The organism is Amycolatopsis sp. (assembly GCF_025464955.1).
GTDB lineage: Bacteria > Actinomycetota > Actinomycetes > Mycobacteriales > Pseudonocardiaceae > Amycolatopsis.
On record NZ_JAODNM010000079.1, the window covers coordinates 1 to 110,730 of the forward strand.

The following is a 110,730-nucleotide window of genomic DNA, read 5'->3' on the forward strand; positions in this document are numbered from 1 at the left end:
CTTCTGTGCCGTCCAGGGTATGGGAGGAGTTCACGGCCTTACCCCGGATCACGATCCGCTTCGCCGCCGCCGGGCCGATCTGAGTGACATCATCCAACCACAGTGCCGTGTTCAGATACTGGTAGACAACCTTCACACCCTCGGCTTCTACCTTCGCCGCCAGCACACCGAACAACGCGTCACACTCACTGTAAATCCGCGCCAGTTGACGGGCGATCGCAGCGGCTTCCACCGGATTCGCACGCCGAATCTCGGCGAGCGAGGGGAACTGGATCACTGAGCTGGACACCCCTTTATTCTACCGCGACTCGAACTACTATTCGATACCCTTTCAGGTGATCCGCATTATCGCTGTACGTGATCATTGATTGGACGTGAAGGCCACCTTCACGGCGCATTACGTCGTGAAGGTGGCCTTCACGTCCAACTGCATATCGCGGGTGTCACTCACTGATGCACCAAGCCCGTGACGTCGGTTGCTTAAAGTGAGTAGCGAAGTGCGAACGGCGTTATCCGTGCGTTCACCGCAAGGAAAGCCCTTTCGGCACTCACAAAACGCAGCCACCAGCACAAAGGAGACAGGCCCTCGGATCCGCTCCGCGAACCCGTGGCCGGCCCCAGTCCCTGCTGCAGTAAAGCGGAACCAACCCTCCCGAGCCGTTGTCACTGCCGTTGTCGCGACCCCAGTAGCAGCAAACAGAACACCGCCACCGCGGTGACCACACCGGCGACGAGCAGCATCGGGTCCAGCGTCGGCGAGCTGGTCGTCGTCGCGGCCTGTTGTGCCACCACCTGCGTCGGAGCCCCCGCCGAAGGGACCCCGCCGGTCGTAGCGGTGACCGGGGCCGCGGCGGCGCCGGTCGACGCGGCGGTCGCCGGCGTACTGGTCGCGGGATGCGCGGCGGTGGCATGCGGCTTCGACGTGACGGGCGCGACCGGTGCCTGCTGAACGGGGTGCTGCGCGGGCGTCGCGGCGGCAAGCACGACGACCTGGGCACGCATGTCCGGGTGCACGGTGCAGTAGTACGAGTAGGTGCCCGCCTGGCTGAACGTGTAACTCCAGGTTTGTCCCTGGGACAACTGCGGCCCGCTGATCGCCACCGGCGCGCTCGTGGTGACGACGTTGTGCGGCGCGGTGTCGTGCTGGGTCCAAGTGACGGTGTCGCCGACGTGCACGGTGAGCGACGCCGGGGAGAAGGCGTAGTTCTGCATCGCGACCTGGCTGGTGGCGGCACTGACCGGCGACACGAAGGCCACGCTGGTTAGCGCCCACAAGAACAGCCCGGCCAGCAGGACTCGCAGGAGACGGGTCATCGGGTGAACTCCACGGCGATCTCCAGGTGGATCCGGCGCTTGGCGAGCAAGCTCGCGAGCCGGCCGATCCCCCGCGGTTTGCGTCGGGGCGCGGGCAGCGACCCGGCGGCCCACACCACTACGGACGCGGCGTCGGCGTGGCGGATATCCCCGCGCAGCCGCACTTCCCGCGTCATCCCGCACAGCTCGACCTGCCCGACGATGTCCAAGGCCCGGTTTTCGTCGAGGATGATGTCGCTGCTGGTGAAGGCAATCTCGGCGAAGTCAGCCGCACGCAAGGCCGTGCGACCGGTCAACACCTTGTGCAGCAACGGAACGTTGGTACGCAACGAAACCGCCGTCATGGTAAGCGCAAGCTGGTGGCCGTCCCCTTGCCCGGTCAGGTCGAAGTGCCCGTCGGTCGCGGTCAACCGTCCTCTCAAGACAGGACGGCCCAGTGGCCGGATCGAGAGCTCGACCACACACCGGTCCTCGCGGAGCCGGTAGTCCGCGGCGAGCGGGTACTCCTCCACAGCGGACGGATCGAGGGGCAGAATCTGAGTGTCAGTGGGCATATCGTCTCCAAAGCGGAAAAACGCACCGGACGTGCGGTGGCCCGGGACTCCTCGCCCCGGGCCACCGCGGACGTGCCGACGGGTCAGCAGGTGGCCTGGTTGAGCAGCGGAGTCAGAACCGACTCCAGCCACACGGTGTGGGTCTTGACGTACTGGTCGAGGTTGAGCAGGTCCTGCACCTGCTGCCCCAGTGACGTCTCCAGGTGCGCGCTCTTGATGTGCGCGATGATCGGCGTCAGCGTGTCGCCGAGCAGCGACGTGACCGACCCGTCCGACACCGGCTTGAGCATGTTCTCCACCAGCACGGTGTGCGTCTTGATGTACTGGTCGAGGTTGAGCAGGTCCTGCACCTGCTGGCCCGGTGAGGTTTCCAGGTGCGCGGCCTTGAGGTGGTCGATGAACGGCTGCAGGATCGCCTTGTCGATACAGGTGGTTCCACCGGGTACCGAGCTGGTCGGCGGCATCGACATCGAGCTCGACGAAGTCGGCGGGGTGCTCGAGCTGGACGTCGGCGGCGGGGTCGAGCTCGACGACGTCGGCGGCGGGGTGGTGGACCCGGTCACGGTGATCGTGGCCTTCATGTCCGGGTGGATCGCGCAGTAGTAGGAGTAGCTGCCCGCCATGGTGAAGGTGTGGCTGACGGACTGCCCGGTCTGCATCGTCGAGGTGGTGAACTTCTCCGGGCCGTCGGTGATCACCACGTTGTGCGGGGCCTGGTCGTGGTTGGTCCACGTCACCGTGTCCCCCACCGCGATGGTCAGTGCCGCCGGGGTGAACTTGTACCCGCTCGCGTCGACCGCCACCGTCTTGGCCGCCGAAGCGCCGGCCTGCTGCGCGACCAGGCCCTGGTACAGCGGCATGGCCATCGGGCTTTGCGCCGACAGCGCGGCGAGGCTGACATCGGCGGTCTGCCCGGCAGCGGTCGTCGTCGGCGCGTCACCGCCACGCAGGATCGACAGGCTGAACATCGCCACCGCGAGCGCGATGATCGCCACCCCGATCGGCCAGTTCTTCCGCTTGCCCACCGCCTTAGCCGGTGGGGGCCCTTCGGCCGGCGTGGTGGTGTCGAGGTCGTCCATCAAAGGAATTCCTTTCGGGTAGTACGGTCAACGGCCGGGGCTGGCCGTGACGAGAAAGCTCGCCGCGAGCAGGACCACGATCACGAGCGCGGTCTCAGCGGCGACGGAGTAGACGAACGAGCGGACAACGCCGGCGTCACCGCGCAGCACCACGGCGAAGTCCAGCCGCCGGGACACCCAGCTGCGGCTGCCTTGCGCGATGAGCAGGACAACAGCGAGCACGGACAGCTTCACCAGCAGGATGTGGCCGTAGTCGGTGGTGAACACCCGGCCCACCGAGCCGACGGTCTGCCACGCGAGGGCGACCCCCGCGACGATCACCGCGGACACCGACGCCATCGCCAGCTTCGAGTAACGGGAGACAACCACGGCGAGCTCGTCGGGGTCACGGCGCGAAAGCACGCCGAACAGCAACACCGCGAGACCGCCGATCCAGGCGCAGACTCCGGCCAGGTGCACGAAATCCGCGGTCTGGGTGAGCAGCGGAGTCGAGCTCTCGACGGAGTGCCCGGTCAGCCCGGTCGTCCGCAGCAGGCCGATCGCGATGGCTCCGGCGCCGACCCGCCAGGGTATCGACTCGGCGGCACGGCGTCCGCGCTGCAGCAGGTCGGCGAGGATGACGCCGCCGAGCACCCACAGCAGCGTTTTGGCGAACCAGATCCGGCCGAAGTCGGTGTCGAGAACCTGGCTGATCAGGCTCCAACGGACGAAGTCGCCGACCGGACGCTGTCCCGCCCACGTGCCCTGCAGACCGATTCCCGCTGCGGTGCCGAGGAAACCGACGATCCAGCCGGTGACGATCACACCGCGGGCGCGTCGGCTGTCCCCGCCCGACGGCCACAGCACGGCCAGAAAGAACAGGCCGCCGAGGAACAGCGTCATGCCGAAGTAGTCGGCGCAGCGCGCGATGATGTACACGGCCTTGGCCGAGGTCAGGTCCACGGCTCAGCCCCCGTTCACCGGCAGCGGCAATGCCGACGGCGTTGTCGGTGCTGCCGACGGCGCCGGCACCATTGCCAGTTGCGCGGTGCCGTCGGCGGCCTGGCAGTAGCCGAGAATCGTGGCCAGCAAACCGTTCGGGCCGGTCACCCCGAGCCCGGTCGCCAGTCCGCCGACAAGCGGCAGCCCCGAAACACCGTCGAGAACCGGTTGCACGAGACCGGGTTGGCACTGCGGCAGCGGCGTACCCGGCGGAGGCGGCGGCGGGGTGGACGTCGTCGGCGGACCGGTGGGTGTGGGGTTCCCCGAACCCGGCGAGGTCGAGTCCGCCGGCGGCTGGGTTTGCGCGATGACCCCGCCGACGCCGCCGGGCATCGAAGCCACCGGCACGGTGTTCGGCATTCCCCCCATCGGTGGCATCGGCGGCACCGTGCTCACCGGCGGGATGTCCGAAGGCAGCGACTGCTGTGTTCCAGGGCCCACCGGCGGGCTTCCCCCGGCGATGACCGAAGGCGCGGAAGTCGAGGTGACGCCCGGTTTCAAGCCGAGGCCCGAGGCGTAGCCGACGATCACCACGACCGCGCCGGTCAGGCACGCCGCGATCAGGTGTTCACGCCGCAGGGAAAGGCCTACCGAAACGGGCACGGGCGTTCCTCCGGTAATGGTTGTCGCCCCCTGTTCGGCGTTTTCGAATTCGCGGGTCGGCCGTATCGCGGGAATACGGAGGCCTCGCGGGAACCGACGAGCGGCGGGGACCGTTGGGCTGGAATAACGGTGTGGTGATGGGGCAGAAGAAAACCAGAACGCGTGTTTCGTGGCGTGATCGTCACATGAAGGACAAGTAAAGTCGGATCGAGTTCGGTGACCCACGCCGGTGAAGTCCCCGGCACCCCAGACCCGCGTTCACTCGATCGTGTGGCCCCTCAGGGCTTGCCAGACCACTTCCAGGTCCACTTTGTCCGGGTTACCCGCGCGTTCGGGAAAGTGCGGTGAGAACTGTTTAACGCAGCTGTTTCGTTTGACGGGCTTGCGCGCCGAGAAGTGGGCGATAACGTCGCCGACGGCCACCCCCTGCCGCGATACCGAAAAACTCACTGTTTTCGAGCACTCCCTGAGGAACGACATGCGACTCACGAGGAACAAGGCCCTGACCACAGGTGCCGCGGTGCTGTTGTCCGCACTGTTTCTGCTCACCGACGCGCCGGCCGCCAGCGCGCACAGCGTGTTGATGTCGAGCATCCCGGCGAAAGATTCCGCACTGGTTGTCGCCCCGGCGCAGGTTGTGCTGGAGTTCAACGAACCGTTGAGCCGCGGCTTCACCGAGCTGTCCGTGATCGGCCCCGACGGGAAGTCCCACTGGGAGACCGGCGCGGCCACCATCACCGGCGACAAACTCGGCAACGGCCTCCGGCCGCTGGGCCCGGCCGGGCAGTACACGATGAACTATCACGTCATTTCCGCGGACGGCCACCCCGTGTCCGGGTCGGTGCCGTTCACTCTCACCGTCGCCGGCCCGAAGACGGCCACCCCGTTGCCGGCTTCCGCCGTCCCACCGAGTTCCGCGGGTCCCTTCGTCGCCGAGGTGGCCGCTCCGGCAACCACCGACAGCGCGGCCGCGAGCGGCACTGTCCCACTGTGGCCCTGGATCCTCGGCGCGGTGGTCCTGCTCGCGGCCGGCGTGCTGATCGCCCGGCGCATCGGCCGAGGTCCCACCACGAAGGACGGCTGAGCAGCGTCAGCCTCCCTCGTCGCCGTGGCCACCACCGCGGCCTTCTCCCTTGGGGATGTGCTTTTTGGCGTTCTTCCCCGGTTTTACCCAGATACCTGGCGCCGGTGCCGGTGCCGGTGCGATCCCTGCCGGTTCAGCACCGCTTTGTGTCTGCGGCAGGCCTGCCACCGGATTCGGTGCGGATGAGGACGGCGACTGGGGCGCGACCGGGCTTGGCGGGGAGGATACGGTCGGGGGTGGCGACGACGCCGGATTCCCTTGCACGGCAGTGGGAAGACCGAAGACACACACCGCCGCGATCACCGCCGCGCCGGCCGCCAGCGTCCCGACCAGAACTCCGCGGTGTCCTCGCGGGACAGGTCTGGCCACGATCGTCGTCGGCGCGTCGACGGGTGAAGGCGCTTCCTCGTCCGCGCTGAGGGTCTGGCGCACGACCGCGGCGGTCGGGCGCTGCGCGGGGACTCGGGCTGTCATCTGGCGTAGCAGCCGGGCCAATGCCGGCGGCAGGTCCTGCGGTAGCCGCGGCTGCCGGGTCAGGCGCGCGATCGCGCATTCCGCCATGGTGCCGGTGTACTCGCGGACGCCGGTCAGGCATTCCAGCAGGATCAGGCCGAGCGAGTAGATATCGGCCGGAGACCCGACGAGGTCGCCGAGCACCTGCTCAGGTGCCATGTACGCGGCCGTGCCGACGATGGCCCCGGTCGCGGTCACCCTGGTCGCGTCCACCGACTGCGCGATGCCGAAATCGCTGATCACCGGCCCGTCGTCGCCGAGGAGGATGTTGGCGGGCTTGAGATCCCGGTGGGTCACCCCGCGCGCGTGCACGTACGCCAACGCGTCGCTCAGCTGCGTCGTCAACGCGGTCACGTCACCCGGTGGCAGCGGCCCCGAGCGCAGCCGGTCGGCGAGGTTCTGCCCGTCGACCAGCCGCATCACCAGGAAGGTGTGGCCGTCCTCGTCACCGGTGTCGAACAGCGGAACCACCCCGGGGTGGTCCAGCCTGCCCATGACCGCGACTTCGTGCAGCCGTCGCCGCTGTTCGACCGGCACCACGTCCCGGTGGAACACCTTGATCGCGACCTCGCGGTCGAGGCTGTGGTCGTAGGCCCGGTAGACCCGCGCCGTGCCACCTGAACCGATCAGCCTGCCGAGCTCGTAGCGGCGGCTGACCAGGGCGGACAAGGCGTCGTCCTCGTCATCTCCCGCCGGGTTGTCACCCGCCGCGTTGCCCCCCTTGCTGTCGCCCGGGACGTCCATGTCCCAGAGGGCGTACCGGGAACGGGTGGGAGCCTCGGATCCGGCCGAATCCGCACTCAGGTCGTCCATCGTCGGTGGTACCCCGTTCCTCTCGGCAGCGGTCCGAAGCTACCCCGGAATCCAATCGGCGAAACACCCTCGAACGTCGACCGGCCTCGATACCCAGGTTTCACCCAGAAACTCGGACAAGACTCGCTGGTGACGACGGAAGGACCCACCTGTGACCAGCGCGCGACCGGCGAAGCCCCTGGGTGCGACCTGGTGGCTGTGGGCACTGCTCGCGCTCAACGCCGCTTGGTGCACTGACCTGTTCTTCCTCGGCGGCGGCTTCGGCACCCTCGCCGCCCCCGGCGCGCTGCTCACCGGGCTGGGGCGGCTGACCGGGCTGTACGGGGCGCTGGGCCTGGTGGTGCAGCTGGTACTGATCGCCCGGATCCCCTGGCTCGAGCGGAGCCTGGGGATGGATCGCTTGACGCTGTGGCACCGCTGGAGCGGGTTCTGGGTGCTGTGGCTGCTCCTGGCGCACGTCACGTTCATCACGCTCGGTTACGCCGGTCAGGACCACAGCCCGGTACTCGGTGAAATCGGGACCCTGCTCTTCGACACCCAAGACGTGCTGAAATCCGCCGTAGCGATGGTGCTGCTCATCGTAGTAGCCGTGACGTCAGCGCGCTCGGCACGGCGGAAGATGCGCTACGAGTCGTGGCACTTCGCGCACCTCTACGCCTATCTGGCCGTGCTGCTCGGATTCCTGCACCAGGTCACCGTCGGACGCGACTTCATCGGCTCCCCGGTCGGCCGCGTGTACTGGTGGGGCTTGTACGGCACCGCACTCGCCGCGGTGCTGGCGTTCCGGCTGATCCTGCCGGTGAGCCGCGGACTGCGGCACAACCTGCGCGTCACCTCGGTGGTCCGCGAAAGCCACGACGTCGTGTCGATCCACGTCAGCGGACGTCAGCTGGACACGCTGCCCGCGCGGTCCGGGCAGTTCTTCCTGTGGCGGTTCCTCACCAAGGACCAGTGGTGGCAGGCACATCCGTACTCGCTCTCGGCGATGCCCGACGGGCGATCGCTGCGCATCACCGTCAAGGCCCTCGGTGACGGAAGTGCCGCGCTGCACGGAATCCATCCCGGGACTCGAGTGTTCGCCGAGGGTCCCTACGGGGCGTTCACCACCCGGAAACGCACGAAACGCGGAGTCCTGCTGATCGGCGGCGGAGTGGGTGTGACACCTGTGCGCGCGTTACTCGAGGAGCTTTCGGCTGCCCGCGACGACGTCGTCGTGGTCTACCGCGTGAGCGACCAGCGCGACGCCGTACTGGTGGACGAACTGCGGGCGCTCGCCCGGCGCAACGGCGCGCGCCTGCACATCGTGGTCGGCCCGTCGACGGCGACCGGGCGGCACGGACCGATCATGGGGCCAGCGCATCTTTCCGCGATGGTGCCGCGCATCCGGCAGCGCGACGTCTTCCTCTGCGGACCGCCGGGAATGACCGCGGCGGTCCAGCGAACCCTGACCCAGCTCGGTGTACCGGCCGGGCAATGCCACACCGAGCGGTTCGCTTTCGCGGCCTGAAAGGAGACTCCGATGCGGCGGGTCGTCATCATCGTCCTGTTCACCATCGCCGGGCTGGTCCCGCTCGTGCGCTATCACCCAGGCGGGTCCAGCCCCACCACGACCGCGGCACACACCTCCGCGTCCCAGCCCACCGGCCCGGTCACCTCGACCACCGCTGCCCCGCCGACGCCGGGTGGCCCCACACCAACGCCCTCCCCCAGCGCCACCGCAACCAAGACCGTCAACGGGTCCACTGTGGACACCGAGTTCGGGCCGTATCAGGTCCAGGTCGTCTTCACCGGCGGCAAGATCACCGACGTGCAGATCATCACCGAACCCGGCGACCGGCACAGCCAGCGCATCGCCGACGCTGCCGCGCCGACCCTGCGGCAGGAAGCCCTCCAGGCGCAGAGCGCCCACGTCGACACCGTGTCCGGAGCCACGGCGACCAGCGACGCCTACGCCCAGTCCCTGCAAGCCGCCATCGACGCCAAGGGCAACTGACGTCGCTTGCCGACAGCGGCCCGGAACGAGCGGCGGGAGCGATGGGGGGCGAACTGCTGTCCCGTGTCAGTGAAAGCCGGGACCTGCCGTTTCACCCATCAGCCCCGGGCAGTCACCTGACTCGCGCGACTTTGTAGGCGATTCCGCCGTCGACCAGGTAGCCCGAACCGACGCAGACGACGTCGTTCAGCCACGCGTACTGCGTCGCCCCGGTTTCGAAGAGCGGGTTGGTCCGGAAGTAGTAGCCGGCTGGGTCGATCCGGTTTCGCTTGACGACTTCGGACAGGTCGGCTCGCGGTTCGGGCGGAATGATCCATCGGCCGCCGTAGGTCATGTGCACAAGTGCGTCGTCGTGCGTGCGCAGGGTCAGTCGCACATCCAGCGTCATCGTCCCGTCGGGGCGGATCAACGCCCAGTCGCCACCGCCCGCCAGCACTTCGCCCCGCAACCCCGGGCCTTCAAACGACCCTCCGGCGGCGCCGAACAGGATCCGTTTGCCGAACGGACCAGTGCCCATGTCCAGTGGTGGCGCCAAATCGACGACGATGTCGAACAGATGCTCCGTCGTGATTTCGCCGACGGGCCGTATCCGCGGGTCCGAGGTCATCGGTTGCCGCCGAACACCGTGCGCCGGACCGCGTCGGTCGAAACTCCCGACTGCGCGCACAGCGACGACAGGTCGAAGAAGAACCGCTCGCCGCTGATCAGGTCGTCCTTGAAGACGAACTGGATGAACACCGGCAGCTCGTCGAGGACGACGTTGTAGTCCGGGGACGTCCGGAAGAACCGGGTCAGCACCTTTGCGTTTTCGGCCGGACCTCGGGCAGCGGCGTCGAAGGCCGGGGTCTCCAGCAGCATGTCCGCGTGCAGGAGCTTCATCGCCGCCGGTACGTCCTGCCTGCTCTTGGCGACCGCAAGCGCTTGCGCCAGGTCCACCATCCGACCGGTGTGCATAACGGCAGTCCTCCGAAGGGTCAGCAGCTGTGGCAAACTAAACGTACGACCGGTCGTATGTTTAGTCAAGTGGCAGGATGACGTGATGAGCGAGCTTGCGGATGCGGCCGTGACGGACCAGCGCCTGGTGCGCGGCGCGCGGACCAGGCGCACGATCCTGCGCCATGCCGTCGACGTCGCGTCGCTGGAAGGGCTCAACGGACTCAGCCTCGGCAGGCTGGCCACCGACCTCGGCCTCAGCAAGAGCGGCGTTCAAACCCTCTTCGGCACCAAGGAGAACTTGCAGATTGCAGCGGCCGAATCCGCACGTGACGCGTTCACCGAGGCCGTGATCCAGCCCGTGCTGACGACTCCTCGCGGCGCAACCCGGCTACGCGCGCTGGTCGAACAATGGATCCGGTACGCCGAAGCGCCACTGTTCCCGGGAGGCTGCTTCTGGGCGGCGAACCTGGCCGACTTCGACAGCCGGCCAGGCGACGTCCGCGATGCGCTCGTCCGCCATCAGCAGGTGTGGCGCGGTCTCATCGCCGCCGAACTCCGCTGCGCCACCGAAGCCGGTGAGATCGCCGACCTCGACGCCGAGCTCGTGGCCTTCCAGATCGACGCGGTACTCATGGCCGCCAACACCGCGTTGCGGCTCGGCGACACGACCGCAGTGGACAAGGTCAACCGCATCGTCGAAGGATTCCTCCACCCATCCTGAATACAGACCGGGAATACACTCCGTGAATACAGACCGGAATACGTGAAACCTGTTCAGGAAATACCCCCGCCGCGGGTGATCTTCCGCGCAAATCCCTCCAGTCGGTAACTCCTGGGCGCCTCCTCACGATGTCACGATCCCATCGGAAAAGTGAGGAGTAGGCCATGCTCCCCCGTATGACGAAGTCCGATCGCCGGATTCAGCTGTTCTGGTGGGCCGCGACAGCCATCTTCGCCGGCGCCGCGGCAGCCAACATCTACCTGGCCACCTCGACCACCGAACCATGGCCATGGGCACTCGCGTCGCTGCTCGCCCTGGCGTCGGCCGGGAGTGGGTGGACGGCTACCAAGTGACGGGCAGTTCGTAGACGCCGTAGACGGATCCGTCGTGTTTGAACGGAATCCGGTCCAGTTCGGTGGCCAGTTTCAAACTGGGAACGCGTTTGTAGAGAGTGCTGTAGACCACCTGGAGTTCGACGCGGGCGAGCGGCTGGCCCAAACACTGGTGCACACCGAAACCGAAGGCGACGTGGCGGCGGGCATCACGTCGCAGGTCGAGGCTGTCCGGGTCTTCGAAAACGGCGGAGTCACGGTTGGCAATGAGCCGTTCCGGGTAACGGTTCGCTACGCTGTGTGATCTTGGGGTCGTGCGGGACGGCATCCGGATGAGAGCGCGGGACCCCTGCTACGAAGTGGTCTTCTCACAGATCAACTTCACAGAGGTCCCGCGTCGATGAGTGTTACATACGCCGCTGTCCTGGAGGTATCCGAGGACAGCGTGCTGTTCTTGTCCGCGCTGCTGCACGGCGAACGGCTGCGTAGGGGTACCCGCGAGGGCACCCGCGCGCTGGGCACCTACACCCAGGCCGTGCTGGTGCTGCGCTGGTTCCTCGACGACACCCGGATGTCGGCCCTGGCAAGGGATAACGGTATCGCGCTGTCTACCGCTTATGGCTACCGCGACGAGGGTATCGCGGTACTTGCGGCCTGCCGGCCGTCGCTGCACGGGGCGCTGCTGGCGGCCAAGGCCGCTGGTCACTCGCATGTGATCGTGGATGGCACGCTGATCCACACCGACCGGATCTCCACACCTGGTCCCACGTCGGGTTTGGATTTGTGGTGGAGCGGCAAGCACCACCATCACGGCGGGAACATCCAGGTCGTCTCCGCTCCGGACGGATGGCCACTGTGGACCTCGGACGTGCGGCCCGGCCGCGAGCACGACACCAGCGCCGCCCGCGCCGATCCCGACCTGCTGGCCCGGATCACCGACTGGATCAGCGACGGCGCCCACGCACTGGCGGACCTGGGCTACGAAGGTGAACCTGAAACGTTCACGATCCCGTTCAAGAAGCCCAAAAACGGGCAACTGACCATCGACCAGCAGGCCTACAACGCCATCCACGGCGCGCTGCGCTGCCTCGGCGAACGCGCCAACTCGTTGCTCAAGACCACCTACAAGGCGCTCCGCCGCTACCGCGGCTGCCCCTGGCGCCTCGGCGACATCGTTGCCGCCGCACTGATCCTGCTCCACCACGAACACGGCCGCACGACGTGACCATCAAAACGATCACGCAACGCCACACGACGTTACGCGGAAAGCCTCAGTGCCGTTCGCAGTTCGCCACTCACGTTAAGCAACCAGCCTCGCGGGCGTGGTGCATCTGTGAGTGACACCCGCGATATGCAGTTGGACGTGAAGGCCACCTTCACGACGTAATTTTCCGTGAAGGTGGCCTTCACGTCCAATCAATGATCACGTGCAGCGATAAGGCGGATCACCTGAAAGGGTATCGAATGGTCGTTCGAATCACGGTAGAATAAAGGGGTGTCCAGCACACTGATCCGGTTTCCCTCGCTTGCCGAGATTCGGCGTGCGAATCCGGTGGAAGCCGCGGAGATCGCTCGCCGACTGGCGCGGATTTACAACGAGTGCGACGCGCTGTTCGGTGTGCTGGCGGCGAAGGTGGAGACCGAGGGTGTGAAGGTCGTCTACCAGTATCTGAACACGGCACTGTGGTTGGATGATGTCACTCAGATCGGCCCGGCGGCGGCGAAGCGGATCGTGATCCGGGGTAAGGCGGTGAACTCCTCCAGTAACCTGGATGGCACGGAGATCCCTGCGATCGCACCGTTGGCCGGTATCGCGGCACGCGCGGGTGAGATCACTCCGGCGCATGTGGATGAGATTGTGGCGACGATGATCAAGATGCCTGCGACGGTGTCTGATCGGGATCGGGCGGGTGCGGAGAAGATCCTGGTCGACCTCGCCCGGCAGGCGACACCTCTCGAGGTCCGCAAGGCCGGTGACCGGTTGTTGAACACGTTCGATCCGGATGGGCCGGAGCCGAAGGATCCGCCGGAGAGACCGCAGCGAGAGCTGGCGTTCCAGGAACACCGCGACGGCACCGCCAGCTTCAAAGGCAAGCTGGACAACCTGGCCTACGCACAGTTGCGGGCAGCCCTCGACCCACTCGCGAAACCGCACTCCACCGAGGAAGGCCGCGACACCCGCAGCCAATGGGAACGCCAGGCCGACGCGCTGGTCGACCTGGTCCGGCTCGCGATGACGTCGAAGAAGATCCCGACTCATGGTGGTGATCGGGTGCATGTGGCGGTCACCTTGGACTTCGAAACACTCAAGTCTGGGATCGGGGTGGCGATGCTCGACTTCGGTGGTGTCATCACGGCCGCCGAGGCGCGGATGTTGGCGTGTGACTGCAAGATCATTCCCGCTGTTCTCGGTATGGATAGCGAGCCGATGGATTTGGGTCGGTCCAAACGCATCATCACCCCCGGGCAACGCTGCCGACTTGTCATGCGTGACCGCGGCTGCGCTTTTCCCGGTTGTAATAAACACGCCAAACATACCGAGGGTCACCACATTGTGTTTTGGGCTAATGGTGGCCAAACCAACTTTGAGAACCTCACCCTCTTATGTGAACGCCACCATAGGTTGGTGCATTGTGGTGGTTGGGAAGTGCGGATGGGCGGTGACGGGAGACCGGACTTCATCCCGCCCGCTTATCTCGATCCGCTTCGAAGACCCAGGCGCAACACCCTACACGCCACATAGAATATCCCGTACCAGGGCTCGTGAGTGCCGCGACCGGATCATCCGGCCGTGACACTGACGAGCCCTGACTGCATTCCCCGGATTTCGCAATTCGCCGCCGACTCGCGAACGGGACCGGGCGCGGCAGCCACCGCGTGACGGGAGTGGCGCTCGGATCCGCACCGCAGTCCCTCGCGGCCCCTGTCCTTGCTTCGGTCGACGGGAGCGGCTGCACGACGGTGACGGCGCTTCCCGAATCACAACTCGCCGTCGACTTGCGAACGCCCGACTACCGCAGTCCTTCTGCAGCAGGACACGCCTCGCCCTGCAGCTACGGACACCAGAAAGTCGGCGCGCACTACGACTACACCCACAGCAACACGGGGAGCGAGGGGCTCAGCTCCGCCGGGCGCTGGAAACGGCGCGTTCGACGGACTCGGCCAGCAGCCGGGTTGAGGCCGGGGCGCCGGGGTTGATCAGGACGTCCACCCCGGCTTCGCGGAGCAAGCCGGCCAGTTCGGCGGCGGTGCACAGTTGCCAGCTCTGCGCACGGACCCGGGCGCGGTGCACGGGCGCGGTCGTCACCAGCAGCGACGGCACGTCGTCGGGCGACGGGGCGATCAGCGGCTCACCTTGCGCGCCGAGCGCCACCGAGAAGGCCGACTCCCGGAGCACGGCCGACAGCCGATCGAAGTCCACTTCGCCGAGCGCCATCAGCCTGAGCGCGGCGTCCAGCGGGTCGGTCGGGGATTCCGGGCCCGACGGTTCGTAAGCCGGGTTCGCTTCGAACCGGCCCACCGTCCCGTCGGCACCGGCCAGCCAGCCGCCGACCACCGCGGCCAGCGGCGGCCCAGCCACCCCTGTCCCGGTAGCGGCCCCTTCGGCGGTTCCAGGTTGCCAGGCCGGGTCGACGAGCAGTACCCACTGGTCCTCAGCCATCCGACTTGATCACTCCCTCAGCCTTGCCCATTTCGTCGAGTTCGGCGATCTCGGCATCCAGTTCCGCCATCGCTTCCTTTTCCATCGCCACATACCCGCGGACCGCCGCCGCCACCCGCCATCTGGCCAGCCAACCCAGGTTGACCACGGTGAGCCGTCGGCGGCGGAAGACGCGCAACACTGCCATAGTCACCTCGGCACGCTGCTCGAAGGTGCCGTTTCGGCCGATCTCGTCGCCGTCCCACCCCTGGGCGATGCCGCGGATGGCTTCGGCGAAGACGTCCCCGGCAAGCGATCCGGCCAGGCCTGCCTTGTCGAGGAGGGCCATCGCCTTGGCAGAGAGCCACACCAGCGGGTTTCCGACCGGATGCGGCCCGTTGCCCGCGACGACTTCGGCCTTCCCCGGCGGCTCGGTCACCTGCTCGTCCAAGCCGATGAGCCACCGGTCCCCCTGGGCCTCGCGGAAGACCACCTTGAACCGGGTGCCCGGTGGGAAAGCGACCTCACCCGCACCGGTCCCGGAGACCCGCCACACTTCACGGCCGGAGCCGGAGTTGATCAGGAACCGGATCTGCCCCGGCTGGTTATGGGCGATCGACGCGCTGGTGAACTCTTGCTCCTGCACAACGGTTCCCGGCTCATACCTCGCCGCGGCAACCTGTGCCGCGGCGGTGTCCGGCAGATCGATGGTCCGCGTGATACCACCCTGATACACCGGCAGCCGGTTCATCCCGGAGGTGATCAACCGGATCAGCGGCTCATACTGCCCCACGGCCGCCTCGTCGCCGGACCGGAGCGCGGCGTTGATCGGCCCGAGGAACTCCGGTCGGGCCGACGCCGCGACACTGACCAGATCCTCCTCAGCACTCACCGGCCCCTGGATCAAGTCCTCCTCGACCGCACGCCGCACAAGATCCGCTCCGCGACCGTAGTCCGAATACCCGGAACGGAACTGCGCCCGGTCCGCCTCCGAACTGCGGAGACGCGGACTGTCAACGGTATCCTGCCGTTGCCGGCCGTCCAGATGTCCGGAAAGGACTCGCCGACGGTCGGCGAACTCGCCGGGGCCGTGGAAAATGGTGTCGATCAGGCCTTGCGCCTCGAGCTCGTCCATCTTGTCGGCGATCTTCCCGGCATACTCGATGGAGTTGGCGGTGTCGGTGGCCGCGCGGTCCAGGACATCGAACAGCGCCCCGGCGGAAAGCCGCGGATCCACGTCCTTGCTCAGGAAGGTGCCGACGACCCCATACAGATCGAGCGCGGTCAACGCCTGCCGGTAGCCGTCCAGGCTCGCCCCGTTCGTCGCCAGTGCCCTGGTGATCTCGCTGGTCAAGACCTCGATCGCCGCGGGTCGAGTGCGGTACTCCTCGAAGATTTCGGCGACCGCGGCAGGATCGACCGACGCGACATCGGGTTCCGGGCGCGCCGGCGCCCTGAGCGTGATGACCTCCAGTTCGCCGTTCTCGTCGGCTGGTTGATGCTGCTGAGCTGGATCGCCTGAGGAGTCCCAACCCTGGCCGAAGTCCAGCAGGTCCATCCCGAGGTCGTCACCCAGGTCGTCCAGTGCCAGGTCGTCGAGTGGAACGTCAAGACCGAGGGCGTTGCCCGCCGCGGGAACGTCGCCGGTGCCGAGGAACTCGTCGGAAACCTGCGCCGGTTCCGCCTCGGCGAACCGGAAGTTCGTCGACATCGGCTCCGGCAGCGTACCCAGTCCTTGCGCACGTTTTTCCAGCACGTAAAGGTTTCTGGGCTTGAGCGCCGCGCCCTTCTGCTTGTAACCGGCGGTCATCAGCCCGTCGTCGGAGTGGACACGTGAGCCACCGCGGGCGATCCGCTCGGCGTGAGCCTGCGTGCGGGTCGCTTTGGCCGTACGTGCTTTCCCGCCCTGCGCCAAGGCGCTCGCGACATCGGCGTATTCGTCGTCAAGCCCGAGCAGGTGCCCGACCTCGTGGGCGAGGGTGACCTCCTGCGCGCCGATCCACCACATCCCCTGGTCGGAGCGCCGGACGCCGGCGGACCCGTCGACGAGGATCGAGTGGTGGGCTTCGGCCGCGGAACCGACGAACTGTACGGTCACGTGCAGTTGGTCCCCGGACGGGAGCCGGTAACCCGGATTGAAGAACTGGTCGACGCCGAGCTTCGCGCGGACCCGCAGGTCGGCGATCTGCTGCCCGGACACCGCCGAGGCCGTGACCAGCGCGTCCGGGTTCGGCCGGGTGTCGAGATACAGGCGGACCGTGTAGTCCTGAACCCCGACACCGTTGACGGTGAACCGGCGCAGGTCGTAACCGAACGACCCGTCGAGCCGCCCGAGATAACGACTGTCCTTGGAATCGTCCTCGGGGTGTTTCACCCGCTGGGCGGCCGGAAAGTCCTCCTTCACGGGATGGCGGAGGACGTCGTTGGTCTCGCTGGCGACGACCGAGGCGGGCGCCTCCCGGCGGGCGACCCGGATGTCCTCCTCACGCACCGGGTCGAGCGGCTCCGACCATTCGGCAGTAGCCGCTTCGCTGGTGCGCCAGGACTCGTCGTCAAGGATCGATCGCGGCTCGGGGTGTCGAGCGCCACGAGACACGTCGGCCAGTGCCCGGGAAGCCTTGGTCTGCACGGCTTCGGCCGCTTTGAGCGCCGCCCGCGCGGACTGCGCACGCGCGTCACCCGGCGCAGGCTCACTCTGTGCGGCCCGAACGTCCGCCCGCGCTGAGGCCACCGCGGCGCGCGCGTTCGCCAGCTCACGCTCGGCTTCGCTCTCCTCAGCGGAGGTGGCCTGCCGGTCGCCCTGTTCCTCGACTGGCACGGCCGGCGGACGCTCCGACTGGTCTGGCGGCTGCGCACGACGAGGGCCGAGGACCGGAGTGGACGGTGGCGTCATTTCGTCGTCACTCGAGGCACCGTCGTCGACGGTGTTCCAGTAGCCGCCGTCCTCCACGTAGGTGACCGCGTTCCGAGCGGCCGAGCCCGACGCCCCTTCGGTCACCATGAACATCCCAGTGGTGGGCGCGTGCACCCGGCTCGGGCCGCCGAACTCGCGCAACGCCTCGGCGAATTTCACCGCCACGCCGCCGTCCTCGGTGAACTTACCCGCGCTGCACACCAGCAGGGTCACCGAGGACCGCTCCCCCGCGGACCTGAACTCGTCGGTCCGCGCCACGATCCGAGCCAGCGTCCCGCCGTCGACCATCTTCGTCCGGCCGTCCCGCAAGACCACCTCGACGCTGTCCGGCACCCCTGGCGCGTTGACGTAGAAGGTCCCGCCGGTGGTCGCGTCGGCGCTCCACGGGGCGACCTCACGCGTGTACTGCCTGTTCGCCAGTGCTTGCCTGACGCCGGACTGCCCCGCGACGCCGGAGGCGAACCCGTAAGTGTCGGTGTTGCGCGGGGCAGCGGTCCACGCACCGACGTTGCGGACGCTGTTCGCCGCGGTCAGGAACGAAACACCGACGACCCGCCCTTCGGCGTCGAGCATCGAGTGGTGCTGCACCTCGAGCCCGGCGTCGTGGCTGTAAAGGTCCGAAGTAGACGGTTCGGGCCCGGCCGCCAAATGCGTGAATCCGGTGGACGTACCGAGGTCCGCCTTGCCGAACATCGCCAGCAGGAACTCCGACAGATGCTGAGCAGACCCCTCAGGTTCGACGTCACCACCCTCTTCATGCAACCGAAGCGCCACCGCGAACCGGATATCCCCCGTCAGCTTCAGCTGAAGCTCGAACTCGGCGCTCCCGGCCGTGGGCAAGCCGTGCCGCGGCCGGACGATGTCCTCCGCCCGGCGTAGGAGATCCTCACCGTTCTCCAGCGCAGGCACCACCCGCCGAGCCACGGCAACGTAGTCCGCCCACGGGAAGTCGGTCACCAGATGGTCGGGCAGTGACACGCTGACAGTCACGTCGGCCGCATCCGAAGACGACTGGTGGATCATCGCCCGCGCGTCGATCCGGGCGCCAGGCGGCGACAACAGGGCGAGCCGGGCGGAGGTCTCCTCGAACAGACGCGTCCGCGTCGCATCCGCGAGCGCACCCTGACCCGCGACCCGGGCGATGGGCAGCGGCACCCGGTCCGACGAGCGCTCGATCGCCGACTCCGCCAGCCATCGAGCTAAAATGTCCACTTCGGACACATTGTGGATCGATTCCCCGGTCGGCGAAATAGTCAGTACCTCGGGCATGGCCTCGCCGGCGACCCGCCACGGTCCCGGCTCATCCGGCCGGAGCAGCCTGATCGGACGAAGTACCTCGTCCGCCACCCACTCGGCCTTTCCGGTGACGGTATAGAGATCGCGAGCCATGGCGGGCAGCTCCACCGGCACCCACCGGCCAGCCTGGTGGTCGAACTTCCGGTCCACCACATGGTTGATGGAGCCGGCGATAGTGCGGTCCGCCCACGTCACCAGAGCAGACCAGATCACCTCCGGCCGTTCATGCCTGCCCACCTCAGCCGCGACGTCGGTCAACCGAAGACCACCCGGAACTGCGCCCGGCTTCTTCACCGCGGCCGCCAACTTGATCGCCAGGTCCCGCGTGAGCCACCGGGTGCCCGCCCGGTCGGCGATACTGATCTGTTCGCCGGGCTTCGGGGTGGCCGGCACGTCCGTCCTGCCCAGTGAGGCCACCAGCTCCTCGACAACCGTCGTGTCGCTTTCGTCCTCGCGCGCGGCCGTCAGTACCAATCCGGCGGTGGGTTCGAACGGGGTACCGAGCCCCTGTGAATGCTTTTCGAGCTGGTAGATGTTCCTCGGCTTGAGTTTGGCCGTCGCCCGGTCGGTACGGCCGGTCATCAGGGCGTTGTCCTCGTGCAGGCGCGAGTCGTTCCGGGTGATCCGGTCGGCGTGGGCCCGGGTGCGCACCGCGTCTTCGGGCAAGGTCCGCCCGAGGTTGGTGAACGCGGTTTTCGGGTCGGCGTACTCGTCGTTGAGCCCGAGTAGGTGCCCGATCTCGTGGGCGAAGGTGTCCTCCGGGGCGCCGATCCACCACATCCCGGTGTTCGAACGCGCGTAGCCGGCAGAGTCGTCGAGTTTGACCGAATGGTGCGCTTCGGCGGCGGAGGAGACGAACTGCAGCGTCACGTGCAGTTGGTCCCCGGACGGAAGCCGGTACCCGGGGTTGTAGAACCGGTCGACAGCGATTTTCGCGTCGGCCCGGACCCGGAATTCCCGAGGGGCGGAGACCGTCGCAGGAACATCGAGGTATAGCCGGACGGTGTAGTCCTTCACCCCGACCCCGCCGACCGTGAACCGGCGCAGGTCGTAGGAGAAGTTCGCCCCGTACTTGTGGAGCTTCCTCGGCCGCGGATCCCACGCCCGGGGTGTCCGCCAGACGGACGTGACCTCGCTGGAGACGACCGAGTACGGCGCGTTCAGCCGGGCTTCCTGGATATCCCGTTCGCTCACCGGGTTGCGCGGGTTCGACCAGTCCGCTGTATCGGCCTCGCTGTTCAGCCAAGACTCGTCGTCGAGGATCGAAGTCGGCACCGGATGCCCGACGCCCGGCGAAACGTCCGCCAGCAGCCGGGATGCCTTGGTCTGCACGGCTTCCGCCGCCGCCATGGCCACGCGAGCGGCGTCGACGCGTGTGCTGTCGGCCGGCAGCACGGCCGACGCCGTCCGCAGCTCGTTCCGGGCGTCCTTGACCGTCGCGCGGGCGCCCGCGAGGTCGCGCTCGGCCTGGCCCAGCGCCGCCCTGGCGGCCTTCGAGTACTTCTGGTCGGCGAGTCGGAAAGCCGACCAAGCGGTGTCGTGTGTCTTCCGCAACGCGGTCAAGTCGCCGGACGGCCCGAGGAAGAGCGCTTTTCGAGCGCCCACCAGAGCGGTGCGGGCAGCGACCAGGGTGTCCCGGGCGTTTCGCAGCTGCCGGCTGTTCGCCGGCAGATCGCCGTAGTCTCCGGTCGGCACGGCCGGCAACCGGCCGCGGTCGGGCAAGCTGGCGTCGCCGGAGGTGATCCGTACCGTCGCGCCGGGCGGCGCGGCTTTGTCGACGACCCATCGAGTCTGGAAGGGCGCCTGTTTCACCACCTTGGCGCCGACGCGATCGGTCAGGTGTTCCGCGACCATGTCGGCGCCCCATTGCGCGTCCTTGACCGTCCTCGCCGTGCTGGTGATCATCACCCGCGGATTCGCCAGCCCGCGCTCCGCCGCGGGCGCCCACTTCGTGAGGTGTTTGGCGATGGGTACCAGCTTTGTCACTATCTGCTTGAGCTTGGCGTGGGTCAGTTCGGGATCTGTCCCCACGTTGATCGTCAGTAGCTCCGTACCGCCGGACGGACCCGCCTCCGGGCCTGCGCTGTTGGCGGATTGGTCGGGGCTCGGCTGCGAGTCCGGGTTCGCGCTCACCGCGTCGGGGTGGGTGATCCAGTGCACGACAGTCGGCCAGTGCCGGTCGAGGATGCTGTTCAGCGCGGGGGTGTAGTCCCCGGTGCCCGCCAAGATCGTCGGGACGTCGGAGCCCACGATCGGCACCCTGGTCGGCCGGTCCGCCAGGCCGCTGAGCGCTTCCGGGATCGCCCGTGAATCGGTCAGCTTCGTCACCAGCACCACAAGCTTGGCGAGGTCACGGTTTCCCGCACTGCTGAAGTACAGCTTGTCGGCGTCCACCGCCATCCTGCCTCGAACAGTGCCGATCGACCCGGTGATCTGCTCACGCAAACGCTGGGACAGCCCTAGTTTTTCGGACGCGTTGTCGACAAAGTCCAGGAATTGGCGCAGGGTGATGGACTTGTCGACCTCGGACGGATCGACCAGACCCCTGTTGGCGCCGGCCTGCGCTGCTTTGTCGGGCCGGAAATGAAGGTTGTCGATCTCCCCGTAGTTGTGCCAGCCGAGCTGATCGTTGAAGTCCCTCTTGTTCTTCGTCAGCCGTTCCTGCAGGAACCCCTGCAGGAACTCCGGATCGTGCCGAGCGTGGGCCAGCAGCGTAGCCAAGGAGTTTTCGATCGTCAGATGATCGTTCGGCTGCAGCACACCCGACACGGACACCGGGGCCGGGGCATTGTAGGACCGGTGCGCGAACGAGATCCCCGACTTGTCGAACTCCATCGTCATCGGTGGCGAGCCGTCGATCCGCCCGGTCAGTTCGCCGCCGTTCCGGTCGGCGACAGTAGCCGTGTCCACCTGGACCAGAACCGCATTCCTGACAAAGGCACGCCATTCCTTCTGGTCGAGCCGGACGGTCCCACCGTCAAATTTCTTGAATTCTACGGAGCCACCATCACGATGCAAGATGCCGAAGGAGTCCTGATACTTGACCTGCAGCCGACCTTCACTTCTCAGCTTTTCCGCGAATTCTTGAGCTCGCGCCTGCTGTTCGGTCTGTTTCGCGGGGACCACCACGTAGCCCTGTTCGTCGGCATCGGCGGAGTCCACCTCCGTCCAGTCCGCGGGGTCAAAGGAATCCTTCGAGCGCAAGGAATCCAACGAGTCCGACAAGTTCGACGACGCCGCCAGGCCGGGGTCGCCGGGCAGCATCGACGTGATCGTCACAGTTGGGTCAGTCGACTCGACGACCTTCAGACGGGACGCCGTGTCGTACTGGTCAGCATGCCCGACAGTCAAGTCGTCGAGCCGCTGGTCCACCTCCGCACCAAAGTGGTAACGCGCCTCCTCGGCAAGATCCCGCGGACCGGTGAAGTGGACGACGGGCGGCGACACGCCATCCTGCTCACGCTCAAGCACCGACTCCGCGAACCATGAAGCGAACTGCCCGACATCATGCTCATTGGCCACCGACCCACCGTCATCGAACAACACCCGCATCGCGTCCGGTGCGAGTTCGACGGCGGAGTCACGCGCCGGTCCCGAACTGCCCGGCTCGTTCATCCTGATCGGGCGACGCACCTGGTCATCGGCCCAGTCACCCTTGCCGATGACCGTGTACAGCGCGCGAGCCGCCGGCGGCAAGTCCACCGGCACCCACTGACCCGAGTGTGCGTCGAACTCGCGGTCCACCACCCAGCGCACCTTCGGCGCGATGTCGTCCCGGCCCGCCAGTTTGGTCAGGATCGCCGGCCACAGGATGTCCGGCCGTTCGTGGACGCCCACCGCCGGCGCCACGGCGGTCAGCGGCAACGCACCGCCGGACTCCCGACCCTCGACGGCGGTGACCAGCATGTCCGCCAGGGAGTTGGCCAGCTCGACCGTACTTCCCCGATCCGACAGCGGGATCCGGTCGTCACCGGTAGGCCGGGCGGGCTCGGCGTACCGGTGGCCGTCGGACATCGCTTGGACGAGCTCGTCGACCACGTGGCCGGTCTCGGCCGAGTCGCCGAACGTCGCCCAGTGGCCGCCGTCGGTGACCGTCGTGAAACCGCCGCGGAGCCCGAGGGCCTGGCCCATCATCGGCCGTTTCCCGGTCTCCAGGTTGTCCCCGGTGAACGCCGCGGGCTTGGTGGGAGCGTGGACCGTCGACGGTCCACCGAGGTTGGCCAGTGCCTGCTGGAAGTCGTGGGCGAGCCCGCCGGGTTCGGTGAGCCTGCCTGTCCAGCAGGCGATCAGCGTCGCCGAAGGCCGATCCTGGGCACCTGCCAGTGCGAACTGTTCGGAGGCCGTCACGATCCGGGCCAGTGTCCCGCCGTCGATCCGTACCGTCCGCTCGGCCGGCCCCTGGCCCAGCAGGTTCACCGTGACCGAGGTCGGGCTCCCGTGGGTCATCACGAAGAACGTCCCGCCGCGGCCCTTGTCTGCGGCCCACGGCGCCTGGGTGTTGTGCGACCACTGACCGAACGGACGGCCGCCCATGAACTGGGCCTTCCGCGTGCGGCTCATCTCGTCGAGGCGAGGACCGAGGACATCGTTGGTCACGCCCTTTTCCAGCAGCCCGGTCTCGCCCGTGTCCTGCGACGCCCACCGCTGTTCGATGTCGGCCGTGTCCGACGGCAGGAACGTCACGCCGATGACGTTGCCCTCGTGGTCGGTCAAGCTGCGGGAAACGAGGTCCGACTGGCCGAAGGAGTACAGCTCACCGGTTTCCCAGTCGGTACCGTGGAAAACCCCCGCGTCTGCGGCGGTGTTCGCAGTGTTTCCGGCGTTCTCGGTCATATATACGGACGGGTCGAACTCGTCGTCCGAATTGTCGTCGACCTGGACGAACACGTTGTCGCGGTTCTGCTGCCGCGTGCCGGAATTGACGTCGGCGACCCGCTGGTCGACGTCGACCTTGGCGTCCCACCACTTCTGCCGGGCGGCGTCGGCGTCCCGCCGGGCGTCGGCCAGGGTGGTCAAGGCGGCCGCACGCCGGTCAGCCAGGTCCCCGATCTTCGCCGCGGCGACGTCTTGGGCGGTTCGCAGTGTCCCTTGGGCCACGTCGAGCCGCTGCCGCTGCGCCTCCAGGTCTGCCAGCGTGTTCTCGAGAGTGCCGAGGTGCCCGGTCGCGGGCGGCAGCGCACGCAGCTGGTCGCGTTGCGCGACCGAGCCGTCGAGGACCGTGTCAATACGCGCGGCCCTGTCCTGGGCGTCGGAACGCTCGCGCGCCAACGCGGCCTGCCGGCCGAGTGCGTTCTCGAGCTCGGTGTTGGCCTGCCGGAGGACCTGCATCACCGTGGCGTGGTCGGCCGAAGCCGGATCGGCCGCCCCCGCGAGGGTCAGGGCCTGGTCGGCGCGGAATTGCAGGTCCGCGACCTGCGCGCTGCCCGTGCGCAGTTTCACGCCCGTGTCACGGACGACGTCCTTCGCCGAGGCGAGCGCCTGGCGGAATTCCTGTTTGACTCCCTGGATCCGGGTGTCGAGCACCCCCATGGCCTTGGTCGAGGTGTCCAGGCCGGTTGTCACCTGAGTGTGTTCCTGCGTCGCGACCGGCTGCTCGAGCCAGAGGTCGTCAGCCGCGCGCTGGGCCTTGTCCGTCGCTTCTTCGGCCCCGCGCCAGGTGTCCGCAGTGGACTTCACCTCGTCTTGGGCGCTGGTCAGGGCAGCGGGCAGCGGTCCATTGCCGAGCACGGTTTCCAGGTCGGCGTCGGAGACGCGGATCCGCACCGAGTCGGGCACGGTCAGCTCGACCACCGCGGTTTTCCCGCCGGCGAGGTCGGCCACCACCCGGTACTCGACGTCAAAACCGACCAAACCGCTGCGCCCCTTGGCCTTCAGCGTACTTCCGTGGCTGCCGGAGGTCCCGGCCGACGAGCCGCGCGAAGTGTCGGTATTGGCGCGGACCTCGACCCCGCTGAGGTAAGGCTCGTTCTTGTGACTGTCGGTCAGGGCGAACGTACCGAGATTGACACCGGTGTCCGCGATCAGCGTGTCCTTGCTGTCGGTCGACGTGCTGGTGCCGGAGCTTTCCGCCCGGTTGAGGTCGATCCCGTCGCTGAGCCCGGCGAGCTTCGGATTGGCCATCCGGGCGTAGACCTTGAGCCCCGCGTGCTGGCTGACCAGCACGCTGGCCTCGTGCAACCCGGGCACGTCGAGCGAGCCGTCCACCATGCCGGGGAGGTTGGCCTGCACCACGTCGGTGTTGAGCGAGGACCACAGCGTGTTCTTGGCACCGGTGCCCGAGCCGACGATGCCTTCGTTCGCCCCGGCCGCTTTCAGCGCCCGCACGGCCGCGTCACGAAGTGCGCCGACGCCGCGGACTCCTTCGGCAGAAGCCGAGGACGGCAGCGGGCGGCCCTCCGACTGCCACGCCTGCAGGCTGGCGGCCGTGCCCTCGGCGGGGGTGAGCAGCTTGTCCGTCGGGTTGTGCACGCTGCCCGGGGCCTGCCGGCCGCCTACGGCGATCTTTTCGTTGTCCGCCGGTGTCCTGACCACCATCGTGCCATCGACCGAGGTGATCGGGGGAAGCGTCATGCCCCCCTTCTCCACGACGAGCTCGAACTGCACCTTCGCCTTGAAGCGGACGGCGGGGCCATCGGCCAGCCGCGTCTGTTCGGCGGTTTCGCTGGACGTCTTCGAGCTGGAATCGGAGTGGGACTTCGTGACCCCCGTGGAGAAAAAACCGCCCGCCGAGCCGGTGACGTTCGGGTCGTTGATCACACCCCGGGCGTGAACGCGTAAGCCGACACCGTAGGACGTTCCGGTTCCCGCCGACTCCGTGGCGGCTGTCGAGCGGGTAAGGGTGTGGTCCATCGAGATGCCGTCGTTGACCACGTCGGAGAACTCGACTTCGGTGACCTTGGCGTGCAAAGTCACCTGGTAGGTGTCCTTGCCGAGCAAGCCCGGATCGTGCACAAGTAGCGGCACTCCGCCGTCCAGCGCGCTGTCCACCAACGCCTTGACGCTGTCGTCGGAGGTCAAGTCCAGCATCCGCTGGAGGTTGTTCATCGAGTCGTTCAGCACCGACTGCGGCAGCAGCCGGGAGCCGAGCTTGCCGAGCTCGGTGCTCGCGTTGTGCACCAGGCCGGTGAGGTTCGGGGCCTCCTCGACGACACCGAGCCCGAGCGACGACGGCTCGTCAAGGCGGAGCATGGCCGGCGGCGTCATCGTGCCGGGCACCGGGGTGGTGGCCGGGGCGGGCGGCAGCAGGCCGAGCGCGCGGGCCTCGGTCTCGCTCACGCGCACGAACACCGCGCCAGGCATCTTCACGTCCGCGCCGGTGGCCATGCTCGATCCGTTGACCAGGCTCTCCAACCGGGTCTCGGCGACGATCCTCACGTCCGCGTCGAACTGGACCAGGACCGTGCGGCCCGTGGACGGCGTCGAGAGGTTGTGGTCGACTTGGGCCGAGATCTCCCTGGACGCCCCGGAGGTCTTGGACCACGGCCGCCACTTCACCAAGGGGCGGACACCGCCCTGGCCCTTCGCGTGCGCCGCTGCCCGGATCGGGAGGTTGACATACAAGCTGGTGTCGACGGACGTCTGGTGCGACTTGTCGTAGCTCGCCGTCGAGCCCCCGGTCAGGGTGTTCTCGATACCGCCCGCTTCGGCGACGGTCACTAGCTTGGGGGCGCTCAGCGACATGCTCATCCCGAGTGCGCCGACCCGGTCCGCCAGGCGGCGGTCATATTTCAGACCGCCTTCCCGCACTCCGTGGCCGACGAGCTTGTGCAGGTTGGCCTTGATCACCTCAGGGGAGAACAGCGCGTCGACGCGGTTGCGGGACGCGCTGCCCGGCAGGCCGAGCACCCCGTCGCCGCCAGCGGCCCGGGTCAGCTGATCGATCGCCGCGGTGCGCAGGGCCTCGGTGTTGGCGACGGCTTCGACGTGGAGCCACTTCGGCGCCGCCGGCAGCTTCCGGCCGAGCAGCCCCTTGATGGTCGGGACGTTTCCTGCGGCAATGTCCTTCGAGGTCACCGGTTGCGGAGCGAACGCGGCAGGATCGGTCTTCAGCGAGGAACCGTCGTTGACCCACAGGTCGACCTTGCCGGAGATCTTCGGCAGGTCGATCTGGCCGGTGCCGGAAGCGCCCGTCTTCGCGATCGTCGACACCGTCGGCGTGATCCGGAACGGGGACCCCGGGGTCAGCCGCTTCACCCACGGCCGGTTCCGGGTGTAACTGGTGATCTCGACCTCGAACTCGACGTCGTGCGAGAACACCTGGGCATCCGGGCTGCCGGCGTTGGTGGAGCTGCTGGTGACGGTCGGCCCGGCCGCGTTCTTGTGCGTCGTGGTGCCGGTCACCCCGACCGAACCGCCGGGCGACGGGGTCACCCGCACCACGTTTGTGACGACCGGGAGGTACAGCTGGCCCTCTGCCCCTGCCGACCACGACTTCTCAGTCGAGGTTGAGCTGCCCAGCTGCGGACTGACCGTGCTGGCCGCGCGGACACTGTGTCCGTCCGCCTGTCCGAGATGGGTGCCCTCGCCGGTCTTCGCCTTGACGGTGACGCTGAGGAACGTGTCGGTGAACAACCCGGTGCGCTTGAGCTGGACCGAGACCCCAGGCCCGACCAGGCTGTCCATTTTGGACTTCAGCGCGGTCGGCGAGAGTACCGCGGCGATCTTGCGCAGGTTCGCGAGCTGCTCTGCGAACTCACTGCCGTTCTTGGCCGTCCGGGCGGTCTCCGGTGAGGACCTGGTCCACTTCGGCAGGAACTTTTCGAAGCCGGTGAGGTTCTTGAGCGTCTCCTCGACCTGCGACTGGACCTTCGCCGCCGCGGCGAACTCGCCGACCTTGATATTTCCCGCGGCCATCTCCGAAGCCAGGTAAGGCGGCTCAAACCGCTTGCCGACATCGGTGAACCTGTCCGCCGTGCTGTCCGGGACGGCCAGCCCCCGTGCCTTGGCCTCGGGTAGACCCATCCGGATGTAGGAGGTCGCCGGAACGGTGATGACCTCACCGCCGGGCGTGGTCACCTTCACCTCCATCGCGACCTTGTACATCCCGGCCTCGCCCTTGACTTGGATACCGGCCCGGGAGGTGCTGGTACTGCCCGACTGCGAGGTTTCCGTGGTCTTGCGCGCCATCGCCCCGCTGAGCCCGGCATACCCGCCGGGGGCCCCATAACCGAGCGTGATGTTCGCGTCGAAACCCGCCTTGGTCGACGCGCTCTGCCCGCGACCGGCAGTCGAGGTCTCCTGCACCCGGAGGTCCCCGGTGCCCGGAACTCCCACCAGCTCGGCGGACTTGAGTTCCACGTCCATCCGCACCGCGCTGCGGTAACTCCCGTGTGGACTCACCAGATCCGCCGACAGCGCCGGGCCGCCGTTGAACAACTGGCCGAGGTGGGCGCGGATCCCGCTGGGGCTGAGGAACTCCTGCAGCGAGGTCCGGCCCGGCGCGCCGATCTTGGTCACCGATGGGTGCAGCGCCCGGCTCACCGTGTCGAACAGCTTCTTCGGGTCGTCGATGACCACGGCTTCGGCGACCTTGAACTCCACCTTTTCGGCCCAGTCCGCGTCCGGGGTCGGGAGGGTGGCGGGAAGCTTGGGTGGCTTCATCTCGCTGACGTCGCCGGAGATCTGCAGCGAGACGTTGCCGTCCACAATGGACCCGGTCATCCCCCGGCCGTCGGCCGAGGTCACGGTGATCGTGTAGGCCACGTCGACGTCGGCGGTCTTCGAGTTCCCGCCCGAGCGGATTGCGCGTTGCTCGGTGAACCCGGCGGACAGGGTCTGGTCAGTCGACGGTGCCGAGAGCACGACGTGGCCACCCGCCCAGACATACGGGCCGACGGCCAACGTCCCACTTCCGGAGAGGCCGACCTCGTGAGAAGTGTCCCCGGTGTGGGTCTCGGCGTACGAGGCGCCCGTCTGCACGGTGACGTCGACCCGCGTGTCGCTCGCCGGCGTGGTCACCTTGTCCGGGCCGGCGTCCTTCAGCTTCAGCTCGGCCTTGACCGAGGCCTCGAACCAGGTGTTGCCGACCCGGACTCCGAAGCTGCGGCCGTCACCGAGGAACGACTCGAACTCCGCCGGATTAAGAGCCGAAACAATCCTGTCGACGCCAACCGAATTTCCCTGTTTGAGGTTCGAGAGCAGGCTGTCGATGCTCCTACCGACGTCCGCGGCACCCTTGACCTGGGTCGCGACGACCGCGCCGAGCGCCTTGTTTCCCTTGGTGTACTCAGGAATCATCTTCTCCACCGCCGACGGCTCCCGCGTGGCGGGCGTCATTGCCGGAGTGAGTGGACCGTCGACGGGAGGGGTGAGAGGTATCGAAGGAACAGCAGCGAGTTTGTCCTCCTGAACCACCGGCGGTGAATCGCTCTTCGGTGCGTTCGCCGGGGCCTGCAGGGGATTGACCTGGCTGGAGCTCTGGTCGTGCGCCGCGGTGGCCGCGTCCTCGAAGACCTTGCGTAGTTCCCGGAACTTCTGCTCGTAGCTGACTTTGCCAGCCTTGCTTTCGTTGTCGTAGGCGAACCGGCGACCGCCGTCGACAAGCTTGAGCGGGTCGTCGACCCCACCTCGATCGAACCCGCGGAGAGCGTTCTTACCGCGCTCCAGCTCGTCGGTGTTGTCATTCACGAACCTGGCGTCCGAGGTGTAGGAGGAGAAGTCCGCCTGGTAGTACTGGTGGAACTCGTCGAAGAACTTGAGCTCGTCCGACGGGCTGGGGTCGCTGCCGTCGGCGTTCTTCACTTTCTGCGCGAGGTCGTGGATGAACGCGTGGACATCGTCCGCCTTGAGCCCCATGTTTCGCATGTAGAAGCCGAACGGGTCCGAGTCGACGACAGCGCGGGCGATCACGAACTCGCGCTTGTCGTTCCAGATCCCCTCGTGCCGGTTCATCTGGTCGATCGCGCCACGGTGCTCGGGTTCCTGGTCGTGCCGGCCTTGCCCGTCGCCGAACTGGTTCTTCGAGTTCACCTTTTCCATGTCGTGGAACAGGATCGCCTTGGCCAGTGCGTCACGGGAAACGAATCGTGTGGCGTCGACGTCGTTCTTCGTCAGCTTCAGGAACTGGTTCAGCACCATCTGCGCGTGTTCGCCGAACGTGTTCGGGTTGGCCGCGGGGTTGGCCCGGTACTGCGTGTTCTGGCGTTCGACCTTGACGACCTCCGCGAACTTGCGGCCCAACTGGTCGTGGGCGGCCGACACGTCGCGGTCGACCCCGGTGACCAGCTTGTCGAGGATGTTCTTCGCCGACATGTCGTTCGGGTCAGCCAACTCCCGATCGATCGTCGCGCTGACCTCCGACCCGACCTCCCGGTGCAGCGTGAACACGGTGTGGTCATGTTTCCGCGTATACCCGGTGACCTGGACGTCACGCCAGTGGCCGAAGTTGTTGGCGAACGGCTCACCCTGGTCGTCACGCGTGTTGAAGTCGACTTTGGCGCGCCGGGCGTCGGTGCCGATCGCCGCCGAGATCTGGGCCTGGGTCGCGAAGCTGGGCAGCTTGTCCATGAAATGATCGACGTCGTCCGCCTTGACGGTGGTGAAGTTCGCCTTGCCCAGCGCGTCCATCCCCGACTGGCTCGTCTTCGCGGAGACCTTGGCCGCCAGGTCGTCGCGATAGGTCTTATCGATGAGCCCGAGTGCCCTGTTCCCCTTGAGCTGCGTACCGAGCGCGTTGTTCAGTGCCGGCAGCACCCCGCCGAGCTTCCCGCGGAGCTCGTCGGGCGAGACCCCGATCAGGTTTTCCTTCTTGACGCCGTCGAGGTTCTTGCTCGCCGCTTCGGGGAGAACCTGGTCCTCCAGCACGGTGTTCAGCGCCTTGGGGTCGATCTTGAGGTCCATCGACTTGAGCTTGCCCACCAGAGTGGGATCGGTCTTGAGATCCTTGACGACCTTGTCGAAGAACTTCTCGGCCCGGTCGCCGCTGAACCAGCCTGCTTTCTTCCCGGCTCCTTGCTTCGCGGCATTCAGTTGTTTCGCGAATTCGCCGTTGCCGCCAAGTTCGGTGAAGTTCTGCTTTACCAGTGCGTGGACGCGTTCGTGCAGGGCATCGTGCAAACCTTGCAGGCCCGGTTTCGTCTGCGCGTCAGGCGTCGTGCGTTCGAGCAACTGGAACGCGTCGTGCTGCGATACCGAGGTGGCGATCTTGCCGGCGATCGGATCGACCACAGTGGAATCGAAATCCTGATGCTTCAGCACGGCAACGACGTGTTCGACGGTCTCCACCCGCGGCGGGGCGCCGGGCTCTGGGACGTGCAGCTTGTTGAGGCTGTTCTCCGTAGTGCTCTTGACACTTTGGAAGGAGAACTTGACGGCCTCGTTAGTGAGCTTCTGGAACTCCTTGGGATCGACGGGCGGCGGAGTGGTCGTGATCTCGGAGTTCACCGCGCTGACGAAGTCCCTGGAGACCACGGTCGTGACGTGGTTCAGGTTTTCGGCGGGCGGCCCGAAACTGTTGATGAAGACGTTCAGGTTTTCTTCACGCTGCTTCGGTGTCAGAGGTTTGGCCGAGCCCTTGCGACCGCCGCCCCCGCCGCCCTTCGGCTCGGGGATCGAGTCGGTGTGCGGCTCGATCATCGCGTCCGGCAGCCGATCGGCAGACTTGCCGAGATCAGAGTTCTTCCAGGCATGGAGCTGGTTCGTCAGGTCTTCGGCGAGCTTCCGCAGCGCACCGGGGTCGTTGCGGAAGCCGCCGAACTTCCAGCTGCCGTCCTTCTGCTGGACCCAGTCGAACCACGGGTCGTTGCGGTGGCCCAGCGCGGTCGAGGAGAAGCCGGGGTCGATGCCGAGCCTGCTGTACAGATCGGCGATGTCCTCCTGGCGTCCGGCGAGGTTCTGCTCGCCGTACCCTTTGCTTCCGCCGGGTGCGTAGGTGACCAGTGACCCCGGGAGCGCGTTGTCCTGCAGCGCCTTGAGATCGACGCCGCGGACGCCGAACTGGTTCGTGTCGGCGTTCTGGTCCACGTTCATACTGAGACCGTCGGAGTGAGGAGCGCCCTCGAGCGTCATGTTCCTCGTCAGGTTGTTGAAGTTCTCCAACGGCACCAGATAGGAGCGGAGCACCGGCTTCATTTCGGGTTTGTGGCTCCACTCCCCCTGGTACTTCGCCACCCACTGCACCGCGCGCAGCGGACGGCCGCCGCCGGCCCAGAAGGTGTCCCCGCTGCCGCCGGAGAGCGTCACCTTGCCGTCCTGGTCCTGATGGACGTCCTTGTGCGACGACCCGGCCGGGGCCGGGTTCGCGACAGCGGTGTACATCCGGACGTAGTGCTTGCCCGCGATCGTCTCGACTTCGAATTCACCGCGGTGGACGAGGTGTTTCCCGCCGTTGAACGACATGGTCGTCGAACCAGGGTAAACGACATCCTTCAGTCCGATTTGGACGTCCTGTTTGGTCCCCAGGAAACTTGGCTTGCCGTTGACCTCGGTCTCGACCACGTGCACCGGCCGTCCGGTGACCGGACCGACCGACTGCCACGAACCGTCGGTCTTCAGCACGTGTACGTGCACCCCGCCGACTTCGGCGAGCGTGTCGAGATTGTCGTTCAGCGGGTTGTCCTGGCGGAACCGGTCGAGGTCGCCGGTGATCCGCGCGTGTTCCTTGGGCGCGTCGGCCGGCAGGCTGCGCACCACGGCGTCGTGGAAGTTGCTCACCTTGTCGGCCCCGCCGGCGACCACTGCCACCATTCCGTGCGTGCTGAGCTGGACGTCCTGGGCGGGAGCGAACTGCACCTTTCCCACCACGGCGCCCGGCGTGACGTCCGGGGCGGGGAGTCCGTTGATTGTGCCGGGGGTGGGCGAGTTGGTGGGGCTCTGCAACGGGTTCTCGGACCCCTGGTTGAGCGGTCCGACAAACCCCGGGGGTGGACCGGACGGCGGATCCAGCGTCTGCGCTTGCGGATGCGGCGCGGCCTCAGCCGAAGGCGTGGGGTGCCCGGCGGTAGTGGTCGACACCGTGGCCGGCCCCGTGACGAGTGGGTGATCGCGGATCGGACCGGCCTGACGGGAAACCTCGTCGATCTTGCTCACGTTGTCGTCGGTGAGGACCGCGACACCGTCCCTGGCCTTCGGCCCCATGACCCCGGCCTGATCCTGCCGCCTGAACAACAACTCCTTATCGACATAACCTTCACCGAGCCCGGCGAAGTGCATCACCTCATGGGTGAAGATCGCCGCCGGGTCATGAGCATTGAACGCCAACTGATTGGTCCGCGCATCGAGTGCGGTATCGACACCAGGATCGAACACGTTCACCGGAACGCTCTTCGAGTTGTTCGACTGCCAATCCGACGCACCCCGGTCACCGTTCGGCGGAGTGCGCACCTGGACCGTCACATGCAACTGGTCACCACCAGGAAGCTGGTGGCGGTTGTTGATGTTGTCGTCCAGACTCTGCTGGATCTCCGCCGCAATCTGCGCCCGAACCTCCGGCGAAACCGACCCACTGTGCGACACCAGATCTATCGGCACGGTCAGTTCCCGCACCCAGTTCCCCGGCGTCGTCTCGAAATGCCGCACATCGAAACGGATCTGCGTAACCCGACCCGAAATCACCTTTCCGTCGGTGATCCCCCGCTTGTCCGGATCGAACCGCTCCGACGTAAACCTGCTCGGCGGCGCCGACTCGCGCTGGTCACCGAACGGCGACGGACGAGGATCCGTGCCACCAGGGCGCCGCGGAGACGGCTGAGCATGCGAAGAATTCGGAGTGCTCGTCGGCGCATTCGACGAAGTCTGCAACGAATTGCCACCGGTCTGCTTGCCAGGTCCGGGGCTCAAGCCGTCGATGAGGGCGTTCCGCGTGTTCATCGTCAACTTGACGAGTGCCTTGCTCAATGCCTTGTTGTCGGACAGGCCAGCCTTGATGGCCGCCATGTCCCCGTCGAGTTCCTTACTTACCCCGCCCTTGGTGGGAACAGGTCCGGCTCCGGAAATTCCGTGGAAAGCGATATTCGCGAAGTTCCCCGCGAGATTGGGATCGACGTCCGGATGGTAAGTCGAGATGTAGTGGGATATCTGTCCCGTCCACGTGTCCTTGTTGGCGTGGCTCTGGACAATGCTGAGCACCTGGGTGCTGTCCCCGCCCAGCTTCTGACCCACCCGGCTGCCATCGGTCTTCGTCGCCAGCCGGGGGTCGAAAACCGCCATCGGGTCCTCGTTGCCAGTCCGCCCCGGGCCCCGCTGCTTCAGGACCGAGTCGAACAGGCCCCGGCCTTCCATCGGGCCGTGGTAGTTCAAGGTCTTCGACTCGCCATTGGCGACGCCGAAGGTGATGTCCGTTTCCACCTTGCCGTTCGTGTCCGGATTGACCCGGACGAAGGTGTTCGGCTCCGGGAAGTAGACACTGCGCGGATCGACCTTCGCCATCCCACCCCGGACGGCGAGGTCGATCGCCGCCGCTTTCACCGCGACGGGACCGTCCTGGTCGCGTACGTGGTAGCCGCCGCTGATCACTTCCGGCGGAAATTCGCTGTTCACGTCGATCTTGGCGTTGACCGCGTCGAACAGCGGGCCGTTCTCGGTAACGAGCGAATCGACATCCGCGTCACCGGTGTGCAGATAGGTATGTGTCCCCGGGCCGGCGTCGAGGACCTGCTGGGTGATCTCCCCGGTACGCGGGTGCCGGATGATCGTCTCCCGGATCGCCCCGTACGGGATGGTCTTCTGGTCGGCGACCGCTTTGCCTTGCTCGATCGCCGAGTTCTTCCAGGTGAAGCCCACGACGGCGACCGGGAAGGTGCCGGACTTCTCCCACTCGGTGGTGAACTTGTCGATCGCGGCATTGATCTGGGCCTCGGCACCGCCCCCGGTGTAGTTGACCCCGATCACCAACCCGAAGCGGCCGTCGACCGAATTCGTGTTGCCGTCAAACCCCCCGGCGTACTTCTTCGCCAACTCCGTCAAGTTCACGTCGGGCGTCGCGGCCACTGTGCCGATGATCCCGGCCGAGTTCTTGTTGCCGTCATTGCGGTGCCCCAACGGCCCGCCGACGAACCCGCGGTCGCTGACCACCTTGATCCCGAAGTTCGAAACAGCCTGCTGGAACTCCTTCTTCCCACCAAGGTCCGGCAGTGGCGTGTGACCACCCTTCGAAGGCCCAGCGGTCGGTGGCGCTCCAGCCGTCTTCTTTCCGGGGCCGGGGTCCGACTTTGACTTCGGCGCGTTCGCGGACGAATGCAACGGAACCGGGGACGGATCGACCCTCTTGAACGGACTCGGCCTGCCACCGGGCACGGGGCTGTCCGTACTGGTCTTCAGCCCCTTCGCGACCGGAACAGGAGTCTTGGTGACCGGCTTGGGATCCGCGTTCGGCGAGGTGTCCGAGTTCTGCTTCGGAGTCGGAGAGGTCTTCGGGTCCGTGGTCGGTGAGGTGTTCGGCGAATCCTTCAGGTTCTGGTTGACCGAAGTCGGCGCAGGAGCCGGAGTCGCCTTCGACTCCGGCGACGGCTCGGGCGAAGCCTTCGGATCCACCGACGGTGAGATCTTCGGCGCAGGGGTTGGTGACACCGACGAGGTATTCGGCGAGGTATTCGGCGATACCTTTGGCGCCGGAGCAGGAGTCGTGTCCAACTTCGGCGCGGGCGTCGGCGAACTGCTCGCTGCCCGGTTCGGCTCGGGGGTCGAGTTCGCATTCGTCGTCGAGTTGGGCGACGGGTTCGGTGAAACGTTCGGTGCCGGCGTTGGGCTCGTAGTGAGCGACGAACTCGGCTCCGGCGACGGTGTGGCAGATACCTTCGGCGCGGGCGTCGGCGTGGTGCTCAACGACGAACTCGGCTCAGGCGACGGCGTAACCGACACCTTGGGCGCCGGGGTGGGCGAGCTATTCACGGCGGCGTTCGGCGCAGGCGCCGTGTTCGTGTTCACCGAGGTGTTCGGTGCCGTGTTCGTGTTCACCGAAGTACTCGGCGCGGGCGCCGGTGAGACATTCGGTGCCGGGGTCGGCGTCGTGTTCAACGACGAACTCGGCTCAGGAGCGGGCGTAACCGACGTTTTCGGTGCCGGGGTCGGCGTCGTGCTCACCGAAGTGTTGGGCGCCGGGGTGTTGGGCGACGGAGTCGAACCCTTCGACGAGTCGGACGAGACAGTCGACGTCGTGTTGGTGTTGGTGTTGGTGTTGGTGCTCGTGTTCGGGCTCGTCGAGGTGTTCGGATTCGTGGTGACCGACGAGTTCGACGGAGCATTCGGCGTGGCATTGGGCGTGGCCGACACGTTCGGTGCCTGGGTCGGCGTGGCAGTGGAGTCCGACACCGGAGGCACAGTCGTGTTCACCGACGAGTTCGGCGTCGGCGACAGGTTGGGCGCCGGGGTGGGCGTCGCCGACGAGTTCAGCGACGACGGTGACGGCGTGACATTCGACGGCGAATTTGTCGTCGTAGTGTTCGACGTGTTCGCGCTGTTCGTCGCGGAATTCGCCTCGTTGACGCTGTTCGGGGAACCAGTGTTGTTCGGGGAGTTCGTGCTGTTCGCCGTGCTTGTTTCGTTCGACGAAGTATTGCCGTTCGACGAAGTGTTGCCGTTCAGCGAAGTGTTGCCACCCGAAGTCCCCGTACTGTTCGGCGCGCCGGTACTGGTCGAGGAGTTGCTGGCGTTCGAAGAGTTGGCGCCGTTCGACGTGCCCGTGTTGTTCGGCGAAGTGTTGCCGTTCTGGCCGCCGGAGGTACCGTTCCCGGTCTGGCCGTTCGTATCCGAGTTGTGCGTGCCCGCGCCGGAACCGTTGCCACCACCGGTTTGGGTCGAACCACCGGACGAGCCGGAGGTGAATCCGGCCAGTCCCCCACCAGCAGGCGGGGGCGTCGAGACCGAGGAACCGCCGCGTGTATTACCGCCCGTATTGCCGCCTGTAGTGCCGCCACTGTTGCTTGGGGACGAACCGCCGCCGACCGGCACGGGCCCGCCCCTGGAACCTCCCGAGCTGAAACCTCCCGAGGACGTGCCTGCCCCTCCGGTTGTCACCGGGCCCGAGGTCGTCGGCGGTGGGGTGCCCAGGGACAGGTCGACGTTGGCAGCAGCGCTGTTGTTGTTGGTAGGACCAGCTTTGTCGGGGCCGTTCGGCACGGTGCCGTGGTCGCCGCCGCCGAACTTCTGGTGGAGCTGCTCGCCGAGATGGTGACCGCCGTGGGACGCGGCACCGCTCAGCCCGCCGTTGAGGGCCGACCAGCCCATGCTGCCCGTATCACCGCCGAAGGCAACCGCGCCGACCCCACCGACGACGACCTCGGTGGCGGCTTCGATACCGCCCTCCCCGATCGCACTGTCACCGATTTTCGTCCCGTGCTTCTTGTCGATGATGCCGATGCCGTGCCCGAGGCCGTGCGCGAACGCGCCGCCCACCCCGCCGAGGACCCCGGACTGCATGATCGACTGGGCGTCGAAGCCCTTCCGGTTTCCCTGGATGATCTGGATGAGCTGCGCGAGCATGTCTTCGAAGATTTCCTCGGCTGCTTCCTGGGCCATTTCGGCGATCAGTTCGGCGGCGTGCTTGAGGAGGGTGTTCTCGATCTCCTTGATCGCGAACCGGCCGAGGCCGAGGATTTCGGGGACAAGTTCGACGGTGAACGGATCGGCGATCGCCCACAGCACGTCGAGGGCGGTGACGACCATGGCGATGATCATCGAATACTTGCTGTTCTCAACGTTCAAGGCCTGGTAACGCAAAGCTTGCGCCTGCGCGGTCGCCTTCTGCGCGAAATCCCCTTCGAATCCCGAGAGCTTCGACGCGAACTGGGTGAAGTTCTCGCCGACTGTGCCGCCGACGTGACTGACGACCTGCCTTGCCAGATCGTCGAAGCCCTCGCCCGAATCCTTGATCCGCTGCGCGACTTCGTCCCATTCGGCGGCCAGCGCACGGAGCTTGTCCTCGTCGCCCTGAGGCCAGGCGTCGCCCGCGATGATGTAGAAGAGCCAGTCAAGACTCGGATCGACTTGAAGACTCATCGCGTAACTCCTTTCCCAGCCTCAGTTCCGTGGCGACACCTCCGCCCGCCCGCTCGAAGACCTACTTCGAGTCATCCACCGCGGGCACCGAAGGTACTGGTGCCTCGAAACGCGTTGTAGGCGTGAACGTCGCGGGTGTCAGCACGCTCCGAGGAGTGTCCTCCACGGCACCGAAATGCGTCGCGGGCGTGAACTCTCGCGGAGTCATGTCCGCCGGCACACCCAGAACCGCCGGTTGCAGCGGTGTCCCGCCAGACGTCTCCACTTTCGCATCGAAACGTTTCGCCGGCGTCAGCTGCCCCGGAGGAGTGTCGCCACCACCACCGTTCCCACCACCACCGGTCATCGCCGAGTCGGTATCTTGGTTGAGCTTGAGGAAGCTCTTTCCGAGCTGGTCGCCGGCGTCGGTCACCACCTCGTCGGTCTTGCGGAAGGACTTGGCCATCCCGCCGATCGCGTCCGTGGTGTCGCCGACGACCTGTCCCCACTTCGAGATCCCGTCGTGGATCTTTGCGACCGCGGAGATGTGCTGCTCGGCGAACGTCCGACCGTTCTTGTCGTTCCCCGCGGCGTCGGCCACCCGCGCGGGGTTCATCAGGTCGTTGATGCGCACGGCGAGGTCTTGGATCTGGTTCGCCTTGTCGTGGAACCCTTCCTTGCTGGAGTCCAGGCCGTCCGAATTGACGAAGAAGCTTCCGTCACTCATGGTTGCGCCTTTCGTTTTCATCGCCGGACAGGCGGGACAGCATCGACTGCAGGTCGGCCTTGCCGCTGAGCAGGTCCGCCGCCGAGAAACCCTCGGGCAGCATCGGCTTGAGCAGATCGGCGGACTGGCTCAGGGACTTCTCCCTGGCGTCCTGGATCGTCTTGACGATGATCGTGCCCAGTTCGGCGGGAGTCATCCGTTTGTAGGCGCTGGTCGGAAAAGCCACTGAGAGCACCTCGCCGTGGCGGCCGACGGTCGCGGTGACGACCTGCCGGGGAGAGGTCACCGAGTTCGTGACCGTGTCCATCTTCTTCCGCGCTTGGGAGAACTCCTCCCGCTGCCGCTTGTACGCGGCGAGCGCGTCGTTCATCGTTTTCTCGTAAGGCGACGTCATCGTTCCTCCGCTTCCCTTCTCGATCAGCTCACCGAGGCCAGCCCCTGGCCGAGGGCCAGGGCGCCGATCTGCGGTGACTGGGCGCCGCGCAGGTCCGCCGCGGCCAACGTGCGTGAAGCGGCCGTGGCGGACAGAGTCCGCGCCATCTGATGCGCGGCGTACACGGTGTGCTGTGCCGCACCGGCGAGCTCGTGGGCGAGGGCGTCACGGACTTCCTCGGGCACGTCGTGACCGCGGCGCTGGAGTAGTCGCACCGCGATTTCGGCCAGCTCGCCGACGCTGTATTCGGCAAGCTCCCACCCCTCGGTGAAGCAGGTGCGCAGGGCCGGGACTGCGGTGAACAACGCAGCCAACCGCCCCTGTTCGCCGGTCAGGACGACCACCTGCGCACCAGGACGCTTCGTCACGGCCTGGGTGACCGCTTCGACCGCCTCGACGCCCGGGGTGTTCGGTGCGGCGTCGAAGTCGCCGTCGAGGTCGATCACCAGCACTCCCCCGGCCGCGTCGTCGAACACGGTCTGGGCCAGCCGCTCCGCCTGTCCCGGCCACCTCGGGTACAGGTCGTCGAGGATCGACGAGTTCACCAGCTGCCCGATGGCCACCAGGCCCAGCTCCGCGAGGCTCTGCGCGTACAGCTTCGCGATCTCCCGTCGGCCCGTCCCGCGTGGACCGCCGATGACGACGTTCGCGTTCTGCGCCAAGGGCTGGTTGCCGTGCTTGAGTTCGCCGAGCCGGATCAGGGTGCGGCCGGCGCCGGCCCGAACGGCCGACTGCCCGACCAGGTTCTGCAGACGGCGCCAACCCTCGCTCGCGCCGACGGCCGCCGCCGGGTCCGACTCGATCGTCGCGGCCGCCGCCTGACCGGCCATCGGGATCTGCGCGATCTCCGCGGCGAGGTCTTCGGCGGTCAGCCTGCTCATGTCCGAGTCCTTGGTGGGCGGTTCCAAGGCCAGGCGGGAAGCCTGGTTGTTCACCATCGACTCGAAGAGCTTCCTGGCGACACGGCCGTTACCGAAGGTGTCGTTCTTCGGGACGCGCTCGAAGTACTCCCGCAGCGCGCCCATCGCGTCGTCGGTCAGCTCGTAGTAGTGCTTGCGGGTGAGCCCGGTGGTGATCGTGACGAGCTCGTCGACGCTGTAGTTGGGGAACTCGATGGTGCGGGTGAACCGCGACGCCAGCCCGGGGTTGGAGTCCAGGAACTGCTCCATCTGTCCCGAATACCCGGCGACGATGACGACCAACTCGTCGCGCTGGTCCTCCATGATCTTCATCAGGGCGTCGACGGCTTCCTGGCCGAAGTCGGGACCGGACCCGCCCGCCTGCGACGTCAGCGTGTACGCCTCGTCGATGAAGAGCACGCCACCGATCGCCTTGTTGACCACCTCGGTGGTCTTGATCGCGGTCGACCCGATGTACTGCCCGACGAGGTCGGCCCGCGCCACCTCGATCATGTGGCCCTTGGCGAGGATTCCGAGCTCGGCGAGCACCGTGCCGTAGAGGCGCGCGACCGTGGTCTTACCGGTACCGGGAGGACCGGCGAACACCAGGTGACGGCTCATCGGCGGCATCGGCAGGCCCATCCGCTCGCGCATCTGCGACATCTTGATGAGGTTGATCAGGCCGGTGACTTCTTTTTTCACCCCCGCCAGGCCGACGAGCGATTCGAGCTCTCCGAGCGGTCCGTCGAGCACCACCGCGGATGCTTCGTTCTCCTGCGCTCGCGGGGTTTCGCTGACCTCGTCGCGCTCGGAGAAGTCCGGGAACAACGGCATAGCGGCCGGCTCCTGACGGCTTTCGGCGCCGTCCGTCCGGTGCTCGTCGGTTTCCAGGTTCTCCACCACGACCCGGTCTTCACCGAACCGGCGGACCGCTTCGCCGCCGCTGTTCCTGGCCACGCAGTTGCGGAGAACTACGGGTTCCTTGGTCTCGAACCGGAAGCCGTCCTCACCGGACCCCAGTACCTCGCACTCGGTCAGGGAGACCCGGGCGCCGTCCTCCACCGAGACCCCGTGCCGGCCGGCGGCCCGCACCCGGCACCTCGACGCGGTCAGCACCGCGTTCGGGGCGACCGTGATGCCGTCCGCCACCGCGTCGGCGATTTCGCAGTCCTGCAAAGAACTCTCGGCCGGACCGCCGTCGATCTTGACCCCGCCGCCGCGGGTCAGCACCGACGTCAGCGACGAGGGGCCGGAGCCGCCGAGCACGATCGCGTACTCGGCGGTGGAACCGGCGCGGAGGTCGGCGACGGTGACCCGCGCGGATTCGGTGACGTCGATCCCGATCTCGGCGCCAGTCTCGACGGAGGCGTCGGAGAGGTTCAACCTTCCCTGTCCGGAAAGGACAATGCCCGGTCCACTGTCGACAGTCAGCCGGAGACCGCTGATGCGCAACTCGGACTCGGCGCTGACGAGGATCGCGGTCTGCGAGGACCCGCGGACCGTGGCGCGCTCAAGCCGGGCGGAACCGTTGCCGTCCAGCAGGATCGCGACCGGGGAGCCTTCGAACGTGCAGTCGACGAGGTGCGGCGTGGCGTTGCCGGTCACCTGCAGCGCGTTCCGTTCCGCCCCGGAGAAGGTGCACTCGCGCAGCAGCGGCGAGGACTCGGCGGCGATGTGGGCCGCCTGCATGGGGGCGTCCACGAAACGCGAGTCCGCAACGGAAATCCGGCCCTGGCTGGTCAGATAGAGGTCGACGTTCGCGCTCTCGCGCACGGTCAGTCCGGTGATGGTCGCGCTGCCCTGCTGCTCGACGACCATCGCGGGCTTCGCCGCACCGGAGATCTCGCACTGCTCGATGACGGCGACGCCGTCGCCGTTGACACAGATCCCGTTGCCCTGTGGGCGGGTCACCGTGCAGCGGCGCAGGATGACCGAGCCCTGCTCGGCGACCACGACCCCTGACGAAGCCGCGTCGATGATCTCCGTGTCCTCGATCGTGCTCGACGCCGGGGAGGCGACCACGATGCCGGCCCCGGCGGAGCTGGTCACCGTGCACCCGCGCAGGGCGAGTGAGCCCTGGACCCTGGCGAGCATGGTGGCCCACGAAGCCCCCGAAATCCGGCAGCCGTCCAACGCCGCTTCACCGCGCACGACGTCGACGGCGACCAGTTTGTCGTCGGCACTGATCAGCACGAAACCGTTGAGCTGCACCGCTTCGGCGTTCGCCACCAGGACACTGCCCTCGCGCGCGAAAACCTCGACCGTGCCCTCGCCCTGCTCCGCGACCAGGGTCACCATCCGGTCGACGACCAGGTTCTCCTCGTACCGGCCCGGATTCACACTGATCGTGGCGCCCGGCTGCGCGCGCCCGAGCGCCGCACCGATCGACGGGAACGAACCCGGCCGATCACCGCCGACCACCAGCAGCTGTCGGTTCATCGTTTTCCGCCTCTCCCGCCGGCGCCCGCAGGCCCCGCATCACATCTGCGCCCGCACCGGGCTCGCGTCACCACTGGCCGCCTCAGACCAATCCCGGCAGCGCGGCGAACCGCGCGACCGCCCCGGGGTCGATCGGCCGCCGCTCATCCGACTCGGCCCACACCTCGAGTTCGCGCCGCAACGAAACCAGCGCCAGCTCGTCGAGGGAGATGCGGTTGGGATCGACCCGACCCGACTCGTCGACCTCGCTCGCGGTCAGCTCCCTGAGCAGGATGAGACCGCGACCGCCGTCCCTGGGCTCCTTTAGTTCCAGCAGCTTGAAGCTGGTTCCCGGCACGAAGAGCACGCGGTCGGCGAGGCCGCCTTGCTGAGGTTCGAGGAGTTTGGTGCGGCGCGCGGTGATCGACCATACGAGCACGTCGGTGTCGCCCGGCACGTTCGACGACGGCGTTGCCAGCATGTTGAGAAAACCCCACTCGGTGAACAGGGTGTTGGCGCGGTAGAACTTCCACTCCTTCGCCGTGGGCGACAGCGTGAAGGTCGCGGGCCCCCGGTGCGACGGAAGGCGGCTCAGCCCGGCCACCACGCAGCGGGCGATCGGCACATGCGGGCCGACCTTGCCCGTCCGCAGCCCCGCGTCGATCGCGACGCCCTTCGCGGACAGGTAGAGCTGCACGGCCACGGCATCGGTCAGCACCTCGGCCTGCGACGAGGACAGCGCGCCCTGGAACCCGGGGTGCTGCGACAGGACCCGCGCGATGCCGTTCGACATCAAGCCGTATTCCTGCCCGAGGGACTTGCGCAGCCAAGTGCGTTCCTGCTCCACCCCGCGTTTCGGCAGCAGCGCCGACGCCTCGGGCTCCGGGGTCGGCTGCAGTCGGATATCCGTCTTCGGTGGGGCGACGGGGATCTCCAGCTTTTCCGGCGCCGGCTCGGCAGACTCGGCCGCCGCTTCGGGCACGGGCGCGTGCTCGGCCGGGGGCGCCACCGGCGCGGCCGGGTCCACCGGGTCCACCGGGTCCACCGTCGACACCGTCGACACCGTCGACACCGTCGACACAGTGGGCACAACGGGTGGCGGGGCCGGGGACTGGATGGCGGGTTGCGCGCCCGGCCCGGTAGCGGACTCGAGGCGGAGCGGCGCCGACGGCGAGACTGGCGACACGGGCCGCGTGAGCGGCGGCGACACCAGCATCTGTGGCGGCGCAACGGGTGCAGGCGGTACAGGACGCGCGGCAGGTGCGGCTTTCACCGGTTCGAGCCGCTGGACGATGCCCAGCGCGGGCTCCTCGGCAGGCGCGGAGACCGCACCGACGGCGAGGTCCACCGGACCGGCGAAGGACGGGACCGGCCCACCCGGCCGATAAGCGCCCGGCTTGGGTTCGCTGGGCTCGCGGACCACCACCTCGGTGGGGCTCGATGCCAACAGCACGGAGACGGGCTCGCCGGCTTCGATCTCCGCCAGCGCCTTCCTGCTCACGTGTGTCGTTGTCCGCTCAGCCAGCAAGGCGGACGCGGCCAGAACCCGGCTCACTCGACGGGTGAGCGGGTCGAGGCTGCCGAGGACGTCGTCGGCGAGCCGCCGCATCCGGTCCATGTTGTCCGCGCTCGCGGCATCGAAGGTCAGGTTGTGGATCGCGGTGTCCAGGGTGACGCCACGCAGCGCGGCGGTGTTCGCGCCGTCGAACGGTGACCGGACCAGCAGCCCGGACTGCACGACCTCGATCACGGCGTCGGGCGCGCACCAGTACACGGCCGGCGAAAGCTCGGTCAGGCCCGGCAACGGGACGCGGTGGCTGATCAGGTGCGGCAACGAGTCCGGACCGGCTTGGCCACGGGGCAGGTAGGTGAGTTCGCGGGCGAACGAGGGCCAGCCCAGCCGTCCGTCGAAAAGCACCGTGCGCACTTCGGGCGACCGGGTACTACCGACCGGCATCCCGGCGTAGAACGAGATCTCCTTGCCCAGCAGGTCCGCGAGGGCCTGACCGAGCGTCGTGCCGCTCGGGGCCGACATCGGGCCGTAGCGGACGAACCGCGCGTTCTGCCGGACGTTCTCGGGCAGCCGGATCCACAGGCGCGCCGCGTCGTCGAGGGTCAGCGGCGGGCAGCCGGGGCAGCCGAGCACGATGGTCAGCACGTCGTCCTGCGGCGGCAGCCCTTCGATCAGGCGCGCGCGGTGGTGGCGCTGCTGCTGGTCGAACCCGACCGGCCTGATCCACAGGCCGCCGGGCAGCGGCTCGGCGACCCCGCGAGAACTCGTCGAGGACATCTCGGCGGTCAGCCCGGAATCCCAACTGGGCCGGGGAAAGCGTTTGGCCTCCCACTTCGGCTCGCGGCCGGGGTGGAACCGCACCCAGCCACTGCCGCGTCCCGAGTGGACGAACAGCGAGCCGCCCGCGCTCGGGATGACCATGCCGTCCGGGGCGATCACGGTACGGCCGAGCCGCTCGCACAGCCATTGCCCGGCCAATGCGGAAGTTTCCCGTGAGCGGCCGCCGATCACCAGGCGGACACCGCGGCGCCGGCGCGGCAGCGCCTTGGCGACGGACTCCCACATGGCGATGGGCGAGTTCACCGGCAGGTCCACCACGACGAGGTCGTGCTCGGTGTCCGGGGCGACGCCGAGCGCGAGCGCCTGCGCCCCTTCGGTCATCTTCCCGGCAGGATGGACCACCAACGCGTTGCCGACGGTCTGCTTGGTCAGCTCGGTACCCTCGGCCGCGCTCTGGCGGCGCACGATAGACATTGCCATCTTCGCCCTCATCCTTCCTCGTCCGGCACCCGCGTTGGCTTCGCTCTCCAGCGCCCGGCACTTCCCTACACGTACGGCGGAACCGGTCTAGTTCACCCGCCCGTGAAATCGATCGTGCTCGCCGGCTGGACCGCGGCGACCCCGGCCGGCGCGCTCGGCGTCTTGGGCGCCGCTTTGTGCTCGATCAGCCCGAAGATGAAGAACCCCGCCGCGATGAGCACCGCGAGCGCCGTGCCGACGATCAGGCCCGTCCAGGTCCGTTTGGCGGGAACTTCGAGGTGGCTCGCGTCGCCCAGGACGAGCGCGGAGGTCATCCGCCCGATCAGGAACGAGTACGCCTCGACGTGGTCCTTCTGTGTCTGCACGACTCACCTCACCTCGCCAAACCGGAAGCCCACGCGTACACGCCGAACAGCTGCAGGAGCACGGGCACGACGGCGACCGCGCTGAGTGTCTCCAGCCAGTTCGCCAGGTGCGCCCAGATCGGCAGCAGCCGCCGGGGTGGCGGTCGCAGCATCGCCATCACCATGAAGGAGAACACCAGAAGCAGCAGTGCGAGCGAAACCCCGCGACCGCCGGCGGCGAGCGGCGAGATGATCGACAGTGCCACCACGACGAGTCCGAACGCGCCGGCGACACCCAGCGACACCCGCTGCCACGCGCCGAGCAGCGCCCGGCAGCGCAGCACCGCGGCGATCGCGATCAGCAGCGCGAGGATCGCCGGGAACAGGCCCTGGTCCATCAGGAACGGGAACGAGCAGGCGAAAACCACGGCCGAAGCGACCGCGCCCATGGTCAGGTAGCCGTCGGCGTAGGCGGTGCGCTCGACCATCTGGGCAGCCGGCGCCGCTTCGATGTCGAACTGCAGCTCGTCGGCCGTCCTCGGCAGCTGGGGCCCGCGGATCCGGGCCAGCCGGATCCCGATCCGGGGCGCGAACACGAGCACCCCGATCAGGACGGCCGAGAGCAGCCCCGCGACCTGGACCGTCGAGAGCAGGACACCGAGGTGCAGCCACTGCGCCACCGCCGCCAGCAAACCGATGGCGACCACCGTCCCGAACGGGATGAACGGCATGACCGGGGCCCAGAAGACCCGGGCGCCCAGCAGGATCGCGCCCGCGAACGCCAGTGCCAGCCCGCCCACCAGGATCGGACCGCCCTGTAGGTCCAGTGCCGGGTCCAGCCCGGCGAGCCCGACCGCGCCGGCGAACGCGGAGAACCCGCAGCCGCCCAGTCCCAGCAGGAGGATCAACGCCTTGTCCTCGGTCTGCACGCCCGCGATGATCGCCGAGACGAGCAGCCCGAGCGCGATGACGGCCGCCGCGCCCGTGGTGAACGCCATCGTGCCCGGATAGACCAGCACGCGGGCGAGCACGAGCAGGGCGCCGACCGAGAAGCCGAGGAAGAGCCACCGGTTGAACTCCGGCTTCCACCGGCCAGGCTGCCGGTTGACCGCCGTCGCCATCCCGTCGGCGATGTCGTCGAAGTCCAGCTCCGGCAGCGGGTCGGCCCGCGGCCGCAGGTAGAACTCCTCGCCTTCCTTCCAGTCCAGCGACTCCGGGGTGCCTGCCGGGTCGAGCGGCGCGTCACCGAGTCGTTGCAGGGCCCAGGAGTCCTGGAACTCGTCCCGGCCACCGGTGTGCCGCAGCAGCACCGGAAGCAGGCTCGCCACCGAGATCGACAGCGGAACCGCCAGATCTGCCCGGCCGCCAGGGCCGAACACGGTGATCCGGCAGAGCTCGGCCTGTTGTGCGCTGGTCATTTCCGCTCCTCCCCGAAGGCTGTCCGATAAGGGCTCATCGGAAACCGCCGACGAGCTGGGTGTTCGCGTCGGCGCCGGTGGCGACGAAGCCGGTCTGCATGAGTTTCACGCCGCGGCGGGTGACGAGCTGCGCGCGGCCAGGGGGCAGCTTGCGCGGCATGGCCTCGCCGAGGAACTTGCCCTCCTCCTTGGGATAGGAGAAGACGACACCCGGGCTGCCGAGCTCCCACATCCGCCGCAGCACCGGGTCGCTCAACGCCCGCATGGCACCGGAAGTGCTCCGCGCGACGATCAGGTGGAATCCGATGTAGACGCCCTGCGCGAGCAGCGACAGCAGCGGATCCAGCGGCGAACCCATGCCCATGGTCAGGAGCTGGTAGTCGTCGACCACGAGGAACAGCCTCGGGCCGTCCCACCAGTCCCGCTTCTTGAGCCTGTCGGCTGTGACGGTCTGGTCGGGGATGCGACCGGTGAGCGAGACGATCGCCTGCTGCGACAGCTCCTTGAGCGCCTCGCCCGTGGTCGCGTAGCCGACCCGGTAAGCCGCCGGGACCTCGGCGTCGAGCTGCCTGCTCGGGTCGGCGAGCAGGATCTTCGCTTCCCCGGACGAATACCGCGCCAGCACCGACCGGATGGCGAGGCGCAGCATGTTGGTCTTGCCGGTCTCGTTGTCCCCGAAGACCAGCAGATGAGGCGTGGTCTCGAAATCGTGCCAGACCGGCCACAACCGCTGTTCGTCCTGGCCGAGGCAGATCTTGAGATCGCCCTCCGGGCGGGGCAGGTCGGTCATCGGCAGGGTGCCCGGCAGCATCCGGACCGCCGGCGCCCGACGGCCCGGCCAGAACGTCTGGACCTCTTCGGCGACGGCCTTGGTCGCCTCGGCGAGGTCGTCGGTGGCCGAACTGCCGTCCATCCGGGGCAGGCTCGACAGGAAGTGCAGACCGGCGGCGGTCATCCCGCGACCCGGCTGGTTGGGCACGGTCTTCGCCTTGCGCGAGCCGACTTCGGACTCCATCGGGTCACCCAGACGCAGTTCGAACCGGGTGCCGAGCAGGTCCCGGAGCCACGGCCGGATCTCCGACCACCGGGTCGACGCGACCGCGATGTGGAGTCCGAACGAAATCCCGCGCGAGGCGAGTTCACCGATCTTCGCTTCGAGCTCGGAGTAGTCGGTCTTGACGCTGAACCAGCCGTCGATGACCAGGAAGACGTCCCCATGCGGGTCGTCGATCTGGCCGGACTTGCGCAGCTGCCGGTAGACCTCCATCGACTCGAGGCCGCGCTCGGAGAAGATGTTCTCCCGCTTCTCCATGATCTGCAGCATTTCCTCGACCGTCCGGACCACCCGGTCGCGTTCCAGGCGCGTCGCGACCGAGCCCACGTGGGGCAGGCCGCTGATCGACATGATGCCGCCACCACCGAAGTCGAGGCCGTAGAACTGCACTTCCTCGGGGGTGTGGGTCAGGGCAAGGGAAAGCACCAGCGTCCGCAGCAGCGTGGACTTGCCGGACTGCGGCCCGCCGACCACCGCGATATGGCCGTTGGCACCGTTGAGGTCGGCCACCAGCAGCTCGCGGATCTGCTCGAACGGCCGGTCGATCATGCCGAGCGGCACCCGCAGCCGGCCGCGCTGCGCCGGGTCCTCCACGGTCATCCCGCGGACGGGGTCCGGCAACACGCTGGGCAGCAACGAATCCAGGCTCGGCGACTCGGCCAGCGGCGGCAGCCAGACCTGGCGCGCCGCGGGTCCCGAACCGACCAGGCGATCGATGAACACGTCCGCCAGCGTCGGTCCGGTGGACTGCAGCGCGTCGGCGTGGTCGTCCTCGGATGCGGTGGCGACCTGGTCCGGGCCTTCGGGACGCAGCATGTAGAGGCTCGGCCGCGGCTGGGTGAAGAACGGGACCACCTCGCGGCTGACCCGGGCCTCCTCGGAGCCGCCGTCGCCGACCCCCGCGGGCACCGGCCCGGACACGTACGCCGCCTTGAACCGCACCAGGTTCGTGGTGTCGATCTTCAGGAAGCCGTTGCCAGGCTCGGACGGCAGCTCGTACGCGCTGGCAACCCCGATGACACTGCGGGATTCCATCGAGGAGAACGTCCGCAGCGCGATTCGGTAGGACAGATGCCCTTCGACGCGGTGGATGCGGCCTTCGTCGAGCCGCTGCGACGCGAGCAGCAGGTGCACACCGAGACTCCGGCCCAGCCGCCCGACCGAAACGAACAGCTCCATGAACTCGGGCTTGCTGGCCAGCAGTTCGCTGAACTCGTCGACGACGAGGAACAGGGTCGGCATGGGAGCGAGCTGCTCCCCCTGCGCGCGAGCCTTCTCGTATTCGAACAGCGACGGGTACCCGCTGGCACGCAGCTGTTCCTGGCGCCGGACCATCTCGCCGTTCAGCGAGTCCTGCATCCGGTCGACCAGCGGCAGCTCGTCGGCGAGGTTGGTGATCATCGCCGAGGTGTGCGGCAGCCGGTCCATCCCGAGGAAGGTCGCGCCGCCCTTGAAGTCGACCAGTACGAAGTTCAGGATCTCCGAGGAATGAGTGGCGGCCAGGCCGAGCACGAGCGTGCGCAGCAGCTCGCTCTTGCCCGAACCCGTGGCGCCGATCAGCATCCCGTGCGGGCCCATCCCGCCCTGCGCGGACTCCTTGAGGTCCAGCTCGACGATCTCGCCCTCTTCGGTCACCCCGATCGGGACCGACATCCGGGCGCGTTGCACCGCCCGCGGCCGCCACTGGGTGGCGATGTCGAAGGTGTGGACGTCCCGGATGCCGAGCAGCGCGGTGAGCCCGAAGTCGCTCTCGAGTGGACGGTCGACCAGGTCGACGGTCCCGCTGGTGCGCTTCGGAGCGAGCAGCCGCGCGAGCGCCTCGACCTGGACGACCCCGAGCTCGTCGCGCTGGGCCGAGCCGACACCGGAGCCGGCCGGGAACTCGACGCGGTCGCCCTCGGTGGTCAGCCGCAGTACCTTCGGCCCACCGGGCATCGCGCCGGTCACGTCGAGCAGAACGACGTTGCGCAGGCCCGCGCCCAGCAGCCGGGAGGAGTCGGGGATCGAGGCGAGGTGCGCCACGATGACGACCATCGGCTCGGCGGCGGTCGGCACCGCCGCCTTGTCGTGGTCGTCGCGGTCGGCGACGTCCGGGCCGAGTACGTCCATCAGCTCGTCGTGGTCGGAGGCAAGCATCCGCAGCGGGCCGGCGGCGTCGCGTGACGTCGGGTGTGCGTTGTGCGGCAGCCACTTCACCCAGTCCCATTCGGGCTGAGCCGCTTCGGTGGTGAGTACCGCGATGCGGAGTTCGTCCGGGGAGTGGAAAGTGACCAGCTGGCCGAGCATCGCGCGCACCAGCGCGACCGACGAACCCGGGTCGCCGTCGAACTCGACACTGGTGAAACTGCGCAGCCCCACCGCGGTCGGGATACCCGAGAGCGTCCGGTAGGCCTCGCTGAAGCGGCGCAACGAGATCGCCGACAGCGGTTCGAGGTCTTCGATGGGCTTGGTGACCGGCGGGACGAGTTCGAGCGCCGACTGCTGCGAACCCAGGCCGATCCGTACGCGGGCGAAGTCGTCGTGGCTCACCCGGCGTTCCCACAGCCGCGGCCCCATCGCCATGGACCAGAGCGAATCCGGCGAAGGGTTGTTCCACGCGACGGCGCGACGCTGCTGCTCGGCGGTCTCGCGGGCCCGGATGCGGACCTGCGCGATGTAACGCAGGTAGTCACGCCGTTCCGCGCGCATCTTCCGCTTGCGTTCACCCGCGGACCGGGTCAGCTGCCCGAGGCTCATGGCCATCATGGAAACGCCCATGCCACCACCGAGTACGTAGGTCATCGGTGAACTGCCGGCCGCTCCGGAGAAGGACAGCACCATGACCATCGAGCCGATGCCCATCGGGAGCATCATCATCAGCGAGTTGTAGTCGCGGGCCGCGGGCTCGGCGAGCACCGGTGGCTCCTGGAGCTCTTCCTGGCCCTCCGGCCGCTCCGGTCCGGCCGCCCGCGGTCCGCGCTTGACTGTCACCGTGCTCATCGGTGCACCTCCTTCCCACTCATCGGATCCAGTGTCACTTCAACGTCGAGGGTCACTTCACAGTCCAGGATCACTCCAAGACGCCTGACGGCTTCGAAACGGCCCGGCCCCAAGCGGAGTTGTCCTGGCTCAGGAGGTCCGCCATGGAACGTTCGGCCTCTTCGCCGTCTTCGTCCTCATCGGACTCTTCGCCGTCGGCATCCTTATCGGACGCTTCGGGTTCCGGAGGCGGGTCGTCACCGGAGCACGTGGGCCACTCTCCGTTGGAGATGACCTCGCCTTCGCCTCGCTTACGCCGCCGGTAGGTGGCCAGCTCGGCCTCCATCGGCTCGAGGTCGGCGTCGTCCTCGCGACTCCACGGTTCGTCGCTGTGCTCGACGAGGTCGAGCACGAGCACCTCCTCCGAGGTTTCGTCGGTCGACCACGCGCTTGCGGGCAGCAACCCGGGCAGGAACTCCGCTGTCCCGACGTCCCATGACGAAACGTCCTCTACGGCGTCGACCGGCCGGACCACCGGGACGCGCAACAGAGCCTCGTAGCTCTGGGACGGATACGGGGCGTCCGGGCCGTCCGCGCCTGCGCCCCCGTCCGCGCCGCCACCTGCGGCCGTGTCCGGGCCGGGGCCCTGACCTGGTGGGACAGCTTCTTCCTTGCGGTGTGCCGGGCTCACGGAAACCTCCTCCGAGTTAACGGACGCCGGGTCCGAAAGTCCCCAGCGCGGCCGGAGCGGAGCGGGTGCTTCGGTCTGCGCGGGCAAGGCCGCGAAGACCGCCGAACCGTCCACTTCGGAACTGCCGACTTCGGAACCGTCCACTTCGGACGATTCGGCCGGCGGCACGACACCCGGAGGCGCCGCTGCCGGACCCGCCCACGACGCCGTTTGGGCCGGAGGCCCTTCCCAGACCGGGGTCAGGGCTGAGGTTGGGGCTGGGCCGGTCGCCCACGGCAAGCTCACCCCGCCCAGCAGGTTCGCCGAATCCGGCCGCTCGGTCTCGGTGCCGCCGCCGTCCGTACCAACCGCACCAGCCGGCGGCGGCAGGATCGGCACGCCGCCCGCGGGCTCGTCCGGCGTGGCCCACGACGCCGGGTTCACCGGCGGCGTGTCGGCCAGCACGTTCGGATCGCCGACCCCGGCAGGCGTAGGCCCACTGGTCCAGGCCTGGGTGACGCCGCCGAGCAGACCCGCCGAATCCGGCCGCTCCGCACCATTGCCCGCGGCCGCACCAGCACCACCGCTGCCCATGCCACCAGGCGGCATCATCGGCGTGCCAGGAGGCGCGGTGCCACCGGCGGTCGCCGTGACCGGCGGCGGCGTCAAACCCGTCAGGCCGGTCAAGCCGGTCAAACCGGCCGGACCGTTCGTGTCGGCCGGACCACCGTTCGCGCCGACACCGGCGATGTCGCCAACGGTCGCCGTGCCGGAGGATCCGGACCCGCCACCAATGACGCCCGGCGGCGGAGCCCAGGACGCCGACTTCAGCGCGGGTGTGTCCACCAGCGAGCTCGGGTCGCCGACCCCTGGCGGCAAGGCCCCGGTCCAGGGCTTGTCCACGCCGCCGAGCAGACCGGCAGAATCCGGCCGCTCGGCACCGTTGCCCGCGGCCGCGCCGGCACCACCACCGCTGCCCATGCCACCAGGCGGCATCATCGGCGTGCCGGGAGGCGGCGTACCGCCGGCAGTCGCAGTGGCCGGCGGCGGCGTCAAACCCGTCAGCTTGTTCAAGGATGCCAAGTCGTTCGGGGCGTTGGCCGGCGCGTGCAGGTTGTCGGCCCCAGCCGAGTGGAAGCCACCCGGTGCGCTGTTCGCGCCACCCGACGATCCGGCACCGCCACCGGCATTGACCGGCGGCGGGGCCCACGACGCCGACTTCAGCGGCGGCGCGTTCAGCAGCGAGTTCGGGTCACCGAGACCCGCAGGAGGAGGGCTGATCCAAGGCTTGTCGATCCCGCCCAGCAGACCCGCCGAATCCGGCCGCTCGGCGCTGTTGCCCGCACCGGCACCCGCACCACCGCCGCCCATACCGCCAGGCGGCATCATCGGCGGCGGCGCGGCGGCCTTGGTGTTGTCCACCGGCGGGTTCTGCAGAGCCTGCGGCAGGTTGACCGGCTTGATCGCGTCGTTGTTCAGGCTGTTGGGCGCCGCTCCGCCACCGTGGCCGTTGATCCCGCCAGGCGCGCCACCGGTGCCACCACTGCCGGGGCCACCGCCGATCTTGGGGCTCTGGAAGTTGCCGAGGCCCTTGGAGCCGAGCCCGTTGTTGCCGAGCCCATTGGAGCCGAGCCCATTGTTGCCGGGGCCGTTGCCGATGTTCGGGTTCTGGAAGTTGCCGAGGCCTTTCGTGCCGTCGGTGTTGTTCCCAGTGTTGTTGCCGGTGCTGTTCTTTCCGCCGACCGAGCCAGGGGGCGGCGGGATGTTCGCGCCGGTGATGGGCGGGATGTTGCCGAGGCCGCCACCGCCACCGCCACCGCTGTTCGATCCACCCGGCGGCGGGGGTGTGGTGAGGGACTTGATCCCGCCCAGTCCGTTGCCACCAGGGCCGTTGCCGCCCGGGCCGCTGCCGCCCGAGCCGTTGAGACCCGGAGGCGGTGCCACGGAAAGGTTCTGGAACGGCGGCAGGGTGCCACCACCGCCACCACCCGCGCCACCACCCGGAGGCGGCGGGATGGACGCGCTGTTGATCGGCGGCGGCGTGCCACCACCGCCACCACCACCCGAACCTCCACCCGGAGGCGGCGGGATGGACGCGCTGTTGATCGGCGGCGGCGTGTTACCTCCACCACCACCGCCACCGCTGCCACCGGGCGGCGGCGGGATGTTCGCGCCCCCGGGGGGCGGCGTGTCACCGCCGGTCGGCGGTGGCGGGATGTCGCCACCGGGCGGTGGGGTCGGGATGTTGCCCCCGCCGGGCGGCCCGGTGCCGGTCGTGTCGGGCACCGCGAGCGGCTTGACCTGGAAGCTGCTGTATTTGGTGCCCAGTTGGTCGGCGACATTCTTCATGTCGTCCGTCATCATCTTCACGGCTTCCGGGAACTTCGAGATGAAGGCCCGGCCGTCGGGGAGCACCGCCCCGCGCGCGATGACCTGCGCCGCGTAGTAACTGTCGATTTCCCGGATGGCGTTCTGCGCCCACTGCAGGTAGTTGGCGCTGTTCGCGAGTTGCGTCGGCACGTTTTCGGAGCCGTCACCACCGCCCGAGAGCTGATCGACCATGCCGTCGACCTGCGCCGCCATCTTCGCCATGAGCCCCACGAACGTGGTGGCCGCGGTGCCCTTCCACGAACCGTTCTCGCCGGCGAGCGCGGCGGTCTGGTCCTTGATGGACTGGGCGATGACGGTGAGGCTCTGCTGAGCGGTGTTGAAGGTGTTGGCCGCGTCCTGCAGCGTCTGCGGATCCACGTTGCCTCTGGCCAGGTCGGCGGCGTCGCCACCGACACTCATCGAGCCACCACCGAGGACGGCCGCCTCGATCTGTTTCCAGGTCCAGCCTTGGAAGTCCGTGCCGCCGGGAGGAAGCTGGGACGGATCGACCCAGACGCCGTTGCTGTCGGTGGTGAACCCGCCGCTGTTGTTGGGGTCCGTCATCGTTTCTCACTCCCGGAGCACTGTCTTCGACACCGTTCGGCCACAATCGAGCAGGAAGGGGAGCTAACTACCCCTTTTTGCCGAGGTTGTTGACGTCGGTGGTGACCTGGCCGAAGTAGTTGGCGTAGTCGGTCGAACTCATGTTGTTCGCGTCGTCGGCGGTGTCGTACGCCAACGCGGCTTTGGCAATCTTGTCGGACAGCGTGGTGATGGCGCCGATCAGGCCGGACACCGCGTCCACCGACGAGGTCTTCAGATCGGTCGTCTTCTTCTCCAAGGCCACCGCGGATCGGAAACCGCCCGGCTTCACGTTGACCTCGGACAGATAGGTCTTCAGTTCCTGGAGCGGGGTTTCCAGGCTCGCCAGGTTGGTCGCGAAGGTCTTCATCGCCGCCGTGTTCACCGCCGTCACGCCTTTGCCCGGAGTGTCGCCACCAGGGACCGCCGGCGGCTGCGCCACGTCGCCCCGGCCGGTGAACGTCCCGCCCCCGTCCGGGATCGAGTGGTCACCCGACGAGTTGAACGGACCGGCCGGCGGGGGCGGCGGGTTGTTGGACGACGAGTTCGGATTCGCAACGCTCGCTGTTTCACCCATTGTTCACACATCCTCAACTTCTGTTTTCACGACCGGGCTGTTTTCACGACCAAGAAATGCGGGTCTGCGCACCAGACCCGGTGTTCACCGAAGAGGGCGCGATCCGCGCCACCCGAAGGAGTGACACGGTGACTAGTTCGGGGGTGTCGAGACGAAAAGTGGACTCGACACCCCCGGGCGGAACGCGGCCTGGAACTCAGCTGCCGCTGGCGAAGATCTTCGAGTTCGAGTTCTCGGCGTCGACGAGCGTCGTGTTGATGTTCTCCAGCGTCTGCCGCGCCGCGTCCACCGCCCGGGGCAGGGCCTGGGCGACCTGGTAGCAGATCGCGTAGGTCGAGTTGTACTCGTCCTTGGCAGAGCCGACCCAATAGTCCAGCTGGGACTGGGTCTGGGAGTTCATGTCCTCGAGGATCTGGGTGATCTGCGCGGCGTGGGCCTTGGCCTCCGAAACGGCCTGGTCCATACCCGGGAAGGAAACTTCATACTGACCGGTCACTGCGAATTCCTTTCAAGTACGAGCTGGTGGACGAGCCTGGATCAGAAGCCTTGAAGCCCGCCGCCCATGCTGGACGCGGCCGACTTCGCCGCCGAGGTGACGGTGTCGTCGTGGTGGTCGTAGTTGGTGGCGGCCGAGGTGACGTCCGTCGAGAGCTGCTTGAGCTTGTTGATGATCTTGTCGCACTCGGCGTAGAACTCCTGCATCGCACCGTCGAACGTCTGCGACGCGGTGCCCTTCCAGGTGCTCATCAGCGTCTCGATGGTGGTCCGGACCTGGCCTTCCTGGGTCTTGACCTGGTCCGCGTGGTCACTGATGGTGGCCGCGCCCTGGCGCATGATCTGGGTATTGACCTTGGCGTTGCTTGAGCCTGCCATGCGATCCTCCTGTTTTGGTGTTTTCCGGGCCGTGCTGAGGGAGCACCACCGGCGGCGGAGACCTACCGACAGCACGTACACGTAGCGGTGGGCGTACCGGTTCAGCCGGACTCAGAACTCATTCTCACCCGGCGCGGCCGCTGACGCGACGAGACTCATGCCGACGGTAGGTTCTTTCATCCGCACTGGTGAAAACCGCACGTCTCTCCCGACCCTTGGTGAACACGGGATGAACGCGCCGGCTCTCCACCGGCGACACTCCATCGTGGTGAACTTCGACCTTTCGGATGATTCACTACTCCACAAAATCGGACAGTCCACTTGAGATCGGACGCGTCCCGCTGCCAGCTTCCTCGGCGCACAATTTACCTACGCGTCCACAATGGGCAAGTCGGGCCCGAAGACTCTCCCCGCCGGTTCACTGCGCGTGTCCGATGTCCCGATCACCGGTCCATACTAAAGTTTTCACCAGCTCACGCCCCATGTTGACCACAGCGGAAGCGCGGCGCGGCGGGCGGTGCGGCCAAGTCGCCGCCGCCCAGGCCAAGCCGCAAAACGGCCCGTTCGCACCCGATTATCTGCCCGATACTCCCCCTGCCGAGGCGAGCCCGGCGCGCCGGGCTGTTCAAGCGAGGGCCGGGGGCGGCATGCTCACCCGGTCAACGTACTCTCCGCCGGCATCACCGTGTGGCCACCACACGTCCCCAATACCCGCCCCACCACAAATCCCCAGGCGATCCGAACCCTTCATGCAGCCAGTGCATAGGTTCATGCAGAGCTTACGTTGATCCCGCCGGGCCGCGCCACTCCGGGTAACCCGCGGGCATTTTCTTTCAGGCCAGCTCTTCGTAGTGTTCGAATGAGCGAGAACCAGCAAAAAATGATCGGGCGAAACTGAAATGACCACAGAAAAAAGCCGCCGAAGGACTTCACGGATCAAAGCCGTGATCGTGGCGATCGTGATCCTCCTCGCCACCGGCGGCAGCCTCACGACGTACCTCGTGGAACGAAGCCAGGGCCAGGCCCAGGTCGACCTCGGCGACAGTTCCTCGCCCGACCGCGTCGACGTCAGCGTCTTCGTGCAGAAGGTCGACGCTGCCGCACAAGAGATCACCGCGCAGGTAGAGGTTTCCCCCCAAGGATCCCTGGCCGACGAAAACGGTGATCCCCGTCAGGACCTGACCGTGTTCACCACCGGCCTCACGGGCGACACACTGCCGTTCAAGGCAGGCAAGACCCCCAGCGTGGCCACGGTGAAGGTGGCCTTGAACTCCGGGGTGATCACCGACTATCCGTTCGACAGCTACCAGGCCGACTTCGGGTTCACCGTAGAATCGCAAGGCACGACTGTTCCGATCAGCCTGTCGCTCGTCAATGCGGATTCGTTCTTCAAGCTCTCCACGAAGGACACCAAGACCGTCGCCGGCGCCGTCCTGTTCAGCGCCGGGTTCGACCGGTCGATGGGCACGTTCGCTTTCGCCTTGTTCGTGATGATCTTCATGTGGTGCCTGAGCCTGGCCGCGGTGATAGCGGCCTGGTTCGCGATCAGTGGCCGGAAGGGCCTGCTCTGGCCGTCGATGAGCTTCATGGGTGCCCTGCTGTTCGCCTTGATTCCGTTGCGCAACGCGGTTCCCGGGCAGCCTCCGGTGGGTTCGGTGGTCGACTTCGCCTCGTTCTTCATCGCCGAAGCGTTGATCTCGGTGTCCCTGATCAGCACGGTGGTAGCCGGGTTCCTCGTCGAACGCGCGAAGGACCGTGCGGACGAAGAGAGCTAGCGTCGCGCACCAGGCCACCGATCGGCCCACGCCGAAAGTCGGGAATCCGAGGCAGTTCCACAAAAGGTGAACTCGCGCGGCAGGCACGTCGTGTCTGTGGCTAGACCCTGGCTCACCGGGCCGCGGCGTTCACGGAACGGACTCACGACCATGACCGCTTCCCTTCCCGTCCGTCGTCGGAAAAGGACCGCCTCGGTGATCCTCGGCGCGCTCGTCCTCGGCGCGCTCGAGCTCACCGGTGCTTCCGGCGCCGGCGCGGCAACCCTGACGTCGACCAGTTGCCCGTCCGGCAACTGCAGCCCGGTGAGCACGCTGTCCGCCGACTCCTTCGGGGTTACGTTGGACGGTCAGGGCAGCGCATACGTGAGTTCGGCGACCGGCACCTTGCGCAAGGTGCCGGTCGCCACCGGGGTGTCCACCACCGTTGTCGCCGGCCTCGGCAACCTGCGCGGAGTCACCACCGACGGCACCGGCACCGTCTGGACCACCGACTACGACGGCAACGTCCAGCAGATCACCGCGTCCACCGGAGCCCACAGGGTGATCGCCTCCGGCCTCGGCGCGCTCCTCGGCGCCACCTACAGCGGAGGCCGGTTGTTCGTGGGGGGCAACGACGGCAGGTTGTGGCAGGTGGCCGACGGCAATCCGCCGAAGCTGCTGGCCCAGGACCTCGGTGTCGTGCTGAGCCTCTCCGGCGACGGCGCAGGGCACGTCTACGTCAGCAGCCTGAGCGCGATCTTCCAGGTCACCATCGCGACCGGGCACACCACGACCCTCGAAGCCGGGGTGTACGAACCCAACAGCGTCCAGGCCCGCGGTGGCCAGGTCTACTTCGTCAGCGGTGGCGGGCAGCTGTCCCGCCTCGACCCGTCGACCGGCTCCGACGTGCTGCTGACCGAGTTCACCCGAAGCGACATCAGCAACTTCGCCCTGGACAGCGCCGGAACCGCGTACCTGGTCGACAGCAACCCCAGCGAGCTGTGGAAGCTCACCGGCGTCATCCACTGAGCCCTGCTCTCGCAACGTCGGGACGCGACCGTCCCATCGTTTCGCTACGATCACCCCATGGCGGACGAGACGCGGACCTCGCGCAAGACCGGCCGTCCACCGGTCGGCGCGGCGGTCCTCCAGGAAGACGTCACCGCGGCGATCAAGGACGCGGTGTTCGACGAGCTGGCGCGGACGGGCTACGGCAGACTCTCGATCGAAGCCGTAGCCAAGCGCGCCGGGGTCGGCAAGACCGCGGTGTACCGGCGGTGGCCGGACAAGCAGGCGATGGTCGTGGCGGTCCTGTCCGAGGTGGCGATCGCCGCGATCGACGTGCCCGACACCCGGAGCCTGCGCTCGGACGTGCGGGCGTACCTGGTCAACGCGGGTGCGGCGCTGGAACACCCGCTGGCGTCGAAGATCATCCCGGACTTGTTGGCCGAAACCGCGCGTAACAGCGACCTCGGCATCGCCCTGATGACGTCGGTCCGCGACCCCCGCCGCGAGAAAGCCGCGCTGCTGCTGCGTCGCGCAGTGGAGCGCGGTGAGCTCCCGGCCGGCCACGACCTGGAACTGAACCTCGATTTCCTGGCCGGTCCGCTCTACTGGCGCCTGACCGTGCTGCGCTCGCCGCGAGACGACAGCTACTTCGACCGCCTGACCGACAAAATCGTCGCCGCGATGACAGAGGCCGGCTCGTGAGTGTTGCGGCCGGTTCTAACCAGGTTCTAACCGGCCGGAACACTCACGAGTCCTAGACGCGGACCTCGATACGAGGCTCGGCGAGGACCTTCGCCGCGGGTTTCGGTGTAGGCAGGAACCGGCGCAGGCGCTGGGTCGGCTTCTCGATGAAGTTCCAGGAAAAGAGCCCGCACGCGTACGCCGCGGGCACCGCGCATAACATCAGCAGCCATTGGTTGCGGACGCCGGCATAGATGATCATCTGCTGTACCGGGAACCCCCAGATGTACAGCCCGTAGCTGCCGACCACCCAGCGGTCGGTGCCTTCCAGCCGCTTCGGCCAATGATGGGCCAGCACGATCGCCCCGTACGACGCCGACGCGGCGAGCAGATAGCGGTCCAACGGCGTCTGGTGCAACACCAGCCAGGCAGCGAAGAGAATCAGCGCCGGTATCGGCAAGAAGCGGATCCGGTCGCGGAAGGTCCGCAGGATCACTCCGATGGCGAACGGCACCATGAACGCGACCAGCGAGCCGGTCGGGACGTGCGCCAGCGCGCCCGCGTTCCCCTGGTAGCCGAAGGTGGCCTGCATGAAACCGTCCGCGACGACCAGTGCGGCGAACAGTGGCAGAAGCACCCACCGGGACACCCCGAGCGCGATCACCACGCCGACGGCCAGCACGATCCCGTAGCCGACCATCTCCATCGGCAGAGTCCAGATGGCCCCGTTCACCGACCACGGGTACGGGTTGCCGAAGAACACGCCCGGCAGGATGTGCTCGGTCAGGAACAGCACGGTGTTGCCGACGAGATAACGCCAGGTCTGCAGGCCCGACCAGTAGTCGCCGGCGGACCAGGAGGTGAACACCGGTCCGATCACGAACACCGACACCAGGAGCACGAACACCAGCGGCGGCAGGATCCGCAGCAGCCGCCGCGCGCTGAACCGCCACCAGCTCGGGTCGCGCAGCCAGCTGTCCTGGATCTGGAACCCGCTCATCGCGAAGAACCCCATCAGCGCGACGTAGCCCGGCGAAGCGTGCCACGCGGCCGGGAAGATCGTGAGGCGCTCCGGGTGCACCAGCGGTGAGCTGTGGTCGACGACCACGGTGATGGCACCGATCATCCGCAGCCAGGCGAACCCCAGGTTGGGATCGGCGTGCTGCTTCGGGCCGGGGCCGTCAAGCCCGCCGTCAAGACGTCCTCGGGAAGCCACTCGATGACCTTCTTCGCGCGGAGGTTTCTTTCCCACCAAGAGCACTCTGGCAGATGTCCCTCGGGAAGGCGCCACCGGCCCGAATTGCGGCTCAAGGCCGACTGAACGCGGCACGACCTCGAGCACGAGGACATGGGGATGCTGGGGAACTTCCAGGTGCAGTAATGCTCGTGTAGTAACGCCTATTCGGGCTTTCGGGCAACGAGGTAGAGCTGAACTTCAGGCCGGACGTCGGAATGGGCGGACACGTAGTCCACCTGTTCCCAGTAGACGATCTCCAACCCGGCGGCCTCGAACCGCTTGACGAACACCTCGGCCGGGTAGCTGCTCGAACGGATGGGGTGCCCCAGGAAGACGAAGTCGACCTCGCTGACGTCAGCGGGAACCGTGCCCAGTACGACGTACCCGCCTGGTGCGAGCCAGGCGGGGATGCGGTCGAGCACGGCGTCCACTTCGGCGCGAGTCATCTGCATCAGCGAAAAGAACGTCATGACCACGTCCCAGCTACCTGCCGGGTAGGACACCGTGCGCAGGTCGGCGAGTTCGAACCGCGCCGCGGGGACCTGGGCCCGCGCGATCTCCACCATGTTCGCCGAGACGTCGCAGCCGGTCACGTCGTGTCCAGCGGCCGCGACGGTCTCCGCGACGGGACGCCCGGTTCCGCTACCGAGGTCGAGCACCTTGGCGCGCCCGGCCAGCCGGGAAACCAGCCAGTCGAGCACGGCGTGCTGACCTGGCTGGTTGGGGAAAGCGGCTTCGTAGTCCTTGCCGAGCGCGTCGAAGACCTCGGCGGGCGTTTCGGGACGAGTCATCCCCCGACCCTGCCAGAAATGCGACTCGTCGGTCGTAGGCGTGGGTCGTTGCCACCGCAACTCGCCGTCGAGTTGCGATGCTTGAATGCTCAACGAGGGCACTTTTGTCCCCAAGTGCCCTGCCTTGGTACTTAGCGAGGGGCAGGTCGCGGCGTGTGTTCCGTGCCACGTTCCGCCTCCCTCGCCCGGGTGAACGAGGGTTAACTGACGGGTGCCCACCGAGCGGGAATACTGAGCTTCGACACACCCGCTTCGCCACCACCCGGACACCGGGCGCCGCCCACAGCACCGAAGGATCTGAATGGACAAGGTCTACGGGACCGCGGACCAAGCAGTAGCCGACATCGTCGACGGCTCGTCACTGGCCGTCGGCGGCTTCGGACTTTGCGGGATCCCCGAAATACTCATCGACGCACTGCTCGCGCAAGGTGCCACCGACCTCGAGACGGTGAGCAACAACTGCGGCACCGACGGCCTCGGCCTCGGCGTCCTGCTCGCGAACAAGCGGATCCGCCGCACGATCGGCTCTTACGTCGGGGAGAACAAGGAGTTCGCGCGCCAGTACCTCGCCGGCGAGCTCGAGGTCGAGCTCACCCCGCAGGGCACCCTGGCCGAGCGCATGCGCGCCGGCGGCGCGGGCATCCCGGCGTTCTACACCCCCGCCGGGGTCGGCACCCAGGTCGCCGACGGCGGCCTCCCGTGGCGCTACGACGGCGACGGCGGTATCGCGGTGGCCAGCCCGCCGAAGGAAACCCGGGAGTTCGACGGCGTCACCTACGTGCTGGAGCACGCGATCCGCACGGACTACGCGCTCGTCCACGCCTGGAAGGGCGACCGGCACGGCAACCTCGTCTACCGGCACTCCGCGGGGAACTTCAACCCGGTGGCGGCGAGCGCCGGGCGGATCACCATCGCCCAGGTCGAAATCCTGGTGGAGGCCGGCGAGATCGACCCCGCCCAGGTGCACACCCCCGGCATCATGGTGCAGCGCGTGGTCCACGTGCCCGACGCCCTGAAGCGGATCGAGAAGAGGACGGTACGGGCATGAGCCTCACCCGCGACGAACTGGCCGCCAGGGTGGCAGCGGAACTCACCGACGGGCAGTACGTGAACCTGGGCATCGGCATGCCCACCCTGGTGCCCGACCACGTGCCCTCGACGATGACCGTGGTCCTGCACTCGGAAAACGGGATCCTCGGCGTCGGCCCGTTCCCGACCGAGAACGAGGTCGACGCCGACCTCATCAACGCCGGCAAGCAGACCGTCACCGTGCTGCCGGGCGCGAGCTACTTCGACTCCTCGGCGAGCTTCGGGATGATCCGCGGCGGCCACGTCGACGTCGCCGTGCTCGGGGCGATGCAGGTCAGCGCGACCGGCGACCTCGCCAACTGGATGATCCCGGGGAAAATGGTCAAGGGCATGGGCGGAGCGATGGACCTCGTTCACGGCGCCGGCCGCGTCCTGGTGATGATGGACCACGTCAGCCGCGACGGGGAGCACAAGATCCTCGAGGAATGCACCCTGCCGCTGACCGGGGTGGCGTGCGTCGACCGGATCATCACCGACCTCGCCGTCATCGATGTGACGCCGGACGGCCTGGTCCTCGTCGAATGCGCTCCCGGCGTGACCGAGGACGAGGTCCGCGCCGCCACGGGCGCGAAGCTGCTTTAGCCACCCTGCCGACTCGAGGGACCCCTGGTACGAATCATTCGTACCAGGGGTCCCCCGAGTCGGATCTGATGTCAGGACCATGCATGCATGCAGCGCATAGTTGATCTGCGAAGTATGCATCGAGCGCGGGGAATCGGAGGGTGCGGGGCGGTGCTGGACAGAGCGAGAGGGCCCGCTCGGGTCCACGTCTCGGACTGGAAGGAACACCGGCTATGAGCACCGAGGACACGCTCCCCCGCTACACCGAGTTCGTCGACCGGCTGGTGTCCGCCCTTGGCGGCGCCGCGGCCGTTTCCGCCGCCGCCACGGAAACAACCGTCGCGGACGGATGGCGCCACCACCCGGGTTGGGGCACGCTGCCGAGCGAACCCGAGTCCAGTGCCGAATTCAGCTACACCTTGCGCCAGGACACCGTAGCCCCGCGCTACCGGCTCGCGCTGAAGGCCAAGACGCACCTCGTCCCGGCGCAGCTGGACTACGTCGAGACCGGCAACGGCAGCCGCGGCCACGTCGACGGCGTCGACTTCATGTTCGACACGCGCCCGGTGAACACGCCCATCGCGTCGTGGCGGGTCGCCACCCGCCAGCGCCACAACGACCTCATCTCCCCGCTGCGCATCGCCCGCAAGCTGCTCGCCCCGGAAGCGGACGTGTCGGTCGACGACGCCGTCCTCACCCTGCGCGAGGTCGGCCGCCCGCCGCTGCGGATCACGCTCGACCCGGCGACCGGTCTACCGGCCACTTTCGCGGTCACCGAAGAACATTCGCCGCTCGGCGACGTGCTCGTCGAGGTGTGGTTCGGCGACTACCGCGAGGCCGGGGTGTTGACGCTGCCCCATCACGTGACCATCACCATCGACGGCGTCACCGTGCACGACGAGGTGCGCAGTTCGATCGAGATCAGCGACCGGGCTGACGACGGCGAATTCGCCGTAGCCGAGTCGGCGGTGCAGGACGGTTCAGCCGGACAAGTCGCCTATGCGCACTACTCGACCGAATGGATCATGACCTACGTACTCGCGGGCGTGCGCTTCTACTTCGACCTGCAGGTCGCGCCGGTCACCCCCGAGGCGGTGGACCTCGCCGAGGGCGTCAAGCTTGTCATCGGGCCCAGCCACAACACCATGGTCGTCGAGATGCCCGACCACACGCTCGCCGTCGAAGCCCCGCTGTACGACGAATACACCCACGCGGCGCTCGCCCAGGTGAAGGCCGCCTTCCCCGGCAAGCCACTGAGGACGGTCGTCGGCACGCACTTCCACTACGACCACATCGGCGGCCTGCGCGAGTTCGCCGCCGAGGGCGGCATCACCGTGCTCGTCGGGGAGCCGACCGTGCCCTTCTTCGAGCGGATCTTCGACGGACAGCACACCGTCGACCCGGACCGGTTCTCCGGAAACCCGGTACCCGTAACGGTTCGCGGAGTGGCGGACTCGCTCGCCTTGCCGATGGCCGACGGTGGCAACGTGGAGCTGTACCGCATCACCAACGACCACACCGAGGACATGCTGATCGTCTACCTGAGCAAGGCCAAGCTCGTCTTCGAATCCGACCTGTGGAACCCGACCCCGGTCGAACCGGCGCCCAACTCCGGCCGCGGCCGGGTCACCACGCAGCTTTATGAGGCGATCGTCAAGCTCGGACTCGACGTCGAAACCGTGGTCGGCGGCCACAACGGCACCGACGGCAAAACGCTGGCACACGCCGCACCCTTCTCCTACCTGAAAATCGCCGCCGGGTACTGACCACCACGACTCGCCGTCGACTTGCGATCGCAAGTCGACGGCGAGTTGCTGTCCCCGAGCTTGCCCTTTCGGGTGGACCTTTTGGGTGATCACTTTCGGCCATTCGGCCTCTCCTACGGGAGCGAGGCAGCACTCGTAACTCCGGCATCCTTCACGGGGGTGATCATGCCCCGCGGACGAACGGCCTGTACCCAGGGGGGACGAGGTTGTCATGACCAGTACCGCACGACTCACGCTACTCGACGGATTCGGTCTCGACTGCGACCGAGAATCGACGGAGGTACCCAAAACCCTGCAACGCCTGCTCGCCTTTCTCGGGTTGCACCGCCAAGCGACGAGGTCGCTCGCCGTCGGCGCGCTGTGGCCGGATTCCGACGAGCAGAAGGCGTTCGGGCGGCTGCGTACCGCGCTGTGGCGGCTGCACCAGCTCGGCGTTCCGATCGTGTCGGCACAGGGCGAGACGTTGCGGCTGCACGATTGGGTCCGCGTCGACGTCGACGACCTCGTCGACACGGCCCGGTTCGTCTCCGCCAGGACGGCTTCGGCCGGCATCATGGCGATCCGTGACGGCGGTATGCGGGAGCTCCTGCCCGGCTGGTACGACGACTGGGTCCTGATCGAGCGGGAACGCCTGCGTCAGTTGTATCTGCACACCGTGGAAACGCTCGCCGCCGAAGACCTGCTGGCACACCGCTACACCGACGCGCTGGAAGCGGCATTGGCGGCGTTGCGGGTCGAGCCACTGCGGGAAAGCCCGCACCGGCTGCTGATGGAGATCCATCTGGCCGAGGGCAACTACAGCGAAGCCCTGAACACCTACCACTCGTACCGGTTGTTGCTCCTGCGCGAGCTGGACGTCAGCCCGTCGCCGGGAATGCGACGACTGCTCGGCGAGACTTCACGAATCGCCGGGTAGGCGGCTGCGCCCACTAGGCTGGGTGTTGGGCGCCGAAGGCCACGTATTCCTTGTGGTGGGCATCGCTGCGGTCGTCGAAGTGCATGACGTCACCCGAACCGGCGGAGAAGTCGGTCGCACCCCAAGCCAGGCCGACCCCGCGCAGTGCGGCGACGACGTACTCGTGATGGGAAAGGAAACCCCGTGCCGGGTCGCGCGGTTTGCCGGGGCCGCCGTTGACGAACGGGCCGTCGGCCTTCGGCATGACCTGCCCGGCCCTGTTCTTGAACCCGCCTTTCTTGGTGAGCATCAGCTCGTAGTCGGCCCGGACCTGCGCCTGGTCCAGACCATTGAGCATCGCTTGCGGGAACGTCAGCGCGTGCGCGCGCAGCACGGGTGGGACGACCGCCTTGTCCCCTGGCTTGGTGAGGACGGAGAAGTAGGCGATCATCGCGTCGTTCTCGTCCGCGAGCTGGTCGTAGGTGGCCGTGGCCAGTCCCGTTTCCCGGCCCGCCAGCGCGGCGGTGATCACCGTCGGCCGGTGCAGCAGGGCCGTCGAGATCCGGTCGTAGACCTTCTCCAGCGCCAGATCGAGGTCCTTCTCCCCCGATTCGTTGATGATATAAGGATTCGGGGACACATCGATGTCCACCGCGAGCCCGTAGGCGTGGTAGCCCGGTCGGTTGTCGTACCCGGAAATGGCCTTGACCCCGAAATTCGTACCGCCGAGGAGCTCCGCGGCAACCGCCGTGGCTGCCTCCAGCCGCCGCAGGAACAGCGGGTGCACCGGATTCGCCGGCGTGATCCGGACGCCGAACGCCTCGCCGCCAGTCAGCATGTTCGTCACATAGTCCGCGTAGTCGGCCGCGCCGAATTCCCTCGCCTTGGCGTCGCGTTCGGCGAGCTGGTCGGCCGGCGGCGCGACAACGGGTTTCCCGGGGATACGCGCGAGGTCGACGCCCGGGGTCGGCAGCTCGGGCGCGGGCGTCCGCTCACCGAGCACCTGGACCACATGCGCGTGCAGCGGTCCCGGCCACGCGGCCAGGTTGGTGTTCACCGTCTTCTCGAGCTCGTGTAGCTGTGGCAGTGTGAGATCGGCAGAGCGCAGCCTGCTGAGGATGTCCGCTGACGTCATGTCGTTGAGCAGCAACGCCATCCGCAGGTAGTCGAGCTGCTCTTTGGCCACCCGGTAGTCGGCATAGACCTGCCGCGCATGACCGAGGTTCTTCAGCACCGGCCGGATGAACGCGGTGATCCGTTCGGCGTTGCCCTGCTTGGGCGGCTGCGCCGACTCGGCCGCCGCACTGAGCTGCGCCAGCTGCTCGACCCCGTTCTTGCGCGCGCCGATCATTTCCAGCAGCACGACGATGTCCTCGTCACGAAAGCCGTTAAGCCGCTGCGCGGCCTCCTCCCAGCGGGGCGGGTTGGCGTTCAGGTCCAGCAGGAAGAGCCGCTTGTCCTCACTGAAGCCTGTCGTTCTGCCTGCCCGCATCGGAGTCGCGCTGAAGTCGCGGTCGGACCGGGTACTCGCGGTCGGCCGGGCATCGAGCTGCTGCCCGGCCGGCCGGACCACCGCGGGGACCGCAGGCGGGGGCTTTTTCTCGGCGGGCTCCGGTCCCGCACCGGTCGGCATCGGCCGTCAGCCCGCCGGGGTCGGTGACGTGGCCGGCGTGGCCGGCGGCGGAGTGTCCGAATAGGCCGGTGGCCGGTTCGACCCCAGGAACAGAACTGTCAGCCACGGTGGCATCTTCGCCTCCAACTGGCGCAGTGCGGCGTAGACCGCGGCCAGCACGAGCGGCATGATGACGGCGTTGCCCAGCCCGGAAACGGTGCTGGTGAACGACATCGGCAGGCCAAGGGTGACCAGCCAGGCGATGAGCGCGGACCACAGTCCCGGAACGACCGTGCGAAGCCACGAAGTCAGCTGGTCAGACATCTTGAGGCCCGCGAAACCTACTCGACTCCTTACCCGCCATTCCTTCCGGAGCCGGCGTGGTTCGGGGAAATGGTTGCGGCACCAGCGGTTGCGGCACCGGGGCTATCGCCGTCTCGGTCGGTATGGACGCGTCGGCGTTGGACGCCTCAGCCGCCGCGGGCAGTGTGGAAGCGGACGCGGTCGCGGCAGACTCAGCTCCTGCAGGTTCGGCCCGCGACGCGGTTCCTTCGGCCGACGCGGCTTTCCCCAACCGCGGGAACGTCGACGCAAGCGGAGTGACCGTGCCATCCGTGCCGATGAGCGCGAGCGGCGCATAGCTGTACTGGACGCCGTTGGGCGGCAAGGCCGCCGGCGCGCCGTCGGCGATCGGCCACTGCACGTCCCCGGAGATCGTGCGCGCGGGGATCTGCCAGTAGTCGCCGCCGCGATAGGTCGCCTTCGAGTGGCCCGGGATCGAGAACCTGACCTGCACGCCGTCCTCGAGATCGATCCACACGTTCTCGAACAGTGGCAGCGCGCCGTCGGAGGCCGCCTTCAGCTTCGCGGACTCGGTCGTCGCGGTGCCCCGGTTGTCCCAGCGGCGTAACACGGGGTTCAGCTCCGGCCGCGAGCCGGGCCCGCAGTCGTCGCCGACCGGCCCGTCGAGGGTGACCAGGCGGTCGACCGGGTCGATCGCGACGACCTGGCGCAGTGGCGTGGCCGGTACCGAGTCGCCGGTATCCAGCGGGACGTCGTCGGCGACCCGGCAGGCCGTCGCGTCGTCGACGATCTCGACCAGGTCGCCGACCTCGAGCGCGAGCTTGCCGTCGCGGCCGAGGGTGGCCACCGTGACGTCGGAGCCGGACAGCGAAACGATCGGGAACACCACGGACGCGTTTTCCCTCGACCACTTGAAGGTTGCGCCGTCCAGGCAGGTGAAGTCCCCACTTTTCAGTGCCGCATTGTCGTTCCGGTCGTCCCACGCTTCGCCGCCGGAGTGGATCTCGACCCGGTAAAGCTGGTTCTCCGGGCCGCGGAACCGGGCCTCGGGCGGCAGGTGGCAGGCGTCGGCGTCCGTGTCGTCCGGCCGCAGCGCCCGCGCGCCGAGCAGGCCGCGATTCGCACCGAACTGCGCCAGCCAGTTGTCCAGTTGCTTCGCCGGTGTGTTGCCGGGGTCGCTGCCGGAGTCGGTCTCCAGCGCGGTCGCGGCCACCTGCCAGACGACCTTCGACCGGGCCGCGGTATCCGGGCCGGGGTCGCCCAGCGCGATCTCGCGCAGCGCCGGGTCCTGGACAGCCGTGATCAGCCTTTCCCAGACCCGCAGGTAGACGCCGTACGGCACGTTCGGCAGCCGGTCATTGCTGTCCGGATCCAGGTGGCCGTCGGGCTGCTCCCAGTACGTGGTGTCCTGGTCGTTCTCCACCAGGATGCCGTCGACGTATATGCGACCGGCCGAGATCGTCAGGTCGGGGGCCTTGCCCTTGTCCGCGACCGCGCCGATCACGAAGCCCTGGGCGTCCTCCGGGGCGCCGGCCGGGCCGATCAGATCCGCTATCGCGGTCCGCAGCTGGTGCAACAGGATCGCCGCCTGCTCGTTGGCGTCGGCGTCGAGCTGGACGCGGCCCTGCTGCGACAGCACCGCGGAAAAGTGTTTGGCGGCGTCGAACGTGGTCCGCGAAAGATCGGCTTGCATGACACTCTCCTAAGTGACGATGAGGATTCCGGCATCGCAGCCGGCGGGTGTGTACTCGTCGAGGCGGGCGCGCAGGTTGTCCTCGCGCTGCGGCTGGAACAGGTCGTGGAAGGCACCCAGCTCGGAGCCGTCTTCGGCCCCGCGGCGAATCTCGTCGGGACATCCCTGAGCCAGCTGGGCGTAGCCCGGCGTGCCGTAGCGCACGCTGGTGAACAGCGGCGGCAGCCCGTGTCCACAGTGGAACTGCCGCGGGGTTCGGGATTCGGCGGGCAACCAGCAGAACCGCACGCAGCCCACCTGCCGCCGGGCGATCACCGTCTTCCCGCCCAGGACGGAGTTCTCGACGAGGCCGAGCGCGTGTGCCCGGATCTGCCCGAAAACCGTGGTACGCCGCGCGTTGAACACCGCGTGTGCGTGCCGCTCACCGGGCGCCACCAGCGCCGCGACGTCGTTGCCCGTGGCGTCGAGAATGCTGTCGGAGAGCCAGATCTGGTTGGGCTCGTGGTGTGTTTCGTCGACGTTCACCAGAATCGTGCCGAGGATGCTGCGCTCCACCTGCAGGCAGGCCGGGGTGTCGAACAGCTCCAGGCTGGCCTCTTCCTCATGCTCCGGACAGCACTCGGCGTCGAGCGACCAGCCGGGGACCAGCGTCGAATGGCGGACGACGACCTGCCCGACCTCCCCCTGGATCCGCACGCCGCGCCCGGTGATCAGCAGCCCGTCGAACACGATCCGCGGCAGCGAACCGGAGCCCTTGCCAGTGCCCAGAATCCGCAGCGAGTCCGGTCGGTTGCCATACCAGTCGAGCAGGCGCAGCACCGGTCGCACCCCGGAGGCCGCGCGCAGGGTCAGCCGGTCGCCGTGGTCGAGCGGGATCTCGAGCTGTTCGGAAAAGGCGGCCGACTCGGTGAACTCGATGACGGCCGTCCGTTTGGCGGGGTCTGTTGTCTTGTCCTCACACCACTTTTCGACGGCCGCCATGATCCGGTCGCCTTCGCCGACCCGGTAAACGGTCGCCGGGAACTCGGGATCGAGGACCCGCTCGTACTCACCGCCGCCCGTGTCGTCGGAGAAGCCGTAGTGGTAGTCGACCCACACGCCGTCGTCGGGTGCTTCCCTTGCGGGGAAAGCGATCCTGCCGAGCACCGGGTCGACGGCGACCTGGCCGCGCCTCGGTGTGTACCGCCAGCCTGACAGGTCCGCGGGCACGATCTGGGTCAGCGGCACCGGCTTGTTCGGCGCCCGGTAGACGCAGAAACTCTTGCCTGGCCCGTAGTACTGCGCCGGCCGGGCCGCGAACGCCTGCCGCCGGACGAACGCGGGCACGTTCGTCTCGTCGGCGATGTGGGTCGGCGACGGCTCCTCGACGGGCTTCGTGATCAACGGCGTGTCGTTGCCGAGGATGCTGAAGGTGAACTGCGTGCGTGACCGGTCCTGGCAGTAGGCCGGGCCCTGGGTGATCGAATACGGCCGCAGCCGCCACAGGTACAGACCGACTTCGCCGATGTCGAACCGGCCTTGCCCGCGTGCGCTGGTGATGCGGCGAACGTCGACGCCGTGCGCGAGTTCGTCGAACGGGCCGTCGAGGCGGTCGAGCGCTTCCACGGCATGCAGGTCGACGAGCCTGCCGCGGTGCAGCCTGCGGCTGTCGGCCCGGGAATCCCTGCCGTGCAGGCGAACCGCCTGCGTCACGTCGAGCAACCTCCGGAACTCCACCGCACGCGCGGGCCACGCCGCGACGTCGGCCGCGAGCTGTTCGAGCAGCGCGAGCGTGCCCTTGCGGCGGCGGTTCCCGACAGTGTGGGCCACGTCGCGACGCGACGCGATGGCCGCCAGCAACCGGTTGCCCTCGTCCGTGCCGGCGGACAGCGCTTCGTCCGATCCGGGCAGCATCCGGTAGCCGACGAGGTCGCCGAGGTAGGGCGTGACCCAGTCCTGGCAAGTCTCGATGAACCAGTCCGAATACAGCTGGTCGAGATCGGCCCCGATGATGTCGGCCTGCTCGGTGATGACGCCGAGCAGGGCCTGAAGCGGTCCGCCCTGCTCGATGTCCTTCTGCCGGGTGAACGCCGGGACGAGGTTGTAGAGGCGGTCGGCGTCGCGGGTCACGGGATCCTCCGCAGGGTCAGGGCTTCCGGCACGTCGGCCGGGAGCACGGCGAGCTGGGCGGGCCGGACGCCGCGGAACACCGTCAGACCGTCCATAGAGGACAGCAGCGGTCCGGTGAGCCCGGGGTTGAGCGCGACGAGCTGGGCAATGGTCAGGCCGTACCGGTTGGCGACATCGGTGAGACTGCTGAACGCCCGGAGGTCGTCCGGGCCGAGGGTCACTTCCTGGAAGCGCGCGGGCAGCGCCGGCACGGCGGTGTCGACGACGGTGAGCTTTTCGACGATGGTGGCGAGGTCGATCGGGCTCACGTCGCCCTGGATACCGTGGAAGAGGTCCACGTCGACGTAGTCCACTCCCTCGACCGCCTGCATCACCGACACCACCCGGCTCAGGTAGGCCGCCTCGCCGAGCCCACGCGCGGTGAATCCGAGTTCGGTCCGGACAGCGTCCCGCACGGCAGGCTGGACGAGGTCCCACGAGTAGTCCGGCAGCACCTTGACGCCGGCCCGCACCACCACGAGTACGTGCTCGCGCAAGGAAACCCGCACCGGGACACCGAGATCGCCGAACTCGACCAGCGAAACCTCCAGGCTGCTGAACAGCCCGGAGAAGGGATCGATGGGAACATCACCGATCCCGGCGATGGTGACGTGGACGAACTCCTGGCCGCCGGCCCGCAGCTTGCGCGCGCTCGCCTTGCCGATACCGGCTCTCGCGCGGGTGAAGTCCTCGTGGTCGCGGACCGACACCAGCCGGTCGAGCGCCAGCATCCGCAGCGGCACCGTGCTCCGGATGTCGTCCGGACCGTCGCCGTCCGCGCCGCCGGTGGCCGCGATCGGGTTCGTCACGGCCGTGACGCCGAGCGGCTGGGCGGCGAGCTGGGTGATCGTGCCGGCCGGCACGTTGCCGGAGCTGCCCGCGCCGATGCGGTAGGTCGCCGTCACGTTCTCGATCCCGGACGGCAACCGGGCGCCGTGCACGCCGTCGCCGAACTGCACCGACGACGACCCGTCGGCCGCGGACGCCAGCACGTACGAATGCTCGTCGGGCGCCGGCCAGACCAGGCCGTCGGTTTCGTGCCATCGCACCCCGTTGACCCTGGTGACCAGCGAATCTTCCGCACCCAACGGGTTGTCCGACGCCTGCCAGTTGAGCGGCGAGGTGGCCAGCACCTGCCGCAGCGGGAAAGTCTGGCCGGTGCGGCCGGCGTCCCCGCCACCGAGTATCTCGTTCCGGGTCTCCCCCTGCGTCGCACCGACGACGTTGCCGTAGAGCTTGGCGGTGCCGGGTTTGTAGGTGTAGGCAAGATCGTTGGCGAGGAACAGGGTCGTCACGGGTGCATCGCCGGGGCGGCTGGGATCGACCCGCTGGCGGATTCCGGCGACCATCGCCAGTTCCGTCCCGGGCACCCCGCTGGTGTAGGGCACATCCGTCCGTTCACCCGAGACGACCAGCCAGCGGCCCGGTTCGAGTCCGTCGTACATCCGGGCGAGCTCGATCTGGTGTCCCGCCAGTGGTGTGGTGATCGCGGCGCCGAGCGGCTTCAGCGACTCCCCCTGCGCCCAGACGACATACGTCTTGTTCGTCGTGTCGAGGGTCGTGAAGTCGACAACGAGCATGGTCACCGGAGGGGGCGGTGGCGGGGTGGTACCCGGCGGCGTAGGGGTGACCGGCCGGGGTTCCTGCCGGACCGACCGGACGACGGCCTGGACCGAGGCGCCGCCGTCATTCGGTTCGAGCACGATCCAGCTTCCGGCGACAATCCCGGCGTACACCATGTCCAGCACGAGCATGCCCACAGTGACCGGGTCGCTGTCAGTCTTGAACGCGAGAAGCGTCGCCTTCACCCGCATGACCTGCAGGTCCGAAACCTCCGGCGGCGGCGCGATCTGCTGGGCGGCCCAGGCCCGGTGCAGGTTCGGGGCGAGCCGGGCGTCCGCGGCGATCAGGAGTTTCGCGTGGACATCGGAATCCGCGCGGAACTGGTCGCCGACCGCCACCGTGAGGTCCCGGGAGCGGCGCGGCGGGCGTGACGGGTCCTTACGCAGACTCGGGAGAACCGGGGTCAGCGCGACGAGCGCGGCCGCCCGATCGCAGTCGTCGTTCGAACAACCGCAACCGCCACCGCCCCTCGGCGCGGCCTGTGCCGCCTGCGCTGTCAGTTCCTGTTGGCTGCAGGGGCAGACGAGGTCACGGCCCAGCTTGACCAGAGCGTCCATTTCGGACGGAGTCAGCCGGGTGAGCGTGACGGCCAGCGCCACGACCGCGTCGCCGGCGTCGAGCACGTCCGCGATGTAGTAGGTGAACCAGTCCCGGACAGCGCAGTTCTCCCGCGCATCCGCGATGGCTTCTTCCTCCCGCAACCTGGCCAGGAAGTACGGCACGCCGTGGTGGCCGTTCGCCCCGTCGCCCATGAGCAGATCCAGCGGCGCGGAAGTCCTGACCAGCAGGACCACCAGCTCGGCAAGGTAATCGGAGTCCACTTGGGACGCGAAGGCCGACTGGCTGACGATCGGCGCGCCTTCAGCCTCCTTGACCCTGAACTCAAGATAGTTCGCCGCCACCACGAACGGATCCTGCGGGTCCGCCGACACGAGGGTGACTGCGGTCCGGTTCGCCAGGAAGTCCGGTTTGGACTCCTTCACGACCCGAACTCCGCTGTCCGGCGTCGAGTCGAATCGGCCGAATACGAACAGCAGCCTGTCGCCGCCCTTGAGGTTCGCCGTGGACCCCTCGACGGTCAGCGCGTCGAGGGTCTTAGCGGTTGCGGCGGTGATGTCCGGCGGCTCGTTCAGCCGCACCTGCAGGGTGTTCCACTCCTCACGGGCCACCAGTTCCTCGGTGGTCTCGAAGGTTTGCGGGAGCCCGCCCTGCGCCGCCACGCTCCGAACGCCGGCACCAGCCGGAATCACCGACTTCGCGGCGGGGCCGAGCGTGTACGCGAGGTACGTGCTGGACCCCAACGGCGGCCTCGGCGTGTAGCCGACGAGCCGGCCGAGCAGGTTGAGGGACTCCGGTTCCGTCGCGGTCCGCAGATAGCCCTCGTTCGCGATCCGCTCCTGGTAGAACGTCAGCACGTCGCCCACCACCGCCCAGCAGTCCAGCAATGCGATGGACGCGTCGTCCGGCTCGCGACTGGTCAGTTTGGTGAGCGCGGGCCGGCTGGACAACCGGGCCAGCATGGACTCGCGGAAACTCCCGTGCGTGCCCGCCCGGTAGGACAGCGCGGGCAGGCCCGGCCGGTTGTAGGACGGAATCGGCGTCACAGCCGTCACGCCTTCACAGCATTTCGCGCAGCCGCAACTCATCTGCCACCTCGCAGGTCCAGGGTCAACCGGCCGTTCTCCGGCCGGGATGGGTCGTTGTCGAGCTGGGCCACTTCCAGTGGCCCGATGTCGAGCAGGCCGCTTTCCCAGGCCCCGCTGGGCAAACCGAACAGCCGCTTCAACTTCGTGACCCGGGCACTGCGCACCCCGGGGACGGCGGCCGCGGCGGCGACCAGGCGGCTCAGCCGGATCGGTGTGCCGAAGGTGAGCGCGTCCGGGGTGAACAGAGCCCCGAGGGCGCGCAGCAGCGCCGCCCGGACGTGCCCGGCCACGTAGTCCGGCTGGACGTCGATGCAGAGCGCGACGTCGAGCGGTACGAGGGTGGCGGTGGCCACGGACAGGTCGTGGCCGATCCGGCGGAACGGGTGCAGCGCCTCGCGGACGGCGTCGAGCAGGGACGCGGTCGCCACCTCCGCGCCGAGCGGGTCGATCGCGACCTGCGCCTCGTACCAGCTTCCCGTCCAGCGCAGGTCGGCCGCGGCGCGCTGCACCCCGGTGACGCCCGAGGCCACGGTCGCGTAGTCCTCGGCCGTGACGGCGCGCAGCAACCGGTGCCGGACCTCCTGCGGAGCCCTTGCCCGCACTTCGGAAAGCGGTTCGGGATCGGTGCCGCCGGTGGCAGGCAGCGGGTTGCGGATCGCGGTGATCGCGTCCTGGCGGGTCGAGCAGAAAACGATCCGGTTGATCACCTCGCGGCCGACATTGCCCGCCGAACCGTTCCCGATCCGGTACCGCGCGGACAATGCGGTGCCCGGAGTGGGGCTCATGCCGTTGGTGCCGTCGCCGAAGCGGAGCCTGAGCAGGCCTTCGTCGTCGAGTTCGCCGACGAAATGGCGGTCAGTGGGCCGGCTGTCGAGGAGATCGCGCCGCGGCGTCCATTCCCGCCCGATGGTGTCGTCGAGTGTCACAGCAGGCAGGGCTGACCGCGGGTCGGGCTGCGCGGCGAGGGCCGCGGGCCCGCGGAAGGCCGCCCTCGTCGACGTCAGGTTCTGGCCTTCCTCCGCGCCCCAGGTCTGTCCGATCTCCCAAGCCTCGCCGCCGGAATCCAAGACGTAGCCTGCCCGAGCGCGTCGGATCAGTTCAGCGAGGCGGTTGAGCTTCGCTTCCAGGAGCTCGCCGAAGCGGGCCGAGAGCTCCCGCAACGCGCGGCGCGGATGCTCGGCGAGCCTGACCCGGCGCAGGGTGGCCGCACCGAACAGCACGGTCAGGTACTCGATGTCCACATCGGACAGTCGACCGCACCGCCACAGCTCGTGAAGCCGAGCGCGGGCGCGGTCCGGCGCCCCGGCCAACTGCCGCCCCTGGGCCTTGGCGACCTGGGCAGGCAACGGAAACGGCGCACTCTGCGTCACCGGCGAGTAACCGAGCCGAGGTGCATACCGGGCGACCAGCGGCGGGTATCCCGGCCGCTGGGCGGGCAGCAATTCGTCTGGGCAGCCGAACTCGACCGGATCCGGGCAGCCAGGTTCACCGGGCTCGGGCCCGGGAACGGGGTCCAGCGGCTCGGGTTCGGCCCCGCACCACGTCAGTGACCGGCCGTGCTCGACGAGGACGACGTTGCCGCGCGCCACGCCGACTTCGAGGTCCGCGCACAACGGACCACCGCGGGCGTTGACACACAAAGGAAAAGTCAGCGCATCCTCGGTTTCCCAGGTGACGTCGAGCAGCGGCTGTGCATACAGCTGGTCCGTTGTCTGGGTGACCGAAGTCAACCGGACGGCCTGGCAGTGCGAATGGTCGGCGTCCGCCGGGTTCCCGGTCTTCGGACCGAGGACCTCCTCGAACACCAGCACATCGCCCGGCTGCAGGCTGAGCGCACGTTTCCCTGGCTGCGGCGGTCCGTCCACCAGTGTCGCCGACGTCGACCCGGCAGGCAGAGCACACGCGTTGTCGCCCCAGGTCCAGATGCTGATCTTGTTGTGACCCGGGTGGAAGGTGAGCTCCTCGGCCTGCGCCGGTTCGAACACCTCATAGGCCGGCAACCCGCGCTGCTGGTCTAGGTCGCGCTGCACCAGCGCGACCTTGCCCGGCAGAGACTCGGGCGCCAGTGCGGCGAACCGGAAGTCGCCCGCGGGCACGGTGACTTCGGCGCCCGCTTCCACACACACCCACGCCCTCGCCGCGCACCCGTCGTGCATCGGGTAGTCGACGAGCCGGGTGTGCCGCCGCACCGACACCCGCTTGCGCGCGGTGTCGAGATAGGCCTCCGTCGCGACCGCGTCCTGCCGGTAGCTGAGGCGGTCTCCTTCGTAGGCAAGGAGTTCGACGAGCGCGACCTCGAGATCGGGTACGTGCCGCTCGGTCCACCGCGGCGTGGTCAACGAAAGCCTGTCCAGCAGCAGCTGCCGGAAGCTCGCGTAGTCCTTTGCCAGATAGTCGATTTCCGGCTCGGCGTAAGTTTCGGATGGACTGTCGCCGGTGGGAGCGCAGTCCAGGTCCTCGCAACCGAACGTGAAGGTGAAGTCCAGGAAGGAGTACCGCGGATCGAACCCGGGAAACGGCTCGGTGCCCGGCTCACCGCGGGAATCGACCTCGACCACGGAAAGCCGATACGTTGAAAGGTCACCGATCCGGTCGACGGTCAGCACGACCTGCCCGGAGAGTTCCGGGTCGTCCTCGCCGCAGCAGTGGACGCCGACGACCTCGATGCCGGTGATCCGGCGGCCGCCGTCGATGCGGAAGTTCTCCGGCACCAGGTCTTCCGGGGCGTCGCCGAAGAAGATCACGGTGATCCGGTCGCCGTCGACACCGACCCCGTCGATCCCGTTGATGCCTTCCTGCTGGACCTTCTCCCGGCGCCGGTCGTCTGTGCAGGTCATCGGTTCACGCTCCCCTCGATGACGTCGGTACGGCGCTCGCCGGTAGCCAGGATGACGTAGCGCACCACGACCCGGAGCACGTTGTCCTCGGCAGTCGCTTCCAGCGACTCCACGGTGATCACGTCACCGAGCCAGAGCTGCAGCGCACCCGATGCGGACAGCTGCAGGGTCGCCGCCAGTTCATAGCTGTTCGGTTCGAACACCAGCGTGAGCAGCCCGCAGCCGAAGTCCGACCGGTTGACCCGCTCCCCGGGGGTGGTGAACAGCACCTGCTCGATCATGTCCAGCACGTGGTTCGGATAGCTCGTGCCCGCCGTGCGGCCACGGGCGTCGAAGCCCAGTGGGATGTCTATCCACAAAGGATCGGTCATGGCGGTCACGTCGCAATCGCGCGGGGGATCATGGAGTCCACCAGCGCCGGCGGTGATGCGGGCGGCACCGGCGGGACGCAGACTCCGTCGGCGGTCACCGGCGACCCCGCGGGCGGGACGGCCTGCAGGACGATCGGCTGCCCGTCGGCCAGTACCCTGGTGGACAGGTTGCCCCACACCACGTTCGCGCAGATGTTCTTCGGGCAGGCGACCATCATCTGGTCGGCGGCACCCACCACGGGAACGCCGTCCATCAGCACCCGCGGCGGCCCGCTGGGCGTTATGGTCACCGGTCCCTGGTGCAGACAGGTCAGCACCGCCGCGGTGGTCATCACGAAGCCCGGCATGATCTCCCCCTCTAGAACGGAATGGTCAACGCACCGTTGTTGATGCTGACCAGCGGACCCGGGCCCAACGTGATCGAGGCGCCCTGTCCGTTCGAAATCTGGATACCGAGCTCGTTCATCTTGATGAACGGCCCGGCCGGTCCGTGCAGCTGGATCTGGATCCCGCCGGTCGGCCCCGGCAGATCCGTGATCAGCAGGTAGTTCTGCGTCGGCGTGCCCAGCACGACCTGCGGCACGCCGGGCGGGATGGTCTGCGCGACCGGCGGCGCGTCACCGACGCCGCCGCGCCAGAACCCGGTCCACACGGCACGGTCGATATCGCCGTCGAGGAACTGGATCCAGACCCCGGAGCCGATCATCGGGACGACGTTCATCCCGGGCGCGGCCGCGTGGGCGCTGGCCCAGATACACGGATCTCCGCCGAGGACGTCGGTGACTCCGACCAGCACCCGGTTCTCGTTGGTGAGGTCGATGTTGTTCGTCACCACGCCCTGGTAGAGGCCGTGATACTTCTTCGCATCCGTCGTCATGTGCCCACCCTGTCCACGAAGGGGACAAAGCCGTCCCTCGTCAGTTCGAAGCTCTGCTTGTATTCCCCGCGTTTGATCTCGTGGGTGACCTTCTTGACGTAGTAGAGCCCGTCGTAGGCCAGTCCGGCGCCGCGCACGCCGACGAGGTTGCGGGCCTTGAGCACCTGCCCATACCGCAGCACGTCAAGCTTTCCGTTGCCGGTGACCGCGTCCGACGCCTTGGTCGTCTGACTCAGCCCGCGCAGCATGACGTCGACGATCGGCCTGCCACCGATGTTGGGCAGCGGCTGCTCCTTGAGGGTGACCGCCTGTCTTACCGCGAGCGGCGGGCGGAGCAACGAGACATCGGGAACCGGGATCGAGATCCCGATCTTGGTGGTCGGTTCGGTGAGGCGGATCGTGTACTGCATCCTGGCCATCCCGTCGAAACCGAACGACAGGGATTCCACATTGCCCGTAGTGCCCGAATCCACTGTCAGTGCGGGTTGCACGAACCCGGCACGCGCCTGCGGCCCCCAGTACGCGGTGCTGATCCCGGGCTTCGGACCGGGGATGAGGAAGAAGGAGTAGCCGGCCTCGGACGCGAGTGCGTAGATGTGGTCCAGGTCCGTGCTCGACTGGATCGGAATGTTCCGGAGCGGGTCCGGCGCGGTCGGGAACACCGCGGGCACCGGCGCCGGGATGATCCCATACATCGTGTACTTCATCAGGATGCGCAGCACCCGCAGGTGCAGCGGCATCGCGGGGAAGAAGTCCTCTTCGTGCCGCAGGTCCATCAGCGCGGTGAGGTCCAACCCGGTGACAGTCAGGGTGGACGCGCCCGGGGTGTCGCTCGGGGTGAGCTCATGACGGGTGATGATGCCGTCCATCAGGACTTCGGTGGCCCCGCCGACAACGGCCGCGAGCACCACTCTCGCCGGCGGGTCGAGCACGCCGGCGGGCAGCAGCGTCTCGGTGATCACCGAACGCTTGCTGACCGCGAACGTCAGCTGGAACCCACTGGGCCCGTCGACGCTCGAAGTCACCTGCGCGGACTGCAGCGCGTCCATCAGCTGCTGCGGCGCCGGCACCGCGACGACGTTGCCGATCATCAGCAGGAACTGCAGGCTCTTAGCCATTACCCGCACCCCCTGGCCGGGTGGCCATCCCGGTGGCCATCGGCAGCACAGTCGCCAGGGTGATCCGCAGGGTCCGGCCGGGTACCGCGGTCAGCTCATCGGTGTCCATCGCGCCGTTCGCGTCCGCGATCTGCCAGGCCCGCTCGGCGTCGCCGAACTCCTTGCCCGCGACGCGGTCCAGCCGATCCACCGGCAGCACGCGGTACTCCCCGATCTGCGTGAGGTCCTCGGGGTGCGGCAGGAAACGACGCCGCACATACGCGACCTTCCGGCCGTCCGGTGAGACGTAGGTGACAGTGGGCAGGCCCTGGTAACGGCTGGTCATCGAGAACACGGTTTCCCCCTTCAGATTGTGGTCAGGCCGACTTCGGCGATCAGGTGGCCGAAGGTGGCGGAGAACCCTTCCTTGCGGCCCTGGTAACCGAGATAGAGCCAGCCGCCTTTGTTGCCATAACCGAGGTCGTCGACCGTGAGCACCCTTACCCCGATCGAGACCTTCGCCCGGACCGGGTTGAGCGCGGGGTCGAACATCTCCTCGGTAATGCTGAAGTCGGTGATCCGCACCGGCACCACCCGGCTTTTGCCCAGCACCAGCACCAGCAGCGGGGACTCGGCGGGCGCGATCTCGATCATGCCCTTCCCGGCCAGCCGGTTCTCGTCGAGCAGCTGGGCGGTCGAGGGGTAAATGCTCAGCTCCAAAGTGGACAGTAATGGGAACAGCCCGTCCGGATAGGACTCCGGCGCGTCGGTCGCGTCGAACTCCGCATCGAACTTGTAGGACTCGTGCGGCGGCCCTTTGAGCCGCAGCACCTCCAGCCGGTCACCCGGCTCGCCGCCGATTCCCTGCGGCTGCAGGGTCCGGGTCAGCGTGTCCGGGTTGTACTGGAACGGGATCGTGTTCTTCGGCAGGCCGAGATCCGGGTCCACCAGTACGAACCCGCCCCGGACCGGACGTGGTGCTTCAGGAAATGCGGTCATGGTGTCCGTCCTCCGACAAGTCCACTGTGAATCGAACGGGCGATGCCCCGGCCCAGCGAGCCCGCCGGTCCGGCCGACACCCGCGGCGCCTCGACCCGGCGTTGGCGCCGGGACTCCTGCCAGGTCGACCGGGGAGACGCCAGCACCAACCGGGACAGCTCCGCGTGCAGGGCCCGCTCGATCGCGCGAGGGTCGCCGCTGACCCCGTCGAGCACCACGCGGTCGATCCGCACTCGGATGTTCACGACGAACCTCCCGCTTCCCAGGCGAAGTCTTTCGCCCGTACCGGCATTTCCAGCTTTTCGAACTCGGCCCGCGCGGCGTCCAGCACGATCGGCATGGTGATCGCGGAGCCGCGCGACGCCGCGAGGAACGCGGCGTTGAGCACGATGTTGCGAGTCATCCCGCCGTTGGTCTGCAGCTGCGCGAGCCGGTCGAAATCCAGCTCGCCCCTCGGCGCCCGCTCCGGGAACGCCTTCTCCCACAAGACACGTCGTTCCGCCGGGCCGGGAAAGGTGAAATCGACGACGAATCGCAGCCGGCGCAGGAACGCGGTATCGAGCGCAGAGCGCATGTTCGTCGCCAGTATCGCCAATCCCCGGTACTGCTCCATTCGCTGCAACAGGAAGTTGGTCTCGATATTGGCGTAGCGGTCGTGCGAGTCCTTGACTTCGGTCCGCTTGCCGAACAGTGAATCGGCTTCGTCGAAGAACAGGATCGCCCCACCGGTCTCCGCCGCGTCGAACAGCCGTCGCAGGTTCTTCTCGGTCTCCCCGATGTACTTGTCGACCACCGCGGACAGATCGATCCGGTACAGATCCAGGTTCAGCCTGCGGGCGAGCACTTCGGCCGCCATCGTCTTGCCGACCCCGCTGGGCCCGGCGAACAGCACGCTGACCCCGAGCCCGCGGGTGGCCCGATCACCGAACCCCCACGTCTCATAAACGGTGGTGCGCTGAGGAACCTGCTCCGCGATCCGCCGCAGCAACCCGTCGGCCGCGGGCGAGAGCACGAGGTCGTCCCAATCCACCTTCGGCTCCAGCCGCTGCGCGAGCGAGTCCATCCGCGGGCGGGTACGAGCCCGGCAGGCCTTCCACGCCTCAGCCGCATCCCCGCCGGAGGAGACCCCGATCTGGGCGATGGCAGGTACTTCGAGCGCGAACTGGGCGGCGAGCGAGTCGACGTCTGCCGTCTCGGCACCGGGTCCGAGCGCGGCACACCACGCCGGGACCCGCTCGGCCGGGGTCGGCGGCTCGACGTCCAGTACGAGGGACCGCCGACCGACGTCGCTCCAGCTCTCCCGAGCGGCGAACACGGCGGAGCCGCCGACTTTTCCAAGGAAGCGCGCCGCGGCCGACCTGTGGTGGTCCGAGTCGTCGGCATCGCCCGCATCGAGGTAGAGCGACAACGGCAGCAGCAACGCTTCGCGCTGCCACAAGCGCGCGAGGTCGTCCAGTTCGGCAGGGTGAGTGGGCAGTGCGGTGATCGCGAGCCGCAACGCGCTCAACCCACGCTCCTCCGCGGCGTGCGCCGCCACGAGCTGTTTGCTGACCTCGTCGGGACCGGCGAGCTGAACAACCAGGCCGTCCGCTGCGAGGATCCCGTCGACGACGGACTGCTGCGAAGGAGGTAGGTCGATGCCGACAACCGGTTCGAGCGGAGCCAGCAGCGGCGCCAACCGGTCGTCGAGGTAGTTGAGCCCCTTGAGGTAGTTGACGATCCGCTCGTCCGCCCGCAGCGCGCTGGCGATCAGCCCTTGGCCGGGGCGTGCGGTGACTTCGACCAGCCGCCAGCCGCGCAGGCCTCGTTGCGGCGCGACGATCTCCCACGCCGCCTCCGGCAGGATGCTCATCGCCAACCCGAACGTCGGGTACGGGGTCAATTCGTTTCCGTGCGCCCGCGCGCAAAGCTCGGCGATCGACGGATCGAGCTCGACGGATGCGCACAGCAGCAACGTGTCCCGCTCGAACCTCGACAGGCCCAGTTGCCGGGCGAGCTGCACCAACGCCGGCGGTGGCGAGCACGCTTCGGCCTCGCGGATTGCATCTTCTGCCGCAGCGAGCCGTTCCTCGTCGGCGTCAAGGCGTAACAACAGCCGCAACCATTCCAGTGAGGCGGTCAGGAACCGGCCGTTCACGGTCTCCCAGTCCTGAGCGGCGTTCACTGGTTCACCGTGACCAGCTGGGTGCCGTCGAAGACCGGCTTGTCGCCGGACCGGTCGACCAGCACGCTGTCCACCCCGGCGACCCGCAGGCGCACGGGATAACGCCCCGGCTCGACGTCGGTCACGAGGAACCGCGGGTGGTCGAGAGGTCTCGGCGGTTGTCCCGGAACCACGTTCGGCGCGACCGAGCGCGACCCGAACAGCAGCGAAACCTGTTGTCCCGGCAAAGGCCCCGGAACGAACGTGACCTCGACGACGATGGTGTGCCGGGCGTCGCGGGTGGTCGTCAACGGGAGGCCCGCGGTGACGGTCGGCGCGATCGAGAGCGGAACCTCGTTGGTGGTGGTCACCACGCGATCGGCACCGGTGCCCGACGCCAGTTCGAGTGCGACGGACCACAGCCCGGCCGGATAGACGGTGTTCGCGGCGGACAGCGTGAACCGCACTTCGGACGATCCGGCGCTGAGCAGCCGAACCGGTACAGGCCGGCTCAGCAGCGGATGACTGAGCACGACGGTGGCGGTGTCCGCGTCGAGGTTGACACCCTGCAGCGTCACCTCTTCACCGGCCCGCGCGGCGGTCTGCCGGTGGGCGGGCGCAGCCGCGGTGAGCACCGGCAGCGGCGAGTCGAGATTCGCGTCGGCGACCGGGCCGCGGTCGTTCCGGCCCCGCGAAAGCACCGGCACACCCGCCCGTATCGGAATCCCGCTGTCGAGTAGCACCACCCGCACCTCGAAAGCCGCGGAAAGCCGGTACGGCGTCTGGAAAGCCGACCAGAGCGAGTAGATGTCCTTCTCTTCCAACGGTTGCCAGGTGATGCGGATCCGGTCCAGCTGCTCGCCGACGTCGCTGGGGGTCCGCGCGCCGCGCAGGTCATCGCGGGTGAGCACGGGATGGTCGTGCAGCGTCCGGATCGCCGCCCCGAGCATCCGGTGCGCGGCCGGGTCGTGTCCACCTGGGACATACGGCGTGATCAGGTAGTGCAGGACCAGTGGCACACCGGGATCGGCGGTTTCCCCGCGATGGACGTCGAGCGGATCCTCGTTGCGCAGTGAACTGTCCACATCGGCCTGGTAGAGGAACAGGTTCAGCCGGGATTCGGTACTGCTGACGGCCACCTCGTTCGGCGGCATCGTGACCACCTTGCTCCCCGGTTCGGCCAGGTCGACGGCCGCGTGGATCAGGTGGCCGAGGGTCTCGGTGACCGCGGCGATGGCGAAGACGTCACTCATTTCCGGGCACCTCCCGCCCGTCCGCGCAGGTAGTCGTCCAGGCTCAGCACTGGGCGTCTCGGCTGTTCGGCCCGCTTCGGCGCGGCGGGCTCGGCTGTGGCCTTGACCTCGACCCGGCCGATGCTGATGTGCACTGTCGGTTCGGCCGCCATCCGGCTGGACCGCCGGGAGGCCGGTGGGAGCGGCACGGCAGCCGGGCGAACCGGCTGGTCACGACGCGTGGCCGAGACAGTGGAGTAAGCGGAGTGAGCGGGGTGCAGCGGCTGGTCGTCGTCGGCGGCCGGGCGCACAGGGTGAGCGTGGTGCACCGGGTCCGGCGGCCGGATGGGGACTTCCGGCCGTGCCGTCTCGGCACCAGGCGTCGTCACGGGATGTCCCGTCTGCAGTGTTGGCAGAGTTGGTACCGCTGTCTGTGCCGGTGCGGGGACAGACGCGGAGTCCAGCTCAGCCGTTCGCTCGGGTAGCGACTCCCGATCCGGCGCCGCGAGTGTCCGCGACACGTGAACCGTTCGGACCTCCGCCAGAGGGGAGCCGATCGGCGTCGGATTTGCTGGCAGCAGTGGGGTTTCGCTCGCCCGTACCGGTGTGACCGAGGGGACGCCAGGAGCATCGGGGTCGGGTTGGACCGGGGTCCGTGAGGCGGAGGGCCCGGCGGACGTCGTCGGTGCGGCGGTTTCGGTGACCGCCCCCATCGGCGCGGCCGACTGCGCGGTCGATCCGGCGACTGGTTCGAAGAACGAAGGCAGCAGGGGGCGCACGGCCGGGGCAGCCGTCCGGCCGAGCAGCCGGTCCGCGAAGTCGTTCTTCATGAGGCCATCTCCAGGTAGAACCGGCGGCGCGCCGGGCTCACCGCGAGCACCTCGGCCTCGGACCAGCCGTAGGCGCTCGCCAGCAGGTGTACGTCGTGCACCAGGCGTCGTACGTAAACGTCCATCTCTCCCCACAGGTAGGCCGTGATGTCGAACGGCGAGCTCCACTCGTGCCCGCAGGCCGCACAGTCCAGTTCGAGCAGGACGTCGGCTTGCGGGTCGCAAGTGGACAGTGCTTCGGCCAGCGCGTCGAGCACCGGGTCTCCCAGTGCGCCGACGTCGATCTCCCGGCCGTCCCGCGTGGCGCCGACCACACATCGGGAAAGCAGTCGCCGGCGGGCGTCGGGCTCGTGCGGACCGACTTCGAGGAGGTCCCGGCTGGTGATCGGCCGGAACTCCACGTCGACGCCGTCGACGAGGACCCGCCGTTCGCTCTGGGGCTCGGCCGCGCGCACGTCGTCGACGGTGAGCTCCAGCTCGAGCTCCTCCGCGCATCCCGGGCAGGTCACCACGCTCGGCAGGACGCTGCCGAAACACCTTTCCCGCAAGGCCAGCACGAACTCCGCGCGACGGCCGATGCTGAGATCGGCCACAGTGGACGGATTCGCGCCACCCGAAGCCGCCAGCACCAATGCCCGCCGCACCCCGCCGTGTCCGCTACCGGCTTCCCAGACCGCCAGCAGCCCGGCCTCGGTCAGCGCGGCCATGGTCAGCTCGGGTCTTCGAAGCTGTTCTCGACGGGCTCCGGCAGGTCCTCACGCACCCAGCCCTCGTTCTCCAGCTTGATGTGCTGGATGGCCACCGCGTTCGCGTTCGCGTCCAGATCGGACACCGGCTGGTATTCCGAGACCCAGCAGTTGAAGACCTGATAGGACAGCACTTTCTGGCCGGCTTCGTTGAACACGTCGACCAGCAGGTCACGGCGGAAGTCTTTCAGCGAGCTCTCCAGCCCACCGGAGGCGTTGGTGAAGCTCCACACGCGGTTCGCCCACTGTTCGAACACCTTGTCGTTGGTGACTCCGCGTTCGAGGGTGATGGCGTCGTATTCGGTCCGCCCTGGCAGTTTGAAGCTGGTCGCCGGGTCCCCGCCGCTGCGGTGCTTGATGACCTCGGTGCTGCGTTTGAACCCGGTCACCTTCGTCACCGCGGCGATGTATTCGGTGCCACCGCTGAACTTCACCCGGAACCGGAAGTTCTTGTACGGATCACGTCGTTTCGTCTTGCTGTCGACCATGACTGCGTTGTCCCCTCTGGCTAGACCTGGATCTGACCGGCGAGCTGCTGGATCTGGATGATGACGAACTCCGCCGGCTTCAGCGGCGCGAACCCGACCTGGATGTTGACGATGCCCTGGTCGATGGTGTTCTGCGGATTGTTCGTCGCGTCGCAGGTCACCTTGTAGGCCTGCTGCGGGGTGCTGCCCTGGAAAGCGCCCTGGCGGAACAGGTTGTTCATGAACGCGCCGACGTTGAGCCGCACCGAGGACCACAGCGGCTCGTCGTTCGGTTCGAACACCACCCACTGCGTGCCGCGGTACAGGCTTTCCTCGAGGAACAGCGCGAGCCGCCGCACCGGGACGTACTTCCACTGGTCGGCCCGCTGGTCCGAACCGAACCCGGTGCGCGCGCCCCAGGCCACGTTCCCGAAAACGGGAAGCGTGCGAAGGCAGTTGAGCCCTTGGGGATTCAGCCGGCCGTTCTCGAGATCGTTCATCTTCAGCGTGAGTTTCGAAACGCCGTTCAGCGTAGCGTCGGTGCCGGCTGGGGCCTTCCACACGCCACGCTGGACGTCGGTACGTGCCCAGATACCCGCGATCACGCCGCTGGGGGCGAACTCCCGCACGAAACCGTTCTGTTTCGGGTCGGCTGCCGTGATGCGGGGGAAGTAGAGCGCGGAATTGGCGCCGCCTTCGGCCGTGAGCGCGGTGCCCGCTCGGACGCCGTCGAACGCCGCCTGCACGCTCGTCCAGCCCTCCGGCGGGTCGGCGATCAGCATCGCGCGGTGGTCGACGCAGAACTTCAACGCCGTGGGGATAAAGGCGTGGTCAACCGCGAGCCCCGGCAGGCACAGGATGTTGAAGATGTCGGCCTTCATCAGCTGATTGATACCGGTCTTGTCGAGGACCGATCCGATGTAGTCCGCATCCCCGGGCTTGTCGCCGTCAGCGCCGCTGGTCGCAGTCGCCTGGGTGTACCGGTCCGGCTTTTTCGGGTCGAAGGGGTCCGGTGACCCGTCCTTCGGGTCGATCGCTTTGTGTGGCTTCGGCAGGTTCGAGTCGCCACTGGTCACCGAGATCAGGCTGGACGACGCGAGCAGCTTCGCGAGACCCCGGGGGGCCGTCGGATCCGTGCTGACGTTGAGATAGCTCTCGGTAGCCCGGGTGGAAGAGTCGCGGACGGCCAGGTTGTAGGTGGTCTGCGGTGTCCCGTTGTCGTCGGGGTTGGCCTCGATCCGGACCAGCAGCGAGTCACCCCACTTTCCCGGGCTCGCCGCGGCGAGGACGAGGTCGCCCGTGGCGCCCGAGATTGTGATCGCCGACGACGTGGCCTTGGTGCCGGTTTCCCCGGGGTCCGTCCGCACGATCCGGACGATTTCGGCTTCGCTGCCGCCGTTCTGGTAAAACTGGTAAACCGCGTAGCTGAGGTCGCTCGACGTGTCGAGACCACCGAACTCCGACTCGTAGTCTCCCCAGTTCGTGATGTGGACCGGCCGGTCGACGGCACCTCTCGGTGCCGTGCCGACAAAGGCCGCGATCGAGGTGGGCACCCCGATGATCGTCCGAACCGCGCTCGGCAGCTCTTCGATGTAGACGCCCGGATAGGTGGGACTGATGGGCATGGCCGCGTCTCCCTTCGTTACACCCGCATTGGCTGCCTACTTTCCGCAGCCGCCGTCACCGACGCGTCACCGAACCCGTACGGCGGCTGCCCGATGGTGTGACGCCGCGGTGACGCGGGGGCAGGGAGGATCCAGGATGCCGACCCGCCGACGAACGGAGCCGACCCGTGGCCGACGATCCCGCCGACAGTGAGACGTCGGCAGCGCTGGTGATCCGGGTGTGGGCGCCCGCCAAGGGCCGCTTCACCGCGCGGCTGATCCGCGTCGACGACCTGCCACACGGCGAAGCGGTCAGCCAGGTGGCCGACACCGAAGACGACCTACTGGCACTGGTCCGCTCGTGGGTCGACGAGGTGACCGGGCGCCCCCAGGGCTCGTGACTGTTCCGGCCGCTTACGGTGTCCTACGGGACACCCGCACCCGGGCGTGCCGGAACGCTCACGAGCCCTGGACGGCGCCGATTCGTGCGCAGGCGCCCAAGGTGTGCGGCCCGTACTGCTCGATGTTCGCGGCGAGGTCGAGCTCACCTCGGCGGGCTTGGGCTTCGTCGTCGACCAGTTCGGGCGGAAGCAGCCAGCACACCTCGAACTCCAGTCCGTCCGGGTCCTTGGCGTACAGCCCTTTGGTCGTCCCGTGGTCGGTGGCTCCCACCAGTGCCCCGGCCGCCCGCAGCCGCTCGGCGCAGTCGCGCAGATCGGCGAGCGTCGGGACTTCCCAAGCGAGGTGGTACAGCCCGACCTCACCGGAACCCGCGCGGCTGCCGGCCGCGGCCGCGCCGATCTCGAACAGGCCGAGGTCGTGGTCGTTGGCGGAGTCGGCCGCCTGCAGGAACACCGACTTGGCCGTGCTGTGCACGATCCGGAATTCCAGCACGTCGACGTAGAACTCCGCGCTGCGCCGGCAGTCGCGGACCCACAGGACGGCATGGTTCAGACCTCGGATGGGCACAGGTGATCTCCTCTTCGAACACTCACGGCAGCGCGAAGTCCGCGCCGCCTCGATGCCACCATTCTGCGTACACCGGAGCGGCCTGCACCAGTTCGAGGTAGCCGCGGGCGATTTCGGCGCACAGGTCGTCGATCGTCGACGCCAGCACGGAGTCCGCGCGCCACGCGAGCACCAGCCCCCGGTACAGCGGGTTCCCGATCAGCGGTAACGTCGCGAGTCCCTGCCGTGCGCTGCCGATCGGGTAGAGCACGCAGACCGAGCCGCCTTCGGCGGTGAGCGCGAACGCGATGTGCGCCTCGTTGGTCAGATGGGTCACCCGCTGCTCGAACCCGGCGGCGGTGCAGGTGCGCGCGAAGAACTCGTTCATTCCGCTGTCATCGGGATGGGGCATGACCCACTTTTCCACGCCGAGTTCGGCGAGGGGGATCTCGTCCCGACCAGCCAGCCGGTGGTTCTCCGACACCCCGGTGAAAATCGGTTCCGTCAGCAGGAGGCGATGCTCGACCCCGTTGGGCAGGCGCAACGGGAAACCGGGAAACTCGCGCAGCACGGCGATGTCGAGCTCCCCGGAACCCAGCAAGGTGCGTAACGTGCCGGTTTCTCGAATGGTCCGGCTGCTGCACTCACGACCGGGCAGCACGGTCGCCAACGCGTTGACCAGCAGGCTGAACTGATGCGCCGGAACGCCACCCACCCGGATCGGGGCGCCGGCACCGCGCTGGACACTCAGCTGCGCGGTGCGCTCAAGGCGGTTCAGGCCGTCGAGCAGCGCTTTGGCGTCGCGAATGAACCCCGTGCCTGTTTCGGTCGTCAGCACGCCATCGGTGCTGCGCACGAACAGGGGGCCGCCCAGGTGCTTCTCGATCCGCTGCAGCTGGGTGGTCACGGCAGGCTGGGTCAGGGACAACGCGGCCGCGGCCTTGCGGAGGCTTCCCGTCTCGGCGATCGCGACGATCAGCTCCAGATGGCGGAATTCGAGACGCATCCAGGCATTCTACGGGCCGATCCGGACACTGAAGACGAAAGGCTATCGCCGAATGCAATAGCGCCATTCCGGCGACCTTGTCGATCTTTGGGCGGTTCACGTTTTTCCTTGCGGTACAACAGGCCTTGTCCCGTTTCCCCGAAGTACCCAGACGGGTGAGTCTTGGAGAGGTCCGGTGTGACCGAAGTCATCGACATCCCGGTGCAAACGCTCGGCAGGCAGGCTGTCCTGCTGTCCGACAGCGCGGTGCGGCGGTTCCTGGCCGCGGCCGCCGACGAATACGCGCGCATCACCCCGGACGAGCCGAGACCCTGTTTCGCCGTGCTGCTGGGCACCCAGACCGAGGCCGCGTTCGTGATCGACGACGTCGCGTTCGGCCGGAACGCGCGCAACAGCGATCCCAGCGCGCACGAGGAGTTCACCACCACGATCGTGCCTCGGTTCGGCTCGGCCTATGAGAACCCCGTGCGCGCCTGGTGGCTCGACCCGGTCGACCTCCTGCGTATCTCGCGCCAAGCGGCGAAACTGGGGTACGACATCCTCGGCTCGATCCACCTGCACCCGGACTGGCACCGCCTCGGCCCGGAGTCCGAAAGGGACTGTCCACTGAGCGACCGGCCGACCCCGATGGACGAGCACATGTTCCGCAGTTCCGGCTTGCCGGTCAACGTCGTCTGCTACTTGGAACAGCAGCACGGTGGGTTCTACTACTCACTGGCGGCCTGGTCCGAGGACTGCACTCCGCTCCCGCTTCGCGTGGACGCCGCGATGCCCCTGTCCACAAAGGAGTCACGTTGACCGACGAGCAGGAAATCCGCGGACTGTGGCAGACCATGGCCGAGGCCTGGGCACTGGGTGACGCGGGCAAGTTCGCGGGCGTGTTCTCCGAAGACGCCGACTTCGTGAACGTCCGCGGCGAAGAACAGGCCGGCCGCGCACAGGTCGAAGCCGGCCACGCGAAGTTGTTCGAGACGGTCTACCGGAACACGCACCTGGTGCCGGACGTCCGGCTGGTCCGTCCCGTCGCCGACGACGTCTGCCTGGTGCACGTCACTTCACAGGTGATGCCCGCTGGGGTCAGCACACACGCGCAGGCGCTGGTGACCCGTCGCGACGGCGAGTGGTCGATCGCCGCCTTCCACAACATGATCCCGCACCGCTGAAAGCGCACCGCCGAAAGGAAAGCCGACCATGCCCAGGCCCCGCCTGCGCCACCTCGCGTTCGTCGTCCAGGACGCGAAGAAGCTCGCTGATTTCTACCGCGAGCAGTTCGCGATGGAGCTGTTCCACCAGGACCCGGACGGCAGCCACTTCCTGACCGATGGCTATATCAACCTCGCGCTGATCCAGCAGCGGCTCGATGGGGACGTCGCAGCCGGGTTCAACCACTTCGGCTTCGAGGTCGACGCCGTCGAACCGATCGCCGACCGGCTCGCCGCGGCAGGCTTGCCGCGTCCCGCCCAGCGCCCGAGCGACCGCCCCTTCGCCGAATACCGCGCGATCGACCCCGAGGGCAACTGGTTCGACCTCTCCGCCCACGGCTTCCTGCCCCCCGGCGTCGCCGAAGCGCAGTAGCGCTCTGGGGCTGCCGGGCACATCGACTGGATCAGAAGCCCGCGTCCGTGAGGCACCTGGTGCGCCCGGGACCCGCGTGAGTGAACGACCGCTCAACCGAAGTCGACTCGCTCGCGAGTGCACAACGCGGAGTTTGTCTCAGATGTGATGGATGATCACGGTGGCTTCCAGGTCGACGCGGCGGGTGAGGACCGGCCCCTGTTTCCGGGTGCGCAACGCCAACGCGCGGAGCCGCCAGAGGGAGTACACGCCGCCGACGGCCATCAGCCACGGCACGAGGTTCAGCGACAGCCCGGCCAGCAACGCCGCCCACGCCAGGCCGAGGCCCGCGACGGAGTCGACGAACCGGGTCATGAACACCGCGCGGGACAGCTTCCGCGCCACCACCTCGGTCACATACGGCAGGCCGGCCGCCCACACGCCGAGATAGGCGACCCAGCCGAGCAGCAGCCAGGGGTCGACCGGCGCCTTGGTCATCAGCTTGCCCAGCGGCCCGGCGAACAGCGCCATCGCGCCGCCGCCGAACACGGTCACCGCGGTCAGCAGGTACGCCGCGCGGGTGGCCAGCCTGCTGGTGCTGCCGTCGCCGCGTTTCTCCCCCGCCGCGAACCCCGCCAGCAGGAAGCTTCCGGCGCCGTTGATGATCACCTGCAGGGGGGCGATGACCAGGCGTCCGGCTTCGAGGATGCCGACCGCGGTCAGCGAGACCAGGTTGGCCACGAGCAGCCTGGACAGGAGCAGCGCGGTCGGTCGCAGGGCGGCCTGCAGCGAGCGCCACCCGGCGAAGGTCGCGACCTGCCTCATCGCCGCGCGGGCCCGGCGCAGCCGGCTGACCTCGTCGCGGGGGACCTGGGCGAACCCGACGGTGACCGCGGCCAGCGCGCCGACAGCCATCGCCGCGAACAGCATGGTCAACGTCACCTTGCCGGCCACCAGGTACCAGCTGCCCAGCGCGACCACCGTGCCGATCAGGTACGTCAGGTCGTTCGCGACGAGCTTCCAGAACTCGAGCCGCGCGATCAGCAGACGGCGGAAGGTCTCCTCCATCAGCCAAGCCACCAGCATCGCCGCGTAGACGAACGCGGTGGTCCACTGACCGTGGCGGACGAGGAGCACCCAGGTGAACCCGACCGCGAACGTCGCCACCCACAGGATCAGCGCGCTGTTCGCGAGCGCGGCCCGGATCGGCGGGGCGTGCCGGTCGAGGACGGCCAAGCTGTCGCCCACATACCCGGTGAACAGCGCGGTGGCACTGACGAGAAGGGACAGGAGCAGCGCGAAGACGCCGTACTCCAGCAGGCCCAGCGCCCGTGCCGCGATCACCTGCAGCATGAGGCTGGTGCCCGCGTTCAGGCCCTGGGAGATGACCGGCGCGCCGACCTTACCGAGCAGCCCGCGCAGCGCTCCGAATACTTTGGACACGGGTCATGCAACGCCGTTCGGCGTCCAGACCACCGGGACCGCGCGCTTGGGGGCGTCCCGCTTGGGCCGCGCGAAGGTGAACAGGTACCCGGCGATCGTGCCCCCGAGCAGGCCGATCTGCTCGCGGAGCCGGTGCACGGCCTGTGTTTCGCGACCGCGGCGGACGACGACCACGACCCCGTCGGACTCCCGGATGATCGGCGAGACCTCCGGGGCGATGTCCGGCGAAGCGCAGTCGACCAGCACGAGGTCGTAAGTGGTGCGCATCGAGGCGATGGCCTTCTGCAGCAGGTCGGACCGGAAGTGGTCCAGCGTGGTCTCCTGGTAGAGGCCGGCCGGGATCGCCCACATCATCACCCGGTGCCCGAGGTCGATCGAGCGCACGCTCGACTCGGGCGCCACCGCGCCGACGGCGATCGCGGTCAGGCCCGCCGAGTCGAACCCCAGGCCGAGCGCGTCGGACAGGCCATGCGACCTGACCGCCGCGTCGATCATGAGGACCCGCGCGCCGCTCAGCGCGGCCGCCGTGGCCATCTGCAGGGTGGAGGTGGTGACGCCGTCGCCGGGGGCGCTGGAGGTGATGACCACGACCCCGCGGTCCACCGCGGTCCGCAGCCCCGAAGCGGCGAACTGGTACGGCCACAGCGGCGGGCTGCCGAGCTTCTTCAACCCGGCGACCTCGTCCTCGGCAAGCCCTTCGATGGTCGCGAGGACAGGCGAACCGGTCGCCGCCGCGAGGTAGTCAGGGCCGGAAACGCGGCGGTCGCGGTCGGCGCGCACCCAGGCCAGCACCGCGGCGAGCAGCGCGCCGAAGGCGATGCCGATGCCGCCGTCGCGCAGCACCGAGCGGGCCAGCCCCGAACCGTCCGCGACGGCCTTGTCCACGAAGGACACGCCGTCGCCGAACTGCTGGGCGGCAACGCGGACCGAGGTGGCCTGCTTGTCGAGATCGCTGAGGGTCTGCCCGGCGGCGAGGTTGTTCGGGTCGGACGGGTGAGTCGCCACGTCCGGAGTGAGGGACGCCACAACGTCGCGCCGGCGGGAGGCAAGCGCGTCGAGGATCTTCTGGCCCGCCGCCTGCACGTCGGCAAGCGACTCCGTGCGGTACGCCGCTGTCACCGCGTCGGCGATGGCTGTTGTCGAACCGACGCTGCCGGCCACGGTCAGGTCGATCGAATCTCCGTTCGTCGACGCCTTCGCCGTGACCTCGTCCCGCAGCTCGTTCACCGAGACGGCGCCGTGCAGGTTCGTGCTCGCCGTCGCCAGTACGCGGTCGGAAACGACGTACAACGCGCGCTGGTTCACGTAGCGGACGAAAGCCGGTTCACTGCCGGCGTCGACGCCGACGATGCCGGCTTTGTCGGGGGCTTTCAGCACGATATGGGCGGTGGCCGAGGAATGCGACGAGAAGGCGAGCGCGGCCACCGCGCTCAGCACGAACACCACCCCGACGATCACCAACGAACTCCACCGGTAACGCCAGAGCGCCTCGAGGATTTTCGGCGACGGCTGGTCGTCCATGCGTTGTTTGTCCGATCGTCGAGCGCGGTGCGGAACCGGGCACAAAAGGCGGCCGTGACCAGGGTATGGGCGGCAACGGCGAATATATCAGCAGCGACGGCCGACCCGGCGCTGCCATGAACCGAATCCGGCGCGCGCGACAGCCGGAAATAAGAACGAGGTCCGCTTCACCCTTCCGCCTCACTCTTCTGCGACCTGACGCGCTACACAGCGGTGGACACCGCTGCCAATGCAATCGGCCACATTCCGCCTGGCGTTACCGGATCGGAGCCTGTCGGCGCGGCTTATCCTGATATATTCGCACCGGTCACCGGCCGGGATGCCTGTTGTCACCGGCCTTGAAACGACAAGCAGGCGATCGGTGATTCCCCGGCCGGTACTCGACGTCCTTACGCGTTTCCCCAGGGGGATACTTCAGTTGACCACGGACAAACCAGCGAAGAGCGGCTTCGCGGCCGCGCTCGAACGCTTGCCGTCCGCGCAGAAGACCGCGAAAGGCGCCCCGGCCTACTCGCGTTTCGTCAACCGGAGGGCGGGCGGCTACCTGGCGGCCGCGGCGTTCCAGCTCGGGATGACGCCGAACCAGATCACCGCGGTGAGCGGGCTGTTCACCTTCGCCGGGATCGCCACGATCGCGCTCGCCACCCCGACGGTGGCGGTCGGCGTAGCGGTCTGTCTGGCACTGGTCGTCGGTTACGCGCTCGACGCCGCGGACGGGCAGCTCGCGCGGTTGCGCGGCGGCGGCAGCATCGCCGGTGAGTGGTTGGACCACATCGTGGATGCGGCGAAGATCTCCTCGCTGCACCTGGCGGTTCTGGTGTCGGGGTATCGCCACTTCGACCTTCCCCGCGGTTATCTGCTGGTGCCGATGGGCTTTTCGATCGTGGCGGCGGTGATGTTCTTCGCCATGATCCTCAACGACCAGCTGCGCCGGGTCCGCGGGATCGACCGCGACAGGTCGGGCAAACCGTCCACGCTGCGGTCGCTGCTGGTCATCCCGACCGACTACGGCTTGCTCTGCCTGGTATTCCTGCTGCTCGGTTTCCACACCGTGTTCGCCGTGGTCTACGGGCTGCTCTTCCTGGCGAACTTCGCCTTTCTGGTGCTGGCCTTGCGCAAGTGGTTCACCGACATGACAGCACTCGACAAGACAGCGCTCGACTCGTGAGCGAGGAGGACCGGATGCCCGTAGTGGGCTACGCGCCCGGCGCGTACGACATGTTCCACATCGGACACCTCAACATCCTGCGCCGGGCGAGCGAGCAGTGCGACCTGCTCATCGCCGGGGTCGTGTCCGACGAGGTGGTGCGCGAGGCCAAGGGCAAGCTGCCGATCGTGCCGTTCGCCGAACGGCTGGAGATCGTGCGCAGTATCCGCTACGTCCACAACGCGGTGCCGGACCTGCACACCGACAAGTTCGACTCGTGGCGGGAACTGAAGTTCGACGTGCTGTTCAAGGGCGACGACTGGCGGGGCACCGAACGCGGGATCAAGCTGGAAGCCCTGTTGTCCGACGTCGGCGCGCGGATCGTGTACTTCCCCTACACAGTGCAGACCTCGAGCACGGCGTTGCGCAAAGCCATCTCTTCACCCGCATGAGCCGCGCCGGCTTGAGCAGGCCGTGAGGGCTCGCTGGGTCCATAATGGTCGGATGTCCCCAAGATCACGACTGGTCGTCCTCGGAGCGATCGCCGCGGCCGCGGTGCTGGCGCTGGTGGTCGCCGCGCTGCCCAGCCGTGACGTCGAAACCCGGCCGGTCGCCGCGGGATCGACAGAACCGGCGGCGGTTCTCCCCGTCACGGGCGGAAACTACGCCGTCCCACCGGACGCGCTGGTCGTCTCCCCCGCCGGTCAGGACTCGGCGCCGGGAACCGCCGCACAGCCCCTGCGCTCGGTCGCCGCGGCCGTCGACCGGGCACCCGCGGGCGGCACGGTCGTGATCCATGGCGGTACCTATCGCGAGACACTGGGCCAGCTTTCGAAACGCCTCACGATCGAGTCCTACCCGGGCGAGCAGGTGTGGTTGAAGGGCAGCGTGGTGGTCTCCGCGTGGTCGCCGTCCGGGAAGCGCTGGCGGCACACCGGCTGGACGAGCGACCTCTGCCAGAACTGCTTCACCCCGGCCATCATCGACCCGGACCATCCGGTCGCCGGCTCACCGGACATGGTCTTCCTCGACGGGAAGTCCCTGCGCCAGGTCGACAAAGCCGCGGACGTGGGGCCGGGAACCTTCTTCGTGGACAGGCAGGCGAAGGCACTGGTCCTCGGTGACGCGCCGACCGGCCGGACGGTCGAGGCGACCAAGTTCGACCGGCTGGCCCAGTTCGATTCGGCTGCCGCGGGCGGCAGCGTGTTCCGCGGGATCGGCGTTGCCCAGTACGGCTCCAACCAGGACTACGGCAAGCACGGCGCGATGCTGGTGGTCAACGCCCCGAACGTGACCGTGGACAACACGACATTCGCCTGGTCGGCGTCCAGCGGGCTGGCGGTGTTCCAGCCGGGAGTGCAGGTTTCCGCGAGCTCGTTCTCGGACAACGGGCTGGTCGGGCTGGTCGCCAACCGCGCGGACCGGCTCCGGCTCACCGGTAACACGTTCACCGCGAACAACCAGGAGCACTTCTCGCTGAGCGGGGACGCCATCGGCGCCGCCGGCGCGAAGGTGACCCGGACGAAGAGCCCGTACGTCGCGGACAACAAGTTCGTCGGCAACATCGGCAGCGGCTGGTGGTGCGATCTGGGCTGCACCGACGCGACCGTGATCCGCAACCTGGCCAAGGACAACGTCGTCAACGGCCTCTACTACGAGGTTTCGTCACGGGCGCTCATCGCGTCCAACGTGCTCGACGGCAACGGCGCACGCGGGCTGAAGCTCTCGAGTGCCGACCAGGTACGCGTCTACCAGAACACCTTTCTCGGCAATGCGGTCTCCCTCGGCCTGTACAACGACAAACGCAGCCCGGATTCCGACCCGTACAGTGCGCAGGCCGGACTTTCCTGGCGCACCACCGGAACCGTGCTAGTGAACAATTTCTACGCCCAGGAAGAATCCGGCAACCCGGTGGTGGAATCGGCCGACTACAAAGCCGATTCCGAGAGCGACCGGGCCTTCGTTGCGACCAGCGACGGCAACGCCTATCTCCGGACGAAAGCCGAGGACCCGGCTCCGCTGCTCACCTGGTGCGGCGACGGCGGGGTGTCGAAGGAATACGGCTCGCTGGCCGAGTTCTCGCACGCGACCGGAAGCGACACCCACAGCCTGACGCGAGACCTGACGACGTCGCCGTTCAAAACCCCCGCGAAGAACGACTACTCACTACTTCCCGGCGCCCCGGGCCTAAGCGCAGGCCGCCCCCTACCCGTCGACATCGTCGCCGCCCTAGGCGTCCACCCCGCCCCGGCCCCGAACATCGGCACCCTGACCCCGATCCGCTGACGCCGCGGCTCACACGCATTCGTATGGGGGCGACCCCTCGCCACCGCCGTCACGGAACCCGCCCAACCCGCCCAACCGCCTCAGATCGTGGCTTGCGGGGAGCCGATGGCGGCACCGTCGGCGTCGACGGCACGGACGTAGTAAGTGCCACCGGTCACCGAGCGGTCGGTGTAGCTCAGCGTCGGGGTGTTCCACGGACGGGACTGCTGCGACACCGAGTAGATCGGGCCGGACGTGCCGATGCGGAACACCTGGTAGGTGACGGCCGGGTTCTGCGCGTCCCATGTGCTCGTCCAGGTGATCACCGGGTTCCCGGCGTTCTTGGTCAGCACCGGGGCCTTGAACGGGGTCTGCGGCCCGTTGTTGACCGCGCCGGACACGCCGCGGGCGGCGAACCGGGTCAGTCCCTGCTGCGGTTTGCCGTTGACCTCGCTGAACTCACCGCCGACGACGACGTACTGGCTGTTCGAGTCCAGTGCCCACGGCCCGTTCTTCCAGTAGCTGTCCGCCGGTCCGCCGTTGGTGTTCGGGTACCAGGGCAGCATGGTCGGGATGGGATCGCCGGCCTTGACGTGGTTGTAGGTGACCGCCGACGGTCCGGTGGACGCGGCGGTCTCGCCGATCAGCCGGTAGTAGCTGGGGCTCTGGACGAACCCGTCGGTCAGCGCCGAGCAGTCGTGGCTGTGCGAACCGCTGTACAGGATGCCGTTGGTCACCGTGACGGCCTGCGTGTCCCCGTAGCAGCCGTCGTACCATTTCGCGACCCCGCTGGCGATGTCGACGGCAGCGCGGCCTTCGAACCGCGGGTTCGATCCTACGACGAAGTTGTACGCACCCAGGTATGCGGTGCCGTTGCCGTCGGTGACGATGTCGGTCACGACGCTGGTGGTCACCGGCAGCGGGTTCCACGGTTCGATGACGCCGGAGGTGGCGTCGACCGAACCCACCGAGGCGTGGGCGGAACCGTCGAGCTTCTGAAAGTTGCCGCCGATCACTACGCGGCCCTGCGGCAACGCGGCGGTCACCGCGAACACCTCGCCGTCGGCGGTCGGCGCCCACGGCTGCAGCGTGCCGTCCAGGCCGAGCGCCGCGAGCCGGGTGCGGGCGACGCCGTTGACCGAGGTGAATCCGCCACCGACGTAGACGGAGTTCGCGGTGACGGAGATCCCGCGCACGCGGCCGGCCACGGTCGGCTTGAAGTTCGGGTCGAGCGAACCGTCCGCGGTGGAGAACGCGGCCAGCCGGGACCGCCACTGCCCACTGATCTTGTCGAAGTCGCCGCCGACGTAGACCTTCGAGCCGTCGGGTGCCGCCTTGATCCGGAACACCGTGTCGCAGTCGTACGTGTTCGTGCCGACGGTCTTGCAGAACGGGCCGGGGCTGGTCGTCGAGGTGTACGTCGACCCGCTGACGTCGGGAGCCCACGGCAGCAGGGCGCCGGTGGTCAGGTCGAAGGCCAGCAGGTTGTGCCGGTCGACCTCGCCGGCGCCGCCGGGAGCGACCCCGGACGGCCTGGCCTTGGTGAACCGGCCGCCCGCGTAGACGGTGTTGCCGAGGATCGCGACCGAGAAGACGATGCCGTCGACCTGGGGGGTCGGCATTCCGCCCGCGGTCACCGGGGTCGGCAGCGGCGTGGCCGCGAGTGCCGACGCCGGCAGCATCACCGGAAGCGCGACCGCCAGCACCGCGGCGATGACAGACGCCCGCCTGCGGACTCTAGACATGCTTTTTCCTTTGCTCAGTGGGGAATCCGGGAGAAGGGAGAGTGAGGGCCTACCGGCGGTCCAGACCGTCGGCGAAGCTGCGGTTCGGACTGCGGCGGTATTTGAGCCGGACGGCGAGCTTCTCGTACTTGTCGGCGACGTCGTCCCATTCGTAGCGGTCGAGGGACGCGATCTGCGCGTGCCCGCGGCCCTCGGTCGCGCTCGGATTGGCTTCGGCCTCGTCGCAGATCGCGGCGAGGTCCTCCGGCCGGGTGAAGTAGCGGCCGTATTCGCCGAGCACCTCGCGGTTGAAGTTGACGTCGAAGGCGGTGGTCGCCGTCCCGGCCCCCATGGCGCGGAGCAGCGACGGATTGGTCCCGCCGACGGAATGTCCGTGAATGTAGGTGAGCGCGTTCGAATAGAGCTGGTCGAGCAGCCGCTGGTCCCAGACCGACCCGAGCAGCCGGACACGCTGGTCACCGTCCGCGAGCTGCCTGATCGCCGCCGTATAACGGTCGGCATAAGGTGCGGCGCCGACCACGACCAGTGGCCGCCTCGCGCCGCTTCGCAGATAGCCCTCGACCGCGAGGTCGACATGGTTTTCCGGCTCGAACCGCGCGACGACCAGGTGGTAACCGCCCGATTCCAAGCCGAGCCCGGCGAGGCGTTCGGCACCGGAATCGGTGATGATCGGGGCGCCGTAGGGAATGTAATCGGTCGAAACGGAGAATCGCTCCGTGTAGTAGTCCTGGATCCCGGCCGCGTCGGCGATCAGCGCGTCGGACCAGCGCACCGCCAGCGCTTCGGCCGCGCGGTAGTAACGCTGCCCCAAACCGCTCCACTTGGCGCGTTTCCACTCGAGACCGTCGACGTGGGTCACCACCGGAATGCCGCGCAACCGCAGGAACGGCAGCAAAGGCGCGTTCGCGGCGTTGAACACGAAAGCGACATCGGGCCGGTGGAAGTTGGCGTGCACCACCGACAATGCCGTGTGGCTCAGGGTTTCCAGGGTTTTGCGGCGGAGCGCGGGCAAGTGCACCAGTCGCATCCCGAGGTGCTCGGTGGCGTCGGCGTCCAACTCGTATTCGGTGTCGAAACCCGGAGAGCCGTTCCCGTGTGGATCTTCCGCGCGGCGGCAATAGACGGTGACTTGGTGGCCGAGCTTGACCAGGCGCAGGCCGACCTCTTCGACACAGGTTTCGAAGCCGCCATAGCGTGCGGGGACACCGCGCGTGCCGATCATCGCAATGCGCATCGCTCGCCCATCACCTCTGGGGGTCGAAACCGGGGGAATTCACTCGAACAAGCCGGACCGGCTGGCTCCCGTCACCGAAAGCGCAACACCGGCCGACTCTATCGTGTGTCATCCTGGTAATAACGGTGACCAGGTACTTCGTTACATTGTCCGTGGCCGTTCTCGGCCACCTGCTTGCACGCGCCCGAGCAGGAGCAGCGGAGAGGCACCGATGAACCCCGGCGAAACATCACCTGAACAGGCCTTGACCACGAGGTCCAGTCCAGTTGTCCGTTCCGCCGCCTACTGGCCGATGGTGTGCGTTCTCACACTGATCGTCGCCAGCGACTACAAGTTCCGCCTGCGCGCGGACGATCAGGCCGTGTCCGGCAACGCCGATCCGTTCGTCCTCCTCGAAATCGGACTTTACGGCGTTGTCGCCCTCTTCCTGTTCCTCAAGTTCCGTCCGGGCACCGGGATCCGCCGCACGAACGCCATCACCTACCTGGCGTACGCCTACACGGCCGTCCTGGTCTGCTCAGCCTTCTACTCCCCTTACCTGGCGCTCGCGCTCGTTCGGGGCGCCCAGGTGGTCGTGGTCCTCTCGCTGTGCCGGTCGATCGCCCGGCACGCGACCCTGGCCGACATGCACCGGATCGCCCACGGCTTCGCCGGTCTGATGGCCGGTTCGGTGCTCTTCGGGCTGGCCGTGCCGTTCCCGCAGCTGCCGACCCAGATCGGGCGCTTCACCTGGCTCTACGTGCATCCCGTGCAGGCAGGCGAGATGCTGGCGGTCGGGGTCGTCGTGCTCGCGGGTTACGTGGTCACCTACGGGCTCGACAGACCGGGTCCACGCTGGCGGCTGCCGGTTTACCTGGTTCTCCTGGTGATCTGTGGCGGCGGACTGGTCGCGACCCAGACCCGCGGCGCGGTGATCGGGGCCATCGTCGGGGTGTTCGTGGTGGTGTGGACGAGGTGGCGCGGGCAGCGCAAGGTCGAGGCCGGGGTCGTGGTCGCGGTGCTGCTGGTCATCTTCGCGCTGACCAGCTCCTCCGCCATCGAATCGTTCTTCGCGCGGGGCGAGTCCCTCCAGCGACTGTCCACATTGAACTCCCGGACCGACCTCTGGGCCTACGCGTTCAACCTGTTCCCCGAACACCCACTGTATGGTTTCGGGCTGACGGCGTCGCGCGGCCTGTTCCTCGACGCCATCGGCCTCGGCGGCGGGCACAACGCGCTGGTCAACATCCTGATCGACACCGGGCTGGTGGGCGCGCTGATCTGGGCCGCGCTACTGGTGGTGATCCTGCGCTCGGCCAGCAAGCTGGCCAAGAACACCCAGCGCCCCGAGCTTCGAGTCGACCGCGGGATCATCCTCGCGGTGATGCTGTGCCTGCTGGCGGACTCGGTGTTCACCCAGGAGCTCGGCGCTCCGGCGAACGTGGCCTGCACCTGGCTCTTCGTCGTCGTCGCCTGGTTGAACCTGGCCGCACGGCCCGTTGAGAGTGCGCGATGAACGGCGGCACGATCCTGCTCGCCCATGCCTCTTCCGAGCTCTACGGCTCCGACCGCGTCTTCCTCGAGTCCGTGCACGCCGCGATCGCCACCGGCCGTCCGGTCGTCGTCACGCTCCCCCAAGACGGGCCGCTGGTCGCCGAGGTCGGCAAGGCCGGGGCCGAAGTGACGTTCTGCCCGACACCGATCCTGCGCAAGGCCGCGCTGCGTCCGGCAGGGCTGCTCAGACTGGTCGTCGACGCGGTCCGCGCGCTCGGACCGATGATCCGGCTCCTCCGCCGGACGCGGCCGGAGACCGTCTACGTCAACACTGTGACCGTGCCGCTGTGGTTCCCGCTGGCCAGGCTGGCCGGCGCGCAGGTTCTCGCCCACGTGCACGAGGCCGAGGACGCGGTACCCAGGCCCATCCGGTTCGCGCTGGCCGTGCCGTTGCTGGCCGCGCATACGGTGGTGGTCAACAGCCGCGCCACCGGCGCCGTGCTGGGCGCGGCCTTGCCCCGGCTCCGCGCGCGCACCGAACTCGTCTACAACGGCGTTCCGGGCCCGGAGAAGGTGACCGAACACCGTGAAGCCGCTGAGCCACTGCGGATCCTGCTCGTCGGGCGCGTCTCACCACGCAAGGGGACGGACGTCGCCGTCGACGCGCTGGCCGCGCTTCGGCGCGACGGGGTCAAGGCGGAACTCGAGATCGTCGGCTCGATTTTCCCCGGATACGAATGGTTCGAAGCGGACGTGCGCGCCGCGATCGAGGCCGGCGGTCTCGCGGATTCGGTGCGCTTCGCCGGTTTCCACGACGACGTCTGGGGTGCCTACGAACGGGCCGACATCGCGCTGGTGCCCTCACGCGTCGAACCGTTCGGCAACACCGCTGTCGAAGCGCAGCTCGCCGGTGTGCCCGTGATCGTCAGCGATGCGCAGGGGCTGCCCGAAACCGTCGACGGCGGTCGTCGCGGCACGATCGTGCCCGCCGGGGACGCCGCCGCGCTGGCCGACGCGATCCGAAACCTCGCCGGGGATTGGCCTGCCGCGAGACTGCGGGCCGAATTGGCACGCGACGAGGCCGAAGGCAAGTTCTCGGTCGAGCGCTACCGGCAGGAAATCGCCGGCCTACTATCCACCACAGCAAAGCAGGTCACGTGAAGCGCCTACCGCTGCTCGCACTCCCCCTCGTAGTCCTTTTTGGACTTTCAGCTTGTACGACCGGCGGCTCGGCGACTCCGTCGCTTCCGCCCGGCGCCGAGGCCCAACCTGCCATGGGCGCCTGGTCGCCGGCCCAGTCCGGCTTGATCGCGGCGACCGGCGACCCGATGGTCATGCCGAGCACGCCGGGATTCAGCTCTGGGGTGCTCTACGTCAGCCGGGTGTACGTGGACCAGACGCGCGCCGCGCACACCGCTCAGCTCGCGGTCATCACCGCGGGCGAGGGCATCTCCCATGCGTTCATCGGCGTCTACGACCCCGCGGGTGGGCGCCTGCTCGCCTCGACAGCCGACCTTTCGTCCTCGCTGGGTACCGCCGGCGTCCTGCAGGCTCCGCTCACCTCTGAAATGGCCGCGCAGCAGAGGAACAAGGAGCTCTGGCTGGTGCTGCTGATCGGGGGGATGACCAAGTCCCCGACTTTCATCGGCGGCCGGGAGTATGGCTCCAACCTGGGTCTGACCGGCGACTACCGGCTCTGGACCTCGACCGGGAGCACGTTCACGGCGCTGCCCTCGGCCATTCCCCAGCTCAAGGTGCCCGCGCACGGGTCGATCCCGTTCATCGCGGTCGGCCCCTGAGCCTCGGGGCCGCTGAGTCTGGGAACCTGCTGAGTTGGGGTCCCGGCCGTACATTCATGACGTGAGCAAGCTGAGCGACGTCGAACAGGCCATTGTCGACACCGTGCGCGAGTTCGTCGACCGCGAAGTACGGCCGGTGGCCCGGGAGCTAGAACACGCCGATGAGTACCCGGAACAACTCATCGAGCAGATGAAGCGAATGGGCGTCTTCGGGCTGGCGATCCCCGAGCCGTATGGCGATGTCGCCGTGTCGACACCCTGCTATGTGGAGGTGACCGAGCAGCTCGCCCGCGGCTGGATGAGCCTGGCCGGAGCGATGGGCGGGCATACCGTCGTCGCCAAGCTTCTGCTCATGTTCGGTACGGACGCGCAGAAGCAGCGTTATCTCCCCAGGATGGCCACCGGCGAGATCCGCGCGACCATGGCGCTGACCGAACCGTCCGGCGGCTCCGACCTGCAGGCGTTGACCACCACCGCACGCCGCGACGGCAATGGTTACCTGGTCAACGGGGCCAAGACGTGGATCACCAACGCCCGCCGCTCCCAGCTTGTCGCGCTCCTGTGCAAGACCGATCCCCACATCGAGCCGCGTCATGCGGGCATCAGCATCCTGCTCGTCGAACCTGGTGAAGGATTCGTCGTCTCCAAGGACTTGCCGAAACTCGGCTACAAGGGCGTCGAGAGCTGCGAGTTGTCCTTCGACGACTACCGCGCACCGGCGAGCGCGCTGCTCGGCGGTGAAGAGGGCCACGGCTTCGCGCAGATGATGAAAGGCCTTGAGATCGGCCGGATCCAGGTCGCGTCGCGCGCGCTCGGCGTCGGGCGGGCGGCGCTGGACGACTCCTTGCGTTACGCCCAGGAACGCGAGACCTTCGGCAAGCCGATCTGGAAGCACCAGTCGATCGGCAACTACCTCGCCGACATGGCGACCAAGTACACCGCCGCCCGCCAACTCGTCCTCTACGCGGCCGAGCGCTACGACGCCGGCGACCGGTGCGACCTCGAAGCGGGTATGGCGAAGCTGTTCGCGTCCGAAACCGCGATGGAGATCGCCCTGAACGCCGTCCGGGTACACGGCGGCTACGGCTACTCCACGGAGTTCGACGTCGAACGCTACTTCCGCGACGCGCCGCTGATGATCGTCGGCGAAGGCACCAACGAGATCCAACGCAACGTCATCGCCGCCCAACTCGTCGCCCGCGGCGGCGTGACGACTTAGGGCAGAACGGGCGGGACAGGAAGTAAACGAAGGCAATACCATACCCAAGGGTTGCGAACCAACATCACTCCCACTATGGTTTCGGGTAACGAGGATCACAGACGAGCACCGGCTGGGCACGCACCGCAAGGTCCGCCGGATCAGGAGGAAGACGAACCCGAGGATCAGCGAGGCACGACCGGACAGTGACTCTTCCTGCCCCGCCGCGCCATTCCCAGGTTCACACCTTCACTATTTCAACTCCGCGTAACATGCCGGACTTGAAATCTTTTCTATTCGCGCACTTGCGCTGAACACTGCCCCTCAGGCAATTGTTTCACTAACGTGAAATTAACACGCGGACACTCTTGGAGGAGTTCACGTCCAGGTTCAATCCGGACGTGAAACCACATGCGCCGCCCTTGACCCACCAACACTGTGGTCCCGCGCGTCCCACCGGCCCCCACCCCCGCAGATTTCCACACCTGGGCACCATAAGTGCTGGTAGAGACGGGTTTTCCAATACCGAAGGCGGCGGGATCTTCGGGGGTACCGAACCGCACCGAACCCCGCCCCCGGGTACCCGAACCATGCGGCGGGTAACCACAGTATTTGGGTTTGACGTTGGCTTATTGTTGACTTGCTTTGACGTCGTCACCCATAGTGTGAATAAGAAACGAGGCAGTGATTCTCCCGCAATAACGGAAGATCTCCAGCCGGACGAAGAGAGGAATGGTCACCGATGAGTACAGCCACCGTAATCAGCTTGGTCAACCGAACAAGCAGCGCTGTCACGGCACCCAGGCCCGATGGCTTCACCGACGTGTTCCGCTCGTTCTTCGACCGATCGGGGATGTGCCTGGCGAGCCTGGACCCGCGAGGCCGGGTCGTCGAGGCCAACGTGGACTTCTTCCGCCAGTTCGGCCGCTCGCCTTCGGAGGTGTCGGGCCTCAGCTTCTACGACCTGCTGCACCCGAGTGTGCGGGAGCGGGTCGAGCAGCAATTCGCCCGGTTGACCGAAGGCCGGCGCGCACGGTTCGCCGACCCGATGGTCGCGGTTCGCCCCGGCAACTCGGCCTTCACCGCCGAACTGACCGGCATCGCCGTGCACGGGCAGAACGGACAGGTCGAGAGCATCACGGTGCTGGTTCGCCCGGAAAAGTCCGAGAACGACCCGCAACTGCTGACCGGCCGCAAGAAGCTGCTGACCGCGATGGACGCGCGGATCCTCGAAGGTGTCGCCTCCGGCGTCTCCACCGTCCAGCTCGCGGCGACACTGTTCCTCAGTCGCGGTGGCGTGGAGTACCACGTCAGCACGCTGCTGCGGAAGCTGAAGGTGTCGAACCGCCCGGCTCTGGTGTCGAAGGCGTACTCGATGGGCGTCTTCGCGGTCGGCGCGTGGCCGCCGCGGGTCCTGCCCGACTACGTCAAGTAGCCCGACTTTCCCACCATCTCAGGGGACCCCGCGGGGTCCCCTGAGTCGTTTGCCAGGTGCGACTAGGTGAGCTTTCCGGCGGAGTCGGCCAGCGTCGTCCGAACCGCGCGCTCCACGAGAATCGGGACGTACACGTGGATCCGCGCGCCTTCGAACCGCGCCCGCTCGCGCTGGACGAGGTCGTGCACCGAGGACGGGCCGACCTTGTCGTAGTCGTGGGTGAGCCGGCCTTCAAGCTCGGCGAGCTGGGTGTCCAACTGCTCGGACGCCATCGCGTCCATCGTGGGGACCTTCATCAGAGCCACCGTCCGTCCAACGCCTCGTGGTCGTACCTACCGCTCTGCCGACGAGTAGATAGCACTGAGATGAACACAAGGTGAACGACGGCTTGGTGGCGCTCGCGCGCGAGTGACTCGAGGGACGTTTAGTACAGATCATTTGTATCGGGGGACGTTTCGTACACAAGGGCACCGGACCCGCCGTGCGCCGAAGACCCCCGCTTACGCCGAGGTGGCCGGGCGGTCCGGTGCGGCCAGCGGCCAGCCGCCGGCGGCGAGCCTCGCCCGCACGCGGGCGACGTCCACGTCGAGCGGCCGCTCGTGAGTCACGTTGCCGATGGCCTCGCGGACGGCGTGCGCCGAGGCCGAATCGCCGGCACCGACCAGTTCGTCCGCGATCTCGGCGATCTCCGTGTCGGTGAGCTGGCTGGACAGCAGCGCGAACAGGGGAACGTAGTCCTGAGCCGGGACACCCTCGGGATATCCCGCCCGCAGCCAGCCGACGATCGACGCCAACACAGGTGGCAACGCCATGGGATCAAACCCTTCCGCAGTGGAGGTCGGCCGCGCCGGCGCTGACGGCCATCAGCTGCCCTTGACAATGAAGTAGATACCCCAGCCGACAGCGGCCAGTACGACCACGAAACACACCACGGCGGCGGCGACCCCGATCGGGTTGCCCCCGACCATCCGCTCGGAGTCGCCGTTCACGGTGTCGCCACCGCGGCCCGGCAGGCTCAGCGCGCGCAGGCCGACGGCGAACAGAGCCGGCAGGCCCGCACCGGCGATCAACCCGACGACCACGATCCGCCACAAGGCGCTCAGATCAACCCAGGAGTTCACAGCTGGTTCTCCGTCTCGCTCAGACCGTGGCCGGGACCGGCGGCACGACCGTGCCGGTCCACTCGTCGTTGACATTGTCGTGGCTGACCGCGTTCTTGCGCGACCGCAGCCAGATGGTGAGCGCGACCGCGACCAGGAGCGCGAACACCACGATCACGCCGGCGTCGCCGCCGATCACCGCGGCCAGCGCGTAGCTGCCGGCGCCGACCAAACCGGCGGCCGGCAGGGTGAACAGCCAAGCCGTCGCCATGCGCCCGGCGACGCCCCAGCGAACCTCGGCGCCCTTCTTGCCGATGCCGGTACCGAGGATCGAACCGGTCGCGACGTGCGTGGTCGACAGCGAGTAGCCGAAGTGGCTGGACAACAGCACGATCGCCGCCGAGGACGACTCCGCCGCCATGCCCTGCGGCGACTCGATTTCCACCAGCCCCTTGCCGAGCGTGCGGATGACGCGCCAGCCGCCGAGGTAGGTACCCGCGGCGATGGCGATCGCGCAGGTCAGGATCACCCAGAACGGCGCGCTGGCACCGGCGACGAGCGTGCCGTTGGCGATCAGGGCCAGCGTGATGATGCCCATCGTCTTCTGCGCGTCGTTAGTGCCGTGGGCCAGCGAAACCATCGACGCCGACCCGATCTGCCCGATCCGGAAGCCCTTGCTGCGGACACCGTCGGTGACCTTGCGGCTGATCCGGTAGAGCAGGTAGGTGCCGGTCGCGGCAACGAGGCCGGCGATGACCGGCGAGAGCACGGCAGGGATGACGACCTTCTGGATCAGCCCGTGCCACTTGACCGCGCTGCCTCCGGCGGCGGCCAGGGTCGCGCCGACCACTCCGCCGATCAGGGCGTGCGAAGAGCTGGACGGGATACCGAAGAACCAGGTCAGCAGGTTCCAGATGATGCCACCGGCCAAACCGGCGAACACCACCGTCAAGGTCACCAGTTTCGTGTCGACCAGGCCGCTGGCGATCGTCGCGGCGACACTGAGCGAGAGGAACGCACCGACCAGGTTGAGCGCCCCCGAGAGGGCGACCGCCGTTCTCGGCCCCAGCGCGCCGGTCGCGATCGAAGTCGCCATCGCATTGCCGGTGTCGTGGAAGCCATTGGTGAAGTCGAACGCCAACGCCGTCACGACCACCAGAACAAGCAGTACGTCGTTACCCATGGCGACAGTGTCACGATTAAGACGGAAGACGTCGACAGCTCAGAGCCACTGTCTGGTCACATGTCATTCAACGTTCACTCGGTCGTGCCACAGCGGAGACTGCTCCCTGACTGTCCGCAACAGACAGCAGTAGACGGCATTCAGCGGATAAATGGGACCTTGTAGGATATAAGCGGCTCGGGAACCTGGGACGGGCACCTATCCGACTGGTTCGACGCGCGTCCATCAGCACCTCTATTCTTGTTGCCGGGCAAGAGGTTCCGAGCTCAACGACGGCGCCATGGTGTGCGGCGCGCCGCCCTTGCCCTTGGACCAGCTGATTCGGCTGTCGGACCGCGCCGGTCACCAGCAGGAACACCAACGCCATCGGGCTGTGCAGCACGTCGCCGGAGTTGCCCAGCCCGATCACCGTCAGGATCGCCGGCAGCACGAGCATCCGTTTCGCCTCCGCCTGCTCACCCATCATCCGGCGGATCAGGACGAACCCGACAGCGGCGATAATGAACAGAACTTCGAACATGGCTGGCCTCCCGGCTGGTTGCTGTTTCGTTTGACCAGGCCAAGATCAGGTTCGCGGCTGGGAATTCCCTTTTACCTCCACGATTTCTCAACGATCGGGGCCTGACGAACGAGACGAACCCCCGCTCGCCGCGACCGCTGATCCGAGTGTCCGATTCGACCCCCGATCAGTCCCGATCGGTCCCGATCAGTCCCGATCAGTGGGACTCGTGATATTGGCCGCATTGCCTGCCGTGTTGTTGCTTGATCACACCGGTTATATCTTCGGCTTCCTAGGCTCAAGGAAAATCCATGCGAGTTCAGGAGTTCACCCCATGATGGATCGACGCAGGTTCTCCAAACTGGCCGCCGCCGGCGGCGCCGCCACCCTGTTCGCCGCGACCGGCGTGACCTCCGCCGCCTCCGCCGCGACACCTGCGGCACGGCGGAGCCTCCGCAACGTGGTGCTGGTCCACGGCGCCTACGCCGACGGTTCCTGCTGGTCGGACGTCATCCCCGGCCTGCAGGCGGCAGGCGTCACAGTCACCTCCGTGCAGAACCCGCTCACCTCACTCGCCGACGACGCCGCCGCCACCAGGCGCGCGCTCGACCTGCAGACCGGCCCCACTGTCCTGGTAGGACACTCCTACGCCGGATCCGTGATCAGCGAAGTCGGCGATCACCCGAACGTGTCCTCTTTGGTCTATCTGTCCGCCCGCGCGCCCGAAGCCGGCGAAAACTACCCAGCGCTCGCCGCGAAGTTCCCCACTCCGCCCGCCAACGCCGGCCTCGTCTTCACCGCAGGCTTCGGCGGACTCACCGAAGACGCCTTCCTCAACGACTTCGCCAACGGCGTCCCGCGCGCCAGGGCACGAGTCCTCTACGCCGCCCAAGGCCGCGTCGCGCAAACCCTCTTCAGCACCAAGACCACCGCAGCGGCATGGCAGTCGAAGCCGTCCAGGTACCTCATCACCACCGACGACCGCACGACCACACCCGACCTACAGCGGTTCGTCGCCAAGCGAATGAACGCGAAGACCGTCGAAATCAACTCAGGCCACCTCTCCCTGATCACCCACCCACGAACCGTCACCGCCTTCATCCTCGACGCGGTCCGCGCCTAAGCGGGCAGGTCAAAGCTCGTGAGCGTTCCGGCCGGTTCTCAGCGGCCGTGCTGTCTCAGGACTTCGTGAACACATGTGTCCCACGACATCGTGAACAGTTTCTCATACCGGTGTGTCCTGGGTCGGCCCTTGGGCCGGCCCAGGACGTCTCGGGGTGAGGGGTTGGTAGCGGCGGGTGTGGTCGAGGGTGAGGATGCGGGCGAGGGTGTTGTCGATGAGGATGCTGACCCGGTCGCCTTGCCAGTGCAGAACGGCGGTTCGACCGGCCC

Annotated in this window: 84 protein-coding genes and 1 pseudogene; 29 read left to right on the forward strand and 56 right to left on the reverse strand. The window is 67.8% G+C overall.

Going from position 1 to position 110,730, the window contains the following annotated elements:
- The 7 genes from JWQ81_RS17390 to JWQ81_RS17420 all read right to left on the reverse strand — a co-directional run.
- Positions 1–289, reverse strand: a 289-nt coding sequence (locus JWQ81_RS17390) for a hypothetical protein (protein ID WP_297542720.1), incomplete at its 3' end; no start/stop codon positions are given.
- Between the two features lie 374 nt (positions 290–663).
- On the reverse strand, positions 664–1,314 hold the full coding sequence (locus JWQ81_RS17395) for a cupredoxin family copper-binding protein (RefSeq protein WP_297542722.1): 651 nt from the start codon (positions 1,312–1,314) through the stop codon (positions 664–666).
- On the reverse strand, positions 1,311–1,868 hold the full coding sequence (locus JWQ81_RS17400) for a YceI family protein (RefSeq protein WP_297542724.1): 558 nt from the start codon (positions 1,866–1,868) through the stop codon (positions 1,311–1,313). The genes JWQ81_RS17395 and JWQ81_RS17400 overlap by 4 nt, the downstream gene beginning before the upstream one ends.
- Positions 1,869–1,951: 83 nt before the next feature.
- Positions 1,952–2,947 (reverse strand): cupredoxin family copper-binding protein, encoded by a 996-nt coding sequence (locus tag JWQ81_RS17405; RefSeq protein ID WP_297542726.1) that lies wholly within the window; start codon positions 2,945–2,947, stop codon positions 1,952–1,954.
- Between the two features lie 27 nt (positions 2,948–2,974).
- Entirely contained in the window at positions 2,975–3,883 is a 909-nt protein-coding gene (locus tag JWQ81_RS17410; RefSeq protein ID WP_297542878.1) for a CopD family protein, read from the reverse strand.
- 9 nt (positions 3,884–3,892) lie between these two features.
- Positions 3,893–4,531, reverse strand: coding sequence for a hypothetical protein (locus JWQ81_RS17415; RefSeq protein WP_297542728.1), 639 nt, complete (start codon positions 4,529–4,531; stop codon positions 3,893–3,895).
- 258 nt (positions 4,532–4,789) lie between these two features.
- The gene (locus JWQ81_RS17420; protein ID WP_297542730.1) at positions 4,790–5,011 is read right to left on the reverse strand and encodes a hypothetical protein; all 222 of its coding nucleotides are present in this window, start codon (positions 5,009–5,011) and stop codon (positions 4,790–4,792) included.
- On the opposite strand from JWQ81_RS17420, the gene JWQ81_RS17425 reads away from it, so the two are divergent.
- Positions 5,010–5,615 carry a copper resistance CopC family protein gene (locus JWQ81_RS17425; RefSeq protein WP_297542732.1) on the forward strand — a complete coding sequence of 202 codons (606 nt, stop codon included), beginning with the start codon at positions 5,010–5,012 and terminating at the stop codon, positions 5,613–5,615. The genes JWQ81_RS17420 and JWQ81_RS17425 overlap by 2 nt on opposite strands.
- A 6-nt stretch (positions 5,616–5,621) precedes the next feature.
- Here JWQ81_RS17425 and JWQ81_RS17430 read toward each other — a convergent pair whose 3' ends face one another.
- A complete protein-coding gene (locus JWQ81_RS17430; protein WP_297542734.1) occupies positions 5,622–6,941 on the reverse strand; it encodes a serine/threonine-protein kinase in 1,320 nt (439 codons plus the stop codon).
- Positions 6,942–7,092: 151 nt separating this feature from the next.
- Here JWQ81_RS17430 and JWQ81_RS17435 point away from each other — a divergent pair, with 151 nt between their 5' ends.
- Both JWQ81_RS17435 and JWQ81_RS17440 read left to right on the forward strand, forming a co-directional pair.
- The gene (locus JWQ81_RS17435; RefSeq protein WP_297542735.1) at positions 7,093–8,448 is read left to right on the forward strand and encodes a ferredoxin reductase family protein; all 1,356 of its coding nucleotides are present in this window, start codon (positions 7,093–7,095) and stop codon (positions 8,446–8,448) included.
- Positions 8,449–8,460: 12 nt separating this feature from the next.
- Positions 8,461–8,934, forward strand: coding sequence for an FMN-binding protein (locus tag JWQ81_RS17440; RefSeq protein WP_297542737.1), 474 nt, complete (start codon positions 8,461–8,463; stop codon positions 8,932–8,934).
- Between the two features lie 112 nt (positions 8,935–9,046).
- On the opposite strand, the gene JWQ81_RS17445 is transcribed toward JWQ81_RS17440, so the two are convergent.
- Both JWQ81_RS17445 and JWQ81_RS17450 read right to left on the reverse strand, forming a co-directional pair.
- Positions 9,047–9,541 (reverse strand): DUF3237 domain-containing protein, encoded by a 495-nt coding sequence (locus JWQ81_RS17445; protein WP_297542739.1) that lies wholly within the window; start codon positions 9,539–9,541, stop codon positions 9,047–9,049.
- Positions 9,538–9,888, reverse strand: coding sequence for a hypothetical protein (locus tag JWQ81_RS17450; protein WP_297542741.1), 351 nt, complete (start codon positions 9,886–9,888; stop codon positions 9,538–9,540). The genes JWQ81_RS17445 and JWQ81_RS17450 overlap by 4 nt, the downstream gene beginning before the upstream one ends.
- An 85-nt stretch (positions 9,889–9,973) precedes the next feature.
- Between JWQ81_RS17450 and JWQ81_RS17455 the strand changes: the two genes are divergently transcribed.
- Positions 9,974–10,591, forward strand: a complete 618-nt coding sequence (locus JWQ81_RS17455) for a TetR/AcrR family transcriptional regulator (RefSeq protein WP_297542743.1) — start codon at positions 9,974–9,976, stop codon at positions 10,589–10,591.
- 176 nt (positions 10,592–10,767) lie between these two features.
- Positions 10,768–10,944, forward strand: a complete 177-nt coding sequence (locus JWQ81_RS17460; RefSeq protein ID WP_297542745.1) for a hypothetical protein — start codon at positions 10,768–10,770, stop codon at positions 10,942–10,944.
- Here JWQ81_RS17460 and JWQ81_RS17465 read toward each other — a convergent pair.
- A pseudogene (locus JWQ81_RS17465) lies at positions 10,934–11,191 on the reverse strand (cytochrome P450); the annotation flags it as partial. The gene JWQ81_RS17460 and the pseudogene JWQ81_RS17465 overlap by 11 nt on opposite strands.
- A 132-nt stretch (positions 11,192–11,323) precedes the next feature.
- Here JWQ81_RS17465 and JWQ81_RS17470 point away from each other — a divergent pair.
- Together JWQ81_RS17470 and JWQ81_RS17475 are read left to right on the forward strand one after the other, a co-directional pair.
- Positions 11,324–12,148 carry a transposase family protein gene (locus tag JWQ81_RS17470; protein ID WP_297542747.1) on the forward strand — a complete coding sequence of 275 codons (825 nt, stop codon included), beginning with the start codon at positions 11,324–11,326 and terminating at the stop codon, positions 12,146–12,148.
- A 270-nt stretch (positions 12,149–12,418) separates the two neighbouring features.
- Positions 12,419–13,666 (forward strand): HNH endonuclease signature motif containing protein, encoded by a 1,248-nt coding sequence (locus tag JWQ81_RS17475; RefSeq protein WP_297542749.1) that lies wholly within the window; start codon positions 12,419–12,421, stop codon positions 13,664–13,666.
- 375 nt (positions 13,667–14,041) lie between these two features.
- Here JWQ81_RS17475 and JWQ81_RS17480 read toward each other — a convergent pair whose 3' ends face one another.
- Positions 14,042–14,584, reverse strand: coding sequence for a type VII secretion system-associated protein (locus JWQ81_RS17480; RefSeq protein ID WP_297542751.1), 543 nt, complete (start codon positions 14,582–14,584; stop codon positions 14,042–14,044).
- A complete protein-coding gene (locus JWQ81_RS17485; RefSeq protein WP_297542753.1) occupies positions 14,577–34,781 on the reverse strand; it encodes a hypothetical protein in 20,205 nt (6,734 codons plus the stop codon). Before JWQ81_RS17485 ends, JWQ81_RS17480 begins: the two co-directional genes overlap by 8 nt.
- A gap of 274 nt (positions 34,782–35,055) precedes the next feature.
- Between JWQ81_RS17485 and JWQ81_RS17490 the strand changes: the two genes are divergently transcribed.
- A complete protein-coding gene (locus JWQ81_RS17490; RefSeq protein WP_297542755.1) occupies positions 35,056–36,879 on the forward strand; it encodes a hypothetical protein in 1,824 nt (607 codons plus the stop codon).
- Positions 36,831–37,823 carry a hypothetical protein gene (locus JWQ81_RS17495; protein ID WP_297542757.1) on the forward strand — a complete coding sequence of 331 codons (993 nt, stop codon included), beginning with the start codon at positions 36,831–36,833 and terminating at the stop codon, positions 37,821–37,823. Before JWQ81_RS17490 ends, JWQ81_RS17495 begins: the two co-directional genes overlap by 49 nt.
- Here the strand turns inward: JWQ81_RS17495 and JWQ81_RS17500 are convergent.
- From JWQ81_RS17500 to JWQ81_RS17550, 11 genes are all read right to left on the reverse strand, one after another.
- On the reverse strand, positions 37,765–38,409 hold the full coding sequence (locus tag JWQ81_RS17500) for a hypothetical protein (protein ID WP_297542759.1): 645 nt from the start codon (positions 38,407–38,409) through the stop codon (positions 37,765–37,767). The two genes, JWQ81_RS17495 and JWQ81_RS17500, sit on opposite strands and share 59 nt — an antisense overlap.
- Positions 38,402–38,803 carry a YbaB/EbfC family nucleoid-associated protein gene (locus tag JWQ81_RS17505; protein WP_297542761.1) on the reverse strand — a complete coding sequence of 134 codons (402 nt, stop codon included), beginning with the start codon at positions 38,801–38,803 and terminating at the stop codon, positions 38,402–38,404. The genes JWQ81_RS17500 and JWQ81_RS17505 overlap by 8 nt, the downstream gene beginning before the upstream one ends.
- Before the next feature lie 23 nt (positions 38,804–38,826).
- Entirely contained in the window at positions 38,827–42,180 is a 3,354-nt protein-coding gene (locus JWQ81_RS17510; protein WP_297542763.1) for a right-handed parallel beta-helix repeat-containing protein, read from the reverse strand.
- Positions 42,181–42,262: 82 nt separating this feature from the next.
- Positions 42,263–44,932: a hypothetical protein gene (locus JWQ81_RS17515; protein ID WP_297542765.1), complete on the reverse strand. Its 2,670-nt coding sequence runs from the start codon at positions 44,930–44,932 to the stop codon at positions 42,263–42,265.
- Between the two features lie 92 nt (positions 44,933–45,024).
- Positions 45,025–45,297, reverse strand: coding sequence for a type VII secretion protein EccB (locus JWQ81_RS17520; protein ID WP_297542767.1), 273 nt, complete (start codon positions 45,295–45,297; stop codon positions 45,025–45,027).
- Positions 45,298–45,305: 8 nt separating this feature from the next.
- Positions 45,306–46,694: a type VII secretion integral membrane protein EccD gene (gene eccD / locus JWQ81_RS17525; protein WP_297542769.1), complete on the reverse strand. Its 1,389-nt coding sequence runs from the start codon at positions 46,692–46,694 to the stop codon at positions 45,306–45,308.
- Positions 46,695–46,728: 34 nt separating this feature from the next.
- Positions 46,729–50,727: a type VII secretion protein EccCa gene (gene eccCa / locus JWQ81_RS17530; RefSeq protein WP_297542771.1), complete on the reverse strand. Its 3,999-nt coding sequence runs from the start codon at positions 50,725–50,727 to the stop codon at positions 46,729–46,731.
- A gap of 70 nt (positions 50,728–50,797) precedes the next feature.
- The gene (locus tag JWQ81_RS17535) at positions 50,798–54,310 is read right to left on the reverse strand and encodes a WXG100 family type VII secretion target (protein ID WP_297542773.1); all 3,513 of its coding nucleotides are present in this window, start codon (positions 54,308–54,310) and stop codon (positions 50,798–50,800) included.
- Positions 54,311–54,377: 67 nt separating this feature from the next.
- Complete coding sequence (locus tag JWQ81_RS17540) at positions 54,378–54,905, reverse strand: hypothetical protein (protein WP_297542775.1); 528 nt, start codon at positions 54,903–54,905, stop codon at positions 54,378–54,380.
- Positions 54,906–55,101: 196 nt separating this feature from the next.
- Complete coding sequence (locus JWQ81_RS17545) at positions 55,102–55,401, reverse strand: WXG100 family type VII secretion target (RefSeq protein WP_297542776.1); 300 nt, start codon at positions 55,399–55,401, stop codon at positions 55,102–55,104.
- A gap of 41 nt (positions 55,402–55,442) precedes the next feature.
- Complete coding sequence (locus JWQ81_RS17550; protein ID WP_297542777.1) at positions 55,443–55,778, reverse strand: WXG100 family type VII secretion target; 336 nt, start codon at positions 55,776–55,778, stop codon at positions 55,443–55,445.
- Positions 55,779–56,722: 944 nt separating this feature from the next.
- Between JWQ81_RS17550 and JWQ81_RS17555 the strand changes: the two genes are divergently transcribed.
- From JWQ81_RS17555 to JWQ81_RS17565, 3 genes are all read left to right on the forward strand, one after another.
- Positions 56,723–57,553, forward strand: a complete 831-nt coding sequence (locus JWQ81_RS17555) for a DUF4436 family protein (protein ID WP_297542778.1) — start codon at positions 56,723–56,725, stop codon at positions 57,551–57,553.
- A 150-nt stretch (positions 57,554–57,703) separates the two neighbouring features.
- Positions 57,704–58,561 carry a hypothetical protein gene (locus tag JWQ81_RS17560; protein WP_297542779.1) on the forward strand — a complete coding sequence of 286 codons (858 nt, stop codon included), beginning with the start codon at positions 57,704–57,706 and terminating at the stop codon, positions 58,559–58,561.
- 57 nt (positions 58,562–58,618) lie between these two features.
- The gene (locus tag JWQ81_RS17565; protein WP_297542780.1) at positions 58,619–59,242 is read left to right on the forward strand and encodes a TetR/AcrR family transcriptional regulator; all 624 of its coding nucleotides are present in this window, start codon (positions 58,619–58,621) and stop codon (positions 59,240–59,242) included.
- 52 nt (positions 59,243–59,294) lie between these two features.
- Here JWQ81_RS17565 and JWQ81_RS17570 read toward each other — a convergent pair whose 3' ends face one another.
- Together JWQ81_RS17570 and JWQ81_RS17575 are read right to left on the reverse strand one after the other, a co-directional pair.
- On the reverse strand, positions 59,295–60,437 hold the full coding sequence (locus JWQ81_RS17570; protein ID WP_297542782.1) for an acyltransferase: 1,143 nt from the start codon (positions 60,435–60,437) through the stop codon (positions 59,295–59,297).
- Between the two features lie 182 nt (positions 60,438–60,619).
- On the reverse strand, positions 60,620–61,249 hold the full coding sequence (locus tag JWQ81_RS17575; RefSeq protein WP_297542784.1) for a bifunctional 2-polyprenyl-6-hydroxyphenol methylase/3-demethylubiquinol 3-O-methyltransferase UbiG: 630 nt from the start codon (positions 61,247–61,249) through the stop codon (positions 60,620–60,622).
- A gap of 301 nt (positions 61,250–61,550) precedes the next feature.
- Between JWQ81_RS17575 and JWQ81_RS17580 the strand changes: the two genes are divergently transcribed.
- From JWQ81_RS17580 to JWQ81_RS17595, 4 genes are all read left to right on the forward strand, one after another.
- The gene (locus JWQ81_RS17580; RefSeq protein ID WP_297542786.1) at positions 61,551–62,297 is read left to right on the forward strand and encodes a CoA transferase subunit A; all 747 of its coding nucleotides are present in this window, start codon (positions 61,551–61,553) and stop codon (positions 62,295–62,297) included.
- On the forward strand, positions 62,294–62,920 hold the full coding sequence (locus JWQ81_RS17585; RefSeq protein WP_297542788.1) for a CoA transferase subunit B: 627 nt from the start codon (positions 62,294–62,296) through the stop codon (positions 62,918–62,920). Before JWQ81_RS17580 ends, JWQ81_RS17585 begins: the two co-directional genes overlap by 4 nt.
- A gap of 212 nt (positions 62,921–63,132) precedes the next feature.
- Positions 63,133–64,665, forward strand: a complete 1,533-nt coding sequence (locus tag JWQ81_RS17590; protein ID WP_297542790.1) for an MBL fold metallo-hydrolase — start codon at positions 63,133–63,135, stop codon at positions 64,663–64,665.
- Between the two features lie 211 nt (positions 64,666–64,876).
- A complete protein-coding gene (locus JWQ81_RS17595) occupies positions 64,877–65,581 on the forward strand; it encodes a BTAD domain-containing putative transcriptional regulator (RefSeq protein ID WP_297542792.1) in 705 nt (234 codons plus the stop codon).
- Between the two features lie 13 nt (positions 65,582–65,594).
- On the opposite strand, the gene JWQ81_RS17600 is transcribed toward JWQ81_RS17595, so the two are convergent.
- Genes JWQ81_RS17600 through JWQ81_RS17690 form a run of 19 tightly spaced genes read right to left on the reverse strand, consistent with a single transcriptional unit; the run spans position 65,595 to position 87,809 of the window.
- On the reverse strand, positions 65,595–67,193 hold the full coding sequence (locus tag JWQ81_RS17600; protein WP_297542794.1) for a hypothetical protein: 1,599 nt from the start codon (positions 67,191–67,193) through the stop codon (positions 65,595–65,597).
- Positions 67,194–67,199: 6 nt separating this feature from the next.
- On the reverse strand, positions 67,200–67,496 hold the full coding sequence (locus JWQ81_RS17605) for a hypothetical protein (RefSeq protein WP_297542796.1): 297 nt from the start codon (positions 67,494–67,496) through the stop codon (positions 67,200–67,202).
- Positions 67,489–69,168 carry a DUF6519 domain-containing protein gene (locus JWQ81_RS17610; protein ID WP_297542798.1) on the reverse strand — a complete coding sequence of 560 codons (1,680 nt, stop codon included), beginning with the start codon at positions 69,166–69,168 and terminating at the stop codon, positions 67,489–67,491. Before JWQ81_RS17610 ends, JWQ81_RS17605 begins: the two co-directional genes overlap by 8 nt.
- A 9-nt stretch (positions 69,169–69,177) precedes the next feature.
- Positions 69,178–71,277 (reverse strand): hypothetical protein, encoded by a 2,100-nt coding sequence (locus tag JWQ81_RS17615; protein WP_297542800.1) that lies wholly within the window; start codon positions 71,275–71,277, stop codon positions 69,178–69,180.
- On the reverse strand, positions 71,274–74,552 hold the full coding sequence (locus JWQ81_RS17620) for a putative baseplate assembly protein (protein WP_297542802.1): 3,279 nt from the start codon (positions 74,550–74,552) through the stop codon (positions 71,274–71,276). The genes JWQ81_RS17615 and JWQ81_RS17620 overlap by 4 nt, the downstream gene beginning before the upstream one ends.
- A 29-nt stretch (positions 74,553–74,581) precedes the next feature.
- The gene (locus JWQ81_RS17625; protein ID WP_297542804.1) at positions 74,582–77,422 is read right to left on the reverse strand and encodes a putative baseplate assembly protein; all 2,841 of its coding nucleotides are present in this window, start codon (positions 77,420–77,422) and stop codon (positions 74,582–74,584) included.
- Positions 77,419–77,793 carry a GPW/gp25 family protein gene (locus JWQ81_RS17630; RefSeq protein ID WP_297542806.1) on the reverse strand — a complete coding sequence of 125 codons (375 nt, stop codon included), beginning with the start codon at positions 77,791–77,793 and terminating at the stop codon, positions 77,419–77,421. Before JWQ81_RS17630 ends, JWQ81_RS17625 begins: the two co-directional genes overlap by 4 nt.
- Before the next feature lie 5 nt (positions 77,794–77,798).
- On the reverse strand, positions 77,799–78,140 hold the full coding sequence (locus JWQ81_RS17635) for a hypothetical protein (RefSeq protein ID WP_297542808.1): 342 nt from the start codon (positions 78,138–78,140) through the stop codon (positions 77,799–77,801).
- An 11-nt stretch (positions 78,141–78,151) separates the two neighbouring features.
- Complete coding sequence (locus JWQ81_RS17640; RefSeq protein ID WP_297542810.1) at positions 78,152–78,670, reverse strand: phage baseplate assembly protein V; 519 nt, start codon at positions 78,668–78,670, stop codon at positions 78,152–78,154.
- Positions 78,667–79,788: a hypothetical protein gene (locus JWQ81_RS17645; protein ID WP_297542812.1), complete on the reverse strand. Its 1,122-nt coding sequence runs from the start codon at positions 79,786–79,788 to the stop codon at positions 78,667–78,669. The genes JWQ81_RS17640 and JWQ81_RS17645 overlap by 4 nt, the downstream gene beginning before the upstream one ends.
- Entirely contained in the window at positions 79,781–80,113 is a 333-nt protein-coding gene (locus tag JWQ81_RS17650) for a LysM domain-containing protein (protein ID WP_297542814.1), read from the reverse strand. The genes JWQ81_RS17645 and JWQ81_RS17650 overlap by 8 nt, the downstream gene beginning before the upstream one ends.
- Before the next feature lie 20 nt (positions 80,114–80,133).
- The gene (locus tag JWQ81_RS17655) at positions 80,134–80,766 is read right to left on the reverse strand and encodes a hypothetical protein (RefSeq protein ID WP_297542816.1); all 633 of its coding nucleotides are present in this window, start codon (positions 80,764–80,766) and stop codon (positions 80,134–80,136) included.
- On the reverse strand, positions 80,763–81,011 hold the full coding sequence (locus JWQ81_RS17660; RefSeq protein ID WP_297542818.1) for a hypothetical protein: 249 nt from the start codon (positions 81,009–81,011) through the stop codon (positions 80,763–80,765). The genes JWQ81_RS17655 and JWQ81_RS17660 overlap by 4 nt, the downstream gene beginning before the upstream one ends.
- Positions 81,008–82,930, reverse strand: a complete 1,923-nt coding sequence (locus JWQ81_RS17665; protein WP_297542820.1) for an ATP-binding protein — start codon at positions 82,928–82,930, stop codon at positions 81,008–81,010. Before JWQ81_RS17665 ends, JWQ81_RS17660 begins: the two co-directional genes overlap by 4 nt.
- Positions 82,927–84,162 (reverse strand): DUF4255 domain-containing protein, encoded by a 1,236-nt coding sequence (locus JWQ81_RS17670; RefSeq protein ID WP_297542822.1) that lies wholly within the window; start codon positions 84,160–84,162, stop codon positions 82,927–82,929. The genes JWQ81_RS17665 and JWQ81_RS17670 overlap by 4 nt, the downstream gene beginning before the upstream one ends.
- Positions 84,159–84,971 (reverse strand): hypothetical protein, encoded by an 813-nt coding sequence (locus JWQ81_RS17675; protein ID WP_297542824.1) that lies wholly within the window; start codon positions 84,969–84,971, stop codon positions 84,159–84,161. The genes JWQ81_RS17670 and JWQ81_RS17675 overlap by 4 nt, the downstream gene beginning before the upstream one ends.
- Positions 84,968–85,678, reverse strand: a complete 711-nt coding sequence (locus JWQ81_RS17680; RefSeq protein WP_297542825.1) for a hypothetical protein — start codon at positions 85,676–85,678, stop codon at positions 84,968–84,970. Before JWQ81_RS17680 ends, JWQ81_RS17675 begins: the two co-directional genes overlap by 4 nt.
- A 2-nt stretch (positions 85,679–85,680) precedes the next feature.
- The gene (locus JWQ81_RS17685; RefSeq protein WP_297542827.1) at positions 85,681–86,205 is read right to left on the reverse strand and encodes a phage tail protein; all 525 of its coding nucleotides are present in this window, start codon (positions 86,203–86,205) and stop codon (positions 85,681–85,683) included.
- Positions 86,206–86,225: 20 nt separating this feature from the next.
- Positions 86,226–87,809: a phage tail sheath C-terminal domain-containing protein gene (locus JWQ81_RS17690; protein ID WP_297542829.1), complete on the reverse strand. Its 1,584-nt coding sequence runs from the start codon at positions 87,807–87,809 to the stop codon at positions 86,226–86,228.
- Between the two features lie 167 nt (positions 87,810–87,976).
- Between JWQ81_RS17690 and JWQ81_RS17695 the strand changes: the two genes are divergently transcribed.
- The gene (locus JWQ81_RS17695; RefSeq protein ID WP_297542831.1) at positions 87,977–88,189 is read left to right on the forward strand and encodes a hypothetical protein; all 213 of its coding nucleotides are present in this window, start codon (positions 87,977–87,979) and stop codon (positions 88,187–88,189) included.
- Between the two features lie 58 nt (positions 88,190–88,247).
- On the opposite strand, the gene JWQ81_RS17700 is transcribed toward JWQ81_RS17695, so the two are convergent.
- Positions 88,248–88,757, reverse strand: coding sequence for a VOC family protein (locus JWQ81_RS17700; RefSeq protein WP_297542833.1), 510 nt, complete (start codon positions 88,755–88,757; stop codon positions 88,248–88,250).
- Positions 88,758–88,779: 22 nt separating this feature from the next.
- Complete coding sequence (locus JWQ81_RS17705; RefSeq protein WP_297542835.1) at positions 88,780–89,742, reverse strand: LysR family transcriptional regulator; 963 nt, start codon at positions 89,740–89,742, stop codon at positions 88,780–88,782.
- A 177-nt stretch (positions 89,743–89,919) separates the two neighbouring features.
- Between JWQ81_RS17705 and JWQ81_RS17710 the strand changes: the two genes are divergently transcribed.
- From JWQ81_RS17710 to JWQ81_RS17720, 3 genes are read left to right on the forward strand one after another with little or no spacing between them, the layout of a single operon-like run.
- A complete protein-coding gene (locus JWQ81_RS17710) occupies positions 89,920–90,540 on the forward strand; it encodes a hypothetical protein (RefSeq protein ID WP_297542837.1) in 621 nt (206 codons plus the stop codon).
- Positions 90,537–90,905: an SgcJ/EcaC family oxidoreductase gene (locus JWQ81_RS17715; RefSeq protein ID WP_297542839.1), complete on the forward strand. Its 369-nt coding sequence runs from the start codon at positions 90,537–90,539 to the stop codon at positions 90,903–90,905. Before JWQ81_RS17710 ends, JWQ81_RS17715 begins: the two co-directional genes overlap by 4 nt.
- Before the next feature lie 28 nt (positions 90,906–90,933).
- On the forward strand, positions 90,934–91,317 hold the full coding sequence (locus JWQ81_RS17720; RefSeq protein ID WP_297542841.1) for a VOC family protein: 384 nt from the start codon (positions 90,934–90,936) through the stop codon (positions 91,315–91,317).
- A gap of 138 nt (positions 91,318–91,455) precedes the next feature.
- On the opposite strand, the gene JWQ81_RS17725 is transcribed toward JWQ81_RS17720, so the two are convergent.
- Positions 91,456–92,739 carry a hypothetical protein gene (locus tag JWQ81_RS17725; protein ID WP_297542843.1) on the reverse strand — a complete coding sequence of 428 codons (1,284 nt, stop codon included), beginning with the start codon at positions 92,737–92,739 and terminating at the stop codon, positions 91,456–91,458.
- Positions 92,740–92,742: 3 nt separating this feature from the next.
- On the reverse strand, positions 92,743–94,260 hold the full coding sequence (locus JWQ81_RS17730) for a cell shape-determining protein (protein WP_297542845.1): 1,518 nt from the start codon (positions 94,258–94,260) through the stop codon (positions 92,743–92,745).
- 418 nt (positions 94,261–94,678) lie between these two features.
- Here JWQ81_RS17730 and JWQ81_RS17735 point away from each other — a divergent pair, with 418 nt between their 5' ends.
- Genes JWQ81_RS17735 through JWQ81_RS17745 form a run of 3 tightly spaced genes read left to right on the forward strand, consistent with a single transcriptional unit; the run spans position 94,679 to position 97,693 of the window.
- Positions 94,679–95,428 (forward strand): CDP-alcohol phosphatidyltransferase family protein, encoded by a 750-nt coding sequence (locus JWQ81_RS17735; protein WP_297542847.1) that lies wholly within the window; start codon positions 94,679–94,681, stop codon positions 95,426–95,428.
- A 14-nt stretch (positions 95,429–95,442) separates the two neighbouring features.
- A complete protein-coding gene (locus tag JWQ81_RS17740; RefSeq protein ID WP_297542849.1) occupies positions 95,443–95,859 on the forward strand; it encodes an adenylyltransferase/cytidyltransferase family protein in 417 nt (138 codons plus the stop codon).
- A gap of 52 nt (positions 95,860–95,911) precedes the next feature.
- Positions 95,912–97,693 (forward strand): right-handed parallel beta-helix repeat-containing protein, encoded by a 1,782-nt coding sequence (locus tag JWQ81_RS17745; protein WP_297542850.1) that lies wholly within the window; start codon positions 95,912–95,914, stop codon positions 97,691–97,693.
- An 80-nt stretch (positions 97,694–97,773) separates the two neighbouring features.
- Here JWQ81_RS17745 and JWQ81_RS17750 read toward each other — a convergent pair whose 3' ends face one another.
- Both JWQ81_RS17750 and JWQ81_RS17755 read right to left on the reverse strand, forming a co-directional pair.
- Complete coding sequence (locus JWQ81_RS17750; RefSeq protein WP_297542852.1) at positions 97,774–99,417, reverse strand: delta-60 repeat domain-containing protein; 1,644 nt, start codon at positions 99,415–99,417, stop codon at positions 97,774–97,776.
- A gap of 49 nt (positions 99,418–99,466) precedes the next feature.
- Complete coding sequence (locus tag JWQ81_RS17755) at positions 99,467–100,651, reverse strand: DUF1972 domain-containing protein (RefSeq protein ID WP_297542854.1); 1,185 nt, start codon at positions 100,649–100,651, stop codon at positions 99,467–99,469.
- Positions 100,652–100,943: 292 nt separating this feature from the next.
- On the opposite strand from JWQ81_RS17755, the gene JWQ81_RS17760 reads away from it, so the two are divergent.
- The 5 genes from JWQ81_RS17760 (at position 100,944) to JWQ81_RS17780 (ending at position 106,556) form a co-directional block, all read left to right on the forward strand.
- A complete protein-coding gene (locus tag JWQ81_RS17760; protein WP_297542856.1) occupies positions 100,944–102,146 on the forward strand; it encodes an O-antigen ligase family protein in 1,203 nt (400 codons plus the stop codon).
- Positions 102,143–103,285, forward strand: a complete 1,143-nt coding sequence (locus tag JWQ81_RS17765) for a glycosyltransferase (RefSeq protein ID WP_297542858.1) — start codon at positions 102,143–102,145, stop codon at positions 103,283–103,285. The genes JWQ81_RS17760 and JWQ81_RS17765 overlap by 4 nt, the downstream gene beginning before the upstream one ends.
- Before the next feature lie 113 nt (positions 103,286–103,398).
- Complete coding sequence (locus tag JWQ81_RS17770) at positions 103,399–103,923, forward strand: hypothetical protein (protein ID WP_297542860.1); 525 nt, start codon at positions 103,399–103,401, stop codon at positions 103,921–103,923.
- Between the two features lie 61 nt (positions 103,924–103,984).
- Positions 103,985–105,142: an acyl-CoA dehydrogenase family protein gene (locus JWQ81_RS17775; RefSeq protein ID WP_297542862.1), complete on the forward strand. Its 1,158-nt coding sequence runs from the start codon at positions 103,985–103,987 to the stop codon at positions 105,140–105,142.
- Positions 105,143–105,863: 721 nt separating this feature from the next.
- Positions 105,864–106,556 carry a PAS domain-containing protein gene (locus JWQ81_RS17780; RefSeq protein WP_297542863.1) on the forward strand — a complete coding sequence of 231 codons (693 nt, stop codon included), beginning with the start codon at positions 105,864–105,866 and terminating at the stop codon, positions 106,554–106,556.
- Between the two features lie 62 nt (positions 106,557–106,618).
- On the opposite strand, the gene JWQ81_RS17785 is transcribed toward JWQ81_RS17780, so the two are convergent.
- The 5 genes from JWQ81_RS17785 to JWQ81_RS17805 form a co-directional block, all read right to left on the reverse strand.
- Positions 106,619–106,852, reverse strand: a complete 234-nt coding sequence (locus tag JWQ81_RS17785; RefSeq protein WP_297542866.1) for a three-helix bundle dimerization domain-containing protein — start codon at positions 106,850–106,852, stop codon at positions 106,619–106,621.
- A gap of 204 nt (positions 106,853–107,056) precedes the next feature.
- Positions 107,057–107,368: a DUF3349 domain-containing protein gene (locus JWQ81_RS17790; protein ID WP_297542868.1), complete on the reverse strand. Its 312-nt coding sequence runs from the start codon at positions 107,366–107,368 to the stop codon at positions 107,057–107,059.
- 51 nt (positions 107,369–107,419) lie between these two features.
- On the reverse strand, positions 107,420–107,677 hold the full coding sequence (locus tag JWQ81_RS17795; RefSeq protein WP_297542870.1) for a hypothetical protein: 258 nt from the start codon (positions 107,675–107,677) through the stop codon (positions 107,420–107,422).
- A 19-nt stretch (positions 107,678–107,696) separates the two neighbouring features.
- On the reverse strand, positions 107,697–108,839 hold the full coding sequence (locus JWQ81_RS17800) for an inorganic phosphate transporter (RefSeq protein ID WP_297542871.1): 1,143 nt from the start codon (positions 108,837–108,839) through the stop codon (positions 107,697–107,699).
- 67 nt (positions 108,840–108,906) lie between these two features.
- Positions 108,907–109,359: a hypothetical protein gene (locus JWQ81_RS17805; RefSeq protein WP_297542874.1), complete on the reverse strand. Its 453-nt coding sequence runs from the start codon at positions 109,357–109,359 to the stop codon at positions 108,907–108,909.
- Between the two features lie 313 nt (positions 109,360–109,672).
- On the opposite strand from JWQ81_RS17805, the gene JWQ81_RS17810 reads away from it, so the two are divergent.
- Positions 109,673–110,461, forward strand: coding sequence for an alpha/beta hydrolase (locus tag JWQ81_RS17810; RefSeq protein WP_297542876.1), 789 nt, complete (start codon positions 109,673–109,675; stop codon positions 110,459–110,461).
- The last annotated feature ends 269 nt before the right edge of the window (positions 110,462–110,730 follow it).

Coding starts and splice junctions, on each gene's coding strand:
- JWQ81_RS17395 (WP_297542722.1), bottom strand. CDS start 1,314: ATGACCCGTCTCCTGCGAGTCCTGCTGGCCGGGCTGTTCTTGTGGGCG.
- JWQ81_RS17400 (WP_297542724.1), bottom strand. CDS start 1,868: ATGCCCACTGACACTCAGATTCTGCCCCTCGATCCGTCCGCTGTGGAG.
- JWQ81_RS17405 (WP_297542726.1), bottom strand. CDS start 2,947: ATGGACGACCTCGACACCACCACGCCGGCCGAAGGGCCCCCACCGGCT.
- JWQ81_RS17425 (WP_297542732.1), top strand. CDS start 5,010: ATGCGACTCACGAGGAACAAGGCCCTGACCACAGGTGCCGCGGTGCTG.
- JWQ81_RS17420 (WP_297542730.1), bottom strand. CDS start 5,011: ATGTCGTTCCTCAGGGAGTGCTCGAAAACAGTGAGTTTTTCGGTATCG.
- JWQ81_RS17430 (WP_297542734.1), bottom strand. CDS start 6,941: ATGGACGACCTGAGTGCGGATTCGGCCGGATCCGAGGCTCCCACCCGT.
- JWQ81_RS17440 (WP_297542737.1), top strand. CDS start 8,461: ATGCGGCGGGTCGTCATCATCGTCCTGTTCACCATCGCCGGGCTGGTC.
- JWQ81_RS17445 (WP_297542739.1), bottom strand. CDS start 9,541: ATGACCTCGGACCCGCGGATACGGCCCGTCGGCGAAATCACGACGGAG.
- JWQ81_RS17450 (WP_297542741.1), bottom strand. CDS start 9,888: ATGCACACCGGTCGGATGGTGGACCTGGCGCAAGCGCTTGCGGTCGCC.
- JWQ81_RS17455 (WP_297542743.1), top strand. CDS start 9,974: ATGAGCGAGCTTGCGGATGCGGCCGTGACGGACCAGCGCCTGGTGCGC.
- JWQ81_RS17460 (WP_297542745.1), top strand. CDS start 10,768: ATGACGAAGTCCGATCGCCGGATTCAGCTGTTCTGGTGGGCCGCGACA.
- JWQ81_RS17470 (WP_297542747.1), top strand. CDS start 11,324: ATGAGTGTTACATACGCCGCTGTCCTGGAGGTATCCGAGGACAGCGTG.
- JWQ81_RS17480 (WP_297542751.1), bottom strand. CDS start 14,584: ATGGCTGAGGACCAGTGGGTACTGCTCGTCGACCCGGCCTGGCAACCT.
- JWQ81_RS17500 (WP_297542759.1), bottom strand. CDS start 38,409: ATGAGTGACGGAAGCTTCTTCGTCAATTCGGACGGCCTGGACTCCAGC.
- JWQ81_RS17505 (WP_297542761.1), bottom strand. CDS start 38,803: ATGACGTCGCCTTACGAGAAAACGATGAACGACGCGCTCGCCGCGTAC.
- JWQ81_RS17510 (WP_297542763.1), bottom strand. CDS start 42,180: ATGAACCGACAGCTGCTGGTGGTCGGCGGTGATCGGCCGGGTTCGTTC.
- JWQ81_RS17515 (WP_297542765.1), bottom strand. CDS start 44,932: ATGGCAATGTCTATCGTGCGCCGCCAGAGCGCGGCCGAGGGTACCGAG.
- eccD (WP_297542769.1), bottom strand. CDS start 46,694: ATGACCAGCGCACAACAGGCCGAGCTCTGCCGGATCACCGTGTTCGGC.
- eccCa (WP_297542771.1), bottom strand. CDS start 50,727: ATGAGCACGGTGACAGTCAAGCGCGGACCGCGGGCGGCCGGACCGGAG.
- JWQ81_RS17535 (WP_297542773.1), bottom strand. CDS start 54,310: ATGACGGACCCCAACAACAGCGGCGGGTTCACCACCGACAGCAACGGC.
- JWQ81_RS17540 (WP_297542775.1), bottom strand. CDS start 54,905: ATGGGTGAAACAGCGAGCGTTGCGAATCCGAACTCGTCGTCCAACAAC.
- JWQ81_RS17550 (WP_297542777.1), bottom strand. CDS start 55,778: ATGGCAGGCTCAAGCAACGCCAAGGTCAATACCCAGATCATGCGCCAG.
- JWQ81_RS17560 (WP_297542779.1), top strand. CDS start 57,704: ATGACCGCTTCCCTTCCCGTCCGTCGTCGGAAAAGGACCGCCTCGGTG.
- JWQ81_RS17565 (WP_297542780.1), top strand. CDS start 58,619: ATGGCGGACGAGACGCGGACCTCGCGCAAGACCGGCCGTCCACCGGTC.
- JWQ81_RS17575 (WP_297542784.1), bottom strand. CDS start 61,249: ATGACTCGTCCCGAAACGCCCGCCGAGGTCTTCGACGCGCTCGGCAAG.
- JWQ81_RS17580 (WP_297542786.1), top strand. CDS start 61,551: ATGGACAAGGTCTACGGGACCGCGGACCAAGCAGTAGCCGACATCGTC.
- JWQ81_RS17585 (WP_297542788.1), top strand. CDS start 62,294: ATGAGCCTCACCCGCGACGAACTGGCCGCCAGGGTGGCAGCGGAACTC.
- JWQ81_RS17590 (WP_297542790.1), top strand. CDS start 63,133: ATGAGCACCGAGGACACGCTCCCCCGCTACACCGAGTTCGTCGACCGG.
- JWQ81_RS17595 (WP_297542792.1), top strand. CDS start 64,877: ATGACCAGTACCGCACGACTCACGCTACTCGACGGATTCGGTCTCGAC.
- JWQ81_RS17600 (WP_297542794.1), bottom strand. CDS start 67,193: ATGCCGACCGGTGCGGGACCGGAGCCCGCCGAGAAAAAGCCCCCGCCT.
- JWQ81_RS17605 (WP_297542796.1), bottom strand. CDS start 67,496: ATGTCTGACCAGCTGACTTCGTGGCTTCGCACGGTCGTTCCGGGACTG.
- JWQ81_RS17610 (WP_297542798.1), bottom strand. CDS start 69,168: ATGCAAGCCGATCTTTCGCGGACCACGTTCGACGCCGCCAAACACTTT.
- JWQ81_RS17625 (WP_297542804.1), bottom strand. CDS start 77,422: ATGACCTGCACAGACGACCGGCGCCGGGAGAAGGTCCAGCAGGAAGGC.
- JWQ81_RS17630 (WP_297542806.1), bottom strand. CDS start 77,793: ATGACCGATCCTTTGTGGATAGACATCCCACTGGGCTTCGACGCCCGT.
- JWQ81_RS17635 (WP_297542808.1), bottom strand. CDS start 78,140: ATGCCGGGCTTCGTGATGACCACCGCGGCGGTGCTGACCTGTCTGCAC.
- JWQ81_RS17640 (WP_297542810.1), bottom strand. CDS start 78,670: ATGACGACGGATGCGAAGAAGTATCACGGCCTCTACCAGGGCGTGGTG.
- JWQ81_RS17645 (WP_297542812.1), bottom strand. CDS start 79,788: ATGGCTAAGAGCCTGCAGTTCCTGCTGATGATCGGCAACGTCGTCGCG.
- JWQ81_RS17650 (WP_297542814.1), bottom strand. CDS start 80,113: ATGACCAGCCGTTACCAGGGCCTGCCCACTGTCACCTACGTCTCACCG.
- JWQ81_RS17655 (WP_297542816.1), bottom strand. CDS start 80,766: ATGACCGCATTTCCTGAAGCACCACGTCCGGTCCGGGGCGGGTTCGTA.
- JWQ81_RS17670 (WP_297542822.1), bottom strand. CDS start 84,162: ATGAGTGACGTCTTCGCCATCGCCGCGGTCACCGAGACCCTCGGCCAC.
- JWQ81_RS17675 (WP_297542824.1), bottom strand. CDS start 84,971: ATGAAGAACGACTTCGCGGACCGGCTGCTCGGCCGGACGGCTGCCCCG.
- JWQ81_RS17680 (WP_297542825.1), bottom strand. CDS start 85,678: ATGGCCGCGCTGACCGAGGCCGGGCTGCTGGCGGTCTGGGAAGCCGGT.
- JWQ81_RS17685 (WP_297542827.1), bottom strand. CDS start 86,205: ATGGTCGACAGCAAGACGAAACGACGTGATCCGTACAAGAACTTCCGG.
- JWQ81_RS17690 (WP_297542829.1), bottom strand. CDS start 87,809: ATGCCCATCAGTCCCACCTATCCGGGCGTCTACATCGAAGAGCTGCCG.
- JWQ81_RS17705 (WP_297542835.1), bottom strand. CDS start 89,742: ATGCGTCTCGAATTCCGCCATCTGGAGCTGATCGTCGCGATCGCCGAG.
- JWQ81_RS17720 (WP_297542841.1), top strand. CDS start 90,934: ATGCCCAGGCCCCGCCTGCGCCACCTCGCGTTCGTCGTCCAGGACGCG.
- JWQ81_RS17730 (WP_297542845.1), bottom strand. CDS start 94,260: ATGGACGACCAGCCGTCGCCGAAAATCCTCGAGGCGCTCTGGCGTTAC.
- JWQ81_RS17740 (WP_297542849.1), top strand. CDS start 95,443: ATGCCCGTAGTGGGCTACGCGCCCGGCGCGTACGACATGTTCCACATC.
- JWQ81_RS17745 (WP_297542850.1), top strand. CDS start 95,912: ATGTCCCCAAGATCACGACTGGTCGTCCTCGGAGCGATCGCCGCGGCC.
- JWQ81_RS17750 (WP_297542852.1), bottom strand. CDS start 99,417: ATGTCTAGAGTCCGCAGGCGGGCGTCTGTCATCGCCGCGGTGCTGGCG.
- JWQ81_RS17755 (WP_297542854.1), bottom strand. CDS start 100,651: ATGCGCATTGCGATGATCGGCACGCGCGGTGTCCCCGCACGCTATGGC.
- JWQ81_RS17760 (WP_297542856.1), top strand. CDS start 100,944: ATGGTGTGCGTTCTCACACTGATCGTCGCCAGCGACTACAAGTTCCGC.
- JWQ81_RS17765 (WP_297542858.1), top strand. CDS start 102,143: ATGAACGGCGGCACGATCCTGCTCGCCCATGCCTCTTCCGAGCTCTAC.
- JWQ81_RS17770 (WP_297542860.1), top strand. CDS start 103,399: ATGGGCGCCTGGTCGCCGGCCCAGTCCGGCTTGATCGCGGCGACCGGC.
- JWQ81_RS17780 (WP_297542863.1), top strand. CDS start 105,864: ATGAGTACAGCCACCGTAATCAGCTTGGTCAACCGAACAAGCAGCGCT.
- JWQ81_RS17785 (WP_297542866.1), bottom strand. CDS start 106,852: ATGAAGGTCCCCACGATGGACGCGATGGCGTCCGAGCAGTTGGACACC.
- JWQ81_RS17790 (WP_297542868.1), bottom strand. CDS start 107,368: ATGGCGTTGCCACCTGTGTTGGCGTCGATCGTCGGCTGGCTGCGGGCG.
- JWQ81_RS17800 (WP_297542871.1), bottom strand. CDS start 108,839: ATGGGTAACGACGTACTGCTTGTTCTGGTGGTCGTGACGGCGTTGGCG.
- JWQ81_RS17805 (WP_297542874.1), bottom strand. CDS start 109,359: ATGTTCGAAGTTCTGTTCATTATCGCCGCTGTCGGGTTCGTCCTGATC.
- JWQ81_RS17810 (WP_297542876.1), top strand. CDS start 109,673: ATGATGGATCGACGCAGGTTCTCCAAACTGGCCGCCGCCGGCGGCGCC.